We start from the raw sequence: 114351 nt of genomic DNA, 5'->3' as shown, positions 1-114351 counted from the left end.
CGGAACCGGAACGACACCGCGCCCGCCTCCACGTCCTTGGCGCCTGCCAGCACCATGAACGGCACCTTCTGCGTGGTGTGGGTGCGGATCTTCTTCTGCATCCGGTCGTCGCTGGTGTCCACCTCGACGCGGATCCCCTTGGCGCGCAACGCCTTCTCCACACCGCGCAGGTGCTCGGCGTGCTCGTCGGCGATCGGGATGCCGACCACCTGCACCGGCGCCAGCCACGCCGGGAACGCGCCGGCGTAGTGCTCGGTGAGCACGCCGAAGAACCGCTCGATCGAGCCGAACAGCGCGCGGTGGATGACCACCGGCTGCTTGCGGCTGCCGTCGGCGGCGGTGTAGGTCAGCTCGAACCGCTTGGGGTGGTTGAAGTCCAGCTGGATGGTCGACATCTGCCAGGACCGGCCGATGGCGTCCTTGGCCTGCACCGAGATCTTCGGGCCGTAGTAGGCCGCGCCGCCCGGGTCCGGCACCAGCTCCAGGCCGGAGTCGACAGCGGCCTGCCGCAGCGTCTCGGTGGCCTCCTCCCACTCCTCGTCCGAGCCGATGAACTTGTCCGAGTCGCCGCGGGTGGACAGCTCCAGGTAGAAGTCGGACAGGCCGTAGTCGGCCAGCAGGTCGAGCACGAACCGCAGCAGCGACCGCAGCTCGCCCGGCATCTGCTCCTGGGTGCAGTAGATGTGCGAGTCGTCCATCGTCAGCCCGCGCACGCGGGTCAGGCCGTGCACCACACCGGACTTCTCATACCGGTACACCGTGCCGAACTCGAACAGCCGCAGCGGCAGCTCCCGGTAGGACCGCCCGCGCGACTTGAAGATCAGGTGGTGCATCGGGCAGTTCATCGCCTTGAGGTAGTACTCCTCGCCCTCCAGGGGAAGCGGCGGGAACATCGTGTCGGCGTAGTAGGGCAGGTGGCCCGAGGTGTAGAACAGCCCGCTCTTGGTGATGTGCGGGGTGTTGACGAACTCGTAGCCGGACTCCTCGTGGCGGCGGCGCGAGTAGTTCTCCAGCTCGCGGCGGATGATGCCGCCCTTCGGGTGGAACACCGGCAGGCCGGAGCCGATCTCCTCGGGGAAGGAGAACAGGTCCAGCTCCGCGCCGAGGCGGCGGTGGTCGCGGCGCTCCGCCTCGGCCAGCCGCTCCAGGTAGGCGTCCTGCGCCTCGGCCGACTCCCACGCGGTGCCGTAGATGCGCTGCAGCTGCGGGTTCTTCTCGCTGCCGCGCCAGTACGCGGCGGCCACGCGGGTCAGCTTGACTGCCGGGATGAACTTCGTGGTGGGCACGTGCGGGCCGCGGCACAGGTCGCTCCACACGCGCTCCTTGGTGCGCGGGTCGAGGTTGTCGTAGATCGTCAGCTCACCGCCGCCGACCTCCATCACCTCGGAGGTGTCCACATCGGACTTGAGGTCGATGAGCTCGAGCTTGAACGGCTCGTCCGCCAGCTCCGCGCGCGCCTGGTCGACCGAGTCGAAGCGGCGGCGGGAGAACTGCTGCGCCCCCTTGATGATCTGCTTCATGCGCTTCTCCAGCGCCTGCAGGTCCTCCGGGGTGAACGGCTTGTCGACGAGAAAGTCGTAATAGAAGCCGTCCTTCACGGGCGGGCCGATGCCGAGCTTGGCCTCCGGGAACTGCTGCTGCACGGCCTGGGCGAGCACGTGCGCCGCGGAGTGGCGGATGACGCTGCGGCCGTCCTCGGTGTTCGCCGCGACGGGCTCCACGGAGGCGTCCGCTTCGGGCGCCCACGCCAGGTCGCGCAGGCGCCCGTCGGCGTCGCGGACGACGACGATCGCGTCCGGCCCCTTGGTCGGCAGGCCCGCCTCGCGGATCGCGGCTCCGGCCGTGGTCCCGGCCGGCACCACCACGCTGTTGGCGGGTGCGGCTGCGGCGGACGACGGCTGGTTCACGATGGGCTCCTTCGAACGAAGTGATGTCCCACCGATGCTATCCGCCGCCCGCCCGCGGCCTTCCGCGAGGGACTTCAGACGGTCTCGACGACCTCGTCGTAGTCCAGGCGGGGCAGCCGGTCGAACCACGGGTTCTCACCCGGCTTGCCGACGTTCACCACGACCAGCGACTTCCAGTTGCGGTCGGCGAAGAACTCCTTGTCGACCCCGGCGGCGTCGAAGCCGGTCATCGGGCCGGCGGCCAGCCCGGCGGCGCGCACGCCGATGATGAAGTAGCCGACCTGCAGCAGTGAGTTCAGGCGGGCGAAACCCTCGCGGCCGGTCTCGTCGGCGAAGAGGTCCTTCGCGTCCGGCTTGTGCGGGAAGGTCTTGGGCAGGTTCTCGTGGAAGTCGGTGTCGGCGGCCAGCACGACGGTCACCGGGGCGCTCGCGGTCTTGGCGCGGTTGCCCTCGGACATGTGCGGCAGCAGCCGCTGCTTGCCCTCCTCGGTGCGGATCACCAGCGCGCGCAGCGGCTGGGTGTTCATCGACGTCGGCGCCCACTTCACCAGGTCGTAGATCGCCTGGATCTGCTCCTCGCTGACGGGCTCGTCGGAGAACGAGTTCGCGGTGCGCGCCTCGCGGAACAGCAGGTCCTGCACGTCCTGCGGCACGTGGAGGGCGTCGGCGAGACTGGCGGTCGAAGTCATGGGAACTCCCGGGGGACGGATCTTGTGCCTTCGCTCCCTCACAACCTAGTTGAGCGCTTGACTATTTCCCGTGTGCGGATGGTCACTCGTAGATGCGCACCCAGTCGACCTCCGCCGTGCTGCGGATCGGCGGCTCGGCCTTGTGCTTGTTGTGGTTCTGCTGGATGGCCAGGTGCATCGGCACGCTCGGGATGGTGCCGGGCCTGCCGTAGGTCGCCCACGCGACGCCGTCGATGTAGCAGGTGACGTGGTCGGGCTGCCACTCCACGGCGTAGTTGTGCCACTGGGTGATGTCGAGGTCCTTGCGCGTGTGGCCGGCGTCGACGTTGCCCGGGCCGTGGAGCCAGCTCTCCACGTACTGGCGCGCGGGGTCGTAGATTTCGGCGAAATCGATCTCGCCGTCGGTGTTGGTGTCGCTCTCCGGCCACAGCAGCAGCACCGGGTTGAAGTCGTGGTCGGCAGGCGCGGGGAAGCGCGCCCGCACCTCCCACCGGCCGTAGGCCTGGTCCTCGCGCCACGCGATGCCGCAGGTGGCGGCAGTGGCGTCGCCGTCACCGACGAGGGTGAGCGTGCCGCCCTTCACCACGCACTGGCTCTCGCTCAGCGTCTCGCCGGAGACCGGGTTGAACCCGTCGTAGATGTTCCACTTGGTCCGGTCGACCCGGCGGCCGTCGAAGTCGTCCTGCGCGGTCAGCCGCCAGCCGTAGTTGACCGCGGCCTCGTCGGACCGCTCCGGGGTGATCACGGCGGAGCTCGGCGCCTCGGTGACCACGGTCGGCGAGGTCTGCTCGCCCGAGTTGTCGAAGCGCTCGGATGTCACCCGGACGGCGAGGATCGCAACACCCACGAGTACGACGCAGGCGACCAGGATGATTACGCGACGCACCACGGCGACAACTTATCGCCCCCCCGTACGGGTGGTTGATCTAGCCCCGCTCGCCCTGTCGCCTGGCGACCAGGAACAACGCCTGCCGCCGCAGCCGCGCGCCCGGCGCCATCGCCGCGCCGACGAGCCGGTCGACCGGCCGCACGCCCCACACCGGATCGCTGGCCAGCCCCTTGGACAGCGCGCGCTGCTCGGCGTACTCCGCGCGCTGCGCCCGCGCCGACAGGGAGTCCCTCCCGATCCGGAACGCCGCCAGCGACTCCCGCTGGCCGAAGAAGTCGCCGTGGGCCAGCAGCCCGATCCACAGCGCCAGGTCCATCGGGAACTTCCAGCGCGCGTCCCACCCGCCGACCGCGTCGAACTGGGCGCGCCGGAACAGCGCGCCGCCGGGCTCCCCGAGCGGGTTGCCGCCGTGCCGGACGATCTTGCGGATCACCGCGCTCGCCTCGTGGCGGCCGATCAGCCCGCGCAGCCCCCGGTTCGCGGCGAGCACCTCGCCGGTCTCGTTGATCATGTCGCGGCGCGCGCACACCAGCGCGATCGCCGGGTCGGTCGCCAGCACCTCGTACTGGCGGCGCAGGCAGTCGGGGTGCAGCAGGTCGTCAGCGCACACCAGCTTCACGAAGCGGCCGCTAGATTCGGCCACGACGCGGTTCCAGTTCTCCGCCAGCGGCAGCACGCGGTCGTTGCGGAGCACCTTGAGCCGCGGATCGGTGAAGCCCCGCAGGACGTCCGGGGTCTTGTCGGTCGAGGCGTTGTCCAGTACGACGAGCTCGAAGTCGTCGAAGGTCTGGGAAAGGACACTGGAGACGGTGTCGGCGATGTACCGGCCGGACTGGTAGGCCGGGACGCACACGGAGACCGCGGCCGCGCTCACTGCTTTTCCCCCTTCCGGGTGTAGCTCTGAAAAGGCAAAACGGTGATGGGTCACGCATGCTGGCACGCGTGGGGATCTTGGCGATGGTGGCCCTGCTCGTGGCGGGGCTGTTCGGCGGCTGGCCTCCGGCTGATCGGGACGCCCCCCCGGCGCCACCGGCCGTGACGCTGCTGCCCGGCGCCGGGGATGGGCTCGTACTCGGCGTGACGCACGCACAGTACAGCCTCGACTCGTGGCTCACACCCGGGCAGCGCACGAGCGGGGAACAGATCCTCGGCGCCACCCCGATGCTGCAGAACCAGCACATCATGGGCTTCGGCGTGGGCAACCCCGAGCCGGCGCCCGGCAGCTTCGACTGGTCCCGCCTGGACGAGCGGATGGACCTGATCGAGCGCACCGGCGGCACCCCGGTGATCACCCTGTGCTGCGCGCCCGACTGGATGAAGGGCGGCGCGCCCGGCACGACCGACTGGGACGACCTGGCCACCGCCCCGCTGCCCGCGCACTTCGACGACTTCGCGCGCCTGTCCGCGACGGTCGCGAAGCGCTACCCGCAGGTCAGGTACTTCCAGGTGTGGAACGAGCTCAAGGGGTTCTGGGACGCCGAGGCCGGCGCCTGGGACGCGAAGGGCTACACCGACCTGTACAACCAGGTCTACGACGCGGTGAAGGCGGTGCGGCCGGACGCGCTGATCGGCGGCCCGTACGTCGTGCTGAACACCTGGTCCTCGGCTGCGGCCACGGACCACCCGTCCGAGATGCGCGGCCCCTACGGCGTGGTCGACCAGCGGTCGCTGGACGTCGTGGAGTACTGGAACCAGCACAAGCACGGCGCCGACTTCGTCGCGCTGGACGCCTCCACCGGCACCCGCGACAAGGGCCTGATCACCACGCCGGACAAGGCGAGCCAGCTCTACGCCGACGCGACCCGCTGGGCGCACAGCCTCACCGGGCTGCCGGTGTGGTGGTCGGAGTTCTACCCGGAGACCGCTCCCCCGCCCACCGGGACCCGGACCACCGCCGAGAGTGCTGAGAACCCTGTGCCGCTGGACCAGGCGCGGGCGGTGGCCACGCTGGACGCGGTGGCCCGGGCCGCCGAGGCGGGTGCGGCCACGATGCTGCTGTGGCAACCGGAAGCCAGCGACGACCTGCCCTACGCCGCGCTGTGGTCGGCGGCGCGGCCCGGCGCGGAGGTGCTGCGGCCGACGAGCCTGACCGCCGCGTGGACCTGGCTGGCGCCGCGGTTGCGCGAGGGGCTGGTCGACGTGCAGCGGCCCGCGGACGTGCTGCAGTTCAGCGCGCCGGGCGGCGAGGTCGTGGTCAACCCGCGGCCCGAGAGCGGGCTGGTCCGGTCGGGCGGGCTCAGCGTGCGGGTGCCCCCGCTGGCGATCCGGTTGCCGGGCTGAGCCGGTCACAACGTCAGGCCCACCACGATCCGCCAGATCGCGCCGATCGCGGTGAGCACGGTGAGCCCCACCGCCACCAGGTCCAGCGTGCGGATCCGTTCGGTGCGCGCGGAGGCGGTGTCGGTCGACCGGCGGCCGACCGCCATCTCCTTGAGCACCGTCCGCACCACGAGCACGACGAGCAACGCCACCCCGAACAGCGCCGTGACCAGGGTGATGAAGTCGGCCTGGCTCACGCCGGCTCCGCCACGACGGACGTCTGCCGCACCAGGCGGGCGGGCACCCCCGCGTAGACGCCGGGTACCGGGCAGTCGCGCGCCACCACCGCGCCGGCGGCGATCACCGCGTCGTCGGCGATGCGCACGCCGGGCAGGATCTGGGCCCGCGCGCCCACCCACACCCGGTCGCCGATCACGACCGGCCTGGCCTCGGCGACGCGGGACACCGTGCCGTCGGGCAGCGTCGGGTGGTGCGAGGTGATGATCATGACCTGGGGCCCGAACTGGCAGGCCGCGCCGATCGTGATCGGGCCGACCGACTCCAGGTAGCACTCGGCGTTGAGGAACGTGCGGCGGCCGATCTCGACGTTGCGCAGCGCGCCGTGGATCCGCAGCCCCGGGAAGATGTTCCCGGAGTGGATGCGCGCGCCGAACGCGCGGTAGCCCAGCAGCCGGAGCGGCCGCGGCACCAGCGCGCTGCCGAGCAGGCCGTTCACGATCGCCCCGACGGTCATCGACCACAGCTCGATGTGCACCTGGTCCTTCAGCCGCCGTCCCAGGGACCGGGTCTGGTTCACGTGTTCCCTCCGCCACTGCCCTGCACGAACTTGTCGGCGGGCGTCGTCCGGCCGAGCACCAGCGAACCCTGGTCGTCGAACACCAGGCGGTACAGCCCGGTGGCCTCGAGCTCGCGCACGAGGTCGGCGCCGTAGGTGTCGGGCACCTGCTCGAAGATCTTCAGGTACGCCCACTGCGGCTCGGTGAGCACAAGATAATCGGGGCCCTTCAGGCGCAGGCAGGCGACCAGCGCGGGGATGTCGTCCATGACGTTTTCGCAGTAGCCGTCGACCTCGAACTGGGACACCTCGCCCACCCGGGCGAACGACAGCGGCACCGAGTTGACCAGCGAGTCCACCCGCTGCCCCGGCTGCGCCTCGTGCACCGCCCAGCTCGCGGCGGCGATGTCGCTCGCGTGGAAGCTGATGTAGGCGTCGTTGCCGCCGCGCGCGGTGACCGTCGAGGCGAGCAAGCCGGTGAGCACGACCCACGGCACCCCGGCGGCGAGGACCGTGTGCCCGGGCCGGTTGCGCCAGCGCAGCCTGCGGGCGGCGGTCACGGCCTTCTCCAGCGCGAGCGATGCGGGCAGGGCCATCACCGGCAGCGAGAAGAGGAAGCAGCGCATGAACACCTCGCCGCCGTAGGGCTGGGCCACGGCGAGCCCGAACGGCGCGACGCTCAGGGCGGGCAGCAGCCACGACTTCAGCGAGTCGCGGCGCAGCAGCCAGATGCCGTAGGCCGCCATGCCCGCGACGAACAGCGTGATCCCGATGCGCACGGTGAGCACCACGAGCCTGCCCGGGCTGCCCGCGAACCGGGCCACGATGCCCTCGTCCACCGAGGAACCGACGTCGCCGAGCGGGCTGAGGATCATCTGGACCAGCTGGCCGCTCCAGAACTCCGCCGCGCCCAGCGAGAACCACACCACCGCGCCGCCGAGGACCACGAACGGCATCCACGCCGGCCACAGCCGCCCGAACACCAGCAGGAGCAGCAGCAGGACCCCGAGCACGTACGGGGTCAGCTGGTGGGTGGGCGCGAGCGCGAGCCCGATGAGCACCACGGCGCCCTGCGCGACCAGCCGCGCCTTCGGGCTGGACCGCGGCGCGAGCCGGGCCCGCAGCCGCGCCTTGACCGGTTCGGTGAGGCGGGGCCGCACGAGGTGCCGGAAGGTCAGCGTCAGCGCGGCGAGCATCAGGACCATCGCCGTGCCCTGCGGCGAGAAGTAGTCCTGTTCGGTCCAGTTCGCCACGAGATAGAGCCACGGCGCGATCCACGCCGCGCGGCGGTTGCCCAGCGCGGACACGGCCAGCGCACGCACGCCGAGCACCGCGAGCCCGGACAGCAGCACCGGCGCCCAGTTCAGGAACGGGATCGCGTCCGGCAGCCCGGCCGCGCGCGTGATCATCGCGACCAGGGCGAAGAACCCCGCCCAGGAGAACCGCGCGTCGTAGTCGTGCAGGATGTCGCCGTGGGTGGCGATGTAGTCGGCGAACCCGGCGTGCAGCCAGGCCACCGGCAGCCGCGCGACCTCCTCGACCGCGGGCTGCAGCCCGTACACGCCGAGCACGCCGACGAGCGTGTAGAGCGACAGCAGCCAGGTGCGCGGCCGGTACCGCAGCAGTTCCAGCACCACCGCGGCGACCAGCAGCGGGTAGGACAGCAGCGTGGGCACCGACAGTTCGGCCACGAGCCCGAGCCCGCCGATCGACTCGGGCGGGATCGGGTGCAGCCCGATGATCCACAGCACCACCGCGACCCCGGCGAGGCCGGGACCGAAGAACGGGTCGGCGAGGAACGCGGGCCGTCCGGCGCCGGTGCCCAGGCGGGGCCGGGACTCGACCGCGCGCGACGGCGGTTCCGGCTTCGGCTGCGCAGCCAGCCTGCCGGAGGCCGGGATGTAGCGGGTGGGCGTGCCCGGCGGGGGCGGCTGCGTGAACCGCATCGGCTCCCGCGGCCGGGGCGAGGGGCGGCTGGTGCGGTTCGGGCGCACCGGGCGCAGGAACCGGGTGGGCGGTTCGGTCACGGACGCGCCCCGAACACCCGGCGCCGCAGGTCGGCCAGCACCGCGGCGGCGATCACCGCCTGCGCCGCGAGCATGCCGACCCCGAAGCCGAACTCGGTCGGCGCCAGCAGGGCGAGCACGACGGCGGAGGCGGCCGTCACGGCCTGCAGCACCGCGACACCGGCGCCCCGGCCCGCGGCCAGGTGCACGGCCACGCCGAGCACCACGACCAGCCGCGGCACCTGGGCGGCGAGCAGCACCCGCAGCAGGCCGGTGCCCGCGGTGTACTCCGCGCCGAAGATCGCCAGCATGACCCAGGCCAGAGCGGCGCCGATGGCGAGCAGCGGCACGAACACCAGCACCAGCCGCTTGCCGGCGTCGGTGACCAGCGACCGGGCGTGCCCCGGCTCGGCGGACAGGCGCACCACGAGCGGGTTCACGAATGCGGTCGCGGCGACGTCGAGCGCGTTGATCGCGGTCCAGACCACGAAGAAGACGGCGTTGGCCTCGGCGCCGAAACGGTGCAGCACGATCAGCGGCACCAGGTTGTACAGCACGACCACGCACACCATGGCCGGGTAGGACGGCGCGAGCAGCCGCACGATCTCCCGGCGCCCGGGCAGGACTCCGGGCGCGAGCGCGGGCGAGGTGCGGCGCACCGAACGCCGGATCAGGATGGTCACGACCACGACCCCGATCAGTGTGGGCACCGCCCAGGACAGCACCAGCCCGAGCGCGCCCGCCACCGGCCCCAGCCCGGCGAGCAGTCCCAGCCGGGCCACGGAGAACGCGGTGTTCTCCGCAGGCACCCAGCGGGCCAGGCCGAGCCCGGTGAGCACCTCGTCCTGGAACTGGAACAAGGTCCAGCCGATCCCGGCGACGAGGAACCAGGCGACCCCGGCCGGCACCCGGTGCACCACCTCGGCCCCGGCGGGCACGACCACGAACACGACCGAGCCGACCACGCCGCCGGCCAGGACCGCGAGGTAGGTGCGCAGCAGCAGCCGCGGCCGCTGCGCGCCGGCGCGCGGCAGCCAGCGCAGGACCGCGGGCCCCAGGCCGAGTTCGGCGATCCCGGCGACGAGCAGGAACCCGGACACGAACGCCGAGGTGTCGCCGACCGCGGCGGCTGGCAGCAGCCGCGCGGCCAGCACCCAGCCGACCAGCCCGGCGAGCGCGGTGATCGCGGCCGACGCCGACAACGCGAGCCCGTCGGCCACCATGCCCTTGCCCGGGGCCGTTTTCCGGTCCACCGTCATCGGGCCTCACCCGGGCGGCTGCGCAGCACGTGGTGCGCCAGCGGGACGGCGGTGACGAACGCGAGCGCCACGACCGCCGCCTCCGGGTGCCAGAAGCGGGTCAGCACCAGCACCTGCGCCACGATCAGGGTGATCGCCAGCGAGATGCCGACCGCGCTCACCCAGGTCACCGACAGGTGCCGCACGTTGACGTAGGAGATCAGGGCCCAGCCGGGCGCGGTGAGCACGAACACCAGGACCGCCAGCGGCCGCAGGAAGAAGTCCAAACCGGACCAGACGAGCACGATCGTGACGAGGCAGACAGCAAGCAGCCCGTAGGCGGTGTACCGCCGGATCCTCAGCTGCTGCTCGACCACACGCGCCCTTCCTGCCCGTCGCCCTCCATCTTCACCGGCGGCCGGTTCCGGCCTCACCCCGGGCCCGCATCAGGGCCGCCGCGCCGCCGAGCAGCCCGAGGCGCTCGTCGCGGCGCAGCTGCCGCAGCCGCGACCGGGCGGCGCGGTCGGACAGCGGGAGCTCCGGGGTGCGGGACGCGAGCCGGGCCGCCCCGCGGGGCACCCGGCGCAGGATCGAGAACGCCGAAACCGGTCGGCGCCGCACGGACAGCACGAGCATCGCGGCCAGGCCGACGCCGTAGCCGCGCATCCGCTCCCGCAGTTCGAGCCAGTCGGCACGGTGGATGTGCCGGGCCACGGCGTGCGGGGTGTGGACCACCGCGCCGCCGGCGTAGGCCAGCCGCACGAACAGGTCCAGGTCCTCCCCCGCCATCGTCGGGGTGCCCGCGCCGAGCAGCGGGTCGAAACCGCCGAGCTCCTCGAAGACCTCCCGCCGCCAGGTCGCGCAGCTGCCCGGGCCGTAGCGCGCCATGGACAGCGGGTACAGCGGGTCCTCGCGCGCGGTGTCCCGGTCGATCCGCTGCCACCGCACCGAGTTGCTGTAGCCCTTGAGGCGCTCGAACAGGACCTCGGCGTCGGTCTCCAGGCTGGCGGGCAGCACGAGCGAGGTCACGCACCCGACCGCCGGGTCGGCGGCGAACTCCTCGGTGACGGCGTCGAACCAGCCGGGTTCGACGGTGATGTTCTCGTCGACGAACGCGATCAGGCCGTGGCTCGCGACGCGGGCGCCGGTGTTGCGGGCGATGCTGACGCCCTTGCGCGGCTCCACCACGTACCGCGCGCCCAGCGCCTCCACCTCGCCACGCAGCCAGTCGTCGCCCTCGAGCAGCCGCGGCAGGTTGTCGACCACGATCACCTCGAGGTCCGGGTACCCGGCCGCCAGCGCGGCGCGGGCGCTGGCCACCGCCTGCCGCTTGCGGTACGCGGTCGGGATCACGACGCTGACCGGCGGCCGGGTGAACTCCGGCCGTCGCCGCGGAGCGGGCGCGGTGGCCAGCTTCGGCAGCCGCACGACGCCGCATTCCACCGGGAGCAGCAGGACGTCGAGGGTGCGATCGCCGTCGCGGACGAGCACCTGCGCCGCGCGGTAGTGACCGACCGGCCGGTGCGGCACGGGCAGTTCCTCGGGTGCGGTGCGGGCGTCCACGGTGGCGATGTGGATCGGCCCGTGCACCAGCGACGACGGGCGCGGCCGGGCCGGGCGGATCTGCGCCTTGCCACGCAGGTACCCGGCCGCGGTCGAGGACACCACGGTAACCAGCCCGAGCACGCCGGCGGCACCGGACGTGCGGAACAACGCGAGCCACCCGAACTCACGCACCACGGCGGCCGGGATGGTCCGGCTCAGGTAGTCGCGCTCGGTGGACAGCGCCGCCTCGCTGCCGACGAGGCGCGAGACGTAGGCCTTGGACAGCCCTTCGCCCCAGCCGCGGCGGCGCAGGTAGGCCCACGTGGTGCGCTCCGGGGTGACGCGGTGGCGCACCACCGCCTGCGGCCGGAACACGATCCGCGCGCCGGGCGAGGCCTGGCGCAGCCGGATGCACAGCTCGGTCTCCTCGCAGCCGAGCGGCGTGCGCCCGATGCGCCCGAGGTCCTCGGAGAACAGCCCGGCGAGCGTGAACGCCTCGCGGCGGAAGGACATGTTGCAGCCCATCAGGTTGCGCACCGGCGCCTCCGCCGTGGGCTGCCCGGTGTAGGTGCAGCCGACGACCCAGTCCAGTTCGCCGTGCACCGACCCGCGGCCGGCCGGGAGCTTGGCCGGCCGCCGCCCGTCCGGCCAGCGCGGGCGGGCCGAGCCGCCGACGGCCAGCACGTCCCGGTCGCGGTAACCGGCCAGCAGCTGCTCCAGCCAGTCCGGCGCGGCTTCGGCGTCGTCGTCGAGGAAGGCGATCACGTCGCCCTTGGCGAGCCCGACCGCGGTGTTGCGGGCGCCGGACAGGCCGCGCCGCCCGGCGTTGGGCACCACCGTCACGCCGACGAACTCCGCGGCGGCCCGCCGCTCCAGCTCCGGGTTGTGGTCGATGACCACGATGATCTCGCGCGGCGGCGCGGACTGGTCGCGGGCGGAGGCGACCGCCGCGGTCAGGTCGTCCCAGCGCTCTTCGGTGTAGGCGCAGATCACCACGGTGGTGTCGAACGAGGTCATGCTTCGGGGGCTCCCGTGTCCAGCGCGAGCGGCGCCGGGGTGTCCACGACCGGCTCCGGGGTGAACAGGCCGAACCGGCGGCTGCGGCGCTGGCGGCCGACCCGCTGCCATTCGGCGACCAGCGTGCGCAGCACCCGGCCGCCGTCGGAGAAGGTGCGCAGGTTGGTCTCGCCGTGCAGGCGGGCCCGCTCGACGCTGGGAACCTCGGTGATCCACAGTCCCAGCGCGGCCATCCGGCAGTTGATCACGGTCTCGATCTCGAAACCGTCGCCCCACAGCATCTCCTCGCCGGCCGGCGCGAACACCGGCGGCAGGTTCAGCATCGGGACCAGGTCGCGCCAGAACGCGTTGTAGCCGTAGCAGAGATCGGTGAACCCGGCGCTGAACAGCGTGTTGGACAGGCGGTTGAGCCCGGAGTTCCCCGCGGCGCGGAGGTGGGTGATGTCGTGGCTGCCGCCCCCCGGGGCGAACCGGGTGCCCTTGGCGAAGTCCGCGCCGTCGGTGAGCGCTTCCACGAACCGCGGGATCTCCGCCGGATCGGCCGAGCCGTCGGCGTCGAACATCACGATCACGTCGCCGGACGCGGCGAGGAAGCCGCAGGCCAGGGCGTTGCCCTTGCCGCGCCGGGTCTGCTTGATGACCCGCACGCCCGGCCGCGCCGCACGCGCGACCTTCGGCGTGCCGTCCCCGGTGTCGGCGTCGACGACCAGCACCTCGTGCACGGGCGGCAGCTCGGGCAGGATCTCACGCAGGTTCGCCGCCTCGTTCTTCGCCGGCACCACGACGGTGACGCGTGGGTCGGGCCCGCGGCGGGGCGGGTGCGCGGCGGCGAAGGCGAACGCGTCGCCCAGGTTCTCGTAGTCGGTGACGGGACTGGGGGAATCCATGATCGTCAACGCCGTGCTGTCCTTGCTGGCGGGCACACCGGGTCGGCTGGTGCGCGGGTCGGGGAAGTGCGGGGCTGGTGCTCGATCGTGTGACGCGCGGCCCTGCGGTCAGGTTCGGTGTCTTCGCAGATCTTCCGCGAGACGGCCGCCTGCCTGCTCGGACTTCAGCCACGCGAGGCGGGTGTAGCGCTGCGTGAACGCGTCCATGGTCAGGCCGTGGCGGGTGTAGTGCCCGGCCAGCTCGCGCGCGCCGTCCTCGACGGACCAGACGGCCGCGTACCTGGGAAGCGCTTCCCGGATGCGGGAGAAGTCCACCCGGTAGGAGCGGTGATCGGGGCCAGCCTCGCCGGTGATGAGCAGTTCCGAGCCCGGCACGGCGGTAACCACGGACTCGGCGATCTGGCGGACCGTGAGGTTGTTGGCCTCGGTGCCCACGTTGAACGCCCGGTCGTGCACGGCTTCGGTGGGCGCGGTGAGCGCCGCCGCGAAGGCCGTGGCGATGTCGTGCGCGTGCACCAGCGGCCGCCACGGCGTGCCGTCGGAGAGCACCCGCACCTGGCCGGTGAGCACGGCGTGGCCCACCAGGTTGTTCAGCACGATGTCCGCGCGCAGCCGCGGGGAGAACCCGAAGGCGGTCGCGTTGCGCAGGTACACCGGGCTGAACCCGGAGTCGGCGAGGTCGTGCAGGTCGTCCTCGACGCGCACCTTGGACTCCGCGTACGGGGTGACCGGCCGCAGCGGCGCGTCCTCGGTGACCAGGTCGTCCCCCGCCGCGCCGTACACCGAGCAGGTGGAGGCGTAGAGGAAGCGGCGCACGCCGGCGTCCTTGGCGAGCTTGGCCAGCCGCACCGACGCGGCGTGGTTGATCTCGTAGGTCAGCTCCGGTGCGAGCGCGCCGAGCGGGTCGTTGGACAGCGCGGCCAGGTGGATCACGGCGTCCACACCGGACAGCCGCTCGGCGGTGACGTCGCGCAGGTCCACCGGATCGCCCGGCGGGTCGTCCGGGGCGGGCCCGAGCACGCACGCGGCGAACAGGCCGGAGTCCAGGCCCAGCACCTCGTGCCCCGCCTCGCGCAGCACCGGCGCCATCACCGATCCCAGGTAGCCCTGGTGCCCGGTCAGCAGGACCCGCATCAGCGCACCTCCGCCGGGATCGGGGCCGGGCGCTCCCACAGCATCCACGGGCGCGCGCCGCTTTCGTAGGCCGCGTCGAGCGCGGCGCGTTCCTTGAACGTGTCGGCGGGCTGCCAGAAACCGCGGTAGGGGTAGGCGATCAGCCGGTCCTTTTCGGCCAGCGCCGCGCAGCCGTCCTCGACCAGGTCGCCGTTCTCCGGGAGGTGGTCGAAGATCTCCTGCCGCAGCACGAAGTAGCCGGCGTTCTCCCACAGCGGCAGCCGGCTCGCCGAGCTGATCCCGGACACACGGTTGGTGCCGTCCCGGAACTCCACGCAGTGGAACGAGGACTGCGGCGGCACCACCATCATCGACGCACCGGCGTCGGAGGCGGCGAGGTTGTCAACCATGACGTCGAGCGGGGCGTCGGTGAGCACGTCGGCGTAGTTGGCGAGGAACATCTCCTCGCCCTCGACGTGCTTGCGAACCCGGCGCAGCCGCTCCCCGATCGGCGACTCGACTCCGGTGTGCACGAACGTGATCGACCAGTCGCTGATGTCGGTGGACAGCAGCTCGACCTCACCGCCGCGCAGCACGAAGTCGTTGGACGCGGTCTCGGTGTAGGTCAGGAAGAAGTCCGTGATGTGCCGCGCTCCGTAGCCGAGGCACAGGATGAAGTCGGTGTGCCCGAAGTGCGCGTAGTACCGCATCACGTGCCACAGCAGCGGCCGCGGGCCGACCATCTGCATCGGCTTGGGCACGTCGTCCGCGGGGCCGTTGCGCATGCGCATGCCGTAGCCGCCGCAGAAGAGCACCACCTTCATTCAGTTCACCTCGACAGCGTGCAGCACGGGATTCTCTGGGGAGACGATCTCCAGTTCCGGGATCGCGAACACCAGGCGGCCGCCCCAGTCGGCGACGTGGGCCAGCTGCTCGGTCAGCTCGGCGCGCAGGTTCCAGGGCAGCACGAGCACGTAGTCGGGCCGGTCCGCGGCGATCCGCTCCGGGGAGTGGATCGGGATCCGCGTGCCGGGCGTGAACCGGCCGTGCTTGTACGGGTTGCGGTCCACTGTGTACTCGAGCAGGTCGGGCCGGATCCCGCAGTGGTTGAGCAGGGTGTTGCCCTTGCCGGGCGCGCCGTAGCCGACGACCCGCTCGCCGCGGCGCTTCGCGCCGATCAGGAACTCCAGCAGCGACAGCCGGATCTCCTCGACGCGGCGCGCGAAACCGGCGTAGCCGGACAGGTCGTGCAGCCCGGCGGCGCGCTCGGTGTCCAGCACCTCGGCGACCCGCGGGGACGGCTCGCCCGCCGCCTCGGCGGGCCGCGCCCACACGCGGATCGAGCCGCCGTGCGTGTCCAGCAGTTCGACGTCGGTCACGGCCAGGCCGCCGGTCGCGAGCGCCCGCTGCGCCGAGGCGAGCGTGTAGTACTGGAAGTGCTCGTGGTAGATCGTGTCGTACTGGGTCAGCTCGACGAGGCTGAGCAGGTGCTGCACCTCGATCGAGACCCAGCCGTCGTCGGCGACCAGCGCGCGCAGGCCCTTCGTGAAACCGAGGACGTCCGGGATGTGCGCGTAGACGTTGTTGGCCACCACCAGGTCCGCGGGCCCGTGCTCGGCGCGGACCGCGGCGCCGGTCTCCGGCGTCAGGAACGCGGTCAGGGTCGGCACCCCGGCCTCGCGCGCGGCCGCGCCGACGTTGACCGAGGGTTCGATGCCCAGGCAGCGCAGGCCGCGGCCGACGACGTTGCGCAGAAGGTAGCCGTCGTTGCTGGCGACCTCGACGACGAAGGAGTCCGGGCCGAGCCCGAGGCGGCTCACCGCGGAGTCGACGAACTTCTCGGCGTGCGCCAGCCAGGAGTGGGAAAACGACGAAAAGTAAGCGTATTCGGTGAACGTCTCGGCGGGATCGATCAGGGGCGGCAGCTGGGCCAGCAGGCACTCCGGGCAGATCCGCAGATGCAGCGGGTACGCCGGCTCGGGCGCGTCGAGGTCCGCCGCGGCGAGGAACGATTCGCAGGGCGGGCTCGCGCCGAGGTCGACCACGCTGCGCAGACCCGGCGAACCGCACAGGCGGCAGGACAGCGTCTGGGCTGACATGGTGCGGCGTGCTCCCCGGTGATCGATCCTCCCGGCCCGGAAGGGGCCTATGTCAACGTGACTATAGGGATGGCAGTGGTCAGCGTTACGAGCAACCGAGTGATCAGCTCACCCCGATCGGGTGATCACTACCACTCGCCGTAGTGCCCTACCCCACGAGAAGTCACCGGGAAGAGATCATCTTCGCGTTTTGACCGGATTGACCGGCCACGATTCACGCCACGATCCACTCGCAGTGGTCGCCGTCGAGCTGCGGGAAGGCGGCGCGCACCTCGGGCTCGAGATCGGAGACGAACAGGAGGACAGCGCGCGGAATCGGGTGGGTGAGGACTTCCGTTGATACCACTGGGATCCGGGTACCGGGCATGCGCCGGCCGTGCTTCGCGGGCGAGACGTCCGCGATCTCCGGCAACAGATCGCTATCGATTCCGGCGCGGCGCAGCAACACCACAGCCCTGGACGCGGCGCCGTAGCCGACGACGCGCTGCCCCGCGAGCTCCCGCAGCCGCGCGCGGACGCGGTCGCAGCCCGCTTCGACGGCCCGGCCGAGCCCGGCGACGACCGGAATCCGGTCGGCCCCGGCGGCGCGTTCCCCGGCCACCAGGCCGGCGGTCTCCGCCGCCATACTCGCGTCACGGGTGAGTTCGAGGAGCACGGTGCCGCCGTAGAGGTCGAAGGTCCAGCTGCGGCCGGGCCGCAGGCCCGCGGACGCGGCCAGAGTGATCGCGGCCGGGGTGGAGTAGTAGGCGAAGTGCCCGTGGCGCAAGGCGTTCCACTGCCCCAGCCGGACGATCGAGGCCAGCGAGTGGAACTGCATCAGCAAGGCGCCGCCGGGCGCGAGCCGCGCGGCGCGGCGGGCCATGGCCGCGCGCTGGTCCGGTTCGTGCATCAACCCGAAGCAGTCGACGACGACGTCCGCGGGCTCGTCCTCGGCCGCCTCCCGCATGCCCGCGGCGCGCAGCAGCGGCAGCCACGAACCGCCGTGCGGGCTGCCGAACTCCGCCACGGTCGCGCCCGGTCGCACCAGCCCGGCACCCGTGAGGCGCGCGACCGCGGCGGCCGCCTGGTCGGTCAACGCCTTCGGCTCCACCCCGGCGGATTCCTCGGCCGTGCCCGGATCCTCGGCCAGCTGGGCCAGCGCGCACCGCGCGCACATCCACATCCGCAGCGGCCACACCGGATCCGGGCCGGGATCGGCCGCGGGCGGGAACAGGTCGCACGGCGGCTGCTCCCCCAGGTCCAGCACGACCTCGCCGTCGGTGGCGCCGCACGCCCGGCAGGTGATCACCGCGCCCCCTCGCCGAGCGCCAGCGCGAGCTTGTCCACGTAGAAGGCCTCCGCGTAGCGGGTGTGCTGCTGCACCCCGCGCAGCCGGGCCAGGCCGAGGAAGGCGTCACGGGTGTACCAGTCCCGGCCGTGCTGCGAGGGGTAGTGCTTGGCCAGCAGGTCGGCCTTCGCCTCGGCGACCTCCTCGGTGAGCGGCTGGTACACCGTGGGCTGGCCGAGGTCGCCGTCCCACTTGAGGATCTCGTAGCCGAGCACGGGCTGGTCGCGGAACACGGTGGGCACGATCTCGGCGAGCAAGCGGTGGTCCTGGTGGCGGTCGGCGGGCTGCGGCGCGAACACCAGGTCCGGCGTGACGCGGCCGCGCAGCGCGGTGACCGCGTCCTTGACCGCGTTCCAGTGCGCGGGCATCCGCCCGTCGGGCAGGTCCAGCACGGTCAGCTCGACGCGCGCCGGGGCGCAGAACTCGGTGAGCGCGGCCTGTTCCTCGGCGGCGCGCTCGGTGCCGCCGCCGGACAGGACGAGCGCGTGCACCTCGAGGTCCGGGCGGTGCGCGCACAAGGTGAGCAGCGCGCCGCCGGCGCCGATGGCGAGGTCGTCGCAGTGGGCGCCGAGCAGCGCTACCGAGCGGAGACGGGGGAAGGTGAGAGCCTGCACGTCCGGCAAGGGTGCCAGAGACGGGCGTCAGTACGCGCCCCGGCCTCCGGTGACCGCGCGGAACGTCTTCCACAGGATCGCCATGTCCAGCGCCAGCGACCAGTCCTCGACGTAGCGCAGGTCGAGGCGGACGGCCTCCTCCCAGGACAGGTCGCTGCGCCCGCTGACCTGCCACAGCCCGGTCATGCCCGGCTTGACGAGCAGCTTGCGGCGCGCGGCGCGCTCGTAGTTTTCGATCTCGGCGGGCAGCGGCGGGCGCGGGCCGACGAGCGACATGGTGCCGCCGAGGACGTTGAACAGCTGCGGCAGCTCGTCGAGGGAGTACCGGCGCAGCACCGCGCCGATGCGGGTGATGCGCGGGTCGCGGCGGAGCTTGAACAGCGGGCCGGAACCCTCGTTGTCGCCGAGCAGGCCGTGCCGCAGGCGGTCGGCGTCAATGACCATGGTGCGGAACTTGACCATGGTGAAGGTGCGGCCGTCGCGGCCGACACGCAGCTGGCGGTAGAACACCGGGCCGCGGTCGTTGAGCTTGATCAGCGCCGCGATGCCGAGCAGGAGCGGCGCGGCCAGCACGATCAGCGCGGCGGCGCCCATACGGTCGACGATGTCCTTCACGACACGGCGGCCGCCGGTGAACGTGGGCGCCGAAACCCGCAGCAGCGGCATGCCGAGCACACCGGAGACGTTGAGCCGTGGCCCGGCGATCTCCATCAGGACCGGGGCGACGACAAGTTCGGCGCCCGTGCCCTCGAGGTCCCACGCCAGCTGCTGCAGCCGCTCCGGTGTCCAATGCGGATCGGAGGTGACCGCCACGACCCGGTAACCGCCGCGGCGGACCTGGTCGGCGAGCTCGTCGAGGCGGCCGGCCACCGCGATGCCGCCGATCTCGCCGGTGGCGCGCTCGCCCTGCCCGGCCGCGGTGCACACGGCCGACACCTGCCACCCCACGTGCGATTCGGTTCGGGTGCGCTCGATCAGGTCGCGCAGTGTGTCCGCCGACCCTGCCGCGATCACCGAGTGCATGCACTCGCCTGCGCGGCGCTTGCGGTGCAGCACCTGCCGCAGCCCGTACCGCAGCGGGAACGCGATCAGCGCGACGGCCGGGACCGCGTAGAAGACCCACGGCTGCACGTCGAGCGCGCCGAAGAGCAGCCCGGCGAGCGCCACGACCACGGCGGCGATCACGAGGCTACGCCCGAGGCGGCGGAACTCCTCGGTGCCTTCGCCGAGCACGTGCTGGCTCCAGGCGTGGTTGATCGGCAGCGAGCAGAGGATCGCGAGCGCGGTGCCCGACGCGTGCAGGAAGTAGGGCCGTCCGGTGATGTCGAGGATCAGCAGCGCGCCGGTCACGATGACCAGCAGCGTGGCGACCACGTCCGCGATGATCACGTAGGAGCGGTACCGGTTCTCCCAGGGCTGGGCGGCCGCGCGGGGAGTGCTCTTCTCGCCCGGGCCGACGGCGTGCAGCCGGGCGTGGCCCGCGGGGCCTCGCGTTTCGGAACCCACAACCGCCTCCCCCAGCGGCATGGGCTTCCGCACCGGCTCTTCCATCCGACCTCCCGCGACGTCCGGCTGGGTGCCGGCGCGCCCCGATCACGCCGACGATTACGCAAAGTAATCGTGCTCTTTGCTCCGCCGACCCCAGCTGGGGCGGCATCTGCCCTGGAATCGGCGACGTTCAGAGTGGTGTTACAAGCCACTCCAAGGAATTTCGCCAGTGATCCGGCAGCTCTCCGGCCACGGTTCGATCACAGCCAGGTGACGGACCGCGGTCGTTGCTCACCCGCAAACAACTACTCCTGGTAGCCGGTTAATTGACCACTTCCGCATGTGTTTCATCTAGTAAAATGTAGAAGCTGAAATTGCCCCGTTCGGGGCATTGCCGGAGGGCCGCCCGGCGGCGAGGATTGCTCCCGCCGCACGCTTGTTCCCCACCGGCGCGGCGGCCAGCTGTAGTGCCACAGCCATTGACACCCCGGCCGCGGCTGGTTGGCGAGGGAACCTCGGCGCACTTGCGTCTTTCCGTCCTCCCCGGTGCACCGGGGTTCCCTTTCCACCAAAGAATCTCCACGGTGCGCGGCGACCGCGGGCCGGAATCACGGAACGCGCCCTCCGTTGGACCCCTACGCCACCTCACCGGAGGGCCGGGTGGAAATCTGCTCCGCGATGCGCCGCGACGCCCTCGCCGCCCCGGCCACGTCCCGCTGCGGGAACCGCGCCGCCGGGGCGCTCAGCGAAATCGCCGCGGGCAGGTTGGTCCCCAGCAACGGCACGGCGACGCACCGCCCGTCGGCCTCGTTCTCGCCGTCGTCCACCGCGTACCCCTGGGCCCGGACCTTGTCCAGCTCGGCGAAGTAGTCCTCGATCGTGACGATGGTCCGTTCGGTGCGCGCCGGCATCCCGGACCGCTCCAGCAGCTCGCGCACCCGCGCCTCGGGCAGGTCCGCGGCGATCGCCTTGCCCAGGGCCGCGGAGTGCAGCGGGTCGCGGTCGCCGCGGGAGGCGGCCAGCCGCACGCCGCGCCGACTTTCGATGATGTCGATGTAGATGATGTGGTCGCTGTCCCGCAGCCCGAGGTTCGCGGTCTCGCCGAACTCGTCCCGCACGCCCTCCAGCCACGGCCGCACCCGCTCACGGAGCAGTTCGAGGTGCCGGGACTGCATGCCGAGGAAGCCCAGGCCCGGCCGGCACAGGCCGGTCGCCTCGTCCCGCTCGACGTAGCGGTGGGTCTCCGGCGTCCACAGGTAGCGGTAGGCCGAGGACTTCGGCATGCCGGTGGCCTCGACCACCTCGTTGAGGGTGATGCCGTCCACCGACTCCTGCAGCAGGTTGAGGACGGCGCACGCCCGGTCGACGGCGCGCAGGGAGTAGTCGCGATCTTCGGCGGGGGAGGCTCGTCGGAGTTCCGATGCGGCGACAGCGAACTCACCTCGTTTCAGCAGCAGGAGCGAGCGTTTCGTGTTACCGCGGCCACACCGCTTCCCGCAGCCCTCACACGGATCCAGGGGACGAACGGGGTGAGGTGACGGCGGTCTCCCGCGCCAGAGTGACGTGGAACCAGTGCCGGAATGAAACAAAACAGCCCCAGGTTGGAAGCCTTGGGACTGGACGTCAGAGTGGCTTCACCTGGGGCCGGGTTCAGTGGTGGGCGATACTGGGATCGAACCAGTGACCTCTTCGGTGTGAACGAAGCGCTCTCCCGCTGAGCTAATCGCCCCCGTCCGTACGAGAGGGAACTCTAGCGGATAGCCTGCCGGGCACTGCAAACGGGTGGTCTTTGGACCACACGCTGCGGATATGACCCGACACGCTGCGGAGAAGCCCGAGGTGATCGAGGTAGGTCCCGGCCGTTGGGCGATCCAGGTCACGCGCCGGGCGGCGAAGCCACGCTGTCCTGCCCGCGTCAAACCGAGCAGTATGTGGGTAGACGATCAGCGAGGCCGGTCCCGCAGGCCGGTACCGCGCGAGCGTGAGTGCGGGAGACGCCGCGAACCCGTCCGGGTGAAGCCCGGGGATTTCGCGAAGCGAGACGGCGGGTACGTGCGTCTCACACTCGAAGCTCGGCCGAGCGGGCCGTGAAGGGAGACGAAAGGTAAGACGATGCGCAACGACCACGTGACGCTCCGCTCCACAGCGGTGTTCGACCTCCTCGCGCCGCGTGCCCCGGCCGTGCCCGTGAAGGTGGAGCTGCGGTACGACACCCGCGACCCGTACGCGGTCGTCGCGGCGTTCCGCACCGGCCGCGCCGGCTGGGTCGAATGGGTGTACGCCCGCGACCTGCTTGCCGACGGCCTGCTGGCCGAGGCCGGGGACGGCGACGTCCGCATCCGCCCGTCGGTCGAGGACCCCGAGTCCGTGATGATCGAGCTGAACTCGCCGTCCGGGCACGCCGTGTTCGAGGCGTCCGCCCAGGAGCTCGCCGACTTCCTGGACCGCACCTACGACGTGGTACTGCCGGGCAACGAACACCTGTGGATCGACATGGACGACGCGCTCACGCACCTGATCCCAAACGATCTTGGATAGCACCCGCGCGGGGGCGCGGAACACCCACCCCCCTGTTTTCGCGGGTTGCCGGGTCGGATATTGTTCTCTCACACCACGGCGACGGGGACCTTCGGAACCCTGAGTCACGGTAGGCGGACGTAGCGCAGCTGGTAGCGCATCACCTTGCCAAGGTGAGGGTCGCGGGTTCGAATCCCGTCGTCCGCTCGGAGGAGCCCACTCGGGCCCGCACGGTGGAGTGGCCGAGAGGCGAGGCAACGGCCTGCAAAGCCGTGTACACGGGTTCGAATCCCGTCTCCACCTCGCGCGATTAGCTCAGCGGGAGAGCGCTACCTTGACACGGTAGAGGTCACTGGTTCAATCCCAGTATCGCGCACCACCTCTGCAGAAACGCGGCGATCTACTGATCGCCGCGTTTCTGCGTTCCGGGGGCCGGACTGGTCCCATGATCGCGGTCACGACGGCTGTGACGTGCGGCAAAAGTGTGCCGGAACGGCCGCGGCGAGCTGTTAGCGTGCTCGGACCCCCACGTTTTCCGGAAGGTGTTCGGAAGTGTCCGCCGACCTGTCGTCCGTCATCGCGGCCACCGCGCAGTGGCTGTTGCGCGCGTACCCGCCCGAGCGCGGCGCGCTGAGCGCCGCACTGGCGGAGGCTCAGTGCCGCCAGGCCGCGACGGTCGCCGCGTGGCTGCGGTACCCCACGGCGCTGGACGCGGGGCTCCTCGGGGTCGTCGGCCCCGGCGGGTCCGGGCGGCTGGACTGGGTGGCGGGCGTCGACGTGGTGCCGGGCGAGGACACCGCGTGGCGCACGTGGGTGGACGAGGTCGTGGCCAGCTGGGCGGCGTGCCTGCTGGCGGACCGCTCACTTGCGGTGGCCGCGGCCGCCACGGTCAGCGGCTCGGTCCACGCGGCGGGCCTCGCGCCGGACTTCCGGCGCCTCACCGACCCCGACGTGCGCGACCGGCAGGCCGCTGTGCTGCTCCGGCACCCCGACCTGCTGTCCCCGGTGGCCGACCTGCACCGGGACGACCTGCTGGACCGTCTCGGCGAGGGGACGGCCCGCGCCGCCTGACGATTGTTCAGGAGGCGACCGGCGCCGCCGTGACCGACTCCACTAGGCGGAGCCACCAAGGCAACCCGTCCGCCTCTCACGTCCACTGGGAACCTTTCCGGAAAACCGCGTGCGGGCGGTCACCCTGGCGGTATCGTCGGCGGATGACCATGACCCAGCTCGTGGCACTTGGGGGCGTCATCGTTGCTCGCCGCGATGGCTCCGGGGCCGGATTTCCTGATCGTCAGCAAGAACGCGCTGGTGTCCAGGCGGCGGGCCGGCATGACCTGCGCGGCGGGGATCACCACCGGGGTGTTCTGCTGGGCGATCGCCACCGCGCTCGGGGTGGCCGGGCTGCTCGCCGCGTCCGCGGTCGCGTTCACCGTCGTCAAGCTCGCCGGCGCGGCGTACCTGCTGGTGCTGGGCGTGCGGACCCTGCTGACCGCCCGCCGCGGCCGGTACACCGCTCCCGGACCGGCCGCGGGCACCGGCAGCGCGTTCCACCAGGGGCTGGTGTGCAACCTGCTCAACCCCAAGGTGGCGGCGTTCTTCCTGGCGCTCCTGCCGCAGTTCGTGTCCGAGGGCGCCGGGGCCGTCGACCACCTGCTGCTGGTCGTCGTGGCGTCCGGGGTCACCCTCGTCTGGTTCCTGGTGCTCGCGAAGGTGGTCGGCGCGCTGCGGCGGGTGCTGTCGGCGACGCGGGTGCGGCGCGCGATCGACGCGGTGATGGGCACGCTGCTGGTCGGGCTCGGGGTGCGCATCGCGTTGCCCTGACCGAGGACGAAGGGTACCCGCCGCATGCCGGTCTTCCCGGCCACCGACGGCGTCGACATCGCCTACCAGGTGCGGGAGCAGGACTCGGACCTGCCGCTCGTGCTGCTGCACCACGGGTTCACGCGGCGGGCCGCCGGGTGGCGACGATCGACGCACGCGGGCACGGCGAGTCGGGAAAGCCGCACGACCCGGCGTACTACGGCGAAGCGCGGATGGCGCAGGACGTGTCGACGCTCCTCGACGTCCACGCTGGTCCTCGCCGGCCGCGACGATCCGCTCGCCCGGCGGTCCTGGCCCGCGCGATCCCGGGCGCGGCGGTGCGCGTAGTGGCGGGCGATCACCTGAGCGCCCTGCGCGATCCGGACTTCACCGCCGAGCTGATCGCGTTCCTGAAGGACTGAGCGCTCACACCGGTGGGCGCGCTCCCAGCGCCGCAGCCGCCGCTGCTTCCTCAACGACCCCCGCGCGTTCCGCAACGAGCGCTCACCCGTACCGCTCCCCCACGAAATCACTCAAACGCCCGGCGAACGCCTCCAGCGTCGCCGCCGCCTCGTGCCGCGCGTCCCACGCCGCGGTCAGCTTGATCTCCAGCCGGCGCTCCCCCGTGCCCACCCGCAACGGCACCAGCCCGAACCGCGGATCATCCGACACCAGCGCCACGCCGCGGCCCGCCGCGGCGTGCGCCTGCGCCACGGTGCCGTTCGCGGCCTCGATCACCCGCGCGTAGGTCGTGCCCAGCTCCAGCAGCGCCGCGTCCAGCGACTGCCGCGCGGTGAACGCCGGTGGCAGGACGATCACCTGCTCTTCGAGCACCTCCGCGAGCGGCACGCTCCCCCGGCCGCTCCACGGGTGCCGCTCCGGCACGTACGCCCACACCGGCAGCACCGCCAGCCGCCGCGACCGGTAGGGCGCCCGCGGCGCGGCCGTGGCGATCGCGAGGTCGGCGCCGCGGGCCAGGGTCTCCACCGCGGACAGGCCGTCCGCGCCCAGCACGTCGATCGTCGGGTCCTCGGGGGCCAGCGTCGCGATGAACGGGGCCACCACGTCGGTCAGGGTCACCGTCGGCGCGCCGATCGTGAGGCGGTCGATGCGGCCGTGCGCGTGGAACGTCGCCGCCGTCTTCAGCGCCGCGGCCCGCTCCAGCACGTCCCGCGCGTTCGCCAGCAGAGCCCGGCCGACCCGCGACGGCGTCATCCGCCGCCCGGCGCGGTCGAACAGCTCGGCGCCCAGCTCGTCCTCCAGCTGGCGCAGCTGCCGCGACAGGCTCGGCTGGGTGATGTGCAGCAGCTCGGCCGCCCGGCTGACCGTGCCTGCCTCGCAGGTCACCACGAAGTACCGGAGGTGCCGCAACTCCATTATGCCTCCCGGGCATCAAAATTCTGCCGACCAAGTATTGGACAGCATGACGGGTCACTTCCGAAACTGGGACATGACCACGAGCACGGGCACAAAAATCCGCCAGCAGCGGCGGCTGGAGACGGCGATCCCGGGACCGCGATCCCGCGAACTCATGGCACGCAAGGGCGCCGCGGTCGCCGCGGGGGTCGGCACCACGATGCCGGTCTTCGCGGCCGCGGCAGGCGGCGGCATCGTGGTCGACGTCGACGGCAACCACCTGATCGACCTCGGCTCGGGCATCGCGGTCACCACGGTCGGCGCGAGCAACCCGCGGGTCGCGCGCGCGGTGCGGGAACAGGTCGAGGCGTTCACCCACACCTGTTTCATGGTCACCCCGTACGAGGGGTACGTGGCCGTCGCCGAGGCACTCGGCCGGCTGACGCCCGGCGATCACGAGAAGCGCACGGCACTGTTCAACTCGGGCGCGGAGGCCGTCGAGAACGCGGTCAAGATCGCGCGGGCGCACACCGGCCGCGGCGCGGTGGCCGTGTTCGACCACGCCTACCACGGCCGCACCAACCTGACGATGGCGATGACCGCGAAGTCCATGCCCTACAAGCACGGGTTCGGGCCGTTCGCGCCCGAGGTCTACCGCGCGCCGCTGTCCTACCCGTTCCGCGACGGCGGGCTGTCCGGGGCCGAGGCGGCGGGCCGGGCGCTGGACGTGATCGAGAAGCAGGTCGGCGCGGCGAACCTGGCGGCGGTGGTGATCGAGCCGATCCAGGGCGAGGGCGGGTTCGTCGAGCCCGCGCCCGGTTTCCTGCCCGCGCTGGCCTCGTGGTGCCGGGCGAACGGCGTCGTGTTCGTCGCCGACGAGGTCCAGACCGGGTTCGCCCGCACCGGCGACTGGTTCGCGTGCGACCACGAGGGTGTGGTTCCGGACCTGATCGTGACGGCGAAGGGCATCGCGGGCGGGCTGCCGCTGTCGGCGGTGACCGGGCGCGCGGAAATCATGGACGCCGTGCACGCCGGCGGGCTGGGCGGCACCTACGGCGGCAACCCGCTCGCGTGCGCGGCCGCGCTGGCCGCCATCGAGACCATCGAGCAGGACGGACTCGTGGCCCGCGCGCGGGAGATCGGCTCGCTGCTGGAGTCCCGGCTGCGCGGGCTGGACGACCCGCGGATCGGCGACGTGCGCGGCCGGGGCGGGATGATCGCGGTCGAGCTGGTGCGGCCGGACACTCTCGACCCCGACGCGGCGCTGGCGAAGGCGGTCGCGGCGGCGGCGCACGAGCGCGGGGTGATCGTGCTGACCTGCGGCACGCACGGCAACGTCCTGCGGTTCCTGCCACCGCTGACGATCAGCGACGACCTCCTGCACGACGCGATGGACGTGCTCGGGGAGGCGCTGCGCGCGTAGCGCTCCCGAGGTGCCGGTCCGCACGAGTCGTGGGGCAGCGCCGCGCCACGCCGAGGCAAGCGGCGGCGTGGCCGGCAGCGCCAGGCTGCGCACTCAGCGCGCCCAGGGACGCGCCGGGCGTGCCCTGCACCTCCGGGAGGTGCTCCGCACGGCTGGCGGCGAGCAGCGCCACCGTGGCCGGAGCTGCCGCGCCCTGCGCGACCTGTCGCACGCTCAGCGCTCCTGCGGATGCGTGGCCAGCGGCTCCACCGTCACGTCCATCCATGGCCACATCGGCAGGGACGTCAGCGCGTCGTGCAGGGCGGCGGGGTCCTCGGCTTCGTAGAGGCCGATCGTGGCGTTGCGGCCGGGGACCCGCCACAGCCGCTTCAGCACGCCGTCCGCCCGCAGCTCCATCGCCCGCTCGCGCTCCGCCTTGCGCAGCTGGTCGCGGGTCTGGCCGGGCGTGTCGGCGGGCAGCCGGTTCTCGGTGCGGACCAGGAACTCCACGAAGACTCCTCCTCAGACCAGGGACAACAACAGGCCGGCCAGGTCCTTGGGCGCGGTGACCATCGCCTCGTGCCCGGTGGCGATCGTGTGCACCGGCCAGCCCCGCGCGGCGGCCCGTTCCGCGTGCGGCTGGAAGACCCGCATCCAGTCGGTGCACTCGGCGAACGCGGCGGGCACGCGCTCCACCGCGCCGGTCAGGCGCAGCGGTTCGGTGTAGCTCAGCCACGGGTGCGGGGTCAGCCGGGCGCTCAGCCAGTCCACATCGGACTGCTCCGTCACCCCGAGCACCTGCAGCGACCGCACCGGGATCAGCCACCCGAACCCGGCCGTGGCGACCGACTCGCGGTAGTGCCCGGCGATCGTCTCCGGCTGCAGGTCGACCGCGGCCTCGCCGTCGTCGCCGACGAACGCGTCCAGGTACACCCGCCGCGCCACCCGGTCCGGCACCCGGTCGGCCACGCCCGTGATCACCTGCCCGGCGTAGCTGTGTCCGACCAGCACCACGTCGTCCAGGTCCCACGTCCGGATCAGCGCCACGACGTCCTCGACGTGCGTGCCCAGCCCGACCGCCGGGCTCAGCAGGTGCGCCCGGTCGCTCACCCCGGTCAGCGTCGGCGTGTGCACCTCGTGCCCGGCGGCCCGCAGCAGCGGCGCCACCCGCTGCCACACCCAGCCGCCGTGCCACGCGCCGTGCACCAGCACGAAGGTGCTCATGCGCCCAGCTCCTCGAACAGCGCCAGCCCGGCGGCGGTGTTGGACGCCGGCACGTGGTAGGTCTCGTGCACCCGCCGAATGTTGTCGCTCAGCGCACCGCGCATCACCAGCCACATGATCAGCTCGATCCCCTCCGTCCCGGCCAGCCGGATGTAGTCCTCGCGGCTCAGCGCGGCCAGCTTCGCCGGCTCGGTCTCGATCGCCTGCAGGTACATCCGGTCGAACTCGCTGTTGATCAGCCCGGCGCGCGCGCCGGCCAGCTGGTGCGACATCCCGCCGGTGCCGAACACGGCGACCTTCTCCGCGCCGGGGAACGACCGGATCGCCCGTCCCAGCGCCTGCCCGAGCGCGTAGCAGCGGGCCGCGGTGGGCTGCGGGTACTGGATCACGTTGACCAACAACGGGATCACGCGGCACGGCCACGCCTCCCCCGGCTCCGGGCAGTACACCGACAGCGGCACGGTCAGCCCGTGGTCGACGTCGAGGCGGTGGAAGGTGGCCAGGTCGAACCCCTCGTCCACCAGCTCGCACACGAGGTGCTCGCTCAGCTCCGGCGCGCCTCGCACCACGGGCACCGGGCGGCGGCCCCAGCCCTCGTCGGCCACCTGGTAGGACTCCGCGGTGCCGATGCCGAACGTGGGCACCAGGTCCAGGTCCACGGCGTTGGCGTGGTCGTTGTACACCACGATCGCCACGTCCGGCGTGTGCTCGGCCATCCACTCCCGGGCCGGGGCGTAGCCGTCGAACAACGGCTTCCAGTACTCGTCGCCCGTCTTGCCCTGGTCCATCGCCGCGCCGATCGAGGGCACGTGCGAGGTCGCCAGACCCCAGCTCACCTCAGCCAAACTTCCGCCCTCCCGAGCGCAGCGCCGCCGCGAACTCCTCCGCGGTGATCCCGGTGAACACGCCACCGAGGTACTGCATCGACTTCTGGTCCATCATGGCCAGCTTGTAGGTGTAGAAAATGGACGCTCCCAGGTCGAGCATCCCGGTCCAGTCCCGTTCCAGGACCGCCTTCTTCTGCTCCGGCGACAGGCCGTAGGAATCGCAGTAGGCGGCCTCGTCGGCGCTGAAACGCTCGCGGTTGGCCGCGTCCTTCAGCGACAGGCACATCCGGTTCAGGGCGTAGCCCCGCCTGCTGGCCGTCAGATCCAGGACGTAGTCGTCGCGCGCCTGGCCCATGGTCCCTCCTTCAGAAGACGACGGTGGTGTTGCCGTCGCGGATGACGCGGTCGTCGCAGTGCCAGGACACGGCGCGGGACAGCACGAGCCGTTCCACGTCGGCGCCCCGGCGCTGCAGGTCGCGGGCGGACTCGCGGTGCGACACGCGGATGACGTCCTGCTCGATGATCGGCCCCTCGTCGAGGTCCTCGGTGACGTAGTGGGCGGTCGCGCCGACCAGCTTCACGCCGCGTTCCTTCGCCCGCTGGTAAGGACCCGCACCCATGAACGCGGGCAGGAACGAGTGGTGGATGTTGATCACCGGCACGCCCAGCTCGTCCAGGAAACCGCCGGACAGGATCTGCATGTACCGGGCCAGCACCACGAGGTCGACGTTGCCCTTGAGCAGGTTCAGCTGCTCCTTCTCCGCCTCGGCCTTGCGCTCCTTCTCCACCGGCACGTGGAAGAACGGGATGCCGAACTGCCGGACGTCGTCGCCGACGTCGGGGTGGTTGGAGATCACCATCGGCACCGTCATGCGCAGCTCGCCGCGCCGCTGCCGCCACAGCAGGTCCAGCAGGCAGTGGTCCATCTTGGACACCAGGATCGCGACGCGTTTGTGCCGCCGCGCCTCGACCAGCCGGTAGGTCAGGCCGAGCTCGTCCACCAGCTTCGCGTCCAGCGCCTCGCCCAGCGCGGGCAGTTTCGACGGCAGGTCCGGCAGGTGGAAGACGGTGCGCTGGAAGAACCGGCCGCCCGCGGGGTCGCTGGTGGACTGGTCGAGCGCGACCACGTTGGCGCCGTGCCCGGCCAGGATCGCCGACACCGCCGAGACGATGCCCGGCCGGTCGGCGCCCTGCACGATGAGCCGCCCGTAGTCCTCGGCGACGATGCTGCTGGTCACGGCCTGCCCTCCTCGACGCCGAGCGTGGCCAACAGGCCCTGCCGCCACCGTTCGGTGCCCGCGAGCTCGTTGAAGGTGAAGATGTGCAGGCCCCGGATGTTCCCGGCGGGCCGGGACGCGAGCCGCCGCGCCAGTTTGCCGGGCTGGTAGGCGCCGGGCAGCAGGAACCGCCACAGCAGGCTCTGCTGCTTGCGCAGGAACCGCGCGGACTGGCCGAGTCCGAGGCCGGCCGAGATGCGGATCAGCTTCTGCCGGTTGACCGGCCCGGGGATGCCGACGTGGATGGGCAGGTCGATGCCAGACGCGGCGATCCGCTCCGCCCAGGCGTGCGTGGTCGCGGCGGTGAAACAGATCTGCGTGAGGATCCGCGTGGCCAGCGGCGCCTTCTGCTTCAGCGCGAGGTCGACCGCCTCCTGGGGGATGACGCCGTGGCCCTCGGGGTAGCCGCCGATGCCGATCGCGCGGAACGAGTGCCCGGCGCGTTCCAGCGCCTGCAGCAGCGCGTAGGCGTCGGGGTAGGGCCCGGCCGGGGCGGGTGCGTCACCGCCGACGACGAACACCGAGTCGGCGCCGGCCTCCCGCAGGCGGGACGCCACGTCGGCGACGTGCCGGTCGTCCCGGAACAACCGCGCGGCCAGGTGCGGGGTGGCGCGGTAACCGTGGCCGAGCAGCCGTTCGGTGAGGTCGAGGGTGGTGTCGAGGCCCTTCGCCTCGGTGACCGTGACCGTCAGCGGCACGGTCACCGGCACGTGCTCGAGGACCTTCCGTTCGGTGCTCGCGAACGGCATTACCTCGTAGCTCATGGCGCGCACGAGTTCCGCCAGGCGACCGGAGTGGCTCATGCAGCCCAGTAGACCCGAGCCGGCGCGTGGTTTCGCCCGGCATCGAGACAGCCCGGGGCGCGACAAATGACGCACGCCGGAGCCGCCTGGAGGACCTCACGGCGGACCTGTGCGGCTCCTAGTGTCCATCGTGGGTGCCGACGACGACACGAGGAGAAGGCGATGACGTTACTGGTGGTCAGCGCGCACGCGGGGGATTTCGTCTGGCGCGCGGCGGGTGCGATCGCCCTGGCCACCAGCCGGGGCCGGCGGGCGAAGGTGCTGTGCCTGAGCTTCGGCGAGCGCGGCGAGTCCGCGAAGGCCTGGCGCGAGGGCAAGACGCTGGAGGAGATCAAGGAGATCCGCCGCGGAGAAGCGGAAAACGCCGCCGGAGTGCTGGGCGCCGAGATCGAGTTCCTCGACGCCGGCGACTACCCGCTGCGGGAGACCCCGGAGCTGGTCGACCGCATGGTGCGTGTCTACCGGGAGGTCAACCCGTCGGTGGTGCTGACCCACCCGCTGGCCGACCCCTACAACGGCGACCACCCCGCCGCCGCCCACATGGCGTTGCAGGCACGGGTGCTGGCGCAGGCCATCGGCTACGACGCGCCGGGCGAGCCGCTGGGTGCTCCGCCGGTGTTCTTCTTCGAGCCGCACCAGCCCGAGCAGTGCGATTTCAAACCGAACGTGCTGCTGGACATCACCGAGGTGTTCGACACCAAACGCAAGGCCATGGAGTGCCTGCCCGCGCAGCAGCACATGTGGGACTACTACACCGATCTCGCCAAACGTCGTGGCGTCCAGGTCAAGCGCAACGCGGGCCCGAACCTCGGGCTGCCGCACAACACCATGGGCGAGGCCTACATGCGCCTGTACCCGCAGGTGACCGGGGAACTCGCATGAGGACGGTCGTCGTCACCGATCCCCCTCGCGCCCCCATCCAGCAGGTCGACGCACTCGCCGAGTTCGGCGTGGCGACCGTGCACGAGGCCTTGGGGCGCACCGGTTTGCTCGGCCCGGAGCTGCGGCCGATCCAGGACGGCGTCAGGGTCGGCGGCACCGCCGTCACCGTGTTGTGCTGGCCGGGCGACAACCTGATGATCCACGCCGCCGTCGAACAGTGCCGCCCCGGCGACCTCCTCGTCGTCACCACCACCTCCCCCTGCCACGACGGCCTGTTCGGCGAACTGTTCGCCACCGCCCTGCAATACCGCGGCGTCCGTGGGCTGGTCACGACCACCGGCGTCCGCGACGTGGCCGACCTGCGGGCGATGAACTTTCCCGTGTGGTCGGCCGCGGTGTCGGCGCAGGGCACCGTCAAAGCCACCGCGGGCGCGGTCAACGTGCCCATCGTCATCGGTGGACAGCTGATCCACCCCGGCGACGCGGTCCTCGCCGACGACGACGGCGTCATGGTCGTGTCCCGCGCCGACCTCGGTCGCGCCCTCGACCAGTCCCGGGCCCGCGCGGAGAAGGAAGAAGCCACGCGGAAGGCCTTCCGCGACGGCCAACTCGGCCTCGACCGCTACGGCCTGCGCAGCAAGCTCACCGACCTGGGCGTCACCTACGTCCCCTACCAGAACGGATGACCCTCATGACCGCCAAGAACCTGCAGGAAGTGCTCGACCAGGCCGGGAACACGGTCGAGCTGCTGCGCGACTCCCAGCTCGGCGCCTACATCTACCCCGTCGTGCCCAGCGAGTTCACCAACTTCCGCCGCGAGGTCACGGCCTGGCGGGAGACCGCGGTGCTGTTCGACCAGAGCCACCACATGGTCAACCTCTTCATCTCCGGACCGGACGCGCTCAAGCTCATTTCCGACACCGGCATCAACAGCGTCGCCAAGTTCCCGGTCAACACGGCCAAGCAGTTCGTGCCCGTCTCCCCCGAAGGCGGCGTGATCGGCGACGGCATCCTGTTCCACCTCGCCGAGGAGGAGTTCGTCTTCGTCGGCCGCGCCCCCGTCGCGAACTGGCTCACCTACCAGGCCACCCGCGGCTACAACGTGGATGTGCGCCTGGACCAGCGCTCCCCCTCCCGCCCCTACGGCAAGCCCGTCAGCCGCGACCTGTGGCGGTTCCAGATCCAGGGCCCGCGCGCCTGGGACGTCATCGAGAAGGTCAACGGCGGTCCGGTCGAGCGGGTCAAGTTCTTCCGCATGGGTTACCTGACCATCGCCGGGGAACGCGTCCGCACCCTGCGCCACGGCATGGCAGGCGCGCCCGGACTGGAGATCTGGGGCCCTTACGAGACCTACGACAAGATCCGCGACGCCATCCTGGAAGCCGGCCGCGAGTTCGGCCTCGAACCCTGCGGCGCCCGCGCCTACTCGTGCAACACCCTGGAGTCCGGCTGGATCCCCTCACCCCTGCCGGCCGTCTACACCGCCGACGAACTGCGCCCCTACCGGGAATGGCTGCCCGCCGAGAGCTACGAAGCCACCAACGCGCTCGCCGGCAGCTTCGTCTCCGACGACATCCGCGACTACTACCTCAACCCCTGGGAACTCGGCTACGGTTCGTTCGTGAAGTTCGACCACGACTTCATCGGCCGCGACGCCCTCGCCGCCATCGACCCGGAAACCCAGCGCCGCAAGGTGACCCTCGCCTGGCACCCCGAGGACATCGGGAAGCTGCTGGCCAACCCGGTCGCCAAGGACGGGCCCGTCTACCAGTTCTTCGACCTGCCCAACGCCAACTACGGATCGTCCAACTTCGACTCCGTCACCGACGCCGACGGCAACCTCGTGGGCCTGTCCCTGTTCACCGGCTACAGCGCCAACGAACGCACCGCCCTCTCGCTGGCGACCGTCAACCCGGACGTCCCGCTGGGCGCCGAGGTCACCGTCGTCTGGGGCGAGCCCGGCGGCGGCAGCCGCAAGACCACCGTCCAGCCGCACGAACAGGTCGCCGTCCGCGCGATCGTCAGCCCCGCCCCGTACTCGGCGATGGCGCGGGAGTCCTACCAGCCGGGCTGGCGCACCGCCGTGACCGTCTGACCCCGAGCAGGCCGGCCGCCACCCGACGGGGGTGGCGACCGGTCATCCATCACGCGAAGCCGACCGCGGCGACCATCACCGGGATCAGCAGCATGATCAGGATCGCGCCGAGGACGTCGAAGGCCGCGCCGGACCGGATCATCTTGGTGATCGGCACCGCGCCGGAGCCGTAGCCGTAGCCGATCGCGTTCTGGGGCGTGGACACCGGCAGCATGAGCCCGAACGACGCGGCGAAGGTCGCGGCCAGCGCCGACGTGAACGGGTCGACCCCGGCGGCGATCGCGATCGGGATGACGATCGGCACCACCACAGCCGCCGACGCGGTGTTGGAGGTCGTCTCCGACACCAGGATCGCCAGCAGCACCGCGAAGACCGTCAGCGCGATCCCGCTGCCGATGCCGAGCGCCCCGGCCAGCCCGTTGCCCACCCGCTCCGCGAGCCCCGTGTCGGCCAGCAGCGAGCCGAAGATGATGCCGCTGCCGAACAGCAGGATGGTGCCCCAGTCGATGCGGGCGGCCTCGGACCAGGTGAGCGTGAACCGGCGCTCCCGCCAGTTCGTCGGCAGCACGAACAGCAACGCCGCACCGAGGACGGCGACGATGCCCTCGTAGCCGGTCGCGGACCAGTTCGTAGGCGCGGGAGTCGTTGCCCGCCACCAGTGCCACGATGCCCGGCGTCACCCACAGCACCACGGTGATGCTGAAGGCGATCTCCTCGACGCCGGTGAGCTTCTTGATTTCCGGGCGGTTGAGCAGGATCAGCAGCACGATCAGGACGACGAACATCGCCACGGAGGCGGGCAGCGCCATCGTGGTCCACTGCAGGAACGAGATCCGCTCGCCGGTGGCCTCCTCGATCAGGCCGCGCCCGATCAGGTTGGGCGGCGATCCGATCGGCGTGAGCAGCCCGCCGACGCTGGCGCCGTAGGCGAGGACGAGCATCAGCGCGATGCCCACCCGCAGCCGCAGCGGGTCGAACCGCTCCCCCTCCGGCATGCGGCCGCGGATCAGCTCGGTGATGACGGTCAGCAGGCCGACCGCGGTGGGCATCATCATCGCGACGGTCGCGGTGTTGGAGATGAACGCCGGGATCACGCACGTGACGAACCCGAGCGCGGCGATGACGCGCCAGGTGCTGCGGCCGACGCCGGGGACGGAGAGGATGAAGAAGGCGAACCGGCGGGCCAGACCGTGCCGCAGCATCGCCCCGGTTCGCACACCCACAGCACCACCACGCCGAGCAGCACCGCCGCCAGGGTTTGCTGGCTGGAGTCCAGCGCGGTGGGCACGAACAGGAAGACGATGGTCACGAGCGGGGCGAGCACGAAGCCGACGGATCGGATACCAGCCCGGCCCATGATGAGTGGGCAGAAGAGCTATTGTCGCGAGTAGAGCCGTGGCGGCGAGCCCCCACGCGACCTTCGGGCGGGTTTCGCCGACGAGCCACCCTTTTTGATCCACCTGCAGGTCGTGTTGGAGGTGTTACTCCGGCGAGCGCCACGACCTGCCGAGCAGGTCAGCGCGACCGGGGCCCCATGAGGAGCATGACGACCTCGGTCGCCACGTCCACCGTGCCCGCCAGGTTGCCGCCCTCCTCCAGGGTGATCGCGATCAGCTCGCGCAGCCCACCGAACAGCGTGATCGCCAGCTCCCGCGACGGCGGCACCACACCGGCCGCCCGCAGTTCCGGCGTGTCCGCGAGCGTGCGCATCAACGCCACGAACGAGTCCATCGTCTCGCGGGACAGCGCGCGGCCGGCTTCGCCCAGCGAGGGCGCCGCCCGCATCCAGCTGAGGCACAGCGCGGGATCGCTCTCCATCGACGCGATCAGCGCCTCCACCGCCTGGCGCGCCTGCGCCTGCCAGGGCGCGTCCCGCTCGACCGCGGCCGCGATGTCCTGGATCATCCGCGCGTTGGTCTGCCGCAGCAGTTCGACGAAGCACTCCTGCTTGCTCGCGAACTGCTCGTAGAAGGTGCGCTTCGACGTGCGGGCGTGGTTGACCACGTCGGCGATCGTGACGTCGTGGTAGTCCCGTTCGCGCAGGGCGGCGGCCATGCCCTGCAGCAGCCGGTCGCGGAACCCGGTGCCCGCCACGTCGAGGTCCGTCACGCCGCCAACCTAACCCAGCCGCTTGACCGGGCGGCACGTCCGGCTCTACCGTGCCTGGTACCCGGCAGTACCACGGTGGAGGTGGATGTCGTGATGACCCGGCTGCAGGACGGCGTGAAACCGGTGGTGCGCTGGGGCATCGGCCACGCGCTGCCCCGCACGGTCCTGCGCGCCGCGGCCCGGCGCGGCGACCTGCAGGCGCGGCTCGTGGCCGAGGCCGCGGTCTCCCCCACCGCCGCGTTGTCCGGCCTGTTCGACGAGATCCGTGGCCACGGCCCGCTCTACAAAGGCTCGTTCGCGTACGTCACGACCAGCCACGCGGCGGTGCGGGAAGTGCTGACCAGCAACGACTTCCGCGCCGGTGTGGGCGCCGGGTCGGACGGGGTGCTGGCGCGGCTGAGCGAGTGGTCGGCGTCGGACCGGCTGCACCCGATCGCGCCGCCGTCGCTGCTGGCGACCGAGCCGCCGGACCACACCCGCTACCGCAAGCTCGTGACCCGGGTGTTCACCGTCCGCGCGGTGGAGAAGCTGCGGTCCCGCACCGAGGAGATCGCCCGCGAGCTGCTGGACGCGCTCGACCCCGGCCGGCCGGTGGATCTCGTCGAGGCCTACTGCGCGCTGCTTCCGGTGACGGTGATCGCCGAGATCCTCGGGGTGCCGCCGGAGCAGCGGCAGCGGGTGCTGGAGCTGGGCACCGCGGCCGCGCCGAGCCTGGACCTCGGGTTGCCGTGGCGGGAGTTCCGCGCGGTCGAGTCGGCGCTGGCCGACTTCGACGCCTGGCTCGGCGGCCACCTGGACCGCCTGCGTGCCGAGCCCGGCGAAGACCTGCTCAGCCAGCTGGTCGCGGCGCGCGAGGACGGGGTCGGGCTGACCGATCTGGAGCTGCGCGCGACCGCCGGGCTGGTGCTCGCCGCGGGCTTCGAGACGACGGTGAACCTCCTCGGCAACGGGATCACCCTGCTGCACGACCACCCCGACCAGCTCGCGGCGCTGCGCGCGGAGCCGTCGCTGTGGCCGAACGCGGTCGACGAGATCCTGCGCGTCGACCCGCCGGTGCTGCTCACCGGGCGCACCTGCCTGCGCGACACCGAGGTCGCCGGCGTGCGGGTGCGCGGCGGGTCGGTGGTGACGACGATCCTGGCCGGCGCGAACCGCGACCCGGAGGTCTTCGAGGACCCCACGAGGTTCGACGTCCGGCGCGAGAACGCCCGCGAGCACATCTCGTTCTCGGCGGGCAGGCACTACTGCCTGGGCGCCGCACTGGCCCGGATGGAGGGCGAGGTCGGCCTGCGGACGCTGTTCGACCGCTTCCCGGAGCTGCGCCTCACGCCCGGCGCGACCCGCCGGAGCACCCGCATCCTGCGGGGCTTCGAGCACCTGCCGGCACGGCTGCGCTGAGCCGGGTCAGGGGGACACCGCCACGCCGAGGTAGTCCGCGCCGAGGGACTTCGGCGAGCCCTTCTCGTAGAACCGGTCGAGCTCCCGGATCACGAACCCGGCCTCGGTAACCACGTCGGCGATCCGGCGCGTCAGGCGGCAGCCGCCGAACACGCGCCCCTGCAGGGGGTCCAGGCGGTGCTGCCAGCGCTGAACCTTGCCGTCCTCAGCGAGGCCGTGGTCGAGGAAGTGCAACGTGCCACCGGGTTTCAGCACCCGCCGGACCTCCTTGAGCGCCGCCACCACCTCCGGGATCGTGCACAGCGTGTAGGTCGACAGGGCGGTGTCGCAGGTGGCGTCCGGCAGCGGTAAGGACTGCCCGTCCAGGCCGGACCGCTCGACCGGGACGGGTGAGGCGGCGACCCGCTCGGCGGCCAGCTTCCAGGCCACGTCGGAGGGCTCGATCGCGTGCACGGCGGTGACCGCGGCCGGGTAGAACGGGACGTTGTGGCCGGAGCCGAAGCCGATTTCGAGGACCCGCCCGTGCAGGCCGGCGCACACGCGCGCCCGGTAGGGGCCCGCCACTTCCATGCCGCACAGCACGTTGATCAGCCGCGGCAGGACCTGCTGCTGGTAGATGCCCACGCCTGCACGGTGCCCCCACCGGGCGGCAGGCGGTAGTGCCGAAAGACCCGCGCCGGCCAGTTCACCCCGCCACACCGGTGCGCAGCCCGTGCGCACACGAACCGGTCCGAAGTGGACGAGCACGACCGGCGCGGGCCCATGCCGGGCGCGGTTGCCGTGGCGGCGCCCCTTCGGTCGCACCGTCAGCGGAGCACTGCCGAGCCGTTGTAGAGGGCGGCGCCCCGCGCGTCCTGCACCCGCACCCACGCCTCACCGTGTCGGGGTACACCGGCTTCGCGCCGTCGGGCAGCCACACCGCGAACGTCCCGTTCACGACCGGCACCGTGACGGCCTCCCCGGTGCCGAAGTCGGCGACCATGCTCGTGGCCGACCGGGGCGCAAGGCCGACGAACGGCACCTTCCCGGCCTGCGCGGGCACCGACAGCCTGCGGACCGGGATCGACGTGCCGAGGAACGCGTCGAGGTGCCGCGACGACCCGGTGGGACCGGTCACGCACGCGATCATGTGCTCCGCGCTGCCCCAGCACCACTCGGTACGGCCCGTGCTCCAGCAGACTGCCGGGCTGGTAGCCGTCGGCGTCGGTGGGCGGTGCGGGCAGCGCGGCCAGGCATTCGCCGAGCGCCCGGCCGGCGGGCGAGGTCCGGTCACCCGGCCGGTCGATGACGCTGACCAGGGGCGCCGGGGCCGGCGGCAGTTCGACCCGCGGCCCGGGGCGGGTCTGCTGGCCCTGGACGGACATCCCGGCCCAGAGGGTCGTGGTCGCCGGGTCGGTCGCGGTGAAGGCGGTGAGCACGCCGGTCTCCGGCGTGACCGGCTCGACGGTGATGCCGAGGCCGTCGGGCAGGGACAGCTCGATGCGCGGCCACGAAGGATCGGCGACGCCGGCGGCCAGCCCCGTCCCGGTGTAGAGCAACAGACCGGTGCGGCTGCCCGCGGCGTAGGCCGGCTCGGCGGCCGGATCGGACACGGTGACCGTGGTCGCCGTGGTCTCGCAGAACACCGGCCTGCCGCCGGCGAGGTAGGAGGTGACGACGTCGTCGCCGAGGGCGCGGCTGCCCGTGGTGCGCCACTCCTCCCGTGGCGGGACCTGTCCGGTCTTGCCCGCGGATTCGATCGCGGCCCAGCACCGGTCGTCCACGCCTGCGGAGCCGGCGGGAACCGGCGCGGACGAGCGAAAGAACTGGGCGCCGACCAGCACCCCGGCGACGAGCACGATCACGGCGGTGCCGGCCACGAGGGCGCGGCCGCGGCGGGGGGGGATCCCGGCTCGCACGGTCGCGCGCATCCGCCCGCGGACCTCGGGTGGCAGTTCGCGGTGCGGCGGCAGGGTGTGGCTCATGTCTCCTCCAGCAGGGCACGGAGCCGGGCGCGGGCGCGCGACAGGTGCGCGCGCACGGTCACCTCGGCGACCTCGAGCAGGGCGGCGGCGTCGGCGATCGGCAGCTCGCCGAGCAGGCACAGCTCGACGACCTGCCGTTGCGCCGCGGGCAGAGCGCGGACGGCGTCGACGATCCGTTGCGGGCGCGCCTCGCTGTCGATGCGGTCGGCGACGCCGTCGGCATGATCGGACACCGCGGCGGGAGCAGGCATCCGGCGCAGCAGCCGCGCCCGGCCCCGGTGCTCGTCGCGCGCGAGGTTGCCCGCGACGGTGAACAGCCAGGGCAGCGCGCTGTCGCGCACCAGGGTGATGTCGCCGCGTCTGCGCCACGCGGTCAGGAAGGTCCCGGAGGTCAGGTCCTCGGCGCTGGCCCACGAGCCGGTCAGCCGGTAGGCGTGGTTCCACACCGCCTGGGCGTGGCGTTCGACGAGCGCCGTGAAGGCCTCCCGGTCACCCCGCGCGGCCCGCGCCCACAGATCGGCGTCGCCCGGCTCCACCGGTGCCCCCAGTCCGGTCAGTCGCATGGTCACACCGGACAGTGGCCGGCAGCGCGCTTGATGTTGTCACCCCGGCTGATGTTGTCACACGGACCAGAGCGACGCGCCGAGGTCGAGCACCGCCCTGGCCGGGATCTCGCCGCCCGCAGTTCGGCGAGACAGGTGTTGACCTCCTCCGGCTCGCGGGTCTCGGCCACCACGCACGTCCGCCCGGCGGCGTCCACAGCGGACAGTTCATCCGGGCGGTCACGGCGTCCCCTGGCCGGCAGCGCTGTCAGTACCGCAGGTGCGCGGGCTGGTGCGTCACGTCCTCGATGTCGCCCGCGGCCGCGTCGAGCAGCCGGTGCGCCAGATCGCTGAGCGCCCGCGCGGTGGCCAGCTCGTCACCGATCTCGGGCACGTTGGTGTCGGCCGGGTTGAGGCGGGCCGTCCCGATCCCGACCAGGTCGGTCCGGTCGCCGGTGCGCAGCCGCGCCGTGGCGCGGGTTCGCGTCTCGTGCTCGTCGATCACGATGTCGACGCGCCAGTTCTTGTCCGGCATGGCAGCCTCCCGGTGGTCTCCGGCTTCCACGCTGCTCCGACCGGGCGGGGCGCAGGAAGGGCCGGAAGTCACCGCGTGCGTAAGCGGATCCGGCGCACGTCCAGGGGTGTCTCCACCGCGCCGCCGTCCGGGCCGCGCTCCACCCGGAACGCCCCGGCGCGGTCCCGCTCGGCGAGCGCCCCGGCCAGTTCGCCGCCGCGGTAGAGCAGCCCGGCCCCGTCGTCGGTCGCGTAGCCGGGCGGCAGCGTGCCGTCCGCGACCAGCGACTGGAACAGCGGCCGCCGGGCGGGTTCGCTGTCGTGGTGGACGCCGTTGGACCACGCGAGCAGGCCGAGCCCGTTGGTCACCGGCCGCAGCTCGGGGCCGAACGAGTCGGTCGTGCCCCCGGTGTGCCAGCAGATGGAGCCCGCCGAGACGCCGGTCAGGACGACCCCGGCCTGCCACGCGTCGCGCATCACCGCGTCCAGGCCGTGCAGCCGCCACAGCGCCAGCAGCCCGGCGACGCTGCCGCCCCACACCCAGATCACGTCCTGGGACAGCAGGTGCCCGGCGAGGTCGGCGACGTTCGGCATCGGCAGCAGCGCCACGTGACTGCCCGCCCACCCCTCGCGCCACGCGTTCTCGTAGAAGGCCGCGGTCAGGCGGCGGTCGTCGCCGCAGGCGGTGCCCAGGAAACACACCCGCGGCGCGCGGCCGGTGACGCCGGCGAGCTCGACCGCGTAGCGCGTCAGGGGGCCGACCTCCCAGTCCAGTCGCGCCGAGGCCCGGACGCCGCCGGAGGTGGCCAGGATCGTCGGTTCGTCGGCTGTCATGGCGTGATCCTACGGACTGGCCACGCTTGCATGCATTGCATACACTGCATGCCGTGGAGACGACGTACGACCGCGTGCGGGAACTGATCGTCGGCGGAGCCTTCCCGCCCGGGCAGCGCCTCACCGAACTCGACCTGTCGCAGCGGCTCGACGTGAGCCGCACGCCCGTGCGGGAGGCGTTGCGGCGCCTGGAAAGCGACGGCCTGGTCGAAAGCGGGCAGCGGGGCGTCACCGTGATCCGGCTGAGCGATGCGGAACTACGCGAGGCCTATCTCGTCCGCGCCTCCCTGGAAGCGCTTACCGCTGAACTGGCCGCCCAGCGGCAGCGGGCGGGCGAGACCGCGCCCGCCGCGCTGGCCCGGCTGACCGGTCACGCCGACGACGCCGACCGCGCCACCCGGGCCGGCGACCTGATCGCCGGTGTGCGGCACAACCGCGAGTTCCACCGGCACGTCGCGGTCCTCGCCGGGAACTCCCTCGCACTGGGCTTCCTCGACCGCGTGTGGGACCGGATCCTCGTGTCCACACAGGACTCCCTGACGGCCCCCAGCCGCACCGGCCAGGTCGATGACGAGCACCGCCGCCTCGTGGCAGCTATCACCGCGGGGGACGGGCCGGAGGCCGCGGCCCTGGCCCGCGACCACGTCCTGAGCACCCTGTCCGCACTACCGGGAGGAACACCCCGATGAGCAAGGAACACGGCTACGAGGTCACGGTCACCTGGCACGGCTCCACCGCCGGGGGTTACCGCGCATACGACCGCGGCCACGACGTCACCGCCGAGGGCAAGCCGCCCATCGCCGCGACCGCGGACCCGGCCTTCCTGGGCGACCCGGCCCGCTGGAACCCCGAGGAACTGCTGGTGGCGTCGCTGTCGCAGTGCCACTTGCTGACCTACCTGGCGTTGTGCGCCCGGCACGGCATCACCGTCACCGGCTACCGGGACACCGCGACCGGCCGCATGGCCGAAACGCCCGGCGGCGGCGGGCACTTCACCGAGGTGACACTGCACCCCGAGGTCACCATCACCGACGCGAGCGCGGCGGACAAGGCGGCCGAGCTACACCACCGGGCACACGAGCTGTGCTTCATCGCGAACTCGGTGAACTTCCCGGTCCACCACGCCCCGGTGATCCACGTCGCCTGACCGCGGAGACCGCGGAAATCCGAAGTGGACTAACCGAGCGCGGCCACGATCGCCGCGCCGAGGTCGGCCGGCCTGCTGAACTGGGGCCAGTGCCCGGTCGGCAGGTCGACCAGATCCACGTCGCTCATCGCCGCGAGCTCGGCCATGTACGGGTGCTCCGCGGCGATCAGCTCACGCACCTGGGCGGCGGGCATCGACGTGCAGATCACCGTCGCCGGGATGGCACGGCGGCGCTCGTCGGACAGCTCGACCGGTTCACGGGTCACGGCGGCCGGCTGGGGAACCGCCTCGGCGCGCATCCGCTCGCGCAGCTCGCCGGTGAGGCCGGCCAGCTCGGCTTCCTCGAACGCCGCCCAGTCCGGCAGCGGCACGTCGGCGCCCTCGGCGGGCAGGGCGTCGTTGATGGACGCGCCACTGGTCAACGGCCCGGCGTCGACGAACACGATCCGCGCCACGCGGTCCGGCCTGGCATCGGCGGCGGCGTAGACGAGGGGCCCGCCGCCGGAGTGACCGACCAGGACCACCGGCTCGTTCTCCGCGTCGATCGCGGCCACGATGGCGGCGACGTGGTCACGCACGCCGATCCCGGAGCGGTCGGCGTCCGCGTCGAGGCCGGGCAGGGTCAGCGCGCGCACGGTGTGGCCGGCGGCGGTCAGCGGGGGTTCCACGTCGCGCCAGGACGACGCGCCGAGCCAGAAGCCGGGGACGAGGATGACGATCATCGGCAGAGCCTAGAACGCCAGGGGTGTCCCCGATACCGGTTTTACCGGGATCGCCTTTACCGCCACGACACGGAGGCTTCCGATGAAGGCGATCGTCCAGGACCGGTACGGCTCACCCGACGCGCTCTCCCGGCGGGAAACCGCCCAGCCGCGGCCCTCGTCCGGCGAGGTCCTCGTCCGCGTGCGCGCGGCCGCGGTCAACGCCTACGACTGGCACGTCATGCGCGGCGCCCCCTACGTCCTCCGCCTCCCCGCGCGCTCCCTGCGTGGCCCGCGGTTCCGCATCCGGGGCCGGGACGTGGCCGGCGTCGTCGACGCGGTGGGGGACGGCGTCACCGGCCTGTCCCCCGGCGACGAGGTGTACGGCGACACCGGCGAGTCCGACGGCGCCTTCGCCGAGTACGTGTGCGTGCCCGCGGAACGGCTGGCGCCCAAGCAGGCGAAGCTCACCTTCGAGCAGGCCGCCGCGGTGCCGCTCGCCGGCAGCACCGCACTCGTGGGCCTGCGCGCCGCCGGGCGGTTGCAGGCGGGCCAGCACGTCCGGGTCAACGGCGCGTCCGGCGGGGTGGGCACGTTCGCGGTGCAGATCGCGAAGGCGCTGAGCGCGACGGTGACCGCGGTGTGCAGCATGCGCAACGCCGAACTGGTGACCTCGCTTGGCGCCGATCACGTGGTCGACTACACGCGCGAGGACTTCACCAGGGGCCCGAGCCGCTACGAGCTGGTGCTGGACCTCGTCGGCAACCGCTCGCTCGCGGACCTGCGCCGGGTCCTGACGCCGAGGGCACGCTCCTGCTTTCCGGCGGAGGCGTGTCGCGCGGCGGCAGCGTCTTCGGCCCAATGGGCCTGATCATCCGCGGGCGGCTCACGTCCCGGTTCACCCGGCAGCGGATCGCGGATTTCTCCGGCTCGTCGAACCGGCAGCCGCTCGCGTCGCTGACCGAGCTGATCGAGGCGGGCCGGGTGGAGCCGGTGATCGACCGCGACTTCCCGCTGGAGAAGGCGGCGGAGGCGATCCGCTACCTGGAGACCGAACACGCGCGGGCGAAGGTGGTGACCACGAGCGGCGAAATCTACCGCATCGCGAGCGGCCCGAGAGCAGGGCGACTACTCAGCCCTCGATCCAGGCCAGCGGGTCTGCCACCACCCGAGCGATCACGCTGCCCGCCGCGCCGCGGAGGGCCGCGTCTGCCCCCAGCTTCGCCGGGCGCAGCGTCAGCCCCGGCGCCAGCCGCTCCACCACGCGCTGCCGGAAGGGTTCCCCGAAGGCCGCGAGTCGTCCGCCAAGCACGATCGTCTCCGGGGCGAGCAGTGCGCGCACCGCCACCAGCGCGTCGGCCAGGGCCTCGGCTGCTCGGTCCAGCGCGCGCATCGCCGCGGGATCTCGCGTGCGGACCCGCGAGACCAGCGGTTCCTCCGCCCCCGCGTCCGCCACGCCCGCCGACGCCGCCATCCCGGCGCGGCCCGCGTACACCTCCAGGCACCCCCGCCCGCCACAGGCGCACACCTCACCCCGGCGCCGCACCGGGACGTGCCCCAGGTCGCCGGCCAGTTCGACCGCCGGGTTCAGCGGCGCGAGCCCGATCACCTCCTCGCCGCCGAGGTACCACCAGTCCCGCGCCGCCCCGGCCTGGTACTCCGCCAGCGCCGCGCACGCCACCTCGCCGGCCACCAGCACGTCCAGCCCGTGCAGGTCCAGCGCCCGCAACTCCCCCGCCACCAGCGCCCGCACGTCGACCCCGCGCCAGCCCAGCGGCAACGCCGTCACCAGCCCGCGCGACACCAGCCCGCCGACCGCGACCCCCACCCCGGCAACCAGCCGCCCGGCCGTGGTCGCCTCGTCGAACAACCGCCGCAGCACCGGCCGCGCCGCGCGCGCACCCTCCGCCGCACCGGCCCCGGCCACGTCGAACCGCCGCAGCTCCCGCGCCAGCGGCCGCCCCGACAGGTCCAGGATCACCCCGGCGATGTGCCCGGACCCGAACTGCAGCCCCAGCGCCACCGGCCCGTACGGGTCCAGCACCAGCCGCCCCGCCGGACGTCCCGGCGCGCGGCCCGGCTCCGGCCCGAGGTCCCGCACCAGCTCGGCCCCGGTCAGCTCCGCGACCAGGCTGGACACCGTCGCCTTCGTCAGCCCCGTCCGCTGCGCCAGCTCGACCCGCGACACCGGCGCGTCCCTGGCGATCAGCTCCATGACCAGCGCGACGTTGTGCCGCCGCATCGCTTGTGCGCCCATCGCCTCCACATTCGTCAGTTTAGTGAATTGACGAACTCTGGCCAGCACCGCGGCCGCCCGGATAGACAGTCCGGGTACGACGACGTGACGCGAAGGGCGGTCCCCAATGGCTGAGGTCAGCTACCGGCAGGCGTCGCGGCTCTACCCCGGCAACCCGCCGGTCCGGGCCGTGGACAGCCTCGATCTCGACATCGCCGACGGCGAGTTCCTGGTTCTGGTGGGCCCGTCGGGCTCGGGCAAGTCGACCGCCCTGCGCATGCTCGCCGGCCTGGAGGACGTCGACGAGGGCGCCATCCACATCGACGGCAAGGACGTCACCGCCGTCCCGCCGAAGGACCGCGACATCGCGATGGTGTTCCAGTCCTACGCGCTCTACCCGCACATGACGGTCGCCGAGAACATGGGCTTCGCGCTCAAGCTCAAGCGGGTCTCCAAGGCCAAGATCGCCGAGCGGGTGCGCGAGGCAGCCGCCCTGCTCGACCTGACCCCGTACCTGGACCGGAAACCGAAAGCGCTTTCCGGCGGTCAGCGCCAGCGCGTCGCCATGGGCCGCGCGATCGTCCGCGAGCCCGCCGTGTTCCTGATGGACGAGCCGCTGTCCAACCTGGACGCGAAGCTGCGCGTGGAGACCCGCGCGAACATCGCCGCGCTACAGAAGCGCCTGGGCACCACCACCATCTACGTGACGCACGACCAGGTCGAGGCCATGACGATGGGCCACCGGGTCGCGGTGCTCAAGGACGGCAAGCTCCAGCAGTGCGACACCCCGCGCAACCTGTACGAGCGCCCGCGCAACGCCTTCGTAGCCGGCTTCATCGGCTCGCCCGCGATGAACCTCAAGACGGTCGCTCTCACGCCGGACGGCGCACAGCTCGACGGGCTGACCGTGCCGCTCCCCCGCGCGACGCTCGCCGCGGCCCGCTCGGCCGGGGTGGAGTCGGTGACGCTGGGCCTGCGGCCGGAGTCGCTGCGCCTGGCCGGCGCGGGTGAGCAGGCGGCGAAGCTGACCGTCGAACTGGTCGAGGAGCTGGGCGCGGACGCCTACATCCACGGCGGCGTGAAGATCGGCGACCGCGTGGAGCGCTTCGTGGTCCGCGCCGACGGCCGCCGCCCGCCGCAGCTGGGCGAGACCGTCCAGATCGCGGTCGGCGACGCCGAGGAGGTCCACGCCTTCCACCCCGAGACGGGTGAGCGGCTGCCGTCGGCCGACTGACACGACGACACCACGAGGGGCCGGTGGCGCATCCGCCACCGGCCCTTGACTGTCCGCACCACCGGCAAATAAGTTACTCCGAAAAACAAAACTCGGAGGAGCTGCGATGGTGCGCCAACCGACCCCTGAGGACAAGTTCTCGTTCGGCCTGTGGACCGTGGGCTGGACCGGCACGGACCCCTTCGGCGGCCCGAGCCGCCCGGCGCTGGACCCGTGGGAGTACTCCGACAAGCTCGCCGAGCTGGGCGCGTGGGGCATCACCTTCCACGACAACGACGTCTTCCCCTTCGACGCCGACCTGGCCACGAAGCAGCGGCTCACCGGACGGCTCAAGGACGCCGCCGACAAGGCGGGCCTGGTGATCGAGATGGTCACCACCAACACGTTCAGCCACCCGGTGTTCAAGGACGGCGGCCTGACCTCCAACGACCGCGGCGTGCGCCGCTTCGGGCTGCGCAAGGTGCTGCAGGCCGTCGACATCGCCGCCGAGATGGGCGCGAGCACGTTCGTCATGTGGGGCGGCCGCGAGGGCTCCGAGTACGACGGCTCGAAGGACATCCACGCCGCGTTCGAGCGCTACAAGGAGGGCCTGGACACCGTCGCCGGCTACATCAAGTCGCAGGGTTATGACCTGCGGATCGGCCTGGAGCCCAAGCCGAACGAGCCGCGCGGCGACATCTTCCTGCCCACCGTGGGCCACGCGCTGGCGCTGATCGCGCAGCTGGAGCACGGCGACATCGTCGGCCTCAACCCGGAGACCGGGCACGAGCAGATGGCCAACCTCAACTACACGCACGCGCTGGGCCAGGCCATGTGGAGCGGCAAGCTGTTCCACATCGACCTCAACGGCCAGCGCGGCCTCAAGTACGACCAGGACCTGGTGTTCGGCCACGGCGACCTGATCTCCGCGTTCTTCACAGTGGACCTGCTGGAGAACGGCTTCCCCGGCTCCCCGGACGCACCCCGCTACACCGGCCCGCGGCACTTCGACTACAAGCCCTCGCGCACCGAGTACCTGGACGGCATCTGGGACTCGGCGCGGGCGTGCATGTCGACCTACCTGATGCTGGCGGAGAAGGCTAAGGCCTTCCGCGAAGACCCGCGCGTCCGCGAGGCGTGGGACCGGGCTGGGGTCCTCGAACTGGCCGAGCCGACGCTGGGCGCGGGCGAGTCGGTGACGGACTTCCTGGCCGCCGACGACGGCTTCGACCCGGAGAAGGCGGCCCAGCGCGACTACGGGTTCGTCCAGCTGCAGCAGCTCGCGCTCGAGCACCTCATCGGCTGAATTCGTCCATCGACTGGACGAATTCAGCGCCGGTTAGGATCGCCGCCGTGACCGCCCTCGATCAGCAGACGAGCGCCCGCCAGTCCAGCCTGCGGGCGAGCAACCTGGCGCTGGTGGCGCGCACCGTGTGCGCGTCCGCCAGGCCGTTGTCGCGGGCGGACGTGGCGGCGGCGACCTCGATGACCCGCACCACCGCCACGCGGCTGGCCGACGAGCTGGTCGCGGGCGGGGTGCTCGGCGAGATCGAGCCGGACGGCGGCGGCAGGCGCGGCCGTCCGGCCACTCCCCTGGTGCCCGGCTCCCGGCTGGCCGCGGTCGGGCTGCAGGTCAACGCCGGGTTCCTCGCCGTGCGGGTGGTCGACCTGCGGGGCCGTGTCGTCGCCGAGTCGCTGGAGTACGCCGACCTGGTGGAAAGCGATCCGGAAGCGGCCCTGGACCGCCTGGGCGCGCTGTCCGCGCGGGTGCTGGCCGGGCTGCCCGAAGGCCTGCGGCTGGTCGGGGCGGGCCTGGCACTGCCCGGCATCGTCGCGGCCGCCACCGGCACACTGCTGCGCGCGCCGAACCTCGGCTGGTCCGGCGTGCGGCCGGCGGAACTGCTCGACCCGGCCGCGGTGGCCGGGCTGCCGCTGCGGGTGGGCAACGAGGCCAGCCTCGCGGCCCGCACCGTCGCCGAGGTCGCGCCGGGGCGGCCGGGCCCGTTCCCGGACTTCGTGTACCTGTCCGGCGAGATCGGCATCGGCGGCGCGGCCGTCGTCGGCGGCGAGGTGATGGCCGGGCGGCACGGGTGGGCAGGCGAGATCGGCCACGTGTGCGTCGACCCCGCCGGCCCGGCCTGCCGCTGCGGGTCGACGGGCTGCCTGGAGACCTACGCCGGCCGGGACGCGCTGCTCGCCGCCGCCGGCCTGACACCCGCGTCGACCCTGGCGCACCTGGCGGAACTCGCCGCCTCGGGCGACGCGCGGGCGCGGGAGGCGGTGACCGCGGCGGCACGGGCGCTCGGCGTGGCGCTGGCCGGGGTGATCAACGTCCTGGACATCCCGACGGTGGTGCTCGGCGGGCACCTGGCGCAGGTGGCGGACCTGCTGCGGCCGGAGCTGGAGAGCCGCCTGCGGGAACGCGTGCTGTCCGCCCGGTGGACCCCGCCCGCGATCCACGCCGGGAAGAACATCCCCGCCCCCGGCGCGACCGGCGCCGCGTACCGGGAACTGGCCGGGGTCCTCACCGACCCCGCCCGCTGGCTCCCGTGACCAGCGCGGGTACCGGACCGGCCGGCCGCGGTTGATCACCGGCCCCCGGTTTACCCCCGTCCGGCGCGCCGGGGGAAGCTGGTGACGAGGCAGTCCCCGACAACTTCGAAGGGAGCGGGCACGCCGCGCCCCGGTCTTGACTGAATCCGGCCGTCTCGTTTCCGCCTCCCCCGCCGGGATCGACGCGGGCTGGGACGGTGCGCCGTACCCCGCCCAGCTCGCCGCCGGACGGCACCGTCCACGCGGCCAACGGAGCCGCCCGTCTGCTGTTCCCCGCGCTGCGTCCCGGGCGCACGCTCGCCAACTGCGTCTCGGCCTGGCCGTGCGCCCACGCCGCCGGACCTGCTGTCGCGGCGGGCCGGGTCGACGACCGGACCTCCGAGGCGCACCAGGTCCGGCAGCCGGAGGGGCCGGTCATGTGGTGGCTCGAGACCGGCGGGAACCCTCGCAGCGCCTCGGCCAGCCCGGGCAGCTCGTCCGGGTCGATCTCCAGGGTCAGCGGGCGTGGCCGCTCACCGCGCATGCACACGACCGCGGAGTAGCGGCCGCGCGTGCCCGGCGCGACGATCCAGGCCGCGTCGGCGAGGTGGCCCGCGGACAGGCCGGGTGCGTGGCTGGTGGTCCGTCGCTTTCGCGGGGACTTGCCGGGATTCGCCTTCGGCTCGGGGCGTTCGGGCTCCGGCGGTTTCGGCTTGGCCGCCGTCGGCGCGGCGGACTTGGCCTGGCCGGTCGCGCTCTTCGCCGCGCCATTGCCCTTGACCTCGCCATTGCCCTTGGCCCCGGCGCTGCTCCTGGCTCCCGCGCCGCCCCTGACCTCGGCGTTTCCTCTGGCCTCGGCGTTGCCGTTCGCAGCGCCCTTGTCGTTCGCTATGCCGTTGTCGTTCGCGGGGTCGTCCTTCGCCCGGCCCTTCTCCGTGAGCGCGGCGCCGGCCGTCCCGGGGACGCGGACCTGAGGAGCCGCAGCCGACGTCCGGCACGAGCGCACCGGCGCTGCTGCCCGCCGTTGACGGTTTCCAGCACCGCGGCGACCCGGTGGCGCTTGGGGCAGCCGGCCAGGTGCGCCGACACCGCCCGGCCCTGCCGCGCGGTCACCTTCCCGCGGGTCCACGAGCCCAGCCGCCGCCGCAAGCTGCGGCAGTTCTCGGCGCGCGCCGCGGGCACGTGGGCCTGCAGGAACGCCTGCCGCAGCCCCTCACGGGCACGCACCGCCAGCGCGGCGACCCCGTTGGCGGTCATGCCCAACTCCGCGGCCAGCGCAGCGGGCCGGGCGCCCAGCATCTCGGTGTGCCACAGCACGTACCGCCAACGCGGCGGCAGGGTTTCGAACGCCGAGAGCGCCACCTCGCCGGTGAGCCGGTCGCTCACGATCTCCTCGACGCCGGGCGCGCCCTCGTCGCGCCGCGATCGGCGCGACCAGGTGCGCCGACTCGCCTGGCCGATTCGACGTCGTGCAGGGCCACGTCCCGGACCCCGAACTCGGTGTCGCCGCCCTTGTCGGCGTAGTGCGCGACCAGGTCGGTGACGAGGAGCTGCTGCGGATAGACGAAGTGCCCCGCTGGCCTGCCCACTGCTCGTAGGAGAAGGGGTGACGGCCGTTTTCGAACCGGAACTCGAAACGGCCCTGGCTCGGCGCGGTGGACAGCAGCTTGTCGGCCAGGCAGCGCTCGTCGAGCGCGCGCACCGCCCACTCCGCGATGAACCCGGCGCGCGGGCGGGCCTCGATGAAGGCGCGGGTCTGCTCCTCGAGCACCACGCAGTCGATTCCCCTGTCCCGCAACACATTGGCGAGGCCGAGCCCGGCCCCCACGACGACGACCCCAGTACGCGCGACCACAATTCCTCCCCCAGGTGGTGCGATTGCCGCAGTGTGCCGGAAAGCGCCCGGCACTGCAACGGTTTCCGGGGAGGACGCGGATGGTGGTCCCGGCGCGCTCAGGCGCCGGTCGCGGTGGGGGGTGCCGCCTGGATCAGCGGGCCGGGCCGCGGCGCGACCGCTCGACGGGCCGTCCGGGCCGCTGCGCCGGGCGTTCCTGGTACGGGATCGCGTAGGTGGCCAGGTGCTTGCGGACCGCGGCGCCGTCGGTGTTGCCCACGGGTGCCGCGTCGGGGGCGCGGCCCTCGAAGACCTCGGCCACGAACCGGGCGACCTCGGGAGGCGGCGGCAGCAGTTCGGTGCCGTAGTAGCGGACCACACTCAGCTCGTGCCCGGCCGTGGTCTCGATCGCGACCGCCCAGCCGTCGTGTTCGTTCCACACGAGGGCCGTGTCCTGGGCGGGGTGGTCGCGCAGCCGGTCGTCGAGCGCGAGGTAGGCGTACGCCGGCGGCGGGTCCAGGTGGGCGTAGTAGGCCTCGCCGCTGCAGCCCAGCTCCTCGGCGGTGGTGTTGACGTAACGACGCAGCCCGGAGGCCGCCGCGTGCTCGTATTCCAGATGCATCTCACGCCCCGTTGAGTGAGTAGTCGGCCGTGCAGCCGGACTACCACCTGTCCGGGTGACCAAAACCCTCAACCGAACACGCCGAGTCCCGTCGCCGCGTGAACCTCCAGCCGGACGAACTGCGCCTGCGGAACCGCCTCGACGGCGAAGTAGTTTCCGCGATGGGGATCGTCGACCGTGGTCGGCGCGAGCCAGGTGAAGCTCCACAGCGCCCGGGCAGCGGCCTCCACCGCCTCGTACGCCTCCCGCTCGGTGCCGCCCACGAGCGCGGCGACCTCGATCGTGCCGCTCGGCCGCCGCCGCGGCTCGCTGACCTCGATGTCCTCCTCCGACGGGAACGTGTGCCGCCGGATCTCGCCGGCCAGCTCGCGCACCATGTCCCGCGCATCGATCCCGTCCGCGCCGGATATTTCGGCGACGATCACGACCCGCGTGCTGGTGGCAGCGTGCGCCAGCTCCATCAGTTCGCGGATCTCGTCCTCGTCGAACCCGCCCTCCCGGCCGAGCGGTTCGAGCTCTTCGACCTCGATCTCCTCCGGCTCGGTGCCGAACGGGTCCCGCCCCCGCTTGACGAACATCGTCGCGAACGTGCCGTCCGGCAGCTCGGCGCGGTAGACCCGGCCGAAGGGCTGCCCGCCGATCTCGGTGACCTCCAGCAGCGCCGGGTCCAGCCCGATCACGTCCAGGTGCCCGAGCGCCACCCGCCGGATCGCCTGGATCCCGCTCTCGCTGGCCCGGGATCGGGACCGGGTCAGCAGCGTGGCGTCGTACGGTCTCGGCTGATCGCTGTCGGCCGGCCCGATGGAAAACCGCCACGCTCCCAGCGCGCCGATCAAGTGCCGACAGACCGTCACCGCGTCGCCGAGGCTGGGCGCAGTGAACCACAACTAGAGCTCCGCGACACGTCGGTGTCACGGAGCTCCTCGGAGATCATCACTCCGCGGGATCGTAGTCCAGGTTGGGGCGCAACCACTTCTCGATTTCCGGCTGCGGCAGTCCACGACGCCGGGCGTAGTCGGTCACCTGGTCGCGTCCGAGGCGCCCCACGGTGAAGTACCGGGACTCCGGGTGGGCGAAGATCAGCCCGCTCACACTGGCCGCCGGGGTCATCGCGAACGACTCCGTCAGCCCGAGGCCCAGGTCCGGCGCCTGGAGCAGGTCGAACAGCTCCCGCTTCTGGCTGTGGTCCGGGCTCGCCGGGTAGCCGAGCGCGGGCCGGATCCCGCGGAACCGCTCGGCGTGCAGGTCCGCCAGCGACGGCTGCGCGTCCGGCTCGAACCACTCCCGCCGAGCCTCCAGGTGGATGTACTCGGCGAACGCCTCCGCCAGCCGGTCGGCCAGGGCCTTCACCATGATCGCCCGGTAGTCGTCGTTCTGGGACTCGTAGTGGCGCGCCAGCTCCTCGGCCCCGTGCACGGTCACCGCGAACCCGCCGAGGTGGTCCCCCGCCGGGGCCACGTAGTCGGCGAGGCAGCGGTTCGCGCGACCGTCCGGTTTGGACGTCTGCTGGCGCAGCATCGGGAACCGCACGCCGTTTTCCAGCACGATGTCGTCGCCCTCGCTGTGCGCGGGCCAGAAACCGTAGGCGCCGCGGGCCTCCAGGAGCTCCTTCGCGACGATCTCGTCGAGCAGCGTGTTCGCGTCGTCGAACAGCTCGCGCGCCACCGGCTGCTCCAGGATCGCCGGGTACTTGCCCTTCAGCTCCCACGCGAGGAACAGGAACTGCCAGTCGATCATCTCGCGCAGCGCGGGTAGCCCCGGCGACACCGTGCGCACCCCGGTGAACGACGGCACGGGGAGGTCGTCGAAGGACACCCGCTCCGGGTTGGCCCGCGCCTGCTCCAGCGTGAGCATCGGGCGGCGCTGCTTGCCCGCGTGCTGCTCGCGCAGCCGCTCCTGCTCCGCGCGGTTCACCGTGTCCAGCGCGGCCGCGCGGTCGGGGTCGAGCAGGTCCGACACCACCCCGACGACCCGCGACGCGTCCAGCACGTGCACCGTCGTGTGGTCGTACGCCGGCGCGATCCGCACCGCCGTGTGCTGCCGGGACGTGGTCGCACCCCCGATCAGCAGCGGGATCTTCAGCCCGCGCCGCTGCATCTCCGTCGCGACCGACACCATCTCGTCCAGCGACGGGGTGATCAGCCCGGACAGGCCGATCGCGTCGGCGTTCTCGGCGACCGCGGTGTCCAGGATCTTCGCCGCGGGCACCATCACGCCGAGGTCGATCACCTCGTAGTTGTTGCAGCCCAGCACCACGCCGACGATGTTCTTGCCAATGTCGTGCACGTCGCCCTTCACGGTGGCGAGCACGATCTTGCCCTGGCCGCGCTCGGTGCTCACCTGGCCGGACCGGCGCAGCTCCTCCTTCTCCGCCTCCATGAACGGTTCGAGGTAGGCCACCGACCGCTTCATCACGCGCGCGCTCTTGACCACCTGCGGCAGGAACATCTTGCCCGAGCCGAACAGGTCGCCGACGGTCTTCATGCCGTCCATCAGCGGGCCCTCGATGACCTCCAGGGGCCGCGCGAAGTTCTGCCGCGCCTCTTCGGTGTCGTCCTCGATGTAGTCGACGATGCCGTGCACCAGCGCGTGCCGCAGCCGCTCGGCCACCGGCGCCTCGCGCCACGACAGATCCACCACCCGCTTGCGGCCCTGGCCGCGGACCGTCTCGGCGAACTCCACCAGCCGGTCGGTGGCGTCCTCGCGCCGGTCGAACAACACGTCCTCGACCAGTTCCAGCAGGTCGGCGGGGATGTCCTCGTAGACGGCGAGCTGGCCGGCGTTGACGATGCCCATGTCCAGCCCGGCGCGCACCGCGTGGAACAGGAACGCCGAGTGCATCGCCTCGCGCACGACGTCGTTGCCGCGGAAGGAGAACGACAGGTTCGAGATGCCGCCGCTGGTGCGCGCGCCCGGGCAGCGCTGCTTGATCAGCGGCAGCGCCTCGATGAACGCCTTGGCGTAGCCGTTGTGCTCGGCGATGCCGGTGGCGACGGCCAGCACGTTGGGGTCGAACACGATGTCCTCGGGCGGGAACCCGGCCTCGCGCGTGAGCAGGTCGTAGGCGCGGGCGCAGATCTCCACCTTGCGCTCGGTGGTGTCGGCCTGGCCCTTCTCGTCGAAGGCCATCACGACGACACCGGCGCCGTAGTCGCGGATACGGCGGGCCTGGCGCAGGAACTGCTCCTCGCCCTCCTTCAGGCTGATCGAGTTGACCACGCCCTTGCCCTGCACGCACTTGAGCCCGGCCTCCAGCACGCTCCACCGCGAGCTGTCGACCATGATCGGGATGCGGGCCACCTCCGGCTCGGTGGCGATCAGGTTGAGGAACGTCGTCATCGCGTGCTCGGAGTCGAGCAGGTCGGCGTCCATGTTGACGTCGAGCAGGTTGGCGCCGCCGCGGACCTGGTCCAGTGCGACGTCGACGGCGGCCTGGTAGTCGCCGGACTCGATCAGCCGCCGGAACTTGGCCGAGCCGGTGACGTTGGTGCGCTCGCCGATCATCACGAACCCGGTGTCGGCGCCGATCTCGAACGGCTCCAGCCCGCTGAACCGGGTGTGGGTGCGCGGCGGCGGGACCTCGCGCGGAGCCGCTCCGGAGACCGCCTGGGCGATCTTGGCGATGTGCGCGGGGCCGGTGCCGCAGCAGCCGCCGACGATGTTGACCAGGCCGCTGCCCGCGAACTCGCCCAGCATGCGGGCGGTCTCGTCCGGAGTCTGGTCGTAGCCGCCGAACGCGTTGGGCAGGCCGGCGTTGGGGTGGCAGGCGACGTAGGTGCCCGCCAGCCGGGACAGCTGCTCGACGTGCGGGCGCATCTCCTCCGCGCCCAGCGAGCAGTTCACGCCCACGACCAGCGGGCGGGCGTGCTCGATCGCGCTCCAGAACGCCTCGACGGTCTGGCCGGACAGGGTGCGCCCGGACAGGTCGACGATGGTCACCGAGATCCACAGCGGCAGGTGCGGGGCGACGTCACGGGCCGCGGCGATGGCGGCCTTCGCGTTCAGGGTGTCGAAGATCGTCTCGATGAGCAGCAGGTCGACGCCGCCCTCAGCGAGCGCGGCGATCTGCTCGGCGTAGGCGTCGCGGACCTCGTCGAAGGTGACCGCGCGGTAGGCGGGCTCGTCGACCTTCGGCGACAGAGACAGGGTGACGTTGAGCGGCCCGATGGAGCCGGCGACGAACCTGCCGCCTGCTTCGTCGGCGGCCTGGCGGGCCAGCTGGGCGCCGCGCACGTTCATCTCGCGGACGAGGTGCTGCAGGCCGTAGTCGGCCTGGCCGATGCTGGTCGCGGTGAACGTGTTGGTCGTGGTGATGTCCGCGCCCGCGGCGAGGTACTGCCGGTGCACGTCGAGGATCAGATCGGGGCGCGTGAGGTTGAGCAGGTCCGGGTCGCCGGTGACGTCCCGCGGGTGGTCGCCGATCAGGTCGCCGCGGTAGTCGGCCGGGGTGAGGCCCGCGCCCTGCAGCATCGTGCCCCAGGCGCCGTCGAGCACGGCAACCCGGTCGCTCAGGATTTCCCGCAGAGCCTTCGTCGTTTCCACCGGCGCCCTCCCAACTGTCGGGAGGCGCCCTTGTTGCGGTTCACGGGGGCCGAGCGTGGCGGACCTGGGTCCGTTGCAGCGCCTCTCGGCCTGGCGAACACAGTACTGGACGCCCCGCGGCGGCACCAAAACTGTTCCCGCGATGTGGACCCCGGCCGTCAGCGGAGGGCGACGCGCGCCAGGTTCGCGGCCACCGGTTCGGCTTCGCCGGTGTTCTGGCTCGCCGCCGCGGTGAGGACGTCCCGGTGCTGGTACCCGGGGTGGAAGCCGGCCCGATCGAGGACCGACCGGGCACACAGAACGGCGGGCCGGCTTCCCCAAGCCGGCCCGCCGTCGGAGACCGCCTGCCCAGTGGCCCCGACCGGCCGGGCATCGACCTCCCGCGGGCACCATCCCCCGACGGAACCCGCTTCCCCGCCGTGCGGTGCCCCGAGCACCCGCACGTGCTCCTCCAGTATGCGCCCGGGAAGACCGTCCGGGGCAAGGACAAAGTCCTCAAAGTGAGGACTTTGTGCCCATTGCCGTCCACAGTGGATCTTTCCCGCTACGCTCGGGGCCATGCGCGCGTTCGTGGTCACCGCTCCCGGCGAGGGCGCCGTGGTCGAGGTCGAGCCGCCGTTCCCCGCGCCAGGTGAGGTCGTCGTCGCCGTGGCGCGGGCCGGGATCTGCGGCACGGACGCGGAGTTCTTCGACGGCAGCATGCCTTATCTGCACGACGCGCACGCCCGGTATCCCATGCGGCTGGGCCACGAGTGGTGCGGCACGGTCGTGGCATCCGGCGACGGCGTCGACCCGGCCTGGCTCGGCAGGCGGGTCACCGGGGACACGATGCTCGGGTGCCGCACCTGCCGCCGGTGCCGCAGCGGCCGCCAGCACCTGTGCGAGAACCGCACCGAAATCGGGATTCGCGGCGGGCGGCCGGGCGCGCTGGCGGAGCGCCTGGCCGTGCCGGTGACCGCGCTGCACTCGTTGCCGGACGCGGTCGGGGCCGCCGCGGGCGCGATGGTCGAGCCGGGCGGCAACGCGCTGCGGGCGGTGCGCGGCGCGGATCCGCGTCCCGGCGACCGGGTGCTCGTCCTCGGCCCGGGCACGATCGGCCTGCTGTGCGCGATGTTCGCCCGCGCGGCCGGCGCGGAGGTGCACCTGCTGGGCGCCACCGCCGCGTCGCTGGAGTTCGCCCGCTCGCTCGGTTTCCGCCACGCCTGGTCCCCGGACTGCTTGCCGGAGCTGCCGTTCGACGCGGTGATCGACGCTTCCGGGGCGCCGGAACTCCCCGCCAGGGCGGTGGAACTGGTCGAACCGGGCGGCCGGGTCGTCTTCATCGGCCTGGCCGGGCGGCCCAGCCTGCTCGACACGCGCCTGCTGGCGTTGAAGGACGTCACCGCGGTCGGCGTGCTGTCGGCCTCCCCCGGCCTGGCCGGGACGATCGAGCAGTACGCGAGCGGCGCGGTCGACCCGGTGCCGCTGGTCGCCGCCACCGTCGGGCTCGGCGAGGTGGCCGCCGTACTCGCCGGTGACCGGCCCGCGGGCGGCGCGCCGAAGATCCACGTCGACCCCCGGCGCTGACCTCAGGCGTGCGCGCCGACGGTCACCGGGCCGATCGTCAGCCGCGGCTCCCGGCCGAGGACCTCCCCCAACAGGGCTACCTGTTCGTCCAGCTCGCGCCGGTGCGCGGCGTTCAGCGTCGTGAACGGTTCGACGGTGAGGTGGACCGCCCGGCCGGAGCGGCGCTGGTGCCACAGCCCGCCGACCACGCCGTCGACGAGCAGCACCGGGAAGTTGCCCGCCTGCCCGCGGGCGAGGCACCGGTGCGCGGCGACACCGGGGAAGAGCAGTTCCCGCGGGAAGCTGCCGACGACGTGCGCGTCGAACAACGGCAGCAGCCGCAGCGCGGGCGGTGTCCGGCTGCCGGGCAGGGTGTCGTCGGCGTTCAGCCACATGCACTCGCCGTCGAGGTCGACCGGGCGCAGGCCGGCGCGGGCGAACAGCGCCGACGCCCACTCCACCGGAGCGGCCAGCCAGCGCGCGAAGTGCTGGGGCGTGGCCGGCCCGTAGGCGTGCAGGTAGCGGGCGAGCACGCCGGTCAGCGCGGTTTCGGTCTCCTCCGGCCGGAACCCGGGCAGCCACCGGCGCGGGCTGGTGTAGGTGACCTGCCGCCCGCGGTCCCGGCCGAAGCACAGCGCGCCCCGGTGCGCGGCCGTCGCCAGTGCCTGGCGCCAGCGCGGCCAGAACCCCTGGAACGCCGGCATGACGAGGTCGCCGGCCCACGGGCCGACGCGGGCGACGACCGCCTCGGTGAGTTCGTCGGCGGTCAGTTCGGCGTCGGTGAGCGCGTCCGCGACGGCCTCCACGACCTGGTCGGTCTGCTCGTCGGTGAGCCGCACCGCGGACGGCATGGTCGAACGCCGCGGGACCGCGGGAAGCGCACCGGTCCACAGCGCCAGGTCCTGAGCCGGCAGCAGGTGGACAGTGCCGCGCGGGCCGAACGTGCGGATCAGCGTGTGATCGGCGACCGCGTCCCGGACGTCGTCCGCGGTGCCGCCGGTGCGCAGGGCGACCGACAGCTCGGCGGCGGTGCGGACCTGGGCGTGCGCGCCGCACATCGCGGCGACGGTGTCCGCCTGTCCCGCCCCGGGGCGGGACAGGAAGTGCCGGCCGAGCCGGCGGGCTCGGACGGCGGTCCACGAAACGCGGGCGGTCATGATCGGAACGCTAGACCGCAAAGCGGTCAGAAACCGTCCTCGATGGCGTCGACCAGGCCCCAGTCCAGCGCTGTCACCGCGCTCAGGGGCCGCCCCGACAGCGCCGGCCACAGCGTGCGCCACCGGCCGATCCGGCGCGGCACGCTCACCGTGCCGCCCGCGCCGGGGATCAGGCCCATCGCGGCCTCCGGCAGCCGGAACACCGTGTTCGCGTGCGCCACCACACGGCCCGCGAACGCCGCCAGCTCGATGCCCGCGCCGACGCACGCCCCGTGCACGCGCACCTCCGCGCGCCCGGCGATCGCGTGCAGCGCCCGCGCGGCACCGGCCCTGGTTCGCACGAAGTGCGCGGTGACCAGGTCCGGGGTGGTGCCGAACTCGTCGAGGTCGCCGCCCGAGCAGAACGCCGGACCGGCCCCGTCGAGCACCACCCGGCAGTCCTCCGCCGCGGCGGCCCGCAGGGCGTCGGCGAGCGCGTCCCGCACCTCCCGGCCGTAGGCGTTGCGACGGCCGGGCCGGTTGAGCGTCACGCGCAGCACGTCGCCGTCGCGGGCCAGGAGCACCGGCGGTTCGGTCGCGGGCGGGGGCAGCGGCCGGTTCCCGCGTCCGCTCAGCCAGCGCGCGAACTCCGGCCCGCCGAGCAGCGTCGAGTAGGCAAACGACTCGACGTCCAGGGCCGCGGCGACGTCCAGACGGCCGCTCGCCCGCAGCACCTGGCGCAGCACCAGCGCGGCCTGCGGGTTCGCCTCGGCCGCCTGCCGCAGCACCTCGGCGTCGCCCGCCGGGTCGTCGCTCGCCACGAACTGGGGGCCGCTGCCGCAGCCGGCGGCCGCGAACGTCAGGTCGAGGGCGTCGGCCAGTGCCCAGCGCTCGTCGTCGACCGCACGGCAGGCGACGCCGACCAGGATCCGTTCGGACGACCGGGCCGCCCGCGCGGCGGCGTCGACGACGTCGGCGGGCACAGGCTCGTCGAGGTCGACCACGACCAGCGGCCGCCGCGCCTGACCGGCGTCGTCCAGGAGCGGGTCGTGCGCGGCGCCGTCGGCGAGCGCGGCGATCCCCACGGTCATGCGGAGCGGGCCCGCCGACGTGCCCGGGCCGCGGGCCGCTTGCGCACGCCGACGGTCATCAGCGCGATGTCGACGTAGCGCTCGGCCAGCTCGTCCGGCGACAGCGGGCCGCCGTCCGGGTGGTACCAGCGGCCGATCGACTGGAGCATGCCCAGCAGCGCCCGCGCGGTCTCCGCGGGCCGTTTCGCGACGAACAGTCCTTCGGCCACCCCGTCGGAGACGATCCGCGTGACGAGGACCTCGATCTCCTTGCGCCGCGCGGCGTACCGCTTGCGGTTGGCCGGGGACAGGTGCCGCAGCTCGAAGTCCAGCGCGGCGAGCCGGGTGCGGTGCGCCATGTGCAGCACGATCGCCTCGACCGCGTTGACCAGCCGCAGGTCCGGCCGGTCGCCTGCTTCCTCGACGGCCTGCCGCACCCGCCAGTCGAGGTCGCTCGTGGCCTCCTCGACGAGCGCGGTGAACACGCCCTCCTTGTTCTCGTGGTGGTAATACAGCGCCGGCACCGTCTGGCCGACCCGCCGCGCGATGTCCCGCACGGGGGTGCCGTGGAAGCCCTGCTCGTAGAAGGCTTCCAGCGCGGCAGCCAGGATCGGGGTCAGCTCGAGCGGTCCGTACTCCCGCCACGCGCCCGCGGGTCGCGTCATGTCCAGCCCATCGAAGAGGTCACCGGAAAACGATAACGGGGCGCGGCGGCGGGCCGGGGCGCCGCCGCCGCATGCCGGGTCAGCGCGGCCATCCGGATGGCGCCGTCGAGCCGGATGGTCTCGCCGTTGAGCATCGGGTTCTCCACGATGTGCCGGGCCAGCGCCGCGAACTCGGCGGGGTCACCCAGCCGCGAGGGGTGCGGCACCTGCGCGCCGAGGGAGGCGATCGCCTCCTCCGGCAGGGTCGCGAACAGCGGCGTGTGGAACAACCCCGGCGCGATCGTCACCACCCGGATCTGCAGGCTCGCCAGATCCCGCGCGATCGGCAACGTCATCCCAACGATCCCGCCCTTGGACGCCGAATACGCCGCCTGCCCGATCTGCCCGTCGAACGCGGCCACGGACGCGGTGTTGACGATGACGCCGCGTTCCTCGCCTGCCGGCTCGGTCTTGGCGATCCGCTCCGCGGCCAGCCGGATCACGTTGAACGTGCCCACCAGGTTGACGTTGATGACCTTGACGAACCCGTCCAGCGGGAAGGGACCCCGCTTGCCCACGGTCTTGTGCGCGTTGCCGATGCCCGCGCAGTTCACCGCGATCCGCAACGTGCCCAGCGCCTCCGCCGCGTCCAGCGCCGCGGACACCTGCGCCTCGTCGGTCACGTCGGCCGCGGCGAACACCACCCCGTCGCCCAGCTCCTTGGCCACCGCCTCACCCTGCGACGAGGGCAGATCCACGATGACGACCTTCGCGCCCTTGCCGTGCAGCTCCTTGACCGTCGCCAGCCCGAGCCCCGACGCGCCACCAGTCACCAGCGCGACCGCGTTGCCGACCTCCATGTCACAACACCCCTTCCGTTCGCACGTTCCGGCCGCGCCGGAACCTTGCTTAGCGCACGTTAAGGGAGATCGACCGCGCGGGGAAGGCCCGCGGGGCGGATGTCTCAGCCGCGGGACTCCACGGCGAGCGCGATCAGGTCCGGCATCCAGTCCGCGCTCGCGCCGGGCAACGCCTGCGCCTCGGCCACCGCGGCGAGGCGGACCTCCACCACCTGCTCGCCGTCGTCCGGATTGCCCGGTTCGCCGACGATCTCCACCTCGGCCGCGCACCACAGCCACGCCTTCTCCGGGTGCGGCTGGTGCGGACGGTAAGGCTCGGGCCGGTCGCTGACGCAGTGGTGCGCGCCGATCCACCGCAGCTCGCCGGCCAGCCGGGCGCCGGCCTCCTCGGCCGGTTCGCGGGCGACGCACTCGCCGATGCTCTCCCCCGCCTCCCGCGTGCCGCCCGGCAGGAACCAGCCGTACCGCTCGTCCCGGCACACGACGATCCGGTCGCCGACGAAACCGGCGACGTGGACGTTGGTGACCAGCTCGTCGGCAGGCGCCGCGGTGGAGAACACGGCGTCGAGACCGCCCCACGCCCAGCGTTGCGGCGCGAACAGCAGCGGACGGTCGATCTTCACAGACCGGATCGTACCGGCCGTCCGCGGTCGGTCAGGCCAGGTTCTGCCCGGCCCACTGGCTGCGGATGCGCCGCCAGGCCAGCGCGTAGGGCTCGGCCGGATCACCCGGCCGGACGATGCCGTTCGCGACGTCGGAGCGGGAGCGCGCGAGCTCCTGCTCGGCGAGCGAACGCGGTACGTGGAGAACTTCGACGATCTGCCAGAAGAGCTCGCCCGGCCCGGCTTCGGTCCCGTCCGCCATGCTCGCAGAATGGCGGCTCCCGCCTGCCTTCGCCACCGCAACGCCGGATTCCACGCGATCGGAGCCCGGCCGGGTCACGAAACGGCCTCCTCCACGACCCCCTCGGCGGCCGGCGTCACCTCGTCGGCCTGCAGTTCGGACCAGTCGAGTCCGATCGCGGCGACCACGTCGTCGAAAATGGGTGTCCGGTCGCTCATCGCGCGCCCGGAACAGGCTTGGCACACATACGTTCCCCTCCAGCGTCGTGCACAGCCACGGCGAGGTCGGAAATTAACACGCGGCCAGCAGGGGCCGCCACGCGGAATCCCATGAACGGGGGACACCTTTCCGGGGATGGGGACGAAGTTTGCCGTTGGCCCGCAGAGGGAATCCCGGCCGCGTGGACCATGCGCAGGCGCCGGTGATCGAAGCCATCCAGCGGTACCGCGAACGCGGTCACCTGGGGTTCATCCCGCCCGGGCACAAACAGGGGCGCGGCATCGACCCACGCCTGGCCGAGGTCGTGGGCCGGGACGTGTTCGCCTCGGACATCATCCTCATGAACGGCCTCGACGACCGCCGCATGTCCCAGGGCGTGCTGGCCAGGGCAGAGGAGCTGATGGCCGACGCGGTCGACGCCGCGGAGGCGTACTTCTCCACCTGCGGCAGCTCCCTGTCGGTGAAGAGCGCGATGCTCGCCGTCGCCGGACCGGGCGACGCCTTGCTGGTGTCCCGCAACGCGCACAAGTCCGTGGTGGCCGGGCTGATCATCAGCGGCGTGCGCCCGGTGTGGGTGCACCCGCGGTGGGACGGACGGTTCCACCTCGCGCACCCGCCGGGGCTGGAGGACGTCCGGGACGCCTTCGCCACGCACCCCGATGCCAAGGGGATGCTGCTGGTCACGCCGACCGACTACGGCGGGTGCGCCGCGATCCGGGAGACCGCGCGGGTGTGCCACGACCACGACGTGCCGCTCATCGTGGACGAGGCGTGGGGCGCGCACTTCCCGTTCCACCCGGACCTGCCGTCATGGGCGATGGACGCCGACGCCGACATGTGCGTCACCAGCGTGCACAAGATGGGCTGCGGCCTGGAGCAGGGCTCGGTGTTCCACCTGCAGGGCGACCGGATCGAGCCGCAGGCGCTGGCATCGCGGGCGGACCTGCTCGGCACGACGAGCCCGAGCGCGTTGATCTTCGCCGGGCTCGACGGCTGGCGGCGGCAGATGGTGCAGCACGGCGAGGAGCTGCTGGGGCGCACCCTCGAACTGGCCGCGTCGGTGCGCGCGGAACTGGCCGCGATCCCCGGGATCCGCGTGCTGGCGCGGGACGACCTGGTCGGACCGCGGCTGGCCGACGACCACGATCCGCTCAAGATCGTGCTGGACCTCGCGGAGCTGGACCGGTCCGGCTACGACGCGAGCGAATGGCTGCGCGAGCACCACCGGCTCGACATGGGACTGTCCGACCACCGGCGGATGGCCGCGCAGATCACGATCGCCGACGACGAGGAGACCACCGGGCGGCTGCTCACCGCGATCCGCGACCTGGCGGAGCGCGCCGGCGAAATCCGTCCCGCCAAACCGGTCGACCTGCCCGAGCCTGGCGAACTGGAGCTGGAGCAGGCGATGCTGCCGCGCGACGCGTTCTTCGGCCCCACCGAGGACGTGCCGCCGGAGGAGGCGATCGGGCGCGTGTGCGCGGAGGTGATCAGCCCGTACCCGCCGGGGGTTCCCGCGGTGGCGCCGGGCGAGGTGATCACCCGGCCCGTGGTGGACTACCTGCTGAGCGGCCTCGACGCCGGCATGTACCTGCCCGATCCGGGCGACCCGCAGCTGAAGACGTTCCGCGTCGTGCAACGCTGAGGCGCTCAACAGAAACCGGCGTCGTGCGCCATGAGCGCGATCTGCGTCCGGTTGCCCGCGTCCAACTTGGACAGCACCCGGGTGATGTGACGTCAAGAAGCCGACGAGGTCGGTGAACAGGATCGTGATGCCGGCGGTCTCGGTGGCGCGCCGGGAGTCGGTGAACGCCTGCCACACCTGGACCGCGGTCAGGCCCAGCTCGCGGAGCACGCTCGGCTCCGGGGTGCCAGCCAGGGCGCGGGCCAGCCGGTGCGACGGCAGACGGCCCGCGGCGACAGCGGGGCGCCCATCTCGCTGTCGCCGGGAACGAGCCGAGGGACGAACCGCGCGGTGCGGAGCAGGCTCTCCCACCGGTCGACCTCGCGCAACGCCTGGCCGAGCCTGCTGCGGCGGCCGCTGGGGGCCTCGTCGGTCACCGCGCCAGGATAGTGGCCCGCGATCACCCCCACGACGCGTGAGCGATCACGCCCACCGCCTGCCACGGCGACCACCGGCGACCCCACCGCTCACCAAGCGACCACGGCAGCGCCCCCCGACCAACCCCCACGACGCATCACCGACCACCCCCACCGCCCGCCACGGCAGCCACCGCCGGCCTCACCGCTCACCAAGCGACCCGCGATCACTCCCGCGACGCGTCAGCGATCACCCTCACCGCGCGCGGCGAGGGCCTCCCCCAGCTCGTCGGCATGCCGCAACGTCCGGACCAGGAACGGGACGGTCAATGCGACCACCGACCGGTCCGCGCCACGCGCCTTGGCCGCCTCCCGGACCTCGCCCGCGATCCCGGTCAGCGTCGCCACGGCCTGCAGCGTCAACCCGACCAGCAACCCGAGCCGCTCCGGCCGCACCCCGAACCGCCGCAACGGGCCCAGCCCGCGCTCGATCGCGGCCACCAGGTCGTCGACGCGGGTCGTGACCGTCACCAGGTTCGCGGCGGCGAGCGCGGCGACGATCCGCAGGCACACCACGACCGCGGGCTCCAGCCCGAGCAGCCACCACTGCAACGCGAACACCACCGCGACGAGCAGCCCCAGCGACCGCAACAGCCCCCAGCACCGCCGCCAGGACACCCGCGCGACCGCGTAACCGGCCACCGCGGCGGCGCACAGCACCCCGAGCCACACCGGCGACCGCAACACGAAGATCACCACGGCGAGCGCCAGCAGCACCAGGAACTTCACCCCTGCCGGGGTGCGGTGCAGGACGCTCGTGCCCGGCTCGTACCAGGCGTTCACGCGACCAGCTTCCGGTACCGCGCCAGCGCCGGCCCGGGCGCGTCGTCCGCCACCACCCGGCCCGCGTCCAGCACCACGACCCGGTCGAAGCCGCCGAGCAGCTCCAGGTCGTGCGTCACCAGGACCACCTGCTGCGGCAGCCCGTCCAGCGTCTCGGCGAACCGCCGCTTGTTGCGCAGGTCCAGCAGCGTCGTCGGCTCGTCGCAGACCAGGATGTCCGGCTCGAGCACCAGCATCGCGCACAGCGCCAGCAACTGCTTCTGCCCGCCGGACAACTGGTGCGCCGGGTGGTCCGCGTAGTCGCCGAGACCGTAGCGCGCCAGGACCTCCGCGGCCCGCCCGGCGCGCTCCGCTTTGGACAGCCCGCTCCGGCGCAGTGAAAACGCGACGTCCTCACCGGCGGTGGGCATCACGATCTGGCTGTCCGGGTTGGTGAACAGGAACCCGACCCGTTGGCGCACCGCCCGGCCCTCGCGCACCGGGTCCAGGCCGTCGACCAGGACGCGGCCTTCCGTGGGCGCCACCAGCCCGTTGATCATGCGCGCCAGCGTGGACTTCCCGGAACCGTTGGCGCCCACGAACGCCACCCGCCGCTCCGGGATGCGCAAGTCCACATCGGACAGCACGACCCGCGAGCCGTACGCGTGCCCGACGCCCTCGAACTCGATCATCCCGTCTCCCACCAGGTCGCCACACCCACCCCGCCGCCTGCGGACAGCGCGGCCAGCCCGCACGACCCGGCCCGCCGCCGCACCAGTGTGCCGAACAGCCGCACGACCAGCACGGCGCCCGACGCTCCCCACGGGTGCCCCAGCGCGATCGCCCCGCCGTCCGGGCTCACGACCTCCTCGTCGATCCCGGCCGCGTCCAGGCACGCCAGCGCCTGCCCGGCGAACGCCTCGTTGAACTCGACCACGTCCGGCCGCCGGTCCAGCACGCGCCGCATGGCGGGCACCGCGCCCAGCCCGAGCCGGTTCGGGTCCACCGCCGAGGTCGCCGACGCGGCCAGCCGCAGCCCCGGCACCCCGAGCCGCCGCTGCACCCGCTCGCTCACGATCAGCACCGCCGCCGCGCCGTCGTTGATCCCGCACGAGTTCGCTGCCGTCGCGGTGCCGTCCGGGGTGAACGCGGGCCGGAACCGCGCCAGCCGCGCCTCGGTGAAGCCGTCGCGCGGCCGCTCGTCCCGCACCACCCCGGCCACGGGCACGATCTCGGCGTCGAACCGGCCCGCCCGCTGCGCCGCGACCGCGCGGGCGTGGCTGCGTGCGGCGAAGGCGTCCTGCCGCTGCCGCGAGATCCCGGCCTCCGCGGCGACCAGGTCGGCCGCCGGACCCATGTCCGGGTCGCCGATCTCCGCCGGCGCGAACGGCGCCCTGGTGTAGAACTCGCCCGGTTCGCTGCTCCCGTCCACCCGCCAGGCGCGGAACGGCGCGGTCGAGGCGCTCTCCACCCCGCCCGCGAGGAACACCTCGCCCTCACCGGCGCGGATCATCGCCGCCGCCAGCGTGATGGCGGCCAGCCCGCTCGCGCACTGCCGGTCGACGGTCACCCCGGGCACCGCGAGACCCGCCCGCAACGCGGCGACCCGCGCGGGGTTCCCGCCCGGCCCGAACACATTCCCCAGCACCACGTCATCCACTGTGGACAGACCGGCGTCGTCCAGGGCGGCCCGCAGCACAGGCGCGGCCAGCTCGTCGACCGGCACCCCGCGCAGGGCGCCGAACGCGTTGCCGATGGCGGTCCGCCGCGCGGCGATCACAACGGGCGTGGTCATGGCAGCGGCTCCACGTCCAGCGTCCCGAGCTGCGCGGCGACACGGGCCGGCTCGTCAAGCGCGGTGATCACGGCCGCCATGGTCACCGCAACGGCTCCACGGGCAGCGTCCCGTCCGCGAGCCCCGCGGTGACGAGCGCCCGCGCCGGCTTCCCGGACGCCGTGCGGGGCAGCGATTCGACCGCCAGCCAGCGCCGTGGGCGGTTGGCGGGCGACAGCCGGTCCCGGGCGACCGCCCGCAGCTCACCCGGCCGGGGCGAACCTTCCACCACCGCGGTCACCAGCTCGCCCAGGCGGGGGTGCGGGGTGCCGGTGACCAGCACGTCCACCACCCCGGGCACGGTCCGCAGTACGGCCTCGACCTCCTCGGCAGGCACCAGCCGCCCGCCGCTGGAGAGCACGGCACCCGCCCGGCCCCGCACGACCAGCGCGCCGGAGGCGTCGAACTCGACGAGGTCGCCCACCGTCGTCCAGTCCCCGGCCGCGCGCAGGTCACCGTCGCGGAGCTGCCCGGCGCAGGCCAGCGGCGACCGCACCCACAGCACCCCGTCACGCACGTCCAGCTCCACCCCGGGCACCGGCCTCAGTCCTCCAGCGCCACGCCGGATCGCGATCAGCGAATGCTCCGCCGAGCCGTAGTACTCGATCAGCTCGGCTTCCGGCAGCACTCGCGCGAAGCGGTCACGCAGCTCGTCGCCGACGTGCGCCCCGCCGCACACCACCGTCCGCAACGCGCACCGCCCGCCCCGCCGTTCCAGCACCGCGAGCAGCGCGGACAGCATCGCCGGCACCAGGTGCACGGTGGCGGCCTCCGTCCGGGCCGCGGCCTCGGCGTCCCAGCGCGGCAGGGTGACCACGGGACGGGCGCACCACCGCGCGTGCAGCGCGCCGAACAGGAACAACGACGAACTCAGCGGCCCCGGGATCAGAACCGGACCAGGCAGCGGGCCGAGCGCGGCGAAGCTGCGCAGCCACGAGTCGCGCGTGCGCACCAGGACCTTCGGGCTGCCGCTGCTGCCCGAGGTCGTCGGCAAGTAGAAGAACGTCTCCCCGTCACCGGCCCGCTCGACCGGTTCGGCAGGCGGCGGGGCCGCAGCGGTGACCACCAGGTCCGGGCGAGCGTCGGCGAGCACGGCGGCCCGCTCGGCCGGTGTCCAGACCGGCTCGATCACCAGCGACGCGGCACCCAGCAGATCCGTGCCCAGGAACCACGGCAGCACGTCGGGCACGTCGAGCGCGACCCGCGCGCCTTCGCCGATCCCGCGGCCGGCGAGCCACCGGGCCGCGCCGTTCGCCCGGCCGTCCGGGTCCATCACTCGCTCCGCGACGCCGATCCCACGAGCTTGCCGGGCAGCGCGCGGTGCACGACGGCGCCGATCAGGGCGACCGCGACGACCTTGGCCGCGTCGCCGGGCAGGAACACCAGCGACTGCGCGGCGGCAGCGCCCAGGTCACCGGTGTAGATGCCGAGGTAGGTGATGCCGAAGACGTAGTCGGCGACCACGCCGGCGGCGGCGGCGAGCAGCAGCACCGGCACGTTGGGGCGCTTCAGCCGCGCCACGATCAGCCCCACCACCAGCGCCGAGAAGATCCAGCCGATCAGGAACCCGCCGCTGGGCCCGATGAACGGCGCGATCCCGCCGCGTCCGCCGGACAGCAGCGGCAGGCCAATCGCGGTGAGCGCCAGGAACAACACGACCGAGGCCGTGCCGCGGCGCGCCCCCAGCACGCAGCCGGCCAGCAGCGGACCGGCGTTCTGCAGCACGATCGGCACGCCGGAACCACCGACGTAGAGGCCGGGGAAGAGCCCGAGCACGGCGATGAACGCGGCGAAGACGACGGTGCGGGCGAGGTCGCCTGCGGGAAGGACGGGGCGGGACACGCGGGAACGGTAACCCGTGCTCCGCCGCGGAGGGAAAGACGCAGGTCACATTCAGCTGTGATCCATGCGGTGGAACACGATCTCCCGCACGAACAACAGCACCGCGGCGGCCACCGGGATGGCGACCAGCGCGCCGACGATGCCCAGCAGCACCCAGCCCAGCACCACCGCGACGACCGTGACCAGCGCGGGCACGTCGACGAACCGGCCGATGATCTTCGGGGTCAGCAGGTAGTCCTCGACGAACCGGTAGACGACGAAGAACCCGACGGTGGCCAGGCACACCGGCCAGGACACGGTCCGCGCGGCCAGGCTCACGACGACCCCGGCGATGATCGCGCCGATCACCGGGATCAGGTCGAGCACCGCGAGCAGCAGCGCCAGCAGCACCGGGTACGGGATGCCGAAGATCGTGAACCAGATGAACCCCAGCACCCCGGCGATGATCGAGATGACCACGTTGCCCAGCACGTAGGAGCCGCCCTTGGCGAAGATCACGTCGCCGATGAGGATCGCCCGCGGGCGCCGGGTGTGCGGGACGAAGCGGTAGATCGTGGCGTGCAGCCGCGGGAAGTCGGCGAGGAAGTAGATGGTCAGGACCACCACGATCAGGGTGTCGGTGAGCGTGCCCAGCACCGTGCGGCCACTGCCGAGAAGCCCGTTGACCAGGGCGGGGTCGGGGTCGCTGAACGTGCTCTGCAGTCGTCGCTGCAGGTCGAACCGCGCGCTGACCTGGCCGAGCCACGAACTGCGGTCGCCCAGCCGCGCCAGGTACTCCGGCGTCTGGTCGATGAACCGGACGGCCTGGTCGACCAGCGGCGGGATGAGCGCGGCGAAGGACCCTGCGGCCGGCCCCAGCCCGCCGACCACGATCACCGTGACCGCCAGCGGCCGCGGCAGGCCACGCCGGACGAGCCAGGACGCGACCGGTTCCAGGCCGATCGCGGCGAACAGGGCGACGCCGATGAGCACGAGCGTGCCGCTGGCGATGAACAGGAACCAGACGGCGCCCGCGGTGACGGGCCGCCCGGCGGCCGCGGCCATGCCCGTGAAGAACGGCGAGCGTTTGTTCATCGGTTTGCCGGGCGGGCCCAGCGGGCGGTCCTCGCTGCTGATGCGCTCGGCGACGGCTTCGGCGTCGGCGACCGGGCCGCTGATGGCGTCACGGGGCTGGCCGACCAGTTCGTCTGGCCCCCTCCGCATCCGCCGGTGACGCCGCCACGCTGGGCGAGTAACCCGGGAACGGGGTGGTGAAACAGGGCTGGCTTCGACCGTGATTGACATCTAACATGTCAGTTGTGGAACGAGTGCGGCGGACGTTGCTGCGGGAAACCGCGCACCAGGTCATCCGGGATGCGATCGTGCGTGGTGATCTCGCGCCGGGCAGCGTGGTGCGCGACGCCGACCTGGCCGAGGAGCTGGGCCTGTCACGCGCGCCGGTGCGTGACGCGCTGGCCCGGCTGGCCGACGAGGGCCTGATCGAGACCAAGCCGCAGAGCCACACGCGCGTCACGCCGCTGCTGTCGCGGGACGTGCGCGACGCGGCGGCGGTGGTGCGGGCGATGCACGAACTGGCGGCGCGCACCGCGGTTCCGCGGCTGAGCGACGCGGACTGCGACGCGATGGCGGCCGCCAACGACCGCTTCGCCGCCGCGGCCCGCGCCGTGGACGTCGACGGAGCCCTGCGCGCGGACGACGAACTGCACGACGTGCTGGTGCGCGCCTGCGGAAACCGCGCGGTCGCCGCGACGATCGACCGCTACACGCCGCTGATCCGCCGCCTGGAGCGGATCCGGTTCGGCGAGGGGGCCGGGCACCAGTCCGTGGAGCTGCACGAGCGGCTCATCGAGGCCTGCCGCGCCCGCGACGCCGCCACGGCCACCGCGGTGACCACCGAGATCTGGCGGGAGCTGGAGGACCTCACCGACTGACCCGCCGGATCACCCGAGCGCCCCAGGACGCGCCACCGACGCCCGCGAGACCACACCCATCCACGCCCCGGGACGAAGCACATGCCGCGGGCGGGGCCAAGGCCCATCCCCGGCGCAGCGCCACCCGCCGGCCCGGCGCGACTACCAAGTCGACGCCACCCGACGCCCCAACGCCACGCGCCCACCGCCACCGGCACCGGCACCGGCACCGGCAACCCCAGCACCGCCCACCAACCCGACCGCACCGACAACCCAGCACACCGACCAACCCCACAGCACCGCGAACCCAACGCCACCCGCCAACCCGGCACCCGCTGTCACCCGGCCCCTCACCGCACCACCCGCCAACCCGGAAATCAGCCACCGGCGGCCGCGATCCCCTGACCGAACCCGAGCCCCACCCCCACCACGACCCCGGCCGGCCACGCCGCACGAAGCACGCAGCCGTGGCCCTGCCGACCCCAAACCCCTAATTGGAGCCCCCATGTCCCTGGACGACTTCGAGCGGTATCCGCTGCTCTTCGGCCCCTCGCCGGTGCACCGGCTGGACCGGCTGACCGCCCACCTCGGCGGCGCCGCCGTGTGGGCCAAGCGCGAGGACTGCAACTCCGGCATCGCCTTCGGCGGCAACAAGACCCGCAAGCTCGAGTACCTCGTCGCGGACGCGATCGCCCAGGGGTGCGACACCCTGGTGTCCATCGGCGGCGTCCAGTCGAACCACACCCGCCAGGTCGCGGCCGTCGCGGCGCGGGCCGGGCTCAAGTGCGTGCTGGTGCAGGAGAGCTGGGTCGACTGGCCGGACGCCGTCTACGACAAGGTCGGCAACATCCTGATCAGCCGCCTGGCAGGCGCCGAGGTGCGGCTGGTCAAGGCCGGGTTCGGCATCGGGTTCAAGGAGAGCTGGGAGCAGGCCCTCGACGAGATCCGCGAGCGCGGCGGCAAGCCGTACGCGATCCCGGCCGGCGCCTCCGACCACCGGCTCGGCGGGCTCGGCTTCGCCCGGTGGGCCGCCGAGGTCGCCGAGCAGGAGCGCGAGCTGGGCGTCCACTTCGACACCATCATCGTCTGCTCGGTCACCGGCTCCACGCAAGCCGGCATGATCGCCGGGTTCGCCGCGCTGGACGAGGACCGGCCGCGCCGCATCCTGGGCATCGACGGCTCCGCCAAGCCGAAGGTGACCCGCGACCAGATCGCCCGGATCGCGCGGAACACCGCGTCGCTGCTCGGCGTCGAGCCGGAGCTGGACGTCGAGCTGGACGAGCGCTACCACGCCGGCATCTACGGCATCCCCGACGAGCAGACCCTGGACGCGATGAAACTCGCCGCCCGCACCGAGGGCATGGTCACCGACCCCGTGTACGAGGGCAAGTCCATGGCCGGGCTCATCGACCTGGTGTCGCGCAAGGAAATCCCGGCCGGCTCGACCGTGCTGTACGCGCACCTCGGCGGCCAGCCCGCGCTCAACGGCTACAGCGCGCTGTTCAGCTGACGGCGAGGGCGCCCGGCGACGCGGCCGGGCGCCCTCCCCTCACTTCTCGGTGCTGAAGGCGGCGTCGAAGGCCGCCGACGGCTTGTCCCACAGCAGGTTGCGGATGAAGCCGACCGCTTCCTCCGCCCCGCGCAGGCGGTCCATGCCGGCGTCCTCCCACTCCACCGAGATCGGCCCGCGGTAGCCGATCGAGTTGAGGGCGCGGAAGCACTCCTCCCACGGCACGTCGCCGTGGCCGGTGGACACGAAGTCCCAGCCGCGGCGCGCGTCCGCCCACGCCAGGTGCGAGCCAAGCCGCCCGTTGCGGCCGTCGAACCGCTTCTTCGTGTCCTTGCAGTCGACGTGGTAGATCCGGTCGGCGAAGTCCAGGATGAACCCGACCGGGTCCAGGTCCTGCCACACGAAGTGCGACGGGTCCCAGTTCAGCCCGAACGCCGGGCGGTTGCCGACCGCGTCCAGCGCCCGGCGGGTCGTCCAGTAGTCGTAGGCGATCTCCGACGGGTGCACCTCGTGCGCGAACCGCACCCCGACCTCGTCGAACACGTCGAGGATCGGGTTCCAGCGTGCGGCGAAGTCGGCGTACCCGTCGTCGATGACTTCCTGCGACACCGGCGGGAACATCGCCACGTACTTCCAGATCTTCGACCCGGTGAAGCCGATGACGGTGTCCACGCCGAGCTTCGCCGCGGCACGGGCGCTATCGGCCATCTCCGCGGCGGCCCGCTGCCGCACGCCTTCGGGCTCGCCGTCGCCCCAGACGCGGGCGGGCAGGATGTTGCGGTGCCGCTCGTCGATCGGGTCGTCGCACACCGCCTGCCCGACCAGGTGGTTCGAGATCGCCCACACGTTGAGGCCGTAGGACGCCAGGATCTTGTGCCGTCCCGCCACGTAGTCGTCTTCGGCGAGCGCGCGGTCGACCTCGAAGTGGTCGCCGCTGCACGCGATCTCCAGCCCGTCGTAGCCCCACTGCGACGCGAGCCGGCACACCTCCTCGAACGGCAGATCGGCCCACTGGCCGGTGAACAACGTGACCGGACGGCTCATCGCCGGCTCCCTTCGCTCGCCTTCAGTCCTTGCACACTCAGCAGCAGGTCCCGGACGTCGGTGGCGGCCAGCCGCTCCCGCTCCGGCACGCCCGCGTCCCCGCACAGCAGCACCGGCCCGTCGTCCGGCGAGTCGGGCAGCCGTCCGTGCGAGCCGCGCACCGGCGCCGGGTCCAGCGGCGTGGTCTTCATCGCGTACCGCAGGCCGGCCTTCTTGCGCACCAGGTTCAGCCCCGCCTTGGCCTTGACCAGCGGATCGGCCGGGTCGAAGAACAGCTCGGCCGGGTCGTACCCGGGCTTGCGGTGGATCTCGACGCCACGCGCGAAGTCCGGCGCGCGGTGGTCGTCGAGCCAGTAGTAGTAGGTGAACCACGCGTCCGGCTCCGCGGTCACCACGAACTCGCCCGCCCGCGGGTGGTCGATGCCGTACCGCGCCTGGGCTTCCCGGTCCAGCACCTCGTCCACACCGGACAGTTGGGTGAGCAGGTCGCGCACCCGCGGCAGGTCCGCCTCGTCGGCCACGTAGACGTGGGCCACCTGGTGGTCGGCGACGGCGAACACCCGCGAGGTCCACGGGTCGAGGTACTCCATGCCGTCCTGCGTGTAGACCTCCAGCAGGCCCTCGCGGCGCAGCAGCCGGTTGACGTCGACCGGCCGGTGCGCGTTGGTGAGGCCGTACTCGCTCAGCGCCACGACCCCGACGCCGTCCGCCCTGGCCTGGTCGAGCAGCGGCGCGACGGACGCGTCCACCGCGCGGGCGGCCGCGATGGCCTGCGGCGAGTCCGGGCCGAACCGCTGCAGGTCGTAGTCCAGGTGCGGCAGGTAGGCCAGCGTCAGGTCCGGCCGGTCCTCGCGCAGGATCGCCGAGGTCGCCCCGACAATCCAGTCGGTGGAGGCGATCGAGGCGGTCGGGCCCCAGTACTGGAACAGCGGGAACTCGCCCAACCGCGAGGTGAGCCGGTCGTGCAGCTGCGGCGGCCGGGTGTAGCAGTCCGGCGCCTTCTTGCCGTCGGCGTAGTAGATCGGCCGGGGCGTGACGGTGAGGTCGGTGGTCGCACCCATCGCGTACCACCAGCACACGTTGGCGGCGCGGTAGCCGGGGTGCTCGGCCCGCGCGGTCTCCCACAGCTTCTCGCCCTCGACCAGCTTGTTGTGCTGGCGCCACAGGAAGACCTCGCCGAGCTCACGGAAGTACCAGCCGTTGCCGACGATGCCGTGCTCGCTGGGCATGCGCCCGGTCAGGAACGTGGACTGGACGCTGCAGGTGACCGCGGGCAGCACCGTGTCCAGCTGCGCCTGCCAGCCCTGCTGCGCCAGCTTCGCCACGTTCGGCATGTGCCTGAGCAGCCGCGGGGTCATCCCCACGACGTCGAGCACCAGGAGCGGTTTCACTTCGGTGCCACCAATCCCGCGGCGAAGGACAGTTCCGCCGCGATCCCGCCGATGAGGTCCTGCCGGTGCGCCTCGGGCAGCACCGTCCAGGTGTAGGTTTCCACTTCCAGGTGCGCCGGCTCCGGCGGCAGCGCGGCGAGGGCCTGCGACAGCACCCCGGTGGTCGAGGACAGCGGCGCCGCCGGGGTCGCGTGCAGCGGCACGTGGAAGTGCACGCGCCACGGCCCCTCCCCCGGCAGGTCCGCGAACGCCTCGCCCAGGTCGTCGGCCTTGCGGACGTCGCCGCCGGACGATTCCCGGGTCTGGTGCAGGTACCGCGGCTCGTCGAACGCCGCCAGGGCCTCCCGGGCCGCCGGGTCGCGCGGGTCCGGGACGTGCAGGGCGACCGACATCTGGACCTTGACCACGTCCAGCCCGGCCGCGGTGATCTCGGCGACCGCGCCGGCCGGGTCGGCGAAGGACACCGCCAGGTGGCAGGTGTCCAGGCACAGCCCGACGTGCGCCGGATCGACCCGCCCGGCCAGCCAGGTCACCGCGTCGTGCACGGTGTCCAGGATGCAGCCGGGTTCCGGCTCGACGGCGAGCCGGATCGTGCGGTCCTGGGCGCGCAGCCCGGCGGTCACCTCGTCGAGCAGCCGCTGGGCCGCCGTGTCGTCCTCCGGCGTCCACGGCTCGCGCCAGCCCAGCGGCAGCGTGGAGATGCTGCCGAACGCGGCGTCGTCGGGCAGCAGCCCGGACAGCACGGTCGCGCAGTTCAGCGTGTACTCCGCGCGTGCCCGGTCGGTCCACCGTGGACGGTAGACCTTCTGCTTGACCACCGGGTCGTGGAACCCGCCGTACGGGAACGCGTTGAGCGTCACCACTTCCAGCCCGCGGGCGTCCAGCTCGGCGCGCAACCGCTTGCGCTCGGCCGGATCGGCGGCCAGCGCGGACGCCACGTCGGCGGCCAGCCACAGCCCGAGCCCGAGCCGGTCGGCGCCCAGCCGCTCCCGCACCGGCAGCGCGTAGGAGTCGAGCTGACCGAGGACCCCGAGCAGGTCCTCGGCCGGATGGACGTTGGTGCAGTAGGACAGGGGCGTCACGCGACCGCCTCGTCCCGCCCGCCGCGCAGCACGGAGTTGCCCTCGAAGGTCTCCTTGGCCGCGCTGAAGCCGGGCAGCTCGTCGAGCACCAGCCGCCCGCTCTGGCCGTAGAAGGCGACCGGGTTGTCCCACAGCACGGTGTCCACATCGGACTCCGTGAACCCCCCGTGGAGCATCGCCAGCCCGGTCTTGTGCACCTTCAGCGGGTCCGAGCGGCCCCAATCGGCGGCGGAGTTGACCAGCATCTTCTCCGTGCCGTGCTCGCGCAGGATCGCGACCATGCGCTGCTCGTCCATCTTGGTGTCCGGGTAGATGGAGAAGCCCATCCAGCAGCCGGACTCCTTGACCAGGCCGACAGTGACCTCGTTGAGGTGGTCGACCACGACCCGCTCCGGCGCGATGCCGGACTCGGCCACCACGGCGAGCGTGCGCTTGGTGCCTTCCAGCTTGTCCCGGTGCGGGGTGTGCACCAGCACCGGCAGGTCGTGCTCCTTCGCCATCTCCAGCTGGCGGGCGAAGGCGTCGTCCTCGGCCGGGGTCATCGAGTCGTAGCCGACCTCGCCGACCGCGACCACGCCGTCCTTGGCGAGGTAACGCGGCAGCACGTCCAGCACCGGCGTGCAGCGCGGGTCGTTGGCCTCCTTGGGGTTCAGCGCGATGGTGCAGTGGTGGCGGATGCCGAACTGGGCGGCGCGGAAGCGTTCCCAGCCGATCAGGCCGTCGAAGTAGTCGGTGAACGACGACACGCCGGTGCGCGGCTGGCCGAGCCAGAACGCCGGCTCGACCAGTGCCCGCACGCCGGCGGCGTACATGGCCTCGTAGTCGTCGGTGGTGCGGGAGGTCATGTGGATGTGCGGATCGAACAGGCGCATCAGGGTGCCTCTTCCAGGAAGCGGAGTGCGTCGGCGGGGACGGCGCGGCCGGCCGCCCTGCGCTCCCCCGCGTAGTCGGTGATCATGCGGCGCAGCTCGTCGTCGGCCCGCCGGTCCAGCTCGGCGACCGCGGCCAGCGGGATGCCGGTGAACAGGCACTTCAGCACGCCGTGGCGCCAACCGTGCTGGTCGAGGTGGCGGGCGGCGAACGGGCCGAGCGCGGCGGCGATCAGGCCGGTGTCGTTGCTGCGCAGGGCGTCGCGGACCAGTTCGAGGCCGGTGGCGACGGCCTTGTCGCCCACCGCGGACAACGCCCGCAGCACGCCCCGCCGCTCGGCGCCGTCGCCGTAGCGGTAGAGGTCGGCCAGTTCCGCCGCGAACTCCCCGGCGGGCAGTGCCGCGGCGAGCGTGGTCAGCAGCCGGGTCCGGGCCAGGTCGTCCGCGGTGCCGTGGACCAGGCCGTCCGGATCGGAGCCCGGGTGCAGCGGCCCCCGCCCGACGTGCCGTCCGGCCGCCGGGAACAGGGTCCGCACGGCCGTGGGGTCACCGGCGATGCGCCGTTGCGCCTCGCCCAGCCAGGACTGGTCGAGCCGCGCGGCCCGCAACGCGGTCAGCGCGGCGCGGGCGACCTGCGGCGCGGCGTGGCTGTGCCGGGGCAGCTCGACCGCGGCCACCCCGGTGTAGCCGATCTCGTCCAGCGCGGTGAGCGTGGCGGGCAGGTCCAGCTGCCCGTCGCCGAACTCGAGGTGCTCGTGCACCCCCGGCCGCATGTCGTCCAGCTGCACGTTGACCAGCAGGCCCTTGGCCTGCCGGATGCACGCGGCCGCGTCCTGCGGCTCCACGGCGACGCAGTGCCCGACGTCGAGGGTGATCCCGAGCAAGTCCGGATCACCCGTTTCGGCGCGCAGGCGCAGCGCGTCGGACAGCGTCTCGACGAGCATCCCGGGTTCCGGTTCGAGGCCGAGGCGGACACCGCGCCGGTCCGCCTCGGCCAGCACCGCGGGCATCCGCGACCGCAGCCGCTCCCACGCGGTCGCCTCGTCCACAGTGGACACGCCGGACCAGAACGACACGCAGTCGGCGCCCAGGCCTTCCGCGACCCGGATCGCCCGCGCCAGGAAGTCCAGCCTCTTGTCCGCGTTCTCGCTGACCAGGGTCGGTTCGTGCTTGTGCCACGGGTCGAGCAGGAACCGCGCGCCGGTCTCCACGACGCAGCGCAGGCCCAGCTCGTCCAGCCGCGCGGCGACCCGGTCCACGCGTGCGGACAGGTCGTCGGCGTACGGGTCGAGGTGCTGGTGGTCCAGCGTCAGCGCGACCGAGGTGTAGCCGAGGCCGGCGATGATGGCCAGCGCGTCGTCCAGCCGGTGGCCCGCGAAGCCGTTGGTGCCGTAGCCGAGGTGGTAGCCGCTCATGTCGGGCTCACCTTCCGGCCGAGCCGCTTGGCCAGCGGCAGCGCCAGTGCGACCAGGCCCGCGCCAAGCACCCCGCCGCGCCGGGCCGCGAGCGCGGCCTGCAACGGAACCATGCCGTGGATGCCCGCGGCCGTCGCCGTCCGGACCACGGCCGCGGTCGGCTTGCGCACCGCCGCGTACTGCTTCGACCCGACGCTCACGCCGTAGCCGGCGGCCGCGGCCAGCGCCGCCACCCGGTGCCCGGCCGCGCCACCGCGCCCGGACACCGCCGCGGCGGCCGACGCCGAGGTCAGCGCGAGCGCGCCCGCCGCCCGCGCGGGCGACGCGCCGTGCACCTCGCCCGCCGACAACGCGGTGACCCCGAGCGTGTGCCCGCCGAGCACCGCCGCCGGGACCAGCGCCTTCGCCGCGCCCGATCGGCCCGCGCCGAGGAGCACGTCCAGCGAGCGGCACAGCGCCATCGCGGCCGGCGCGAGTGGGGTCTGCTTGAGCACGGTGTCGTAGGCCCACACCGCCGCGGCCAGCGGCGCGGCGACCTTGAGCGCGTCGCGGCCACCGGCGACCGCGGCCAGCCCGAGGCCCGCACCGGTCAGCCCGCCCGCGACGCCGAGCGCCCGCTGCGGGCTGACCCGGCCGGACGGGATCGGCCGCTCCGGGCGCTCGACCGCGTCCAGTTCGCGGTCGGACCAGTCGTTGAGCGCCATGCCGGACCAGTAGATCGCCACCGAGGCCAGCGGCAGCGCGAGCCGCCGTCCCCGCAACGGACGACCGGCCGCGGCGGCGCCCGCGACGGTGTCGCCGAGGACGCTCAGCGCGGCCGGTGCCCGCACGAGCTGCACGTACGGGTTCACTTCTGCCGTCCCAGCGACGATGCCCACTCGGCCAGGACCCGCGCCTGCTCGGCGAAGCGGTGCTCGCCGGTGCCGACCGGGTCCTTGAAGAAGAACGCGAGCTGCCCCAGCGGCCCGGTCTCGCCTGCCCGGTACGCGGCCGCGGTCAGCCGCGCCAGGTCCAGCACCAGCGGCGCGGCCAGGGCCGAGTCGTAGCCGGTCCAGGTGAACTGCAGGGTCATGCGCGCGCCCAGGAAGCCCTCGAAGGACACGTGGTCCCAGGCCGTCTTCTGCTCGCCGAGGTCCGGCACGTGGTCGATGTGCAGCGGGGCCACCACGTCGTCGCCGAGCAGGGCCGCCAGCCCGCGGGCCTTGGACTCCAGCTTGCCCGCCGCCTTCACCGGGTCGGCCAGGGTGGCGCCGTCGCCGCCACCGAGCAGGTTGGTGCCCGACCACGAGCGCACCTTCAGCGCCCGCGCCGCGAACATCGGCGCCAGCACCGACCGGAGCAGCGTCTCACCGGTCTTGCCGTCCGACCCGGCGTAGGGCAGCCCCTGCCGCCGGGCGAATTCGGTGAGCGCGGGCAACCGGATGCCCGTCGACGGCGTGAAGTCCACGAAGGGGCACCCCGCCGACACCGCCGCGAACGCCGCCAGCGAACTGCCGGGCAGCACCTCGCGGCCGGGCTCGTCCATCGCCGCCACGAGCGCGTCGAGGTCGTGGTGCTCCGGCGCGTCCGCGGTTGGGGGTTCCGTGGACGAGACGTTGATCACCACGACGGCCGACAGGCCGTGCCGGGTGCGGAACTCGCGCAGGTCGTCGGCCATCCGCGCGGCGGCCTCGGCCTGCGTGCGCCCGCTGGGCACCGGGCGCAGGTCGGCCTCGACGGCGCGCAGGCCGTCGCGGATCGCCGGCAGCAGGCCGGCGGGGAGCAGCCCGCCCGCGGTGAGCTGCTCCGCCTTCTTCTCCAGCGGCGTGTCCACCAGGTCGTGCCCGCCGACGACGAGCTCGTCCCAGCCCGGCAGCACGCCGGGGGCCACGTCCAGCCGCTCGGTCACACAGCCGTCCGGCCCGGCCAGGCCGGACCGCATCGCGAGCAGCCCGCTGATCGCCGTCGTGGCCACCGAGCCACGCGCACCGACCAGCCACAATCCAGTTCTCTCAGGCATCGATCACCCTTTCGGTCGACATTGATACGCCGACCCAGGACGTTCCGTTGCCCGCGCTCTCCTCCACCGCGTGCAGCACCCGCTGGACCTGCAGGCCGTCGGCGAACCCCGGTTCGGGGTCGCGCTGCTCGCCGATGGCGGTGAGGAAGTCGGCGATCTCGTGGGTGAAGGTGTGCTCGTAACCCAGCAGGTGACCCGGCGGCCACCACGCCCCGACGTAGGGGTGGTCCGGCTCGGTCACCAGGATCCGCCGGAAGCCCGCCTCGGCCGGGTCGTCGTCCCCGTCGTAGAAGGACAGCTCGTTCATCGACTCGAAGTCGAAGGCCAGGCTGCCCCGCGACCCGTTGATCTCCAGCCGCAGCGCGTTCTTGCGGCCCAGCGCGAACCGGGTGGCCTCGAACGTGGCGACCGCGCCGCCGGCGAAGCGTGCCAGGAACACCGCGCAGTCGTCCACGTCGACCTCGCCCAGCGCGCTTCCCGGCTCCCAGGACAGCGGCCGCTCCCGCACGAACGTCTCGGTCATCGCCGAGACGCCGCTGATCCGGTCGCCGAGGACGAACTGGGCGGTGTCCACCGCGTGCGCGGCGATGTCGCCCAGCGCGCCGGACCCGGCCTTGTCCCGCCGCAGCCGCCAGGTCATCGGAGTGGCCGGGTCGGCCAGCCAGTCCTGCAGGTAGGCGGCCCGCACCTGGCGGATGGTGCCCAGCCTGCCCTCGGCGACCATCTTGCGGGCCAGCGCGATCGCGGGCACCCGCCGGTAGTTGAACCCGACCATCGCCCGCTGCCCGTTGGCCGCGGCGCGCTCGGCGGCCGCGGCCATCTCCTCGGCCTCGGCGACCGAGTTGGCCAGCGGTTTCTCGCACAGCACGTGCTTGCCCGCGGCGAGCGCGGCCAGCGCGATCTCGGCGTGCGAGTCGCCCGGCGTGCAGATGTCGACGATGCCGACGTCGTCGCGCGCGACCAGGGTGGCCCAGTCGGTCTCGACGTCCGGCCAGCCCTGCTTGGCGGCGGCGGCCTTCGTGCGCTCCGGGTCGCGGCCGCCGAGGACCGCCAGCCGCGGCACCAGTGGCACGTCGAAGAACCGGTGGACCGAGCGCCACGCGTGGGCGTGGACGGCGCCCATGAAGGCGTGCCCGACCATGCCCACCCCGATCGAGACGCCCGCGGGGTCAGGAGTCGAAGGCGACATCGGCATAGGAATCGACGTTCTCCTTGGTCACCACGGCCGAGTAGGTCGTGACGTTCGCGGGGATCTCGTGCTCGGCGAGGTCGCCGATGCCCTTGTCCTGGCCGAGCAGCCGGGCCAGGGCGATCGCCGAGGACGCCATCGACGGGCTGTAGAGCACGGTCGCCTTGATGACGCTGCTGTCGGCCTTGATCAGGTCCATCATGTTGCGCGAGCCCGCGCCGCCGACCATGAAGAACTCGTTGCGGCGCGCGTTGTCGATCGCCGCGAGCACCCCGATGCCCTGGTCGTCGTCGTGGTTCCACAGCGCGTCCAGCTTCGGCGCCGACTGCAGCAGGTTCGACGTCATCTGCTCGCCGCTCTCCGGTGTGAACTGCGCCGACACGCGCGGGCCGACGGCGAACCCGTGCTTGGCCAGCGCGTCGCGGAAGCCCTGGCTGCGCTCCTGGGTCAGCGGCAGCGAGTCGATGCCGGCGACCTCGCCGATCACCGGGCTGGCCACGCCCTTCTTCTTCAGCTCGCCCGCGATGTAGTTGCCCGCGTTGACGCCCATCCGGTAGTTGTCGCCGCCGATCCAGGTGCGGTAGGCCAGCGGCGTGTCGAACACCCGGTCCACGTTGACCACCGGGATGCCGGCGTCCATGGCCTGCTGGCCGACCTGGGTCAGCGCCTTGCCGTCGAAGGGCAGGATCACCAGGACGCCGACCTTCTGGTTGATCAGCGTCTCGACCTGGGCGATCTGCTGGTTGACGTCGTTGGTGCCCTCGGTGGCGGTGAAGGTGACGTCGGAGAACTGGCCGGCCTGCGCGCGGGCGTTTTTGGTCATCGCCGCCATCCAGCCGTGGTCGGCGGCAGGCGCGGAGAAGCCTATGGTGACGTGCTGGCCGGGCTGGGAGTTCTGGCCCGCGTTGCCCGCGACGGCCTGCGGGGCCGACTGCGGCGACTCGTTGGAGGTGCAGGCGGCCAGCAGGGCGCCTGCACCGACGGCCGCGCCACCGGTGAGGAAGCGGCGGCGGGCGAGGGAGGATGGTCCGGACATGGCGAGCTCCAGTGGTCGTCGTCGGGAGTTTCGGGGTTCGTCTTTCCTAAGTGGACTTGCGGGCGCGGTTGGTGCGGAACTGCAGCAGGACGGCCAGGACGATGATCGCGCCCTTGGCGATGTTCTGGATGTCGGTGTCGAGGTTGTTGAGCGTGAAGATGTTGCCCAGCACCGTGAAGATCAGGACGCCGATGAGCGTGCCGATCAGGGTGCCGCGGCCGCCGGTGAGCAGGGTGCCGCCGATGACGACCGCGGCGATCGCGTCCAGCTCGTAGTAGAGGCCGTTGGTGGAGGCGCCCGAGGTGGTGCGCGCGACCACCATGATCGCCGCGATGCCGCAGCACAACCCGGCCACGCCGTAGACGAGCGCGGTGTGCCGCTTGACGTTGATGCCGGCCAGGCGCGCGGCCTCGGTGTTGCCGCCGACGGCGAACGTGCGGCGGCCGAACGTGGTGCGGTTGAGCAGGACCCAGCCGACCACGAACACCAGCGCGAACATCCAGATCAGCACCGGGATGCCGAGGAAGTCGCCGCGGAAGAAGCTCAGGAAACCGGTCTCCCGCACGACCTGCGTCTGCCGGCCGCTGATCCGCTCGGCGAGCCCGCGTGCCGAGGCGTACATCGCGAGCGTCGCGATGAACGGCACCACTCTGCCGTAGGACACCAGCACGCCGTTGATCAGCCCGCAGCCGAGACCGACCGCGAGCGCGCAGATCACCATCACCACCGGTCCGTAGGCCTGCGTCGCGAGCGTCGTCGCCCACACGCTGGACAGCGCCACGATCGAACCGACGGACAGGTCGATGCCGCCGCTGATGATCACGAACGTCATGCCGACGCTGACCACGCCGATCGCGGCCGCGAGCCGCAGGATGGTGGACAGGTTACCCTCGGTGAAGAACGCGTCCGGCCGGGTCAGCCAGCCCACCAGGCACAGCAGGACGAACACCCCGAACAGCCCGGCAAGCCGGACGTCCACCCGGAAACGGCCGCGCGCGGCCTTCGAGGCCGGCGGCGCGGCCCGGGGTGGCGGGGCCTGCGTGGCCTCGGGCAACACCGACGAGGGGTCCTTCGTCATGCCGCACTTCCCTCCATCACCAGATTCAGCACGTCTGCTTCGGTCAGCTCGCTCGCGGGCGCCTCGCGGACCACGTGACCCTCCCGCATCACGAGCACGCGGTCGGCGAGCCCGAGCACCTCAGGCATCTCGCTGGAGACCAGCACCAGCCCGACGCCGCCGGCGGCCAGCTCGCGGATCAGCCGGTACAGCTCGGCCCGCGCGCCCACGTCGACGCCGCGGGTGGGCTCGTCGAGCAGCAGGATCGAGCAGCCGCGCACGAGCCAGCGCGCCACGACCGCCTTCTGCTGGTTGCCGCCGGAGAGCGTGCCCACGGGGCGGCGCGGGTCGGCCGGGCGCAGGTCCAGTTGCCGCAAGCGTTCGGCCGAGTCCCCGATTTCGCGGGCGCGGTCGGTGAAACCGAAGCGGCTGTAGGCGGGCAGGCTGGCCAGCGTCACGTTGTGCGCCACCGACATCTCCAGCAGCAGCGCCTGACTCTTGCGTTCCTCCGGCGCCAGGCCGATCCCCGCCTTGACCGCGCTGGGCACGTCGCCCGGCTTGAGGCGCTTGCCCTCGACGAAGACCTTGCCCGCATCCGGTTTGCGGCCGCCGAAGATGGTCTCCAGCAGTTCGCTGCGGCCGGCGCCGACTAGTCCGGCCACCCCGAGGATCTCCCCGCGCCGCAAGGTGAAGCTGACGTCCTCGAACTCGCCGCGGCGGGTCAGGTTCTCCACGCGCAGCAGCTCGGTTGAGCTGTCCACTGTGGATTCCAGGCGTTCCGGGTAGACGGTTTCGACGCGGCGGCCGGACATCAGCGACACCAGGTGGTCGGTGGTCACGTCGGCGACCTCCAGCCCGGCGGCGACGGTGGCGCCGTCCTTGAGCACGGTGACGCGGTTGCCGATGCGGCGGATCTCCTCCAGCCGGTGCGAGATGTAGACGACGGCGACCCCCTCGGCGGTCAGCTCGGCGACGATGCGGAACAGGTTGTCCACCTCGTCGGCGGCGAGCGCGGCGGTCGGTTCGTCCATCACGATCAGGCGGGCGTCGTGGGCCAGCGCGCGGGCCATCGACACGAGCTGCTGACCGGCCGCGGACAGGTCGCCGACCTCGCGGTCGGGGTGGATCTCCGGGTGGCCGAGCCGCGCGAGCAGCTCGGCGGCCTTGACGCGGGCCTGCCGGTCGCGGGTGAAGCCGGCCTGCGCCGGCTCGTGGCCGAGGAAGATGTTGTCCGACACCGACAACGCGGGGACGAGGTCGAGCTCCTGGTACATGGTCGCGATGCCGCGGTGCAGCGCCACGACCGGCGAGGACAGCGTGACCGGCCGGCCGAGCCAGCGGATCTCGCCCGCGTCCGGCTGGTGGGCGCCGGCGAGGACCTTGATCAGGGTCGACTTGCCCGCGCCGTTCTGGCCGAGCAGGCAGTGCACCTCCCCCGCCCGCACCGACAGCTCGACACCGTCCAGCGCCCGGACACCCGGGAACGTCTTGACGATGCCGCGCATGGACAGCAGGTCTTCGGTCATCACGCCTCCACGCTCACCGGGGCGCCGGCCGGGGCCAGCGTCGGATCGTCCAGCAGGGGCCGGATCGCGGCCTGCGCCGCGCCGGTGCCGACCGCGGTGAACCCGAGCCGGGACGCCACGATGCGGGGGCCGCCGGTCTCGGCGGTCACCGAGCGGGCGGCGAGTTCGGCGCGGACCGGCTCGGCGAGCCACTCGCACAGCGGCGCGAAGTAGCCGCCGAGGACCACGATCCGCGGGCCGAGCACGTCGGCCAGGACCGCGACGCCGTGGCCGAGGGCGGCGCCGAGCTGCACGAGCGCGTCGAGGACGCGTCGGTCGCCGTCCTGCGCGCGCCGCCGCACGATCGCGGTGCGCTGGGCCAGGTCGAGGGACGGGTCGTGGACCAGGTCGCCGGGGCCGGCCAGCGAGTGCAGGAACGGGTCGATGCCGACGGCGGTCTGCCAGCAGCCGCGGCGGCCGCAGACGCAGGGACGGCCGGTGGGTTCCAGTGACAGGTGCCCGACCTCGCCCGCCGCGCCGCCGATCAGGCCGCCGCCGGTGATCAGCCCGGCGCCGACGCCCATGCCGCCGTGCAGGAACACGACGTCGGAGCAGCCGCGGGCGGCGCCGTCGTCGGCTTCGGCGAGCGCGGCGAGGTTGGCGTCGTTGCCGACGACGATGCGGTCGAGGGGGAATTCGGTGCGGGCGGCGAGCCCGTCGGCGAGGGCGAGGCCGCGCCACCGGAGGCCGGGCGCGAGGCGGACGGCGCCGGTCGCGGCGTCGACCAGGCCGGGCACCGCCACCGCGATACCGGCGACATCGTCCACTTCGGACCGCGCGGCGAGCACGAGCGCAGCGAGTTCGTCGAGGGTGCGCTCCGCACCGAGGGCCCGCACGTCGCACGCGGCGCGGCGGCGGGTGGTGGCGGTGCCGGCGAGATCGCGGACCGTCGCGCCGACGTGGTCCTCGTCCACCTCGAGCCCGATGCCCCAGCGGCCGCGCGGCCGGAGTTCGACGAGCTGGCCGGGCCTGCCCTGGCCGCCCTCGTGGCGGCCGCCCGCCTGGACGAGCTCGCGGATCTCCAGCTCGGCGACGAGGCCGGAGACGGTGGCCTTGCTGAGGCCGCTCAGGGTCGCCAGTTGCGCGCGGGAGAGCCCCCCGTGGCGGCGCAGGAGCCGGACGAGCAGGGCGAGGTTCGCCCTGCGGACACCGGCACGGTCGTTCGGCCGGTCGGAAGGTTGGGGCACCGCGGACGCTCCACTTCGTTGGGAAACTGGCCGGTCTCAGTGCTGCCGTCTCAGTGCTCTGGCGTACGCCGCCTACTCTGACTGGCGGGGTACTTCTGCCACAATCCGGCAAAAGGAGTAACAGTCAGATCGTTACTTTTGAACCGCACTGCCGAAAGTGTGCACGATTGATGTCAGGCTTCCGTTCAGTGAAAGTCGCGAGACCGTGCCTGCGAAGCGTGCCCGCACCGTGACGTACACGCGCAAACCGAACAGAACAGCGGCGCGGGTGCGAGCGATCACCCGTGCTCGATCACCCGGGAACGCGGCCCGCGCGGGCCGAGATGCGCCATCGCGCACGCACGAGCTGCCCCCGCCACGCGAAACGCCCAGCCACCCACGCCACCTCGCGGCCGCCGCCCCGCGCCACCTCCGCCACGTCCCGCGCGGGCAGCACGGACCGGTCCGGCAGCAGCTCGGCCAGATGCGGCGACCGTCCGCTGCGTGCCAGCGTCAGCGCGTCCCGCACCGCCACCGCACCACCCGCGCCCCCTGAACCATCCCGCGGCACCCGCGCTGTCCCGCCACCCGCACGACTTCGCGCTCCCCGAGCCACCCACAGCCCCGCGCGGCCAGTGCCACCACCGCCCCACATCAACCCGCACCATCGCGTCATCCGGCGCACCCGCGGCCCCGCCACCCACACCACTGCGCGCCACGCCGAGCCACCCGCACCGAGTTCAGGCCGGCACGCTGAAGGCGTGGTCGGAGGCCAGCCAGGCGGCCCCGATCACGCCGGCCTGGTCGCCGAGCTCCGAGAGCACGATCGGCAGGTTCCCGGTCGCCAGGGGAAGCGACCGCCGGTAGACCGACGACCGCACCTCGGCCAGCAGCGTATGCCCCAGCCGGGACACGCCGCCGCCGATCACGACCATCCCCGGGTTCAGGAAGCTCACCAGCGACGCGATCACCTGCCCCAGCCGCCGCCCGCCCTCGCGGACCAGCGTCACCGCCGCGAAGTCGCCGGCCTGGGCCGCCTCCGCCACGTCCCGCGCGGTCAACACGGGCCGGTCCGCCAGCAGCTCGGCCAGGTACGGCGACCGCCCGCTGCGTGCCAGCGTCAGCGCGTCCCGCGCCAGCGCCGCCCCGCCGAAGTACGCCTCCAGGCACCCCGCCTCCCCGCAGGCGCACGCCGGACCGTAGTCGTCGAGCTTGATGTGCCCGATGTCGCCCGCCGTGCCCGCCACCCCGCGGTACACGCGCCCGCCGACGACGATCCCGCCGCCGATGCCGGTCCCCACCTTCACGAAGATCAGGTCGTCGAGCGACTTGGCCACCCCCGCGTGCCGCTCCCCCAGCGCCATCACGTTCACGTCGTTGTCGACCGTCACCGCGCAGCCCCAGTGCCCGGCGAGCCGGTCACGCACGGGAAAGCGGTCCCAGCCCGGCATGATCGGCGGCGCCACCGGCATCCCGTCGCGGAAACTCACCGGCCCGGGCAGCCCGATCCCGGCGCCCGCGAGCCGCCCGGGGGCGTCCTGCAGCACCTTCGCCGCCAGCTGCTCGACCCGGTCCAGCACCGGCACCGGCCCGCGGCGCACGTCGCACTCCTCCACCGCGTGCGCCAGCACCTCGCACCGCCCGTCGGTCACCGCGACGCCGACCGAGGTCGCCCCGACGTCGACGCCGAGGAACCGCAAGTCGTCGGCCAGGCGCACGAGCGTCGACCGGCGCCCGCCGCGGCTCGCCGCCGGACCGCCGGATTCCACGAGCCCGCCTTCGGCCAGCCGGGTGATCTCGGCGGCCAGCCGGGCCCGTGGCACGCCGAGCCGTTCACCCAGTTCGACCCGCGCCATTGGGCCCTCGTCCCGCACCAGGGCGAGCAGCCCGGCCTGCTCACGGGTCTCGGCCGACGGGGGAAAACCGCTGGTGGTCATGGGGGCACCAGCCTCCTCGCTGCTCGCGCGTGCACCGACTGTAGACCCGCCGCCGCCCCTTTTGAGCAGACGCGGCCGAACTTTGTTCCGCGAAATCCGAAACTCTGGAAACCTTCGGCGGAAGTTGCCTACGTTGGCCGGCGCACGTGGCAAGGGGTCGGTTCACACTCGGCTGAAGGAGAAATCCGTGTCCCACTCGTCGTTCAACCGCCGCGGTTTCCTGCGCTCCGCGGCGGGGGCGACCGTCGCGGTCAGCGCCGCGGCGCTCGCCGGATCGCTGCCCGCCGTCGCCAGCCAGGGCGGCGGCCGCCTCGTCCCGCAGAACCAGATCGGCATCCAGCTCTACAGCGTCCGTGACAAGGTCTCCCAGCTCGGGTTGCGGGCCGTGTTCGAGGAGCTGTCCCGCATCGGCTACCGCGAGATCGAGTTCGCGGGCTACACCCAGAGCACCTCGATCCTCGGGCGGCAGATCACCGTGCCGGAGATCGCCCAGCTGCTGAAGGACTTCGGGCTCAAGGCGGTCGGCAGCCACGTGGGCCTCAACAACTTCCGCACCAACCTGCAGGGCGAACTCGACAACGCGGAAATCCTCGGGCTCAAGCACATCGGCACCGCCAACGCCCCGAGCAACGTGGACACAGTGGACGGTTACCGGGCGGCGGCCGAGGAGTTCAACACCTTCGGCGCCGCGGCACGCGCCCGCGGCCTGACGTTCTACCAGCACAACCACGCGGGCGAGTTCGCCTTCGCCACCGACCAGCCGGAGGTCCGTCTCTACGACGTCTTCCTGGAGCACACCGACCCGCGCCTGGTCTACCTCGAAATGGACGTGTACTGGGCCTACGTCGGCCAGTACCGCTTCCCCGGCTTCGACCCCGCCGACTACATCACCCGGGCCCCGCACCGCTACCCGTTGCTGCACCTCAAGGACGGCGACGAGAACCCGGAAAACCCGAACGGCTACGACATCGTCGAGTTCGGCGCGGGCGACCTGCCCTACCGCCGGTTCCTCAAGCGGGTCAACGGACGCGGCCGCTACCACGGCATCTGGGAGCAGGACACCGCGCCCAGCACGCTGCCCAACCCGCCCGGCTCGTTCGCCGCGGCGCTACGCAGCTACCAGGCGCTGGAGAACCTGCGCGGCTGACCCCTCCCCTCCCCGTCGAAATCCCACCGGAGTGATCTCGCGATGCATCCTGCCCTCAGACGGTTGATCACCGCCGCCGCGGTGACGGCCCTGCCGGTGCTCGGCCTCGCCGTGCCCGCCGCGGCCCACGACGAAGACGCCACCCTGCACTGGGAGAACTACGAGAAGATCACGCTCACCAAGAACGTGGGCGAGCCCATCGACCTGGCCGTGCTGCCGGACAACCGCGTCCTGCACACCGCGCGCAGCGGCGAGGTGCGGCTGACCGACCCGAAGACCGGCGTGACGAAGGTCGTCAACACCATCCCCGTCTACCAGAACTCGGAAATGGGCCTGCAGACGGTGACCCTGGACCCCGGGTTCGCCGAGAACCACTGGGTCTACCTCTACTACTCGCCCAAGCTGAACACCCCCGCCGGCTCCGCGCCGACACGCTGCCCGCGGGCACGGACGACTCGTACTGGAAGCAGTGGGAGGGCTACGACGTCCTGTCGCGGTTCAAGTGGACCGGCGAGTCGCTGGACCTGAGCACCGAGCAGGAGATCATCCGCATCACGACCAACCGCGGCCAGTGCTGCCACGTCGCCGGTGACGTCGACTTCGACGCACAGGGCAACCTGTACCTGTCGACCGGCGGCAACACGCCCGCCTCGGGCCCGAACGTCAACGGCTACACGCCGATCAACGACGCGCCCGGCTACAACCCCGGCCTCGACGAGCGGCGCGGCTCGGGCAACACCACGACCTGCGCGGCAAGATCCTGCGCATCCACGTCAACGAGGACGGCTCCTACATGAGCCCCGAGGGCAACCTGTTCACCCCCGGCACCCCGCCGACGCGGCCGGAGATCTTCGTGGTGGGCCTGCGCAACCCGTTCCGGATGACGGTCGACAAGGCGACCGGCGCGGTGACGTGGGGCGACTACGGCCCCGACGCCGGCACCGCCGACCCGAACCGCGGCCCGATGGGCTACGTCGAGTGGCAGACCACGACGAAGGCGATGAACTCGGGCTGGCCGTTCTGCACGGCCGACAACTCCCAGCCCTACCGGGACTTCGACTTCGCCACGCTCACCCCGGGCCCCGCCTTCGACTGCGCCGCGCCGGTCAACGACTCGCGCTGGAACACCGGGCTGCGCGAGCTGCCGCCGCCCACCCCGGCCACGCTCTGGTACGGCGACAAGGACGGCGACCAGCCGTCGCCCGAGCTGACCGCGTTCCGCTCCAGCACCGGCCAGGCGCCGATGGGCGGCCCGGTCTACCACTACGACGCGAACAACCCGTCGCCGACAAAGTTCCCGGAGTACTGGGACGGCAAGGCGTTCTTCGGCGAGTTCTCGCAGGACTACGTCGCGGCGTTCACATTGTCGGGCCCGGACGGCCCGGTGACGAAGCTGGAGAACTTCCTGCCCAACGCCGAGTTGTCCACGCTGGGCCAGCCGATCTGGGACAACCCGATGGACCTCGAGTTCGGTCCGGACGGCTCGCTCTACGTCCTGGACTACGGCGACGGCTTCTTCCGGCAGAACCCGGACGCCGGCCTGTACCGGATCGACTTCGCGCCGGGCGACAAGGCCCCAACCGCGCGGATGACGGCGACCCCGTCGTCCGGGCAGGCGCCGCTGACCGTGGCCTTCGACGGCAGCGCGTCCAGCGACCCCGAGGGCGGCGCGCTGACCTACGAGTGGGACTTCGACGGTGACGGCACCTTCGACGCCACCGGACCGCAGGCCACCCACACCTACACCGAGAACGGCCAGGTCGAGGCACGGCTGCGTGTCACCGACCCGGCGGGCAAGCACGGCCTGACGTCGGAGCAGGTCACCACCGGCAACACCGCGCCCACGGTGGGCCTGACCGCCCCGGTGCACGGCGGGTTCTTCGACTGGGGCGACGCGATCCCCTACGCGGTGACGGTCAACGATCCGGAGGACGGCACCACCCCGGTGTGCAGCCGGGTGGCGTGGGCCCTCGGTCTGGGCCACAACCAGCACGGGCACCCGGTCAACAGCGGCACCGGCTGCACCGGCGCTGTGGCCACACCGACCGACGCCGGGCACGGTGAGACCGAGAACGTCTTCGGCGTGCTCAACGTGACCTACACCGACAACGGCGCAGGTGGCGTGCCGCCCGCGACCGGTGAGGCGCAGGCCGTGCTGAACCCGAAGCTCACGCAGGGCGAGCACGCGGACGAGACCAGCGGCGTGACGATCACCGACGACGCGACCGCGTCCGGGCTGCGCTCGGTCACCGGTTTCGACGCCGGGGACTGGCTGGGCTACGCCCCGGTCAACTTCAGCGGCATCACCGGTGTGCAGACCGAGGCGCACGGCGCCGGCCAGTTGCAGCTGCGGTGGAACGCCGCCGACGCGGCGCCGTTCGCCACGGTGGACGTCCCGGCGGGCGACGGCTGGCAGACGGTGACCACGCAGCTGACCGGGCTGCCCTCGGGCGCGGGCAACCTGTTCGTCACCTCCAGCGGCGGGGTCGACGTCGACGCCTTCACCTTCCAGGGCGCCGGGGTCGCGGACAAGACGCCGCCCGTGGTGTCGGCCGCGCTGACGCCGTCGGCCCCGACCGGGGCGAACGGCTGGTACACGGGCAACGTGACGCCGGCCGTGACCGCGACCGACAACGGCACGGTGTCCAGTCGGCAGTACTCCGTGGACAACGGCGTCACCTGGGCGAACGCGGCCAACCCGGTCACGTTGTCGGCCGAGGGCACGACGACCGTGCTGTACCGGGCGACGGACAACGGCGGCAACGTCTCCGCACCGGGCACGCTCACGGTCAAGATCGACAAGACCGCGCCCGCGGTGACGGTCGCCGGGGCGACCGAGGGACAGGCCTTCGGGGACTCCGCGGCGCTGATACCAGTGGTCACCGCCACCGACGCCACGTCCGGGGTCGCCGCGGTCCAGGCCACGGTGGACGGTCAGCCGGTCACGCCGGGCAAGCCGCTGGAGCTGTGGCGGCTGCCGCTCGGGGCGCACCAGCTGTCGGTGACCCTGACCGACCAGGCCGGGCTCACCACGACCAAGGCCGTGAACTTGACGACCGGGACGTCGTTCGGTGACATCCGCGCCCTGATCGACCGGTTCCGCGACGCCGGCTGGGTGACCAAGGCGGGTGCGATGCAGCTGCGCGGCACCCTGGACCTCGCCGAGTCGCACGCGAAGGCCGGCCGGGTCCGGCCGGCGCAGGAGGCACTGCGGCTGTTCGGCGTCCTCGCCGGCCAGCGGTGGAACGTGCCGGACCGGGTCGCGTCGGAGACCCTCCGTCGCGACGCCACCGCCCTGTCGGGGTCGCTGTAGGCCTGACCGGGTGACCTTGGGGCCACTCCCGGCGCCGAGCCGCACCGGGAGTGGGCCTCTGGCAGGATCGGGAACCATGCGCATCCGTCTGGTTCTCGCGGGCTTGACGGCGGGCGCGCTGCTCGCCGCCTGCTTCGCGCCGGACGAAGACGCCCCGCCGCAGCCGGACGCTCCGCCCACGGCGGCGCCGTCCGCAGGCCCGGGGTTCACCGTGGCGGCGACCGGGGACGTGCTGATCCACCCCGCGCTGACCGACCAGGCGGTCGCGGACGGCGGCGGGACCCGCGACTACCGGCCGCTGCTGGCCGGGATCCGGGACGACATCAGCTCCGCGGACCTGGCGGTGTGCCACCTGGAGACGCCGCTCGCCCCCGCGGCGGGCCCGTTCCAGGGCTACCCGGAGTTCAGCGCGCCGCCGGAGATCGCCGACGCGCTGGCCGACACCGGGTACGACGACTGCTCGACGGCGTCCAACCACACGATCGACACCGGCACCGACGGCGTGGATCGGACGCTCGACGAGCTGGACGAGGCCGGCATCCGGCACACCGGCTCCGCCCGGACCGAGCAGGAGGCCCGCACGCCGCTGGTGCTGGACGTGCGCGGCGTGAAGGTCGGGCACGTGTCCTACACGTTCGGGTTCAACGGCAAGAAGCTGCCCGGAGGCAAGCAGTGGGTGTCGAACACCCTCGACGCGGACGCGGTGCTGGCGGAAGCGCGGGCCACGCGGGCGGCCGGGGCGCAGGTGGTGATCGCGAGCCTGCACTGGGGCACGGAGTACCAGCACGAGCCGACCGCCTCGCAGCGGCAGATCGCGCAACGGGTGCTGGCCGACCCGGCGGTGGACCTGATCATCGGGCACCACGCGCACGTCGTGCAGCCGATGGAGAAGATCGGCGGCAAGTGGGTCGCCTACGGGCTGGGCAATTCGATCGCCAGGCACTCGGAGCCGCGCGGCACCACCGAGGAGGGCCTGATCGGCCGGTTCCACTTCACCCGCGCCGGCGACGGCTGGACGGTGGACCGGGCCGAGTACGTCCCCACGGTGATCGACCTCGGCCCGCCGATCCGGTTGCGCACCGTCGACGACCCCGCCCTGGACCGGGCGCGCGCCGCGGAAGCCCTCGCGCGGACCGGCGAAGTGGTCCTCAGCCGCGGCGCCGCCGCGCAAGGCCTGACCCGCGGCTGACAAGGCTGACGCGGCTGACCGGCGAGCGCAGAACTCAAGCTCACGAGCGCAGAACTCTCGCCCGCCAGCGTCGAACTCGCACCCGCGAACGCAGAACTCGCGCCGCGCGCGAATCCCACGCTCAGCCACGCGAGTCCCACGTTCAGGCGCGCGAGTTCCGCGCTCAGGTGTGCGAGTTCTGCGTTCAGGCGGGTTCCGGTTCGGGGCTGGCCGCGGGAAAGCGCTCTCCCTCGTCGCTGCGGACCGGGAGCACCGCGCCGCCCGCCCGGTGAGGCTCCGGCGCAGGGGCGCGCGAGCACGCTGTGGGCGTCGCTGCCGCGCGAGGTGGCCGCGGTGTTCCGCCCGCACGCGGACGCGCTCACGCGGGTCATCCTGGCCGAGATCCAGCGGACGGTGCCGGAGTACGCCCGCCCGCTCGCGGGGCCGTTCGGCGAGGTCATCGTGCGCGGGGTGCGCGAGGCGGTCGGGCAGTGCCTGGACAACCTCGGCAACCACGCGGTGTCCCAGGACAACTGGATCGGCGTGCTCCGGCACCTCGGCCGCATCGAGTACAGCGAGGGGCGTCCGCTGGACCAGATCCAGACCGCCTACCGCGTCAGCGGGCTGGCCGCGTGGCGCTACATCGGCAAGGTCGGCCAGGCGAAGGGCCTGCCCTCCGATCTCCTCTACACCGGCGCCGAAGCGGTGCTGGCCTATGTGGACGAGATCTCCGCGTTGTCGGTGCAGGGCTACCGCGCCGCGCAGGCCCGCGCGGCCGGCACCCGGGCCAGGCAGCGCAGGCAGCTGCTCGGCCTGGTCCTGTCCGAGCCCGCGCCAGCGCCGCAGGCGGTCGAGGGGCTGGCGGCGGCCGCCGGGTGGCACGTACCGGAGAAGGTGGTCGCGATGGCGCTGGAGCCGCGGCGCGACCAGCACCGGCTGCCGCCGCCCGCGCTGCCCGCCGAGGTGCTGTTGGATCTGGAGAGCCCGCAGCCGTGCCTGCTCGCGGCCGCACCGCCGGAGGGCCTGGAGGCCGCGCTGCGCGGCTGGCGCGTCGCGATCGGGCCGCGGGTGCCACTGGCGGAGGCGGCGGTGTCGCTGCGCTGGGCGCGCGGGACGATGGACCTGAGCGTGCGCCGCATCCTCCCGCGGGAGCCGGTGCTGCACGCCGACGACCACCTGGCCACGCTGTGGCTGCTGGCGGACGAGTTCCTGATCGGACAGTTGCGGGACGCGTGCCTCGGGCCGCTGCACGGGCTGGCGGACAAGCAGCGCGCGCGGCTCGGGCAGACGCTGCTGGCTTGGCTGCAGTCCAGCGGAAGCGCGCCGGAGATGGCCGAGCGGCTGGGCGTGCACCCGCAGACGGTGCGCTACCGGATGCGGCGGATCGAAGAACTGTTCGGCGTGCGGCTGAACGACCCGGAACACCGGCTGCGGCTGGAAATCGCGCTGCGGGCGACGGAACTGCTGACGCCCGCCGCCGGGTGAACGACTACGACAGCGTCGCCGAAGCCTACGTCGCCGAGAACGAGAACAGCCTGCTGAACGCGTACTACGAGCGGCCCGCGATGCTGGCCCTCGCCGGGGACGTGGCCGGCCGCCGGATCCTGGACGCGGGCTGCGGCGCGGGGCCCCTCACCGCCGCGCTGCGCGACCGCGGCGCGGAGGTCACCGGCATCGACGCCAGCGCCGGGATGCTCGCACTGGCCAGGCGGCGTCTCGGCGACGACGTGCCGCTCCGCCTGGCGGACCTGTACGATCCCCTGCCGTTCGCCGACGGCGCGTTCGACGACGTGGTCGCCTCCCTGGTGCTGCACTACCTGGAGGACTGGGAACCGGCGCTGGCCGAGCTGCGGCGGGTGCTCCGGCCCCGCGGCCGCCCGATCGCGTCGGTGGACCACCCGTTCGTCGCCTACACGATCCAGGAGCCCCGGCCCGACTACTTCGCGACCACCAGTTATTCCTTCGAGTGGACGTTCGGCGGCCAGACCGTTCCGATGCGGTTCTGGCGGCGCCCGCTGCACGCGATGACCGGCGCCTTCACCGACGCCGGGTTCCGCCTCGCCGCCCTCGTCGAGCCACAACCCGACTCGGCCGCCCGCGAACTCTCCCCGGCGATTCGAATCGCTGTCTACGAAGACCGCGTTCCTGTTCTTCGTCCTCGAGGCCGCGCCCTAGGAAACGGCCGGCGCGCTCGCCAGATACGCGTTCCGGCAGGCGGGGCGCGCCGGTTTGCCCGCGATGGTCCGCGGCAGGCTTCCCGGAAGGCCCACGTGCACGTCGCGCACGCGCAGGCCGTATCCGTCCGCGACGGCTTACTCGACGGCCGCCGCGCAGGTCAGCGGGCCGGGCGCCTCGGCGAGCACGCAGATCACCGAGGCCGCGCAGGCCGCCACCGAGCAGCGGATCCGCTGACCCGACCCCGCGCGGCCCGCGCGCCGGGCCGCGCGGGGTGTGGCGGCCCCGGTGATCGGGTAGCCGACCCGCGTGACACCGCGCAACGAGGAACCACTGGATCTGGGCGCCACCGAGATGTCGCCCGCCGAGGAGAACCGCGTCCGTGCCGAGCACGACCTCGACCGGCCACGGGTGTTCGACGAGCGCAACGCGGTGGACGACCGCGCGGAGACGCGCTCGACCCTGCTGCCCGAAGAAGAACACGCCGGCAGCGCCGACCCGGAGGCGCAGGCGCGCGAGGTGCTGCGGGACTCCGACCTGCGCACCGAGGTGCCGGAGTCGGCCCCGGACACCATGATCGAGCGGCGCCGCCCGGAGGAGACCGCCTGAGCGCCCCTTCCGGACAGCCCCCGCCGCGAGCCGCCCTCAGCAGCGCAGCCGAGCCGGCGTGTGCCCTGGAAGCGGCCGCGCTCCGCTTGGCGGCTCCGTGTGCGCGGCCACCGGACAACGCCGCGCCCGACCGGACTGCCGCGCCCAGCCGCGCGCCACGCTCGGTCGGGCAGCGGCTCTGGTTCAATCCCGGAATGGATCTCCGGCTTGGCGGGAAGAAGGCCATCGTCACCGGCGGCAGCCGGGGCATCGGGTTCGCGGTCGCGCAGGCGCTGACCGCCGAAGGCGCCGACGTGGCGATCGTCGCCCGCGACGCGCGGGCGCTCGCGGAAGCACGCGCCCGGATCGGTGGGCACACGCTTTCCGTCCCCGCGGACGTCACCGACGACGAGGCCGTGCGCGCCGCGGTCGCGCGCACCGTGGACGAGTTCGGCGGGGTGGACATCCTGGTCAACTCCGCGGCCCAACCGGCCGACCCCACCAAACCCACCACGCTCGCCGCTCTCGAGGACGACGACCTGCGGACCGAGATCGAGACGAAGGTCCTCGGCTACCTGCGGTTCGCGCGCGCCGTCGCGCCGCACATGGCCGAGCGCGGCTGGGGACGGATCGTGAACGTCTCCGGCCTCAACGCGCGCCGCACCGGCAGCCCGTTCGGCTCGATCCGTACCGTGAGCGTGGCCGCCCTGACCAAGAACCTCGCCGACGAACTCGGCCCGCACGGGATCAACGTGACGGTCGTGCACCCCGGGCTGACCGTCACCGAACGCACCCCGGCGATGGTCGAGGGCGTCGCGCGCGCCCGGGGCATCACCGCAGCGGAGGCCGAGGCGCTGCTCGGCTGCGGCAGCACGATCGGCCGGATGCTCACCGCCGCCAAGGTCGCCGACGTCGTCACGTTCCTCGCCTCGCCGCGCAGCGCCGCGATCACCGGCGACGCGATCCCGGCCGGCGGCGGCACGCCGGGCCCGATCTTCTACTGAGACGCCCGGCCCAGCACCGCCCACCCGTGCGGCGGCAGCGTGGGCAGCGGCGCCTTCCCGTCCGGTGACGACGAGTCCAGCACCCGCAGCCCGTCGATGTCCACCGGGAACCGGTACGCGTCGTCGCTGGTGTTCAGCAGCGTCAGGATCTCGTCGTCGCCGGAGCGGGAGCGGAACGCCATCGCCCGGTTCGTCAGGTGCTCGACCTCCGTCCGCGCCCGCACCAGCCACGCGTTCCGCCGCCGCAGGCCGATCAGCCGCTGGTGCAGGCGGTACACCGGCCAGCCGCAGGGCGCGAGCTGCCCCGCGTCGGCCGGGAACTCCGGGCGGATCTCGTCGTCGCCGCCCTCCCGGTCCTCCTTGACGCCGCGGAAGGCCTGCTCGTCGCCGTAGTAGACGCTGGGCACGCCGCCGACCGTGAACAGCACCGCCAGCGCGTGCGCCAGGTGCCGCTCGTCGGTCAGGCGGCTCGCCAGCCGCGTGACATCGTGGTTGCCGACGAAGGTCTGCGGCACGAACGACCCCATCAGCTCGTCGTGCCGCTTCAGCGCCCAGGACAGCTCGAAGAAGTTCCCGTCGTGCAGCGAGCTCCAGATCGCCTTCCACAGCTCGTACTGCGTCACCGTGTCCAGCCCGCCGCGTGCCACGTAGGACGCGTAGTCGCCGTGCAGCACTTCACCGGCGAACCACGCGTCCGGGTGCCGCCGCCGCACCCCGGGCAGCACCCGCGCCCAGAACTCCGGCCGCACGGCGTACGCCGCGTCGAGCCGCCACCCGGACACACCGCGGCCGAGCCAGTGGTCCAGGACCCGGCCCACGTAGTCCGCGACCGCCGGCTGGGCGTGGTCCAGCGCCACCAGATGGGCGTGCCCCTCGAACACCGCGTAGTCGGCGCCGTCGCGGCGGAACCACTCCGGATGCCCGAAAGCGCGCGAAACGTGGTTGAAAACACCGTCCAGCACGATCCGCAGTCCGCGCCTGTGCGCGGCGGCGACGAGGCGGTCGACATCGGCGTCGTCGCCCAGCCGCGGGTCGATCCGGAAGTGGTCGACCGTGTCGTAGCCGTGGGTCTCGGACGCGAACACCGGCCCCAGCATCAGACCGGAACAGCCCAGTTCAACGGCGTAGTCGAGCCAGTTCTCCAGCCGCCGGAGCCGGTGCTGCGGCTCGCTGCCGGCCGGGAGCGCCCTGGCAGGCGCGCCGGTGAAACCGAGCGGGTAGACGTGCCACCAGATCGCGTGATCCGCCCAGCGCCCCATGCGTTCTCCTCTTCTCGTCGTGTGGCGGCCCCCGGCCGGGACCGGGATCCTGAACGGGTGGAAGCCGACCTGACCGCCCTCGCGCACGCCTACGGAGTGGCCACCCGGTACGAGAACGCCGAGCAACGCGAGGTCGAGGTCGAGCCGGACGTCGTCATCGCCGTTCTCGCCCAGTTCGGGGTGGACGCCTCCGGGCCGGACGCGATCCGCCGCGAGCTGGCCGCGGTCCGCGAACGCCGGGCGGCCACGGTGCTGCCCCCGACGCTCGTGCTGCGAGAAGGTACCGAACACGACGCGGGCGGGCCCGCTGTCCTGCATTTGGAGGACGGCACCCGCCGGGAGATCGGCCGGATGCTTCCCGCCGATCTGCCGCTGGGCTGGCACCGCGTCGAGACCGCCGGGCAGGACGTGGTGCTCGCCGTCGTGCCGCACCGCCTGCCCGAGGTGCCCCCGGCCTGGGGCTGGATGGTGCAGCTCTACGCGCTGCGGTCGGAGCTGTCGTGGGGCGCCGGGGACTTCGGCGACCTCGCGGAGTTCGCGCGCCGCTCGGCCGGCGAGCTGGACGCGGGCGTGCTGCTGGTCAACCCGGTGCAGGCGATCAGCCCCGTTCACCCGGTCGAACGCTCCCCCTACTCGCCGGCCAGCCGCCGCTACGCCAACCCGCTCTACCTCCGGATCACCGACACGCCCGAGTTCACGCGCGCCGGCGAGGACCTGCGTGCCCGGGTGCTGGCCCTGCGGCCGGACAACGCGGACCTGATCGACTACGACGCGGTCTGGAGCGCCAAGCTCGCCGCGCTGGAACTGCTGTGGCCGCTGCACGAGCCCGCGCCGCTGGACGACGCCGTGCACGACTTCGCGACCTTCTGCGCGCTGGCCGAACGGCACGGCCCGGACTGGCGCGAGTGGCCGGAGCCGCTGCGCGACCCGCACGGCCCGGAGGTCGCCGCCGCCCGCGCCGAGCTGGCCGACCGGATCGCCTTCCACGGCTGGCTGCAGCAGCTGTGCGAGGACCAGCTCGGCCACGCCCGCGAGGCGGCCGCCGCGATGCCGGTGGGCATCGTGCACGACCTGCCGGTCGGCGTGCACCCGGGCGGCGCGGACACCTGGGCGCTGGGCGACGCGTTCGCCGCGCACGTGACAGTGGGCGCGCCGCCGGACGCCTTCAGCCAGCAGGGCCAGGACTGGAACCTGCCGCCGTTCCGCCCGGACCGGCTCGCCGAACTGGGCTACGCGCCGTTCCGCGACGTCATCCGCGGCGTCCTGCGGCACGCCGACGGCATCCGGATCGACCACGTCGCCGGGTTGTGGCGGCTGTGGTGGATCCCGCCGGGCGAGCCACCGTCGCGCGGCACCTACGTGCACTACGACGCCGAGGCGATGCTCGGGATCCTGGCGCTGGAGGCGCACCGCGCGGGCGCGGTCGTCGTGGGCGAGGACCTGGGCACGGTCGAAGCCGCGGTGACCAAGACGCTGCACGAGCGCGGGGTGCTCAGCTCGGCGGTGCTGTGGTTCCAGCGCGACTATGCCTCGCCCGGCCACCCGTTCGTCCCGCCCGCGGAGTGGGACGCCGACGCGATGGCGAGCATCACCACGCACGACCTGCCAACCGTCGCCGGCTGGCTCGCCGGCGAGCACGTGCGCGTGCGGGCCGAACTGGGACTGCTCGACGGGCCGCCCGAGGAGGAACAGGCCGCCGCCGAGACCGAGCGCGCCGACCTGCTCGCGTTCGCGCGGGCGCAGGGCATCCCGGACGACGATCCGGTGGCGGCGTTGCACACCCTGCTCGCGTCCGCCGCGTCGCGGTTGCTGCTGACCGCGCCCGCCGACGTGGTCGGCGAGGTGCGGCAGCCCAACCTGCCCGGCACGACGGACGAGTACCCGAACTGGCGGATTCCCTTGCCCGTCACCGTGGAGGAGTTCTTCGCGGACGCACGACTGCGCCACTTCGTGAAGGAATTGCGCGCCGCGCGCCCGTTCACCGGGCGAAGCGCTTGAAGACCGCTAGATTGGGCACACGTCGGAACACGGCTCGCGAACGCAAAGAGGAGAACCTGTGCCGCCCTGGCCCGGATTGCCCTACCCGCTGGGTGCCACCTACGACGGTGTGGGCACCAACTTCGCCGTCTTCTCGGAGGTCGCCGATCACGTCGAGCTGTGCCTGATCAACGAGGACGGCACCGAGGAGCGGCACCGCCTGACCGAGGTCGACGGGTTCGTCCACCACGGGTACCTGCTCGGCGTCGGCCCCGGCCAGCGCTACGGCTACCGCGTGCACGGCGCGTACGACCCGTCGCGCGGCCTGCGCTGCAACCCGAACAAGCTGCTGATCGACCCGTACGCCAAGGCGATCGCCGGTCACGTCGACTGGAACGAGGCGTTGTTCGCCTACCCGTTCGGCTCACCGGACGAGCGCAACGACGCGGACTCGGCGGCACACGTGCCGCACGCGGTGGTGGTCAACCCGTTCTTCGACTGGGGTGACGACCGGCCGCCGCGCACGCCCTACAACGAGACGGTGATCTACGAGGCGCACGTCCGCGGCCTCACGATGAACCACCCGGAGGTGCCCCCGCGGCTGCGCGGCACCTACGCCGGGCTCGCGCACCCGGCTGTGATCGACCATCTCACCAAGCTCGGCGTCACGGCGATCGAGCTGATGCCGGTGCACCAGTTCATCACCGACCACGGCCTGGCCGAGAAGGGCCTGCGCAACTACTGGGGCTACAACACGATCGGCTTCTTCGCCCCGCACGAGGGCTACGCGGCGCTGCCCGAGCAGGCCGGCCAGGTGCAGGAGTTCAAGGGCATGGTCAAAGCCCTGCACGAAGCAGGCATCGAGGTCATCCTCGACGTCGTCTACAACCACACCGCCGAGGGCAACCACCTCGGCCCGACGCTGTCCATGCGCGGCATCGACAACCAGGCCTACTACCGGCTGGTCGAGGACGAGCCGCAGTACTACATGGACTACACCGGCACCGGCAACTCGCTGAACGTGCGCAACCCGCACACGCTGCAGCTCATCATGGACTCGCTGCGGTACTGGGTCACCGAGATGCACGTCGACGGGTTCCGCTTCGACCTCGCCGCCACGCTGGCCCGCGAGTTCTACGACGTCGACCGGCTGTCCACGTTCTTCGACCTGGTGCAGCAGGACCCGACGGTGAGCCGGGTCAAGCTGATCGCCGAGCCGTGGGACGTCGGGCCGGGCGGCTACCAGGTCGGCAACTTCCCTCCACTGTGGACGGAGTGGAACGGCCAGTTCCGGGACACCGTGCGAGACTTCTGGCGCGGCGAGCCCGCCACGCTCGGCGAGTTCGCCTCCCGGCTCACCGGATCGTCCGACCTGTACCAGGACGACGGCCGCCGCCCGTACGCCTCGATCAACTTCGTCACCGCGCACGACGGCTTCACGTTGCAGGACCTGGTGTCCTACAACAACAAGCACAACGAGGCCAACGGCGAGGACGGCCGGGACGGCGCCGACGACAACCGCTCGTGGAACTGCGGTGTCGAGGGCGAGACCGACGACGAGGGGGTGCTGGCGCTGCGGGCCAAGCAGCGCCGCAACATGCTCGCCACCCTGCTGCTGTCGCAGGGCGTGCCGATGCTGCTGCACGGCGACGAGATGGGCCGCACCCAGCGGGGCAACAACAACGTCTACTGCCAGGACAACGAGATCTCCTGGATGGACTGGTCGCTCGCGAAGGCCAACGCCGACCAGGTCGAGTTCACCGCCGCGCTCGCGGCGTTCCGCAAGAAGCACCCGGTGTTCCGGCGCCGCCGTTTCTTCGCGGGCAAACCGATCGGCAAGGGCGAGGAGCTGCGGGACATCGCCTGGTTCACCCCCTCCGGCGAGGAGATGAAGGAGCAGAACTGGGACGACGGCTTCGGTAAGGCCATCGTCGCGTTCCTCAACGGCGAGGGTATCAACGACCTCGACCCGCGCGGCATGAAGGTCACCGACGACTCGTTCCTGCTGGCGTTCAACGCGCACTACGAGGACATCGAGCTGACCCTGCCGAACGCCGACTACGGCGCGGGCTGGGCGGTGGTGGTGGACACCGAGGCCGGGACCGTCGCGGAGGAGCCGGGTGAGCCCGTGGCCGCGGGCGGCACGATGAACCTGCCTGCCCGTTCCCTCGTGGTGCTGCAGCGGGTGGACGCATGAGACCGTCCGCCACCTACCGGGTGCAGCTGCGCCCGGAGTTCACCTTCGCCGACGCCGCCGAGCGCATCCCGTACCTGCGCAGGCTCGGCGTCGGCGCCCTGTACGTCTCGCCGGTGCTGGACGCGACGCCCGGGTCCACCCACGGCTACGACGTGGTCGACCCCACGCGGGCGCGGCCGGAGCTGGGCGGCGAGGACGCGCGGCGGGATCTGGCGAAGCGGCTGCGGGACGCGGGGCTCGGGTTCGTCGTGGACATCGTGCCCAACCACATGGCGGTCGAGGTCGCGAAGGCGAACCCGTGGTGGTGGGACGTGCTGCGGCACGGCCCCGGCTCCGCGCACGCCGACTACTTCGACATCGACTGGCGGCGCGGCAAGGTTCTGCTGCCCGTCCTCGGCGACGACGCCGACGTGGCGGAGCTGCGGGTCGACGGCGACGAGCTGGTCTACTACGAGCACCGGTTCCCGATCGCGCCGGGCACCGGCGAGGGCAGTCCGCAGGAGGTGCACGCGCGGCAGCACTACGAGCTGGTGGGCTGGCGCCGGGGCAACGCGGAGCTGAACTACCGCCGCTTCTTCGACATCACCACGCTCGCCGCGGTGCGGGTCGAGCTGCCCGACGTCTTCCACGCCACCCACGGCGAGGTGCTGCGCTGGGTCGCCGAGGGCGACGTCACTGGCCTGCGCGTGGACCACCCCGACGGCCTGGCCGACCCCGGCGGCTACATGCGGATGCTGCGTGCCGGCGCGCCGGAGGCGTGGCTGGTGGTGGAGAAGATCCTGCACCCGGGCGAGGACCTGCCGCAGAGCTGGCCGGTCGACGGCACCACCGGCTACGACGCGCTGCGCGAGATCACCGGGCTGTTCGTCGACCCGGCCGGCGAGGCGCCGCTGACCGAGCTGGCGCGGTCGCTGGGCCAGCCGGTGGACTACCACGAGGTCGAGGACAGCGCCCGGCGGCTGGTGACCGACCGGATCCTGGTGGCCGAGGTGCGCCGGATCGCCGCGCTGGTGCGCGGCGTCGAGCCGGAGGCGGCGCAGGGGGCGGTGGCCGAGACGATGGTCGCGTTCCCGGTGTACCGGTCCTACCTGCCGGAGGGCGAGGCGCACTGGGCGGCCGCGATCGCCGCCGCCCGCGCCGCGCGCCCCGATCTCGCCGAGGCCATCGAGGCCCTGGACTTCCAGGTGCGCGAGGACCCGCACGGCGAGCTGGCCACCCGCATCCAGCAGACCTCCGGGATGGTGGTGGCCAAAGGCACCGAGGACACCACCTTCTACCGCTACACGCGGTTCGCCGCGCTCAACGAGGTCGGCGGCTCCCCCAACGACTTCGGCGCCTCCGTGGACGCCTTCCACTCGATGGCCGCCGCTCGTGAGGCGGGCTGGCCCGGCGCGATGACGACGCTGACCACGCACGACACCAAGCGGTCCGAGGACGTGCGGGCCCGGCTGGCGGTGCTGTCTGAGGTGCCCGGCGAGTTCGCCGGCGCGGTCCGGCGGTGGACCGGCCTGCGCGGCATCGACGAGCCGTCGCTGAACCTGCTGGCCTGGCAGACGCTGGTGGGCGCCTGGCCGATCACCCCGGAGCGGCTGCGGGGCTACCTGGACAAGGCGGCCAAGGAGAGCAAGCTCCGCACCACCTGGACCGACCACGACGAGGAGTTCGAGCGGGCGGTCGCGACGTGGCCGGACGAGGTCCTCGGCGACGCGGACCTGGCGGCCGAGGTCGAGGCGTTCGTGGCGCGGGTGCGCGAGCCGGGATGGTCGAACTCGTTGGCGCACAAGCTGATCCAGCTCACCGCGCCCGGCGTGCCGGACGTGTACCAGGGCACCGAGCTGTGGGACTTCTCGCTGGTCGATCCGGACAACCGGCGGCCGGTCGACTACGCGCTGCGGGCCGCGCTGCTGGAGGAGATCGAGGGCGGGTGGCTGCCGCCGGTCGACTCCTCCGGCGCGGCGAAGCTGCTCGTCGTGCACCGGGCGCTGACCCTGCGCCGCGACTCCCCGGAGCTGTTCACCGGCTACCGCCGCCTGCACGCCGAGGGCCCGGCCGCCGCGCACGCGGTCGCCTTCGAGCGCACCGGGCTGGTCACGGTGGCCACCCGGCTGCCGGTGGGGCTGGCCGAGGGCGGCGGCTGGCGCGGCACGGTGCTGCCGCTGCCCGCCGGTGAGTGGACGGACGCGATCACCGGCGCGGCGGTCACCGGTGAGCTGTCGGAGATGCTCGCGCGTTATCCGGTCGCGCTGCTGGTGCGGGGAGAGTCATGACCTTCCGGGTGTGGGCGCCCGCCGTCTCGCGGGTGCGCGTGCGCACCCGCGGCGCCGAGCACGAGATGACGGCCGGTGGCGGCGGCTGGTGGTTCTCCGACGTGCCGGCGCCGCCGGGCGCCGACTACGCGTTCGTGCTCGACGACGACGAGAAGGCGCTTCCCGATCCGCGGTCGTCGTGGCAGCCCCAGGGCGTGCATGGGCCCTCGCGGATCTACGACCACTCCGCGTTCGGCTGGACCGACGGGTCGTGGGCAGGGCGGGCGCTGCCCGGCGGCGTGATCTACGAGCTGCACATCGGCACGTTCACCCCGGAGGGCACCTTCGACGCGGCGATCGGGCGGCTCGACCACCTCGTCGACCTCGGCGTCACGTTCGTCGAGGTGCTCCCGGTCAACTCGTTCGACGGCACCGACGGCTGGGGCTACGACGGGGTGCTGTGGGGCGCGGCGCACGAGCCCTACGGCGGGCCGGACGGGTTCAAGCGGTTCGTCGACGCCTGCCACGCGCGCGGTCTGGCCGTGGTGCTCGACGTCGTCTACAACCACCTCGGGCCGTCGGGGGCGTACCTGGACCGGTTCGGCCCCTACTTCGCGGGCAGCAACGACTGGGGCCCCGGCCTCAATCTGGACGGCGAGGGTTCCGACGAGGTCCGCCGGTACGTGCTGGACAACGCGCTCGGCTGGCTCCGGGACTTCCACGTCGACGCGCTGCGGCTGGACGCGGTGCACGCGCTGAGCGACCGGCGGGCCACGCACCTGCTGGAGGAGCTGGCGGTGGAGGTGGAGGCGCTGTCGGCGGCGGTGCGGCGGCCGCTGACGCTGATCGCCGAGTCGGATCTCAACGATCCGCGGCTGGTCACCGCGCGCGAGGGCGGCGGGTACGGGCTGCACGCCCAATGGTGCGACGACCTGCACCACGCGCTGCACGTGACGCTGTCCGGGGAGACCAGCGGGTACTACGCCGACTTCGGCGCGCCCGGGGCGCTGGCGAAGACGCTGCGGCAGGCGTTCTTCCACGCCGGCACGTGGTCGTCGTTCCGGGAGCGGACGCACGGGCGGCCGGTCGACACGCGGACGGTGCCCGGGCACCGGTTCCTGATCTACCTGCAGAACCACGACCAGATCGGCAACCGGGCGACCGGCGACCGGTTGTCCGCTTCGGTGTCGCCGGGACGCCTGGCCTGCGGCGCGGCGATCGTGTTCTGCTCGCCGTACACGCCGATGGTGTTCATGGGCGAGGAGTGGGCGGCGCGCACGCCGTGGCAGTTCTTCGCGTCGTTCCCGGACCCGGAGCTGGCCGAGGCCGTGCGGACGGGCCGCCGCCGCGAGTTCGCCCGCCACGGCTGGGGCGAGGCCGAGGTGCCGGACCCGATGGACCCGGCGACCGTGGAGCGCTCGCGGCTGGACTGGTCCGAGCCGGGCAAGGAGGGGCATCGCGAGATGCTCGGCCTGTACCGGTCGCTGATCGCGCTGCGCCGGTCCCGGCCGGAGCTGGCGGACCCGTGGCTGGACCGGTTCGAGGTGCGCGCGGACGGCCCGCTCCTGGTCCTCGACCGCGGCGCCCTGCGGTTGGTGTGCAACTTCGGCCCCGAAGCGGCCGACCTGGGCGACCCGGCGGGCAACGTGCTGCTCTCCTGGGGCGGCGCCACGGCCACCCACCTGCCCCCGGACACGTTCGTCCTGATCGATGCCCTCGGCTGATCACGCCAGGACACGGCTGTCCGCGGGCTTGATCGCCATCGCCCCCGCGCGGCGGTGACCAAACCCTCACCACCCCCGCGACCAGCCCCACCTACTCGCCACCCGTCCCTCCGCGCAGACGCCACCGACCAGCGCGAACAACCCCGCATGCCGCCGCCGCGGCCACCCGCCGTCACCACCCGCCCGATACCCCGGCCTGATCAACACCGTTCGGCGGTGACCAAACTGTCGGTGGGTGCTGGGAGAATCGGAGCATGGCCACCCGACCTGCCACCGACAACCTCGTCCTCGCCGGACGCCCCTTCCCCCTGGGCGCGCACCCGGAGGGCGGGGGCGTCCGGTTCGCCGTCACCTCGACCGTCGCCGACGCCGTCGAGGTGTGCCTGATCAGCGAGGACGGCTCCGAACGCCGTGTGGAGCTCACCGAGCGCACCTTCGGCGTGTGGCACGGCCTGGTGCCGGGGGTGACGTCGGGCCAGAAGTACGGCTACCGGGTGCACGGCCCGTACGACCCGTCGCGCGGCCTGCGCTGCAACCCGGACAAGATCCTCGTCGACCCGTACGCCACCCGCATCACCGGCGCCCTGACGGACCTGACCGCCGCGCTCGGCCACGCGGGCGATCCGATGCACCACCGGCGCTCCAAGGTCGACTCGCTTGGCAGCGTGCCGCTGTCGGCGGTCACCTCGCACGGCGGCCCGGACACCGGCGCCAAGCCCGAGGTGCCGTTCGAGGAGTCCGTCATCTACGAGATGCACGTGAAGGGCTTCACGCAGCGCAACCCGGAGATCCCGGCGAACCTGCGCGGCACCTACCTGGGCCTGGCCCACCCGGCGGCGATCGAGCACCTGGTGCGGCTCGGGGTGACGGCGGTGGAGCTGCTGCCGGTGCACTGGTTCACCGAGGAGCCCTACCTGGTGCGCACCGGGCGGAAGAACTACTGGGGGTACTCGCCGCTGGGCTACTTCGCGCCGCACGCCGGGTACGCGAGCGAGCCGGGGCGTGAGGTCGCCGAGTTCCGCACCATGGTCGCCGCCCTGCACGCGGCCAACATCGAGGTCATCCTCGACGTGGTCTTCAACCACACCTGCGAGGGCGGCCTGGACGGCCCGACCCTGTCGTTCCGCGGCCTGGACGCCCCGGCCTATTACCTGCACGCCGGCCGCGGCAACGTCATCGACCTCACCGGATGCGGCAACACGCTGGAGCCGCGCTCACCGACGGTGATCCGGCTGGTCACCGACTCACTGCGGTACTGGGCGACCGAGATGGGTGTCGACGGGTTCCGGTTCGACCTGGCCAGCACGCTCGGCAGGCCCGGCGGCGGCGCGTTCGACCGGGACTCGGCGCTGCTCACCGCGATCACCACCGACCCGGTGCTGTCCGGGTGCAAGCTGATCGCCGAGCCGTGGGACGTGACCGGGCACGGCTACCGGGTCGGCGACTTCGGGGCGCAGTGGGCGGAGTGGAACGGCCGCTACCGCGACACGGTACGTGACTTCTGGCGCGGCGCGGTGGGGGTGGACGACCTGGCGTTCCGGCTGTCCGGGTCGTCGGACCTGTACGACCACAACCTGCGCCGCCCGTGGCAGTCGGTCAACTTCATCACCGCGCACGACGGCTTCACGCTGCGGGACCTGGTGTCCTACAACGAAAAGCACAACGAGGACAACGGCGAGGACAACCGCGACGGCACGAACGACAACCGCTCGTGGAACCACGGCGCCGAGGGCGAGACCGACGATCCGGAGATCCGGGAGCTGCGGGCCAGGCAGGCGCGGAACCTGCTCGCGACGCTGCTGTTGTCGACGGGCACCCCGATGCTCGTCGCGGGTGACGAGCTGTGGCGCACCCAGGGCGGCAACAACAACGCGTACTGCCTGGACGACGAGACGTCGTGGCTGGACTGGTCCGGCGACCCGGACGCGACCGCGATGCTGGCGTTCACGCGCCGGCTGGTGCACCTGCGGGCCGCGAGCCCCGCCCTGAGGCAGCCGGAGTTCTTCGAAGGCCGCACGACGCCCACCGGGCGCCCCGACCTGATCTGGTTCCGCCCCGACGGCGAGGAGATGACGGAGGAGGACTGGTTCGACGGCGGCCGCCGCACGCTGATGATGTGGATCGACGGGTCGAACAGCCAGTCCCGCACCCGGGAGGGTGAACTGATCGCCGACCACTCGTGGCTGCTGATCCTGCACTCCGGGGACGAGCCGGTGAAGGTCACCCTGCCCGGCCCGGAGTTCGGCGAAACCCTGAAGCCGACCCTGGACACCACGACGCCGGACGGCAGCCCCGCCAACCCGGGCGCCCTCACGCCGGGCAGCAGGCTGACCCTGCCCGCGAGGGCACTGCTGCTGCTCCGCGCCCCACGGGACATCACGCCCAGGTAGAGCACACACGGCGGCCGGGCCCGCCCGCGCGCTGCGGAAAACGCCCCCACGCAGCGCCGCGCCCGGCGGCAACCGGGGCGGTGCCGGTGAAGCGGGAGCGCACCGCACAGCGGTAGCGCACTGCCCAGCCGGTATACACCCGCCCAGCGGCAACAGCACGGCACCCGCGAAGCGGGAGCGCACCCAACAGCCGTCGTGCACTGCCCAGCCGGAGCACGCCCACCCGGCGGCAACCGGCGCGGTACCCGCGACGCAGAACCACGCCCACCGAACGGCAGAGCAGTTCCCCTGCGGAAGCACCCCGCCCGGCAATGGGCGCGGCGGCAACGGCGCGGCGTCCGCGAAGCTGGAGCGCACTGCGCAGCGGGAGTGCACTGCGCAGCAGAAGCACCCCGCCGGGCAACACGCCCGGCGGCAACCGGCGCGGCGCCCGCAAAGCGGGAGCAACGCCAACCGAACGGCAGAGCGCTTCCACCGCGGAAGCACCCCCACCCGGCAAGGCGCGCGGCGGCAACGGCGCGGCATCCGCGAAGCGGGAGCGGGACAGAGCGCGGCCACGCGCAGCGCTGCACGAGCAGAACAGGTGGGCGCGGCACTGGCCACAGTGAGAACACCTTCCACCCGAAGGAGCACCGGTCCCAGCGACCACCATCCACCCGAAGCGGAGCGTGACGGCCGCCGGCACCCAGCACCCACCGCCGACCACCCCCATCCAAACCCCTCCCCCGCCAATCGAACACCGCCCGAACCCCGCCACTTCCGCCGCAACAAGCCAGCGCCCCGAGGGTTACCGGCAGGTACGACAGGGCATCCCGATCCCAGGCGCGGCAAGCCCTTCCGAGCTGACGCCCGTTGGTGTTACCCGACTTGCCTGAACGCCGTTGAGGGGTCGACAGCGCGGTGGAAGGCGCCGAAGCGAACCACGCCGTGACGCGTGGGTTACCAGTCGATGACCACACTGGACACACGTGGCCCGCCGACGGAGAGTGATACCCGAGGCGGTAGTTTGCGCGCGTTCGCAACTGGGTATCTCCTTCCGAAGCCCTCTACGTCCCCACTGGGCCGTCGGGTGGGGCTGCATATTCGACAACAACGGTGAGAGGGGCGCTGGCGATGACCGGCCGGCTCGGCATCGACGACGTGACCCCAGCGGTCAGCTGTGGCCACTACCCGGCGAAAGCGGTGGTGGGGGAACACGTTCCGATCTCGGCGACGGTCTGGCGGGAGGGTCACGACGCGGTCGCCGCCACGGTGTCCTGGCGCGGCCCGCACGACCGGATCTCCCGCCGCACCCGGATGACCGAACAGGGCACTGGTCTGGACCGCTTCGGCGCGGTCATCGTCCCGGACGCGGAGGGCCTGTGGACCTTCCGCGTCGACGCGTGGAGCGACCCCTGGTCGACCTGGAAGCACGCCGTCAAGGTCAAGGTGGCCGCCGGGCAGGACGCCACCGAGCTGGCCAACGACCTGGAGACCGGCGCCCGCCTGCTGGACCGCGTCTCGCGCCGCCCGGACCGCCGCCGCGAGCGCGCCCTGCTCGCCAGCGCCGCGCACGCCCTGCGCGACACCGACCGCTACCTCGCCGAGCGCGTCGGCCCCGCGCTGTCGGTCGACGTGGACCGGATCATGCACGAATACCCGGTGCGCGAGCTGGTCACCAAGGGCAAGCCGATGCGCATCTGGGTCGACCGGGAGCGCGCCGCGTTCGGGTCCTGGTACGAGTTCTTCCCCCGTTCCACGGGCGGATGGGACGAGCAGGGCCGCCCGGTGCACGGCACCTTCCAGACCGCGGCCAAGGCCCTGGACCGCATCGCGGGCATGGGTTTCGACGTCGTCTACCTGCCGCCGATCCACCCCATCGGCCGCGTGAACCGCAAGGGGCGCAACAACACTCTCACCCCGGACGAGACCGACGTCGGCTCGCCGTGGGCCATCGGCTCGGACGAGGGCGGCCACGACGCGGTCCACCCGCAGCTGGGCACCATCGACGACTTCGACGACTTCGTCGCCCGCGCCACCGAGCTGGGCCTGGAGGTCGCCCTCGACCTGGCGCTGCAGGCCGCCCCGGACCACCCGTGGGTGCTGAAGAACCCGGAGTTCTTCACCACGCGCCCGGACGGCAGCATCGCCTACGCCGAGAACCCGCCGAAGAAGTACCAGGACATCTACCCGATCAACTTCGACAACGACCCGGAGGGCATCTACGCCGAGGTGCTGCGGGTCGTGCTGCACTGGGTTTCGCACGGGGTCCGTATCTTCCGGGTCGACAACCCGCACACCAAGCCGCCGGACTTCTGGGCCTGGCTGATCAAAACCGTGAAGGACGCGCACCCGGACGTGCTGTTCCTGTCCGAGGCCTTCACGCGCCCGGCCCGCCTGTGGGGCCTGGCCAAGCTCGGCTTCACCCAGTCCTACACCTACTTCACCTGGCGCACGACGAAGGAGGAGCTGATCGAGTTCGGCGTCGACCTGGTCGAGCACTGGGACGTCGGCAGGCCGAACCTGTTCGTGAACACGCCGGACATCCTGCATGAGTCGCTGCAGAAGGGCGGCCCGGCCATGTTCGCGCTGCGCGCCGCGCTCGCCGCGACGCTGTCGCCGACCTGGGGCGTCTACTCCGGTTACGAGCTGTACGAGCACGAGCCGGCGCGCGAGGGCAGCGAGGAGTACCTGAACTCGGAGAAGTACGAGCTGCGCCCGCGAGACTTCGACCAGGCGCTGGCGGAGGGCCGCTCGCTCGAGCCGTGGCTGACCAAGCTCAACGCGGTGCGCCGCGCCCACCCCGCGCTACAGCAGATGCGCACGCTGCGGTTCCACCACGTGGACAACCCGGCGCTGCTGGCGTATTCCAAGCAAGATCCGGCGACGGGCGACACCGTCGTCGTGGTGGTGACCCTGGATCCGCACCAGGCCCAGGAGGGGACCCTCTGGCTCGACCTGGCCGCGCTCGGATTCGACTGGCACGAGCGGCTGATCGCGCACGACGAGGTCACCGGCGAGACCTGGGACTGGGGCCAGGCGAACTACGTGCGGCTTGAACCCTGGCGTTCGGTCGCGCACGTCGTCGGCGTACAGCGCCGCCTGGCCGGCCGCGACTGAGTCCGGCCCCGACACAACACAGTTTTCACGGAGAACCCCGCGCACCGACCGGCGCCGGGGTAGTCGAACGCACCCGGATGAGGTGGGGAGAGGTGGAGTTCATGGACGAAGACGCCCGGCCCGACGCGGCGCTCGGTCTGGAGGGCATCCCGCACACCGGTGAGGCGATGACCCCCGACGGGATGCTCGTCGAGCCGCAGGCCGACGACTTCAGGTCCGCGAAACAGGCGCCGGACAACCCGCAGTGGTACAAGGCCGCGGTCTTCTACGAGGTGCTGGTGCGCGCCTTCGCCGACTCCAACGGCGACGGCACCGGCGACCTGCGCGGGCTCGCGAACCGGCTGGACTACGTCGAGTGGCTCGGCGTCGACTGCCTCTGGCTGCCGCCCTTCTACGCCTCGCCGCTGCGCGACGGCGGGTACGACATCAGCGACTTCCGCGCCGTGCTGCCGGAGTTCGGCACGGTCGAGGACTTCGTCTACCTCCTCGACGAGGCCCACAAGCGCGGCATCCGCGTGATCACCGACCTCGTCCTCAACCACACCTCGGACGTGCACCCGTGGTTCCAGCAGTCGCGGTCCGACCCCGACGGGCCCTACGGCGACTACTACGTCTGGAGCGACGACGACTCGCGCTACGCCGACGCGCGCATCATCTTTGTGGACACCGAAACGTCGAACTGGACGTACGACCCGGTGCGCGGCCAGTTCTACTGGCACCGCTTCTTCTCCCACCAGCCCGACCTCAACTACGAGAACCCGGACGTGCAGGAGGCCATGCTCGACGTCCTGCGGTTCTGGCTGGACCTGGGCATCGACGGCTTCCGCCTGGACGCGGTCCCCTACCTGTTCGAACAGGAGGGCACCAACTGCGAGAACCTGCCGCGCACGCACGAGTTCCTCAAGCGCTGCCGCAAGGTCGTCGACGACGAGTACCCGGGCCGGGTCCTGCTGGCCGAGGCGAACCAGTGGCCCTCCGACGTGGTCGAGTACTTCGGCGACCCGGCCACCGGCGGCGACGAGTGCCACATGGCGTTCCACTTCCCGCTGATGCCGCGCATCTTCATGGCCGTGCGCCGGGAGTCCCGCTTCCCGATCTCGGAGATCCTGGCGCAGACGCCGAAGATCCCGGACGGCGCGCAGTGGGGCATCTTCCTGCGCAACCACGACGAGCTGACGCTGGAGATGGTCAGCGACGAAGAGCGCGACTACATGTACGCGGAGTACGCCAAGGATCCGCGGATGAAGGCGAACATCGGCATCCGCCGCCGACTCGCGCCGTTGCTGGAGAACGACCGCAACCAGCTCGAGTTGTTCACGGCTTTGCTGCTTTCGCTGCCCGGGTCACCCGTTCTGTACTACGGTGACGAGATCGGAATGGGCGACAACATCTGGCTGGGTGACCGCGACGCGGTGCGCACACCCATGCAGTGGACGCCCGATCGCAACGCCGGTTTCTCGGGTTGCGACCCGGGCCGGATCTACCTGCCGGTCATCATGGACCCGGTCTACGGGTACCAGGCGATCAACGTCGAGGCCCAGCGGGACAGCGCGTCGTCGCTGCTCAACTGGACGCGGCGGATGATCGAGATCCGCAAGCAGCACCACGCGTTCGCCGAAGGCGACTTCGTCGAGCTCGGCGGGTCCAACCCGAGCGTGCTGGCCTACAAACGGACCTGGATCCGGCCGGACGGGCGGCTCGACATCGTCCTGTGTGTGAACAATCTGTCGCGATTCCCGCAACCGGTCGAGCTGGACCTGTCGGAGCATCACGGTTACACGCCCCTGGAGCT

At 72.6% G+C, this 114351-nt stretch carries 105 protein-coding genes, 4 tRNA genes, 4 pseudogenes and 1 riboswitch (2 of these 114 running past the window's edge); of the genes and pseudogenes, 40 read left to right on the top strand and 73 right to left on the bottom strand.

Going from position 1 to position 114351, the window contains the following annotated elements:
- The 4 genes from thrS to AMETH_RS14290 all read right to left on the bottom strand — a co-directional run.
- A protein-coding gene (thrS, locus tag AMETH_RS14305) for a threonine--tRNA ligase (protein ID WP_017987946.1) crosses the window boundary here: on the bottom strand, window positions 1-1907 show its 5' portion. The gene continues 121 nt to the left of window position 1, outside the view; the window shows 1907 of its 2028 coding nt (coding positions 1-1907); the start codon lies at window positions 1905-1907; its stop codon lies beyond the left edge, outside the window.
- A 74-nt stretch (window positions 1908-1981) separates the two neighbouring features.
- Window positions 1982-2596, bottom strand: a complete 615-nt coding sequence (locus AMETH_RS14300) for a malonic semialdehyde reductase (RefSeq protein WP_017987945.1) — start codon at window positions 2594-2596, stop codon at window positions 1982-1984.
- Between the two features lie 82 nt (window positions 2597-2678).
- On the bottom strand, window positions 2679-3485 hold the full coding sequence (locus AMETH_RS14295; RefSeq protein WP_017987944.1) for a glycoside hydrolase family 16 protein: 807 nt from the start codon (window positions 3483-3485) through the stop codon (window positions 2679-2681).
- 37 nt (window positions 3486-3522) lie between these two features.
- Window positions 3523-4359 (bottom strand): glycosyltransferase family 2 protein, encoded by an 837-nt coding sequence (locus tag AMETH_RS14290; protein WP_017987943.1) that lies wholly within the window; start codon window positions 4357-4359, stop codon window positions 3523-3525.
- Window positions 4360-4415: 56 nt separating this feature from the next.
- Here AMETH_RS14290 and AMETH_RS14285 point away from each other — a divergent pair, with 56 nt between their 5' ends.
- The gene (locus tag AMETH_RS14285; RefSeq protein WP_017987942.1) at window positions 4416-5765 is read left to right on the top strand and encodes a glycoside hydrolase family protein; all 1350 of its coding nucleotides are present in this window, start codon (window positions 4416-4418) and stop codon (window positions 5763-5765) included.
- 5 nt (window positions 5766-5770) lie between these two features.
- Here AMETH_RS14285 and AMETH_RS14280 read toward each other — a convergent pair whose 3' ends face one another.
- From AMETH_RS14280 to AMETH_RS14210, 15 genes are all read right to left on the bottom strand, one after another.
- Window positions 5771-6001, bottom strand: coding sequence for a hypothetical protein (locus tag AMETH_RS14280; protein ID WP_017987941.1), 231 nt, complete (start codon window positions 5999-6001; stop codon window positions 5771-5773).
- Window positions 5998-6561: an acyltransferase gene (locus tag AMETH_RS14275; protein ID WP_017987940.1), complete on the bottom strand. Its 564-nt coding sequence runs from the start codon at window positions 6559-6561 to the stop codon at window positions 5998-6000. The genes AMETH_RS14280 and AMETH_RS14275 overlap by 4 nt, the downstream gene beginning before the upstream one ends.
- Entirely contained in the window at window positions 6558-8567 is a 2010-nt protein-coding gene (locus AMETH_RS14270; protein ID WP_017987939.1) for a hypothetical protein, read from the bottom strand. The genes AMETH_RS14275 and AMETH_RS14270 overlap by 4 nt, the downstream gene beginning before the upstream one ends.
- Complete coding sequence (locus tag AMETH_RS14265) at window positions 8564-9805, bottom strand: lipopolysaccharide biosynthesis protein (RefSeq protein ID WP_017987938.1); 1242 nt, start codon at window positions 9803-9805, stop codon at window positions 8564-8566. Before AMETH_RS14265 ends, AMETH_RS14270 begins: the two co-directional genes overlap by 4 nt.
- Window positions 9802-10161 (bottom strand): hypothetical protein, encoded by a 360-nt coding sequence (locus AMETH_RS14260; RefSeq protein WP_017987937.1) that lies wholly within the window; start codon window positions 10159-10161, stop codon window positions 9802-9804. Before AMETH_RS14260 ends, AMETH_RS14265 begins: the two co-directional genes overlap by 4 nt.
- A gap of 31 nt (window positions 10162-10192) precedes the next feature.
- Window positions 10193-12346 carry a glycosyltransferase family 2 protein gene (locus tag AMETH_RS14255; RefSeq protein ID WP_017987936.1) on the bottom strand — a complete coding sequence of 718 codons (2154 nt, stop codon included), beginning with the start codon at window positions 12344-12346 and terminating at the stop codon, window positions 10193-10195.
- A complete protein-coding gene (locus tag AMETH_RS14250) occupies window positions 12343-13269 on the bottom strand; it encodes a glycosyltransferase family 2 protein (protein WP_017987935.1) in 927 nt (308 codons plus the stop codon). Before AMETH_RS14250 ends, AMETH_RS14255 begins: the two co-directional genes overlap by 4 nt.
- Window positions 13270-13341: 72 nt before the next feature.
- Window positions 13342-14367: an NAD-dependent epimerase/dehydratase family protein gene (locus AMETH_RS14245; RefSeq protein WP_026153973.1), complete on the bottom strand. Its 1026-nt coding sequence runs from the start codon at window positions 14365-14367 to the stop codon at window positions 13342-13344.
- Entirely contained in the window at window positions 14367-15170 is an 804-nt protein-coding gene (locus AMETH_RS14240; RefSeq protein WP_017987933.1) for a glycosyltransferase family protein, read from the bottom strand. The genes AMETH_RS14245 and AMETH_RS14240 overlap by 1 nt, the downstream gene beginning before the upstream one ends.
- Window positions 15171-16445 (bottom strand): class I SAM-dependent methyltransferase, encoded by a 1275-nt coding sequence (locus AMETH_RS14235; protein WP_017987932.1) that lies wholly within the window; start codon window positions 16443-16445, stop codon window positions 15171-15173.
- Between the two features lie 214 nt (window positions 16446-16659).
- Window positions 16660-17733: a class I SAM-dependent methyltransferase gene (locus tag AMETH_RS14230; RefSeq protein ID WP_017987931.1), complete on the bottom strand. Its 1074-nt coding sequence runs from the start codon at window positions 17731-17733 to the stop codon at window positions 16660-16662.
- Window positions 17730-18395 (bottom strand): PIG-L deacetylase family protein, encoded by a 666-nt coding sequence (locus AMETH_RS14225; protein WP_017987930.1) that lies wholly within the window; start codon window positions 18393-18395, stop codon window positions 17730-17732. The genes AMETH_RS14230 and AMETH_RS14225 overlap by 4 nt, the downstream gene beginning before the upstream one ends.
- A gap of 18 nt (window positions 18396-18413) precedes the next feature.
- On the bottom strand, window positions 18414-19937 hold the full coding sequence (locus AMETH_RS14220; protein WP_017987929.1) for a sugar transferase: 1524 nt from the start codon (window positions 19935-19937) through the stop codon (window positions 18414-18416).
- Window positions 19938-20509: 572 nt separating this feature from the next.
- Window positions 20510-21199 carry an IclR family transcriptional regulator gene (locus AMETH_RS14215; RefSeq protein WP_017987928.1) on the bottom strand — a complete coding sequence of 230 codons (690 nt, stop codon included), beginning with the start codon at window positions 21197-21199 and terminating at the stop codon, window positions 20510-20512.
- Between the two features lie 329 nt (window positions 21200-21528).
- Window positions 21529-21603: transfer RNA gene (locus AMETH_RS14210), tRNA-Val, on the bottom strand.
- A gap of 383 nt (window positions 21604-21986) precedes the next feature.
- Here AMETH_RS14210 and AMETH_RS14205 point away from each other — a divergent pair.
- The 7 genes from AMETH_RS14205 to AMETH_RS14175 all read left to right on the top strand — a co-directional run bounded on the left by AMETH_RS14205 (window position 21987) and on the right by AMETH_RS14175 (window position 24616).
- A complete protein-coding gene (locus AMETH_RS14205) occupies window positions 21987-22412 on the top strand; it encodes an SsgA family sporulation/cell division regulator (RefSeq protein ID WP_017987927.1) in 426 nt (141 codons plus the stop codon).
- Between the two features lie 113 nt (window positions 22413-22525).
- Window positions 22526-22598: transfer RNA gene (locus tag AMETH_RS14200), tRNA-Gly, on the top strand.
- Between the two features lie 25 nt (window positions 22599-22623).
- A tRNA-Cys gene (locus AMETH_RS14195) sits at window positions 22624-22694 on the top strand.
- 1 nt (window position 22695) lies between these two features.
- Window positions 22696-22770 (top strand) — tRNA-Val (locus tag AMETH_RS14190).
- Between the two features lie 173 nt (window positions 22771-22943).
- A complete protein-coding gene (locus AMETH_RS14185; RefSeq protein WP_017987926.1) occupies window positions 22944-23462 on the top strand; it encodes a hypothetical protein in 519 nt (172 codons plus the stop codon).
- 195 nt (window positions 23463-23657) lie between these two features.
- On the top strand, window positions 23658-24215 hold the full coding sequence (locus tag AMETH_RS14180) for a LysE family translocator (RefSeq protein ID WP_017987925.1): 558 nt from the start codon (window positions 23658-23660) through the stop codon (window positions 24213-24215).
- Between the two features lie 137 nt (window positions 24216-24352).
- Window positions 24353-24616: a hypothetical protein gene (locus AMETH_RS14175; RefSeq protein ID WP_017987924.1), complete on the top strand. Its 264-nt coding sequence runs from the start codon at window positions 24353-24355 to the stop codon at window positions 24614-24616.
- Between the two features lie 82 nt (window positions 24617-24698).
- On the opposite strand, the gene AMETH_RS14170 is transcribed toward AMETH_RS14175, so the two are convergent.
- Window positions 24699-25571, bottom strand: a complete 873-nt coding sequence (locus AMETH_RS14170) for a LysR family transcriptional regulator (protein ID WP_017987923.1) — start codon at window positions 25569-25571, stop codon at window positions 24699-24701.
- A gap of 73 nt (window positions 25572-25644) precedes the next feature.
- Here AMETH_RS14170 and gabT point away from each other — a divergent pair, with 73 nt between their 5' ends.
- A complete protein-coding gene (gabT, locus tag AMETH_RS14165; protein WP_026153971.1) occupies window positions 25645-26973 on the top strand; it encodes a 4-aminobutyrate--2-oxoglutarate transaminase in 1329 nt (442 codons plus the stop codon).
- Window positions 26974-27186: 213 nt separating this feature from the next.
- Here gabT and AMETH_RS14160 read toward each other — a convergent pair whose 3' ends face one another.
- The 6 genes from AMETH_RS14160 to AMETH_RS14135 are packed head-to-tail and all read right to left on the bottom strand — an operon-like array spanning window position 27187 to window position 31083.
- Window positions 27187-27462, bottom strand: a complete 276-nt coding sequence (locus AMETH_RS14160) for a muconolactone Delta-isomerase family protein (RefSeq protein ID WP_017987921.1) — start codon at window positions 27460-27462, stop codon at window positions 27187-27189.
- Between the two features lie 12 nt (window positions 27463-27474).
- Window positions 27475-28176, bottom strand: coding sequence for an alpha/beta fold hydrolase (locus AMETH_RS14155; protein WP_017987920.1), 702 nt, complete (start codon window positions 28174-28176; stop codon window positions 27475-27477).
- The gene (locus AMETH_RS14150; RefSeq protein WP_017987919.1) at window positions 28173-29012 is read right to left on the bottom strand and encodes a class III extradiol dioxygenase subunit beta; all 840 of its coding nucleotides are present in this window, start codon (window positions 29010-29012) and stop codon (window positions 28173-28175) included. Before AMETH_RS14150 ends, AMETH_RS14155 begins: the two co-directional genes overlap by 4 nt.
- A 1-nt stretch (window position 29013) precedes the next feature.
- A complete protein-coding gene (locus AMETH_RS14145; protein WP_017987918.1) occupies window positions 29014-29358 on the bottom strand; it encodes a protocatechuate 3,4-dioxygenase in 345 nt (114 codons plus the stop codon).
- A 10-nt stretch (window positions 29359-29368) separates the two neighbouring features.
- The gene (gene purU, locus AMETH_RS14140) at window positions 29369-30241 is read right to left on the bottom strand and encodes a formyltetrahydrofolate deformylase (RefSeq protein ID WP_017987917.1); all 873 of its coding nucleotides are present in this window, start codon (window positions 30239-30241) and stop codon (window positions 29369-29371) included.
- Entirely contained in the window at window positions 30238-31083 is an 846-nt protein-coding gene (locus tag AMETH_RS14135; RefSeq protein WP_017987916.1) for a methylenetetrahydrofolate reductase, read from the bottom strand. The genes purU and AMETH_RS14135 overlap by 4 nt, the downstream gene beginning before the upstream one ends.
- Before the next feature lie 162 nt (window positions 31084-31245).
- On the opposite strand from AMETH_RS14135, the gene AMETH_RS14130 reads away from it, so the two are divergent.
- The 3 genes from AMETH_RS14130 to ligM are packed head-to-tail and all read left to right on the top strand — an operon-like array spanning window position 31246 to window position 34060.
- Window positions 31246-31965: a PIG-L deacetylase family protein gene (locus tag AMETH_RS14130; RefSeq protein ID WP_017987915.1), complete on the top strand. Its 720-nt coding sequence runs from the start codon at window positions 31246-31248 to the stop codon at window positions 31963-31965.
- Window positions 31962-32651, top strand: a complete 690-nt coding sequence (locus AMETH_RS14125; protein WP_017987914.1) for a 4-carboxy-4-hydroxy-2-oxoadipate aldolase/oxaloacetate decarboxylase — start codon at window positions 31962-31964, stop codon at window positions 32649-32651. Before AMETH_RS14130 ends, AMETH_RS14125 begins: the two co-directional genes overlap by 4 nt.
- Window positions 32652-32656: 5 nt before the next feature.
- Window positions 32657-34060 carry a vanillate/3-O-methylgallate O-demethylase gene (ligM, locus tag AMETH_RS14120; protein WP_017987913.1) on the top strand — a complete coding sequence of 468 codons (1404 nt, stop codon included), beginning with the start codon at window positions 32657-32659 and terminating at the stop codon, window positions 34058-34060.
- Window positions 34061-34109: 49 nt separating this feature from the next.
- Here the strand turns inward: ligM and AMETH_RS41475 are convergent, their stop codons facing one another.
- From AMETH_RS41475 to AMETH_RS14110, 4 genes and pseudogenes are all read right to left on the bottom strand, one after another.
- Window positions 34110-34661 carry an SLC13 family permease gene (locus AMETH_RS41475; protein WP_267283516.1) on the bottom strand — a complete coding sequence of 184 codons (552 nt, stop codon included), beginning with the start codon at window positions 34659-34661 and terminating at the stop codon, window positions 34110-34112.
- Window positions 34662-34824: 163 nt separating this feature from the next.
- Window positions 34825-35262 (bottom strand): annotated as a pseudogene (locus AMETH_RS41470) (SLC13 family permease); the annotation flags it as partial.
- Window positions 35151-35384 carry a hypothetical protein gene (locus AMETH_RS40120; protein ID WP_223843307.1) on the bottom strand — a complete coding sequence of 78 codons (234 nt, stop codon included), beginning with the start codon at window positions 35382-35384 and terminating at the stop codon, window positions 35151-35153. The pseudogene AMETH_RS41470 and the gene AMETH_RS40120, both read right to left, overlap by 112 nt.
- Window positions 35385-35575: 191 nt before the next feature.
- Window positions 35576-36169 (bottom strand): TetR/AcrR family transcriptional regulator, encoded by a 594-nt coding sequence (locus tag AMETH_RS14110; RefSeq protein ID WP_017987910.1) that lies wholly within the window; start codon window positions 36167-36169, stop codon window positions 35576-35578.
- A 93-nt stretch (window positions 36170-36262) separates the two neighbouring features.
- Between AMETH_RS14110 and AMETH_RS14105 the strand changes: the two genes are divergently transcribed.
- The gene (locus AMETH_RS14105) at window positions 36263-37567 is read left to right on the top strand and encodes a cytochrome P450 (protein WP_017987909.1); all 1305 of its coding nucleotides are present in this window, start codon (window positions 36263-36265) and stop codon (window positions 37565-37567) included.
- A gap of 6 nt (window positions 37568-37573) precedes the next feature.
- Here the strand turns inward: AMETH_RS14105 and AMETH_RS14100 are convergent, their stop codons facing one another.
- The 5 genes from AMETH_RS14100 to AMETH_RS14080 all read right to left on the bottom strand — a co-directional run bounded on the left by AMETH_RS14100 (window position 37574) and on the right by AMETH_RS14080 (window position 41420).
- On the bottom strand, window positions 37574-38191 hold the full coding sequence (locus tag AMETH_RS14100) for a class I SAM-dependent methyltransferase (RefSeq protein ID WP_017987908.1): 618 nt from the start codon (window positions 38189-38191) through the stop codon (window positions 37574-37576).
- Between the two features lie 182 nt (window positions 38192-38373).
- Window positions 38374-39531, bottom strand: coding sequence for a hypothetical protein (locus AMETH_RS14095; RefSeq protein ID WP_017987907.1), 1158 nt, complete (start codon window positions 39529-39531; stop codon window positions 38374-38376).
- Window positions 39528-40094, bottom strand: coding sequence for an RNA polymerase sigma factor (locus tag AMETH_RS14090; protein WP_038532110.1), 567 nt, complete (start codon window positions 40092-40094; stop codon window positions 39528-39530). Before AMETH_RS14090 ends, AMETH_RS14095 begins: the two co-directional genes overlap by 4 nt.
- A gap of 247 nt (window positions 40095-40341) precedes the next feature.
- Window positions 40342-40608 carry a DUF1876 domain-containing protein gene (locus tag AMETH_RS14085; protein ID WP_017987905.1) on the bottom strand — a complete coding sequence of 89 codons (267 nt, stop codon included), beginning with the start codon at window positions 40606-40608 and terminating at the stop codon, window positions 40342-40344.
- 68 nt (window positions 40609-40676) lie between these two features.
- Window positions 40677-41420, bottom strand: coding sequence for a Type 1 glutamine amidotransferase-like domain-containing protein (locus AMETH_RS14080; RefSeq protein ID WP_017987904.1), 744 nt, complete (start codon window positions 41418-41420; stop codon window positions 40677-40679).
- A 53-nt stretch (window positions 41421-41473) separates the two neighbouring features.
- On the opposite strand from AMETH_RS14080, the gene AMETH_RS14075 reads away from it, so the two are divergent.
- Entirely contained in the window at window positions 41474-42109 is a 636-nt protein-coding gene (locus AMETH_RS14075) for a GntR family transcriptional regulator (RefSeq protein WP_026153966.1), read from the top strand.
- Window positions 42106-42567: an OsmC family protein gene (locus tag AMETH_RS14070; protein ID WP_017987902.1), complete on the top strand. Its 462-nt coding sequence runs from the start codon at window positions 42106-42108 to the stop codon at window positions 42565-42567. The genes AMETH_RS14075 and AMETH_RS14070 overlap by 4 nt, the downstream gene beginning before the upstream one ends.
- A 29-nt stretch (window positions 42568-42596) precedes the next feature.
- Here the strand turns inward: AMETH_RS14070 and AMETH_RS14065 are convergent, their stop codons facing one another.
- Window positions 42597-43289, bottom strand: a complete 693-nt coding sequence (locus tag AMETH_RS14065) for an alpha/beta fold hydrolase (RefSeq protein WP_017987901.1) — start codon at window positions 43287-43289, stop codon at window positions 42597-42599.
- 82 nt (window positions 43290-43371) lie between these two features.
- Here AMETH_RS14065 and AMETH_RS14060 point away from each other — a divergent pair, with 82 nt between their 5' ends.
- Together AMETH_RS14060 and AMETH_RS41465 are read left to right on the top strand one after the other, a co-directional pair.
- Window positions 43372-44139, top strand: a complete 768-nt coding sequence (locus AMETH_RS14060; protein ID WP_267283514.1) for an NAD(P)-dependent alcohol dehydrogenase — start codon at window positions 43372-43374, stop codon at window positions 44137-44139.
- Window positions 44130-44285 (top strand): annotated as a pseudogene (locus AMETH_RS41465) (NAD(P)-dependent alcohol dehydrogenase); the annotation flags it as partial. The gene AMETH_RS14060 and the pseudogene AMETH_RS41465, both read left to right, overlap by 10 nt.
- 115 nt (window positions 44286-44400) lie before the next feature.
- Here the strand turns inward: AMETH_RS41465 and AMETH_RS14055 are convergent.
- Window positions 44401-45525 (bottom strand): ROK family transcriptional regulator, encoded by a 1125-nt coding sequence (locus AMETH_RS14055; protein WP_026153965.1) that lies wholly within the window; start codon window positions 45523-45525, stop codon window positions 44401-44403.
- A gap of 106 nt (window positions 45526-45631) precedes the next feature.
- Here AMETH_RS14055 and AMETH_RS14050 point away from each other — a divergent pair, with 106 nt between their 5' ends.
- The 4 genes from AMETH_RS14050 (at window position 45632) to AMETH_RS37955 (ending at window position 49812) form a co-directional block, all read left to right on the top strand.
- A complete protein-coding gene (locus AMETH_RS14050; RefSeq protein ID WP_017987899.1) occupies window positions 45632-46738 on the top strand; it encodes an ABC transporter ATP-binding protein in 1107 nt (368 codons plus the stop codon).
- Window positions 46739-46844: 106 nt separating this feature from the next.
- Window positions 46845-48023, top strand: a complete 1179-nt coding sequence (gene xylA, locus AMETH_RS14045; RefSeq protein ID WP_017987898.1) for a xylose isomerase — start codon at window positions 46845-46847, stop codon at window positions 48021-48023.
- 47 nt (window positions 48024-48070) lie between these two features.
- Window positions 48071-49270 (top strand): ROK family protein, encoded by a 1200-nt coding sequence (locus AMETH_RS14040; protein WP_017987897.1) that lies wholly within the window; start codon window positions 48071-48073, stop codon window positions 49268-49270.
- 197 nt (window positions 49271-49467) lie between these two features.
- Window positions 49468-49812, top strand: coding sequence for a hypothetical protein (locus AMETH_RS37955; RefSeq protein ID WP_017987896.1), 345 nt, complete (start codon window positions 49468-49470; stop codon window positions 49810-49812).
- Between the two features lie 325 nt (window positions 49813-50137).
- Here the strand turns inward: AMETH_RS37955 and AMETH_RS37950 are convergent, their stop codons facing one another.
- From AMETH_RS37950 to metH, 6 genes and pseudogenes are all read right to left on the bottom strand, one after another.
- Window positions 50138-50635, bottom strand: a complete 498-nt coding sequence (locus AMETH_RS37950; RefSeq protein ID WP_017987895.1) for a zf-HC2 domain-containing protein — start codon at window positions 50633-50635, stop codon at window positions 50138-50140.
- A complete protein-coding gene (locus AMETH_RS40115; protein WP_017987894.1) occupies window positions 50632-50838 on the bottom strand; it encodes a hypothetical protein in 207 nt (68 codons plus the stop codon). Before AMETH_RS40115 ends, AMETH_RS37950 begins: the two co-directional genes overlap by 4 nt.
- A 62-nt stretch (window positions 50839-50900) precedes the next feature.
- A pseudogene (locus AMETH_RS41460) lies at window positions 50901-51050 on the bottom strand (4-hydroxybenzoate 3-monooxygenase); the annotation flags it as partial.
- A 187-nt stretch (window positions 51051-51237) separates the two neighbouring features.
- On the bottom strand, window positions 51238-51705 hold the full coding sequence (locus AMETH_RS14020; RefSeq protein WP_017987893.1) for a DUF6292 family protein: 468 nt from the start codon (window positions 51703-51705) through the stop codon (window positions 51238-51240).
- 68 nt (window positions 51706-51773) lie between these two features.
- Window positions 51774-52592, bottom strand: coding sequence for a hypothetical protein (locus AMETH_RS14015; RefSeq protein WP_017987892.1), 819 nt, complete (start codon window positions 52590-52592; stop codon window positions 51774-51776).
- 46 nt (window positions 52593-52638) lie between these two features.
- The gene (gene metH / locus AMETH_RS14010) at window positions 52639-56247 is read right to left on the bottom strand and encodes a methionine synthase (RefSeq protein ID WP_017987891.1); all 3609 of its coding nucleotides are present in this window, start codon (window positions 56245-56247) and stop codon (window positions 52639-52641) included.
- A gap of 15 nt (window positions 56248-56262) precedes the next feature.
- Window positions 56263-56340, bottom strand: a riboswitch (S-adenosyl-L-homocysteine riboswitch).
- 465 nt (window positions 56341-56805) lie between these two features.
- Here metH and AMETH_RS14000 point away from each other — a divergent pair.
- Window positions 56806-57813: a zinc-dependent alcohol dehydrogenase gene (locus tag AMETH_RS14000; protein WP_017987889.1), complete on the top strand. Its 1008-nt coding sequence runs from the start codon at window positions 56806-56808 to the stop codon at window positions 57811-57813.
- A 2-nt stretch (window positions 57814-57815) separates the two neighbouring features.
- On the opposite strand, the gene AMETH_RS13995 is transcribed toward AMETH_RS14000, so the two are convergent.
- From AMETH_RS13995 to AMETH_RS41455, 7 genes are all read right to left on the bottom strand, one after another.
- Entirely contained in the window at window positions 57816-58949 is a 1134-nt protein-coding gene (locus AMETH_RS13995) for a winged helix DNA-binding domain-containing protein (protein WP_017987888.1), read from the bottom strand.
- A gap of 26 nt (window positions 58950-58975) precedes the next feature.
- Window positions 58976-60019: an enoyl-CoA hydratase/isomerase family protein gene (locus AMETH_RS13990; protein WP_017987887.1), complete on the bottom strand. Its 1044-nt coding sequence runs from the start codon at window positions 60017-60019 to the stop codon at window positions 58976-58978.
- Window positions 60016-60663 carry a TetR/AcrR family transcriptional regulator gene (locus AMETH_RS13985; protein ID WP_017987886.1) on the bottom strand — a complete coding sequence of 216 codons (648 nt, stop codon included), beginning with the start codon at window positions 60661-60663 and terminating at the stop codon, window positions 60016-60018. Before AMETH_RS13985 ends, AMETH_RS13990 begins: the two co-directional genes overlap by 4 nt.
- A complete protein-coding gene (locus AMETH_RS13980) occupies window positions 60660-61502 on the bottom strand; it encodes a 3-hydroxyacyl-CoA dehydrogenase (RefSeq protein WP_017987885.1) in 843 nt (280 codons plus the stop codon). Before AMETH_RS13980 ends, AMETH_RS13985 begins: the two co-directional genes overlap by 4 nt.
- A 104-nt stretch (window positions 61503-61606) precedes the next feature.
- Complete coding sequence (locus AMETH_RS13975) at window positions 61607-62125, bottom strand: NUDIX domain-containing protein (RefSeq protein WP_017982112.1); 519 nt, start codon at window positions 62123-62125, stop codon at window positions 61607-61609.
- Between the two features lie 31 nt (window positions 62126-62156).
- The gene (locus tag AMETH_RS13970) at window positions 62157-62366 is read right to left on the bottom strand and encodes a hypothetical protein (protein WP_017982111.1); all 210 of its coding nucleotides are present in this window, start codon (window positions 62364-62366) and stop codon (window positions 62157-62159) included.
- A gap of 74 nt (window positions 62367-62440) precedes the next feature.
- Entirely contained in the window at window positions 62441-62563 is a 123-nt protein-coding gene (locus tag AMETH_RS41455; protein WP_017982110.1) for a hypothetical protein, read from the bottom strand.
- A 182-nt stretch (window positions 62564-62745) separates the two neighbouring features.
- Here AMETH_RS41455 and AMETH_RS13965 point away from each other — a divergent pair, with 182 nt between their 5' ends.
- On the top strand, window positions 62746-64209 hold the full coding sequence (locus tag AMETH_RS13965; protein WP_017982109.1) for an aminotransferase class I/II-fold pyridoxal phosphate-dependent enzyme: 1464 nt from the start codon (window positions 62746-62748) through the stop codon (window positions 64207-64209).
- Between the two features lie 188 nt (window positions 64210-64397).
- On the opposite strand, the gene AMETH_RS13960 is transcribed toward AMETH_RS13965, so the two are convergent.
- The 7 genes from AMETH_RS13960 to AMETH_RS13930 form a co-directional block, all read right to left on the bottom strand.
- Window positions 64398-64625 (bottom strand): hypothetical protein, encoded by a 228-nt coding sequence (locus tag AMETH_RS13960; RefSeq protein ID WP_156131661.1) that lies wholly within the window; start codon window positions 64623-64625, stop codon window positions 64398-64400.
- 222 nt (window positions 64626-64847) lie between these two features.
- Window positions 64848-65447 carry an energy-coupling factor transporter transmembrane component T family protein gene (locus AMETH_RS13955; protein WP_017982107.1) on the bottom strand — a complete coding sequence of 200 codons (600 nt, stop codon included), beginning with the start codon at window positions 65445-65447 and terminating at the stop codon, window positions 64848-64850.
- Window positions 65444-66118, bottom strand: coding sequence for an energy-coupling factor ABC transporter ATP-binding protein (locus AMETH_RS13950; RefSeq protein ID WP_017982106.1), 675 nt, complete (start codon window positions 66116-66118; stop codon window positions 65444-65446). The genes AMETH_RS13955 and AMETH_RS13950 overlap by 4 nt, the downstream gene beginning before the upstream one ends.
- On the bottom strand, window positions 66115-67221 hold the full coding sequence (locus AMETH_RS13945) for a thiolase family protein (RefSeq protein ID WP_017982105.1): 1107 nt from the start codon (window positions 67219-67221) through the stop codon (window positions 66115-66117). Before AMETH_RS13945 ends, AMETH_RS13950 begins: the two co-directional genes overlap by 4 nt.
- Window positions 67222-67303: 82 nt before the next feature.
- Window positions 67304-68533 (bottom strand): class I adenylate-forming enzyme family protein, encoded by a 1230-nt coding sequence (locus tag AMETH_RS13940; RefSeq protein ID WP_017982103.1) that lies wholly within the window; start codon window positions 68531-68533, stop codon window positions 67304-67306.
- The gene (locus AMETH_RS13935) at window positions 68533-69102 is read right to left on the bottom strand and encodes a biotin transporter BioY (RefSeq protein WP_017982102.1); all 570 of its coding nucleotides are present in this window, start codon (window positions 69100-69102) and stop codon (window positions 68533-68535) included. Before AMETH_RS13935 ends, AMETH_RS13940 begins: the two co-directional genes overlap by 1 nt.
- Window positions 69103-69153: 51 nt before the next feature.
- A complete protein-coding gene (locus AMETH_RS13930) occupies window positions 69154-70305 on the bottom strand; it encodes an AI-2E family transporter (RefSeq protein ID WP_017982101.1) in 1152 nt (383 codons plus the stop codon).
- A gap of 104 nt (window positions 70306-70409) precedes the next feature.
- Here AMETH_RS13930 and AMETH_RS13925 point away from each other — a divergent pair, with 104 nt between their 5' ends.
- Both AMETH_RS13925 and AMETH_RS13920 read left to right on the top strand, forming a co-directional pair.
- A complete protein-coding gene (locus AMETH_RS13925) occupies window positions 70410-71033 on the top strand; it encodes a GntR family transcriptional regulator (protein ID WP_017982100.1) in 624 nt (207 codons plus the stop codon).
- Between the two features lie 484 nt (window positions 71034-71517).
- Window positions 71518-72522, top strand: coding sequence for a 1-aminocyclopropane-1-carboxylate deaminase (locus AMETH_RS13920; RefSeq protein ID WP_017982099.1), 1005 nt, complete (start codon window positions 71518-71520; stop codon window positions 72520-72522).
- A gap of 39 nt (window positions 72523-72561) precedes the next feature.
- Here AMETH_RS13920 and AMETH_RS13915 read toward each other — a convergent pair whose 3' ends face one another.
- The 14 genes from AMETH_RS13915 to AMETH_RS13850 form a co-directional block, all read right to left on the bottom strand.
- On the bottom strand, window positions 72562-73566 hold the full coding sequence (locus AMETH_RS13915; RefSeq protein ID WP_017982098.1) for a sugar phosphate isomerase/epimerase family protein: 1005 nt from the start codon (window positions 73564-73566) through the stop codon (window positions 72562-72564).
- On the bottom strand, window positions 73563-74957 hold the full coding sequence (locus AMETH_RS13910) for an alkaline phosphatase family protein (RefSeq protein ID WP_017982097.1): 1395 nt from the start codon (window positions 74955-74957) through the stop codon (window positions 73563-73565). Before AMETH_RS13910 ends, AMETH_RS13915 begins: the two co-directional genes overlap by 4 nt.
- The gene (gene eboE / locus AMETH_RS13905; protein WP_017982096.1) at window positions 74954-76039 is read right to left on the bottom strand and encodes a metabolite traffic protein EboE; all 1086 of its coding nucleotides are present in this window, start codon (window positions 76037-76039) and stop codon (window positions 74954-74956) included. Before eboE ends, AMETH_RS13910 begins: the two co-directional genes overlap by 4 nt.
- The gene (locus AMETH_RS13900; RefSeq protein WP_017982095.1) at window positions 76036-76911 is read right to left on the bottom strand and encodes a TatD family hydrolase; all 876 of its coding nucleotides are present in this window, start codon (window positions 76909-76911) and stop codon (window positions 76036-76038) included. Before AMETH_RS13900 ends, eboE begins: the two co-directional genes overlap by 4 nt.
- A complete protein-coding gene (locus tag AMETH_RS13895) occupies window positions 76911-78323 on the bottom strand; it encodes an EboA domain-containing protein (protein WP_017982094.1) in 1413 nt (470 codons plus the stop codon). The genes AMETH_RS13900 and AMETH_RS13895 overlap by 1 nt, the downstream gene beginning before the upstream one ends.
- On the bottom strand, window positions 78320-79174 hold the full coding sequence (locus tag AMETH_RS13890; RefSeq protein WP_017982093.1) for an SCO3242 family prenyltransferase: 855 nt from the start codon (window positions 79172-79174) through the stop codon (window positions 78320-78322). Before AMETH_RS13890 ends, AMETH_RS13895 begins: the two co-directional genes overlap by 4 nt.
- Window positions 79171-80322, bottom strand: coding sequence for an inositol-3-phosphate synthase (locus AMETH_RS13885; RefSeq protein WP_167345521.1), 1152 nt, complete (start codon window positions 80320-80322; stop codon window positions 79171-79173). The genes AMETH_RS13890 and AMETH_RS13885 overlap by 4 nt, the downstream gene beginning before the upstream one ends.
- Window positions 80315-81511: a Gfo/Idh/MocA family protein gene (locus AMETH_RS13880; RefSeq protein ID WP_038533004.1), complete on the bottom strand. Its 1197-nt coding sequence runs from the start codon at window positions 81509-81511 to the stop codon at window positions 80315-80317. The genes AMETH_RS13885 and AMETH_RS13880 overlap by 8 nt, the downstream gene beginning before the upstream one ends.
- Complete coding sequence (locus tag AMETH_RS13875; protein WP_017982090.1) at window positions 81492-82547, bottom strand: substrate-binding domain-containing protein; 1056 nt, start codon at window positions 82545-82547, stop codon at window positions 81492-81494. Before AMETH_RS13875 ends, AMETH_RS13880 begins: the two co-directional genes overlap by 20 nt.
- Before the next feature lie 46 nt (window positions 82548-82593).
- A complete protein-coding gene (locus AMETH_RS13870) occupies window positions 82594-83625 on the bottom strand; it encodes an ABC transporter permease (RefSeq protein WP_017982089.1) in 1032 nt (343 codons plus the stop codon).
- Window positions 83622-85130 carry a sugar ABC transporter ATP-binding protein gene (locus AMETH_RS13865; RefSeq protein ID WP_017982088.1) on the bottom strand — a complete coding sequence of 503 codons (1509 nt, stop codon included), beginning with the start codon at window positions 85128-85130 and terminating at the stop codon, window positions 83622-83624. The genes AMETH_RS13870 and AMETH_RS13865 overlap by 4 nt, the downstream gene beginning before the upstream one ends.
- Window positions 85130-86356 carry an ROK family protein gene (locus AMETH_RS13860; protein WP_017982087.1) on the bottom strand — a complete coding sequence of 409 codons (1227 nt, stop codon included), beginning with the start codon at window positions 86354-86356 and terminating at the stop codon, window positions 85130-85132. The genes AMETH_RS13865 and AMETH_RS13860 overlap by 1 nt, the downstream gene beginning before the upstream one ends.
- A gap of 292 nt (window positions 86357-86648) precedes the next feature.
- The gene (locus AMETH_RS40105; RefSeq protein ID WP_017982086.1) at window positions 86649-86870 is read right to left on the bottom strand and encodes a hypothetical protein; all 222 of its coding nucleotides are present in this window, start codon (window positions 86868-86870) and stop codon (window positions 86649-86651) included.
- Between the two features lie 205 nt (window positions 86871-87075).
- Window positions 87076-88272, bottom strand: a complete 1197-nt coding sequence (locus AMETH_RS13850) for an ROK family transcriptional regulator (RefSeq protein ID WP_017982085.1) — start codon at window positions 88270-88272, stop codon at window positions 87076-87078.
- A 187-nt stretch (window positions 88273-88459) separates the two neighbouring features.
- On the opposite strand from AMETH_RS13850, the gene AMETH_RS13845 reads away from it, so the two are divergent.
- The 6 genes and pseudogenes from AMETH_RS13845 (at window position 88460) to AMETH_RS36720 (ending at window position 96075) form a co-directional block, all read left to right on the top strand.
- On the top strand, window positions 88460-89419 hold the full coding sequence (locus AMETH_RS13845; RefSeq protein WP_017982084.1) for a sugar phosphate isomerase/epimerase family protein: 960 nt from the start codon (window positions 88460-88462) through the stop codon (window positions 89417-89419).
- 63 nt (window positions 89420-89482) lie between these two features.
- Window positions 89483-89947 carry a PQQ-dependent sugar dehydrogenase gene (locus AMETH_RS39175; protein ID WP_209436868.1) on the top strand — a complete coding sequence of 155 codons (465 nt, stop codon included), beginning with the start codon at window positions 89483-89485 and terminating at the stop codon, window positions 89945-89947.
- A 265-nt stretch (window positions 89948-90212) separates the two neighbouring features.
- The gene (locus AMETH_RS13840; RefSeq protein ID WP_017982083.1) at window positions 90213-92732 is read left to right on the top strand and encodes an OmpL47-type beta-barrel domain-containing protein; all 2520 of its coding nucleotides are present in this window, start codon (window positions 90213-90215) and stop codon (window positions 92730-92732) included.
- Between the two features lie 76 nt (window positions 92733-92808).
- Complete coding sequence (locus tag AMETH_RS13835) at window positions 92809-93921, top strand: CapA family protein (protein ID WP_017982082.1); 1113 nt, start codon at window positions 92809-92811, stop codon at window positions 93919-93921.
- Window positions 93922-94221: 300 nt separating this feature from the next.
- Window positions 94222-95385: a helix-turn-helix domain-containing protein gene (locus AMETH_RS13830; protein ID WP_026153085.1), complete on the top strand. Its 1164-nt coding sequence runs from the start codon at window positions 94222-94224 to the stop codon at window positions 95383-95385.
- Window positions 95382-96075 (top strand): annotated as a pseudogene (locus AMETH_RS36720) (class I SAM-dependent methyltransferase). Before AMETH_RS13830 ends, AMETH_RS36720 begins: the two are co-directional and overlap by 4 nt.
- A 137-nt stretch (window positions 96076-96212) precedes the next feature.
- On the opposite strand, the gene AMETH_RS13825 reads toward AMETH_RS36720, so the two are convergent.
- Window positions 96213-96398: a hypothetical protein gene (locus AMETH_RS13825; protein WP_017982080.1), complete on the bottom strand. Its 186-nt coding sequence runs from the start codon at window positions 96396-96398 to the stop codon at window positions 96213-96215.
- On the opposite strand from AMETH_RS13825, the gene AMETH_RS13820 reads away from it, so the two are divergent.
- Window positions 96385-96684 (top strand): hypothetical protein, encoded by a 300-nt coding sequence (locus AMETH_RS13820; protein ID WP_017982079.1) that lies wholly within the window; start codon window positions 96385-96387, stop codon window positions 96682-96684. The two genes, AMETH_RS13825 and AMETH_RS13820, sit on opposite strands and share 14 nt — an antisense overlap.
- Window positions 96685-96878: 194 nt before the next feature.
- Entirely contained in the window at window positions 96879-97667 is a 789-nt protein-coding gene (locus tag AMETH_RS13815; RefSeq protein WP_017982078.1) for an SDR family NAD(P)-dependent oxidoreductase, read from the top strand.
- Here AMETH_RS13815 and AMETH_RS13810 read toward each other — a convergent pair.
- A complete protein-coding gene (locus tag AMETH_RS13810) occupies window positions 97661-98926 on the bottom strand; it encodes an alpha-amylase family protein (RefSeq protein WP_017982077.1) in 1266 nt (421 codons plus the stop codon). The two genes, AMETH_RS13815 and AMETH_RS13810, sit on opposite strands and share 7 nt — an antisense overlap.
- Window positions 98927-98983: 57 nt before the next feature.
- Here AMETH_RS13810 and malQ point away from each other — a divergent pair, with 57 nt between their 5' ends.
- The 7 genes from malQ to treS form a co-directional block, all read left to right on the top strand.
- On the top strand, window positions 98984-100924 hold the full coding sequence (gene malQ / locus AMETH_RS13805) for a 4-alpha-glucanotransferase (protein WP_017982076.1): 1941 nt from the start codon (window positions 98984-98986) through the stop codon (window positions 100922-100924).
- A 58-nt stretch (window positions 100925-100982) separates the two neighbouring features.
- Window positions 100983-103100 (top strand): glycogen debranching protein GlgX, encoded by a 2118-nt coding sequence (gene glgX / locus AMETH_RS13800; protein ID WP_026153084.1) that lies wholly within the window; start codon window positions 100983-100985, stop codon window positions 103098-103100.
- Window positions 103097-105367 carry a malto-oligosyltrehalose synthase gene (gene treY, locus AMETH_RS13795; protein ID WP_017982074.1) on the top strand — a complete coding sequence of 757 codons (2271 nt, stop codon included), beginning with the start codon at window positions 103097-103099 and terminating at the stop codon, window positions 105365-105367. Before glgX (AMETH_RS13800) ends, treY begins: the two co-directional genes overlap by 4 nt.
- Complete coding sequence (gene treZ / locus AMETH_RS13790; protein ID WP_017982073.1) at window positions 105364-107070, top strand: malto-oligosyltrehalose trehalohydrolase; 1707 nt, start codon at window positions 105364-105366, stop codon at window positions 107068-107070. The genes treY and treZ overlap by 4 nt, the downstream gene beginning before the upstream one ends.
- A gap of 254 nt (window positions 107071-107324) precedes the next feature.
- Window positions 107325-109460, top strand: a complete 2136-nt coding sequence (gene glgX, locus AMETH_RS13785) for a glycogen debranching protein GlgX (protein ID WP_017982072.1) — start codon at window positions 107325-107327, stop codon at window positions 109458-109460.
- Window positions 109461-110573: 1113 nt separating this feature from the next.
- Window positions 110574-112559 (top strand): maltotransferase domain-containing protein, encoded by a 1986-nt coding sequence (locus AMETH_RS13780; RefSeq protein WP_017982071.1) that lies wholly within the window; start codon window positions 110574-110576, stop codon window positions 112557-112559.
- Between the two features lie 101 nt (window positions 112560-112660).
- Window positions 112661-114351: the 5' portion of a maltose alpha-D-glucosyltransferase gene (treS, locus tag AMETH_RS13775; protein WP_026153083.1), read on the top strand. The gene runs 121 nt beyond the window's last position; 1691 of the gene's 1812 nt are visible here — the first part of the coding sequence; the start codon lies at window positions 112661-112663; the stop codon falls past the right edge of the window.

Origin of the sequence: Amycolatopsis methanolica 239 (genome assembly GCF_000739085.1) — a bacterium.
Lineage (GTDB): Bacteria > Actinomycetota > Actinomycetes > Mycobacteriales > Pseudonocardiaceae > Amycolatopsis_E > Amycolatopsis_E methanolica.
This window is presented reverse-complemented; position numbering and strand designations above follow the sequence as displayed.

Coding starts and splice junctions, on each gene's coding strand:
- AMETH_RS13880 (WP_038533004.1), bottom strand. CDS start 81,511: ATGTCGCCTTCGACTCCTGACCCCGCGGGCGTCTCGATCGGGGTGGGC.
- AMETH_RS13930 (WP_017982101.1), bottom strand. CDS start 70,305: ATGCGGAGGGGGCCAGACGAACTGGTCGGCCAGCCCCGTGACGCCATC.
- AMETH_RS13985 (WP_017987886.1), bottom strand. CDS start 60,663: ATGACGCGACCCGCGGGCGCGTGGCGGGAGTACGGACCGCTCGAGCTG.
- AMETH_RS13865 (WP_017982088.1), bottom strand. CDS start 85,130: ATGACCGAAGACCTGCTGTCCATGCGCGGCATCGTCAAGACGTTCCCG.
- AMETH_RS13840 (WP_017982083.1), top strand. CDS start 90,213: ATGAGCCCCGAGGGCAACCTGTTCACCCCCGGCACCCCGCCGACGCGG.
- AMETH_RS14235 (WP_017987932.1), bottom strand. CDS start 16,445: ATGTCAGCCCAGACGCTGTCCTGCCGCCTGTGCGGTTCGCCGGGTCTG.
- AMETH_RS14180 (WP_017987925.1), top strand. CDS start 23,658: ATGGCTCCGGGGCCGGATTTCCTGATCGTCAGCAAGAACGCGCTGGTG.
- AMETH_RS14135 (WP_017987916.1), bottom strand. CDS start 31,083: ATGAGCCACTCCGGTCGCCTGGCGGAACTCGTGCGCGCCATGAGCTAC.
- AMETH_RS13980 (WP_017987885.1), bottom strand. CDS start 61,502: ATGGAGGTCGGCAACGCGGTCGCGCTGGTGACTGGTGGCGCGTCGGGG.
- AMETH_RS13920 (WP_017982099.1), top strand. CDS start 71,518: ATGTCCCTGGACGACTTCGAGCGGTATCCGCTGCTCTTCGGCCCCTCG.
- AMETH_RS13850 (WP_017982085.1), bottom strand. CDS start 88,272: ATGACCACCAGCGGTTTTCCCCCGTCGGCCGAGACCCGTGAGCAGGCC.
- AMETH_RS14070 (WP_017987902.1), top strand. CDS start 42,106: ATGAGCAAGGAACACGGCTACGAGGTCACGGTCACCTGGCACGGCTCC.
- AMETH_RS14065 (WP_017987901.1), bottom strand. CDS start 43,289: ATGATCGTCATCCTCGTCCCCGGCTTCTGGCTCGGCGCGTCGTCCTGG.
- AMETH_RS14145 (WP_017987918.1), bottom strand. CDS start 29,358: ATGGGCCAGGCGCGCGACGACTACGTCCTGGATCTGACGGCCAGCAGG.
- AMETH_RS14285 (WP_017987942.1), top strand. CDS start 4,416: ATGCTGGCACGCGTGGGGATCTTGGCGATGGTGGCCCTGCTCGTGGCG.
- AMETH_RS13970 (WP_017982111.1), bottom strand. CDS start 62,366: ATGGCGGACGGGACCGAAGCCGGGCCGGGCGAGCTCTTCTGGCAGATC.
- AMETH_RS41455 (WP_017982110.1), bottom strand. CDS start 62,563: ATGAGCGACCGGACACCCATTTTCGACGACGTGGTCGCCGCGATCGGA.
- AMETH_RS14300 (WP_017987945.1), bottom strand. CDS start 2,596: ATGACTTCGACCGCCAGTCTCGCCGACGCCCTCCACGTGCCGCAGGAC.
- ligM (WP_017987913.1), top strand. CDS start 32,657: ATGACCGCCAAGAACCTGCAGGAAGTGCTCGACCAGGCCGGGAACACG.
- AMETH_RS13875 (WP_017982090.1), bottom strand. CDS start 82,547: ATGTCCGGACCATCCTCCCTCGCCCGCCGCCGCTTCCTCACCGGTGGC.
- AMETH_RS14245 (WP_026153973.1), bottom strand. CDS start 14,367: ATGCGGGTCCTGCTGACCGGGCACCAGGGCTACCTGGGATCGGTGATG.
- AMETH_RS13815 (WP_017982078.1), top strand. CDS start 96,879: ATGGATCTCCGGCTTGGCGGGAAGAAGGCCATCGTCACCGGCGGCAGC.
- AMETH_RS14080 (WP_017987904.1), bottom strand. CDS start 41,420: ATGACAGCCGACGAACCGACGATCCTGGCCACCTCCGGCGGCGTCCGG.
- gabT (WP_026153971.1), top strand. CDS start 25,645: ATGACCACGAGCACGGGCACAAAAATCCGCCAGCAGCGGCGGCTGGAG.
- glgX (WP_017982072.1), top strand. CDS start 107,325: ATGGCCACCCGACCTGCCACCGACAACCTCGTCCTCGCCGGACGCCCC.
- AMETH_RS13915 (WP_017982098.1), bottom strand. CDS start 73,566: ATGAGCCGTCCGGTCACGTTGTTCACCGGCCAGTGGGCCGATCTGCCG.
- AMETH_RS14130 (WP_017987915.1), top strand. CDS start 31,246: ATGACGTTACTGGTGGTCAGCGCGCACGCGGGGGATTTCGTCTGGCGC.
- AMETH_RS14240 (WP_017987933.1), bottom strand. CDS start 15,170: ATGAAGGTGGTGCTCTTCTGCGGCGGCTACGGCATGCGCATGCGCAAC.
- AMETH_RS14095 (WP_017987907.1), bottom strand. CDS start 39,531: ATGAGCCACACCCTGCCGCCGCACCGCGAACTGCCACCCGAGGTCCGC.
- AMETH_RS13870 (WP_017982089.1), bottom strand. CDS start 83,625: ATGACGAAGGACCCCTCGTCGGTGTTGCCCGAGGCCACGCAGGCCCCG.
- AMETH_RS14020 (WP_017987893.1), bottom strand. CDS start 51,705: ATGCATCTGGAATACGAGCACGCGGCGGCCTCCGGGCTGCGTCGTTAC.
- AMETH_RS14105 (WP_017987909.1), top strand. CDS start 36,263: ATGACCCGGCTGCAGGACGGCGTGAAACCGGTGGTGCGCTGGGGCATC.
- AMETH_RS14125 (WP_017987914.1), top strand. CDS start 31,962: ATGAGGACGGTCGTCGTCACCGATCCCCCTCGCGCCCCCATCCAGCAG.
- AMETH_RS14000 (WP_017987889.1), top strand. CDS start 56,806: ATGCGCGCGTTCGTGGTCACCGCTCCCGGCGAGGGCGCCGTGGTCGAG.
- AMETH_RS14155 (WP_017987920.1), bottom strand. CDS start 28,176: ATGAGCACCTTCGTGCTGGTGCACGGCGCGTGGCACGGCGGCTGGGTG.
- AMETH_RS14090 (WP_038532110.1), bottom strand. CDS start 40,094: ATGCGACTGACCGGACTGGGGGCACCGGTGGAGCCGGGCGACGCCGAT.
- AMETH_RS14055 (WP_026153965.1), bottom strand. CDS start 45,525: ATGGGCGCACAAGCGATGCGGCGGCACAACGTCGCGCTGGTCATGGAG.
- AMETH_RS13835 (WP_017982082.1), top strand. CDS start 92,809: ATGCGCATCCGTCTGGTTCTCGCGGGCTTGACGGCGGGCGCGCTGCTC.
- xylA (WP_017987898.1), top strand. CDS start 46,845: ATGGTGCGCCAACCGACCCCTGAGGACAAGTTCTCGTTCGGCCTGTGG.
- AMETH_RS14085 (WP_017987905.1), bottom strand. CDS start 40,608: ATGCCGGACAAGAACTGGCGCGTCGACATCGTGATCGACGAGCACGAG.
- AMETH_RS13810 (WP_017982077.1), bottom strand. CDS start 98,926: ATGGGGCGCTGGGCGGATCACGCGATCTGGTGGCACGTCTACCCGCTC.
- AMETH_RS14220 (WP_017987929.1), bottom strand. CDS start 19,937: ATGGAAGAGCCGGTGCGGAAGCCCATGCCGCTGGGGGAGGCGGTTGTG.
- treY (WP_017982074.1), top strand. CDS start 103,097: ATGAGACCGTCCGCCACCTACCGGGTGCAGCTGCGCCCGGAGTTCACC.
- AMETH_RS14170 (WP_017987923.1), bottom strand. CDS start 25,571: ATGGAGTTGCGGCACCTCCGGTACTTCGTGGTGACCTGCGAGGCAGGC.
- AMETH_RS14255 (WP_017987936.1), bottom strand. CDS start 12,346: ATGACCTCGTTCGACACCACCGTGGTGATCTGCGCCTACACCGAAGAG.
- AMETH_RS13945 (WP_017982105.1), bottom strand. CDS start 67,221: ATGACCACGCCCGTTGTGATCGCCGCGCGGCGGACCGCCATCGGCAAC.
- AMETH_RS13885 (WP_167345521.1), bottom strand. CDS start 80,322: ATGCCTGAGAGAACTGGATTGTGGCTGGTCGGTGCGCGTGGCTCGGTG.
- AMETH_RS13950 (WP_017982106.1), bottom strand. CDS start 66,118: ATGATCGAGTTCGAGGGCGTCGGGCACGCGTACGGCTCGCGGGTCGTG.
- AMETH_RS13780 (WP_017982071.1), top strand. CDS start 110,574: ATGACCGGCCGGCTCGGCATCGACGACGTGACCCCAGCGGTCAGCTGT.
- AMETH_RS13900 (WP_017982095.1), bottom strand. CDS start 76,911: ATGCGCCTGTTCGATCCGCACATCCACATGACCTCCCGCACCACCGAC.
- AMETH_RS14060 (WP_267283514.1), top strand. CDS start 43,372: ATGAAGGCGATCGTCCAGGACCGGTACGGCTCACCCGACGCGCTCTCC.
- AMETH_RS14050 (WP_017987899.1), top strand. CDS start 45,632: ATGGCTGAGGTCAGCTACCGGCAGGCGTCGCGGCTCTACCCCGGCAAC.
- AMETH_RS13940 (WP_017982103.1), bottom strand. CDS start 68,533: ATGGACCCGGACGGCCGGGCGAACGGCGCGGCCCGGTGGCTCGCCGGC.
- AMETH_RS13990 (WP_017987887.1), bottom strand. CDS start 60,019: ATGACCGTGGGGATCGCCGCGCTCGCCGACGGCGCCGCGCACGACCCG.
- AMETH_RS13995 (WP_017987888.1), bottom strand. CDS start 58,949: ATGACCGCCCGCGTTTCGTGGACCGCCGTCCGAGCCCGCCGGCTCGGC.
- treZ (WP_017982073.1), top strand. CDS start 105,364: ATGACCTTCCGGGTGTGGGCGCCCGCCGTCTCGCGGGTGCGCGTGCGC.
- AMETH_RS13895 (WP_017982094.1), bottom strand. CDS start 78,323: ATGAGCGGCTACCACCTCGGCTACGGCACCAACGGCTTCGCGGGCCAC.
- AMETH_RS14205 (WP_017987927.1), top strand. CDS start 21,987: ATGCGCAACGACCACGTGACGCTCCGCTCCACAGCGGTGTTCGACCTC.
- AMETH_RS14265 (WP_017987938.1), bottom strand. CDS start 9,805: ATGACGGTGGACCGGAAAACGGCCCCGGGCAAGGGCATGGTGGCCGAC.